General features: G+C 41.6%; 119 protein-coding genes, 2 pseudogenes and 2 riboswitches (1 of these 123 running past the window's edge). Of the genes and pseudogenes, 43 read left to right on the plus strand and 78 right to left on the minus strand.

Annotation, left to right across the window (positions count from 1 at the left end; genetic code table 11):
* Positions 1–644 carry the end of a Na+/H+ antiporter NhaC gene (nhaC, locus tag CSV75_RS10780; RefSeq protein ID WP_099675819.1) on the plus strand. The gene continues 736 nt to the left of window position 1, outside the view, so only the last 644 of its 1380 coding nucleotides appear in the window; its start codon lies beyond the left edge, outside the window; it ends in the stop codon at positions 642–644.
* Between the two features lie 6 nt (positions 645–650).
* On the opposite strand, the gene CSV75_RS10785 is transcribed toward nhaC (CSV75_RS10780), so the two are convergent.
* The gene (locus CSV75_RS10785) at positions 651–1601 is read right to left on the minus strand and encodes a hypothetical protein (protein ID WP_099675820.1); all 951 of its coding nucleotides are present in this window, start codon (positions 1599–1601) and stop codon (positions 651–653) included.
* 118 nt (positions 1602–1719) lie between these two features.
* Between CSV75_RS10785 and CSV75_RS10790 the strand changes: the two genes are divergently transcribed.
* From CSV75_RS10790 to CSV75_RS10820, 7 genes and pseudogenes are all read left to right on the plus strand, one after another.
* Positions 1720–2334, plus strand: a complete 615-nt coding sequence (locus CSV75_RS10790; protein ID WP_099675821.1) for a DUF421 domain-containing protein — start codon at positions 1720–1722, stop codon at positions 2332–2334.
* Positions 2335–2741: 407 nt separating this feature from the next.
* Complete coding sequence (locus tag CSV75_RS10795; protein WP_099675822.1) at positions 2742–3338, plus strand: GNAT family N-acetyltransferase; 597 nt, start codon at positions 2742–2744, stop codon at positions 3336–3338.
* Between the two features lie 149 nt (positions 3339–3487).
* A complete protein-coding gene (locus tag CSV75_RS10800; RefSeq protein WP_099675823.1) occupies positions 3488–4588 on the plus strand; it encodes a helix-turn-helix domain-containing protein in 1101 nt (366 codons plus the stop codon).
* Entirely contained in the window at positions 4585–4812 is a 228-nt protein-coding gene (locus CSV75_RS10805) for a PLD nuclease N-terminal domain-containing protein (RefSeq protein ID WP_099630451.1), read from the plus strand. The genes CSV75_RS10800 and CSV75_RS10805 overlap by 4 nt, the downstream gene beginning before the upstream one ends.
* Positions 4790–5692, plus strand: coding sequence for an ABC transporter ATP-binding protein (locus CSV75_RS10810; protein WP_233191648.1), 903 nt, complete (start codon positions 4790–4792; stop codon positions 5690–5692). Before CSV75_RS10805 ends, CSV75_RS10810 begins: the two co-directional genes overlap by 23 nt.
* Positions 5689–6453, plus strand: coding sequence for an ABC transporter permease (locus tag CSV75_RS10815; RefSeq protein ID WP_099675824.1), 765 nt, complete (start codon positions 5689–5691; stop codon positions 6451–6453). Before CSV75_RS10810 ends, CSV75_RS10815 begins: the two co-directional genes overlap by 4 nt.
* Positions 6452–6818 (plus strand): annotated as a pseudogene (locus tag CSV75_RS10820) (IMP dehydrogenase); the annotation flags it as partial. The gene CSV75_RS10815 and the pseudogene CSV75_RS10820, both read left to right, overlap by 2 nt.
* 85 nt (positions 6819–6903) lie before the next feature.
* On the opposite strand, the gene CSV75_RS10825 reads toward CSV75_RS10820, so the two are convergent.
* A complete protein-coding gene (locus tag CSV75_RS10825; protein ID WP_099635824.1) occupies positions 6904–7119 on the minus strand; it encodes a hypothetical protein in 216 nt (71 codons plus the stop codon).
* A 631-nt stretch (positions 7120–7750) separates the two neighbouring features.
* On the opposite strand from CSV75_RS10825, the gene ahpC reads away from it, so the two are divergent.
* On the plus strand, positions 7751–8320 hold the full coding sequence (gene ahpC / locus CSV75_RS10830; RefSeq protein ID WP_099675825.1) for an alkyl hydroperoxide reductase subunit C: 570 nt from the start codon (positions 7751–7753) through the stop codon (positions 8318–8320).
* A gap of 13 nt (positions 8321–8333) precedes the next feature.
* Positions 8334–9872 (plus strand): alkyl hydroperoxide reductase subunit F, encoded by a 1539-nt coding sequence (ahpF, locus tag CSV75_RS10835; protein ID WP_099675826.1) that lies wholly within the window; start codon positions 8334–8336, stop codon positions 9870–9872.
* Between the two features lie 58 nt (positions 9873–9930).
* Here the strand turns inward: ahpF and CSV75_RS10840 are convergent, their stop codons facing one another.
* From CSV75_RS10840 to CSV75_RS10945, 22 genes are all read right to left on the minus strand, one after another.
* On the minus strand, positions 9931–10884 hold the full coding sequence (locus tag CSV75_RS10840; RefSeq protein ID WP_099675827.1) for a bile acid:sodium symporter family protein: 954 nt from the start codon (positions 10882–10884) through the stop codon (positions 9931–9933).
* A 151-nt stretch (positions 10885–11035) separates the two neighbouring features.
* Positions 11036–11824: a YibE/F family protein gene (locus tag CSV75_RS10845; RefSeq protein ID WP_099675828.1), complete on the minus strand. Its 789-nt coding sequence runs from the start codon at positions 11822–11824 to the stop codon at positions 11036–11038.
* On the minus strand, positions 11821–12942 hold the full coding sequence (locus tag CSV75_RS10850; RefSeq protein ID WP_369825377.1) for a YibE/F family protein: 1122 nt from the start codon (positions 12940–12942) through the stop codon (positions 11821–11823). The genes CSV75_RS10845 and CSV75_RS10850 overlap by 4 nt, the downstream gene beginning before the upstream one ends.
* A gap of 384 nt (positions 12943–13326) precedes the next feature.
* A complete protein-coding gene (locus CSV75_RS10860) occupies positions 13327–14589 on the minus strand; it encodes a hypothetical protein (RefSeq protein ID WP_144034780.1) in 1263 nt (420 codons plus the stop codon).
* Positions 14590–14763: 174 nt separating this feature from the next.
* Positions 14764–14940: riboswitch (cobalamin riboswitch) on the minus strand.
* 167 nt (positions 14941–15107) lie between these two features.
* The gene (locus tag CSV75_RS16320) at positions 15108–15278 is read right to left on the minus strand and encodes a hypothetical protein (RefSeq protein WP_158231650.1); all 171 of its coding nucleotides are present in this window, start codon (positions 15276–15278) and stop codon (positions 15108–15110) included.
* 377 nt (positions 15279–15655) lie between these two features.
* Positions 15656–16606 (minus strand): malate dehydrogenase, encoded by a 951-nt coding sequence (gene mdh / locus CSV75_RS10865; RefSeq protein WP_099630441.1) that lies wholly within the window; start codon positions 16604–16606, stop codon positions 15656–15658.
* Positions 16607–16666: 60 nt separating this feature from the next.
* A complete protein-coding gene (locus CSV75_RS10870; protein ID WP_099630440.1) occupies positions 16667–17008 on the minus strand; it encodes a BMC domain-containing protein in 342 nt (113 codons plus the stop codon).
* Positions 16983–17288: a EutN/CcmL family microcompartment protein gene (locus CSV75_RS10875; RefSeq protein ID WP_099673066.1), complete on the minus strand. Its 306-nt coding sequence runs from the start codon at positions 17286–17288 to the stop codon at positions 16983–16985. Before CSV75_RS10875 ends, CSV75_RS10870 begins: the two co-directional genes overlap by 26 nt.
* Positions 17289–17304: 16 nt before the next feature.
* Positions 17305–18177, minus strand: coding sequence for a phosphate propanoyltransferase (gene pduL / locus CSV75_RS10880; protein ID WP_099675832.1), 873 nt, complete (start codon positions 18175–18177; stop codon positions 17305–17307).
* Positions 18178–18210: 33 nt separating this feature from the next.
* Positions 18211–18495, minus strand: a complete 285-nt coding sequence (locus CSV75_RS10885) for a BMC domain-containing protein (RefSeq protein ID WP_029053414.1) — start codon at positions 18493–18495, stop codon at positions 18211–18213.
* Positions 18496–18518: 23 nt separating this feature from the next.
* Positions 18519–20018, minus strand: a complete 1500-nt coding sequence (locus CSV75_RS10890) for an aldehyde dehydrogenase family protein (RefSeq protein WP_199171354.1) — start codon at positions 20016–20018, stop codon at positions 18519–18521.
* Between the two features lie 43 nt (positions 20019–20061).
* A complete protein-coding gene (eutL, locus tag CSV75_RS10895) occupies positions 20062–20763 on the minus strand; it encodes an ethanolamine utilization microcompartment protein EutL (protein ID WP_099675834.1) in 702 nt (233 codons plus the stop codon).
* Positions 20723–21721, minus strand: coding sequence for an ethanolamine ammonia-lyase subunit EutC (eutC, locus tag CSV75_RS10900; RefSeq protein ID WP_369825378.1), 999 nt, complete (start codon positions 21719–21721; stop codon positions 20723–20725). The genes eutL and eutC overlap by 41 nt, the downstream gene beginning before the upstream one ends.
* 7 nt (positions 21722–21728) lie before the next feature.
* A complete protein-coding gene (locus CSV75_RS10905; protein ID WP_099675836.1) occupies positions 21729–23093 on the minus strand; it encodes an ethanolamine ammonia-lyase subunit EutB in 1365 nt (454 codons plus the stop codon).
* A 14-nt stretch (positions 23094–23107) separates the two neighbouring features.
* On the minus strand, positions 23108–24553 hold the full coding sequence (locus CSV75_RS10910) for an ethanolamine ammonia-lyase reactivating factor EutA (protein ID WP_099675837.1): 1446 nt from the start codon (positions 24551–24553) through the stop codon (positions 23108–23110).
* 286 nt (positions 24554–24839) lie between these two features.
* On the minus strand, positions 24840–25337 hold the full coding sequence (locus tag CSV75_RS10915; protein ID WP_099675838.1) for a EutP/PduV family microcompartment system protein: 498 nt from the start codon (positions 25335–25337) through the stop codon (positions 24840–24842).
* Positions 25338–25349: 12 nt separating this feature from the next.
* On the minus strand, positions 25350–25691 hold the full coding sequence (gene eutS, locus CSV75_RS10920; protein ID WP_099630432.1) for an ethanolamine utilization microcompartment protein EutS: 342 nt from the start codon (positions 25689–25691) through the stop codon (positions 25350–25352).
* A gap of 24 nt (positions 25692–25715) precedes the next feature.
* On the minus strand, positions 25716–26978 hold the full coding sequence (eutH, locus tag CSV75_RS10925) for an ethanolamine utilization protein EutH (protein WP_099675839.1): 1263 nt from the start codon (positions 26976–26978) through the stop codon (positions 25716–25718).
* 154 nt (positions 26979–27132) lie between these two features.
* Entirely contained in the window at positions 27133–27702 is a 570-nt protein-coding gene (locus tag CSV75_RS10930; RefSeq protein WP_099675840.1) for an ANTAR domain-containing response regulator, read from the minus strand.
* Entirely contained in the window at positions 27695–29125 is a 1431-nt protein-coding gene (locus CSV75_RS10935; RefSeq protein ID WP_099675841.1) for a sensor histidine kinase, read from the minus strand. Before CSV75_RS10935 ends, CSV75_RS10930 begins: the two co-directional genes overlap by 8 nt.
* Positions 29126–29188: 63 nt before the next feature.
* A complete protein-coding gene (locus tag CSV75_RS10940; RefSeq protein WP_199171347.1) occupies positions 29189–30175 on the minus strand; it encodes an alpha/beta hydrolase in 987 nt (328 codons plus the stop codon).
* A gap of 143 nt (positions 30176–30318) precedes the next feature.
* Entirely contained in the window at positions 30319–30453 is a 135-nt protein-coding gene (locus CSV75_RS10945; RefSeq protein ID WP_099635831.1) for a YfhE family protein, read from the minus strand.
* A gap of 132 nt (positions 30454–30585) precedes the next feature.
* Between CSV75_RS10945 and CSV75_RS10950 the strand changes: the two genes are divergently transcribed.
* Entirely contained in the window at positions 30586–30975 is a 390-nt protein-coding gene (locus CSV75_RS10950) for an OsmC family protein (protein ID WP_099675843.1), read from the plus strand.
* A 118-nt stretch (positions 30976–31093) separates the two neighbouring features.
* Positions 31094–32449 (plus strand): S-layer homology domain-containing protein, encoded by a 1356-nt coding sequence (locus CSV75_RS10955; protein WP_099675844.1) that lies wholly within the window; start codon positions 31094–31096, stop codon positions 32447–32449.
* Positions 32450–32490: 41 nt separating this feature from the next.
* Here CSV75_RS10955 and CSV75_RS10960 read toward each other — a convergent pair whose 3' ends face one another.
* The 4 genes from CSV75_RS10960 to CSV75_RS10975 all read right to left on the minus strand — a co-directional run bounded on the left by CSV75_RS10960 (position 32491) and on the right by CSV75_RS10975 (position 34913).
* The gene (locus CSV75_RS10960) at positions 32491–32856 is read right to left on the minus strand and encodes a hypothetical protein (protein ID WP_099673077.1); all 366 of its coding nucleotides are present in this window, start codon (positions 32854–32856) and stop codon (positions 32491–32493) included.
* A gap of 66 nt (positions 32857–32922) precedes the next feature.
* Complete coding sequence (locus tag CSV75_RS10965; protein WP_099675845.1) at positions 32923–33246, minus strand: hypothetical protein; 324 nt, start codon at positions 33244–33246, stop codon at positions 32923–32925.
* A 40-nt stretch (positions 33247–33286) separates the two neighbouring features.
* Entirely contained in the window at positions 33287–34444 is a 1158-nt protein-coding gene (locus tag CSV75_RS10970) for a PstS family phosphate ABC transporter substrate-binding protein (protein WP_099675846.1), read from the minus strand.
* Between the two features lie 16 nt (positions 34445–34460).
* Positions 34461–34913: a helix-turn-helix transcriptional regulator gene (locus CSV75_RS10975; protein ID WP_099630422.1), complete on the minus strand. Its 453-nt coding sequence runs from the start codon at positions 34911–34913 to the stop codon at positions 34461–34463.
* Positions 34914–35085: 172 nt separating this feature from the next.
* Between CSV75_RS10975 and CSV75_RS10980 the strand changes: the two genes are divergently transcribed.
* A complete protein-coding gene (locus CSV75_RS10980; RefSeq protein ID WP_099675847.1) occupies positions 35086–36408 on the plus strand; it encodes a sodium-dependent transporter in 1323 nt (440 codons plus the stop codon).
* Positions 36409–36664: 256 nt separating this feature from the next.
* Here CSV75_RS10980 and CSV75_RS10985 read toward each other — a convergent pair whose 3' ends face one another.
* The 7 genes from CSV75_RS10985 to CSV75_RS11015 form a co-directional block, all read right to left on the minus strand.
* A complete protein-coding gene (locus CSV75_RS10985; protein WP_099675848.1) occupies positions 36665–37144 on the minus strand; it encodes a GAF domain-containing protein in 480 nt (159 codons plus the stop codon).
* A 93-nt stretch (positions 37145–37237) separates the two neighbouring features.
* Positions 37238–37480, minus strand: a complete 243-nt coding sequence (locus tag CSV75_RS10990) for a PepSY domain-containing protein (protein ID WP_199171348.1) — start codon at positions 37478–37480, stop codon at positions 37238–37240.
* 126 nt (positions 37481–37606) lie between these two features.
* A complete protein-coding gene (locus tag CSV75_RS10995) occupies positions 37607–38899 on the minus strand; it encodes an MFS transporter (RefSeq protein WP_099675849.1) in 1293 nt (430 codons plus the stop codon).
* A 240-nt stretch (positions 38900–39139) separates the two neighbouring features.
* Positions 39140–40174 (minus strand): tRNA 2-selenouridine(34) synthase MnmH, encoded by a 1035-nt coding sequence (gene mnmH / locus CSV75_RS11000; protein WP_099675850.1) that lies wholly within the window; start codon positions 40172–40174, stop codon positions 39140–39142.
* 21 nt (positions 40175–40195) lie between these two features.
* On the minus strand, positions 40196–41242 hold the full coding sequence (selD, locus tag CSV75_RS11005; protein ID WP_099675851.1) for a selenide, water dikinase SelD: 1047 nt from the start codon (positions 41240–41242) through the stop codon (positions 40196–40198).
* Between the two features lie 141 nt (positions 41243–41383).
* The gene (locus CSV75_RS11010) at positions 41384–42040 is read right to left on the minus strand and encodes a GNAT family N-acetyltransferase (RefSeq protein WP_099675852.1); all 657 of its coding nucleotides are present in this window, start codon (positions 42038–42040) and stop codon (positions 41384–41386) included.
* Positions 42037–43149 (minus strand): mandelate racemase/muconate lactonizing enzyme family protein, encoded by a 1113-nt coding sequence (locus CSV75_RS11015; protein WP_099675853.1) that lies wholly within the window; start codon positions 43147–43149, stop codon positions 42037–42039. Before CSV75_RS11015 ends, CSV75_RS11010 begins: the two co-directional genes overlap by 4 nt.
* A gap of 88 nt (positions 43150–43237) precedes the next feature.
* Between CSV75_RS11015 and CSV75_RS11020 the strand changes: the two genes are divergently transcribed.
* On the plus strand, positions 43238–44485 hold the full coding sequence (locus CSV75_RS11020) for an HTH domain-containing protein (protein WP_099675854.1): 1248 nt from the start codon (positions 43238–43240) through the stop codon (positions 44483–44485).
* A 41-nt stretch (positions 44486–44526) separates the two neighbouring features.
* Here the strand turns inward: CSV75_RS11020 and nhaC (CSV75_RS11025) are convergent, their stop codons facing one another.
* Positions 44527–45987 (minus strand): Na+/H+ antiporter NhaC, encoded by a 1461-nt coding sequence (nhaC, locus tag CSV75_RS11025; RefSeq protein WP_099675855.1) that lies wholly within the window; start codon positions 45985–45987, stop codon positions 44527–44529.
* Between the two features lie 278 nt (positions 45988–46265).
* Here nhaC (CSV75_RS11025) and CSV75_RS11030 point away from each other — a divergent pair, with 278 nt between their 5' ends.
* Positions 46266–47117 (plus strand): dimethylarginine dimethylaminohydrolase family protein, encoded by an 852-nt coding sequence (locus CSV75_RS11030; protein WP_369825370.1) that lies wholly within the window; start codon positions 46266–46268, stop codon positions 47115–47117.
* A gap of 54 nt (positions 47118–47171) precedes the next feature.
* On the opposite strand, the gene CSV75_RS11035 is transcribed toward CSV75_RS11030, so the two are convergent.
* From CSV75_RS11035 to CSV75_RS11050, 4 genes are read right to left on the minus strand one after another with little or no spacing between them, the layout of a single operon-like run.
* On the minus strand, positions 47172–47888 hold the full coding sequence (locus tag CSV75_RS11035) for a hypothetical protein (protein ID WP_099675857.1): 717 nt from the start codon (positions 47886–47888) through the stop codon (positions 47172–47174).
* Positions 47885–48634, minus strand: coding sequence for a hypothetical protein (locus CSV75_RS11040; RefSeq protein WP_099675858.1), 750 nt, complete (start codon positions 48632–48634; stop codon positions 47885–47887). Before CSV75_RS11040 ends, CSV75_RS11035 begins: the two co-directional genes overlap by 4 nt.
* Positions 48606–49514 carry an ATP-binding cassette domain-containing protein gene (locus tag CSV75_RS11045; protein ID WP_233191649.1) on the minus strand — a complete coding sequence of 303 codons (909 nt, stop codon included), beginning with the start codon at positions 49512–49514 and terminating at the stop codon, positions 48606–48608. Before CSV75_RS11045 ends, CSV75_RS11040 begins: the two co-directional genes overlap by 29 nt.
* Positions 49514–49876: a GntR family transcriptional regulator gene (locus CSV75_RS11050; protein WP_233191661.1), complete on the minus strand. Its 363-nt coding sequence runs from the start codon at positions 49874–49876 to the stop codon at positions 49514–49516. The genes CSV75_RS11045 and CSV75_RS11050 overlap by 1 nt, the downstream gene beginning before the upstream one ends.
* A gap of 180 nt (positions 49877–50056) precedes the next feature.
* Between CSV75_RS11050 and CSV75_RS11055 the strand changes: the two genes are divergently transcribed.
* Both CSV75_RS11055 and CSV75_RS11060 read left to right on the plus strand, forming a co-directional pair.
* Positions 50057–50389 (plus strand): DUF5658 family protein, encoded by a 333-nt coding sequence (locus tag CSV75_RS11055; protein ID WP_099630408.1) that lies wholly within the window; start codon positions 50057–50059, stop codon positions 50387–50389.
* 119 nt (positions 50390–50508) lie between these two features.
* On the plus strand, positions 50509–51129 hold the full coding sequence (locus tag CSV75_RS11060; RefSeq protein WP_099675948.1) for an MOSC domain-containing protein: 621 nt from the start codon (positions 50509–50511) through the stop codon (positions 51127–51129).
* A 49-nt stretch (positions 51130–51178) separates the two neighbouring features.
* Here the strand turns inward: CSV75_RS11060 and CSV75_RS11065 are convergent, their stop codons facing one another.
* Positions 51179–52225 (minus strand): NAD(P)/FAD-dependent oxidoreductase, encoded by a 1047-nt coding sequence (locus CSV75_RS11065; protein ID WP_099675860.1) that lies wholly within the window; start codon positions 52223–52225, stop codon positions 51179–51181.
* 122 nt (positions 52226–52347) lie between these two features.
* Here CSV75_RS11065 and CSV75_RS11070 point away from each other — a divergent pair, with 122 nt between their 5' ends.
* From CSV75_RS11070 to CSV75_RS11085, 4 genes are all read left to right on the plus strand, one after another.
* Positions 52348–53142, plus strand: a complete 795-nt coding sequence (locus tag CSV75_RS11070) for an ABC transporter ATP-binding protein (protein WP_099675861.1) — start codon at positions 52348–52350, stop codon at positions 53140–53142.
* 3 nt (positions 53143–53145) lie between these two features.
* Complete coding sequence (locus tag CSV75_RS11075) at positions 53146–54078, plus strand: iron-hydroxamate ABC transporter substrate-binding protein (RefSeq protein WP_099675862.1); 933 nt, start codon at positions 53146–53148, stop codon at positions 54076–54078.
* Between the two features lie 71 nt (positions 54079–54149).
* Positions 54150–55157: a FecCD family ABC transporter permease gene (locus tag CSV75_RS11080; protein ID WP_099675863.1), complete on the plus strand. Its 1008-nt coding sequence runs from the start codon at positions 54150–54152 to the stop codon at positions 55155–55157.
* Positions 55154–56161, plus strand: a complete 1008-nt coding sequence (locus CSV75_RS11085) for a FecCD family ABC transporter permease (protein ID WP_099675864.1) — start codon at positions 55154–55156, stop codon at positions 56159–56161. The genes CSV75_RS11080 and CSV75_RS11085 overlap by 4 nt, the downstream gene beginning before the upstream one ends.
* Before the next feature lie 42 nt (positions 56162–56203).
* Here CSV75_RS11085 and CSV75_RS11090 read toward each other — a convergent pair whose 3' ends face one another.
* Genes CSV75_RS11090 through CSV75_RS11100 form a run of 3 tightly spaced genes read right to left on the minus strand, consistent with a single transcriptional unit; the run spans position 56204 to position 58558 of the window.
* Positions 56204–57136 (minus strand): 3-hydroxyacyl-CoA dehydrogenase family protein, encoded by a 933-nt coding sequence (locus tag CSV75_RS11090; RefSeq protein WP_099675865.1) that lies wholly within the window; start codon positions 57134–57136, stop codon positions 56204–56206.
* A 60-nt stretch (positions 57137–57196) separates the two neighbouring features.
* The gene (locus CSV75_RS11095; RefSeq protein ID WP_099675866.1) at positions 57197–57847 is read right to left on the minus strand and encodes a 3-oxoacid CoA-transferase subunit B; all 651 of its coding nucleotides are present in this window, start codon (positions 57845–57847) and stop codon (positions 57197–57199) included.
* Between the two features lie 15 nt (positions 57848–57862).
* On the minus strand, positions 57863–58558 hold the full coding sequence (locus tag CSV75_RS11100; RefSeq protein WP_099675867.1) for a CoA transferase subunit A: 696 nt from the start codon (positions 58556–58558) through the stop codon (positions 57863–57865).
* A 115-nt stretch (positions 58559–58673) separates the two neighbouring features.
* Here CSV75_RS11100 and CSV75_RS11105 point away from each other — a divergent pair, with 115 nt between their 5' ends.
* On the plus strand, positions 58674–59540 hold the full coding sequence (locus CSV75_RS11105) for a LysR family transcriptional regulator (RefSeq protein ID WP_099675949.1): 867 nt from the start codon (positions 58674–58676) through the stop codon (positions 59538–59540).
* Between the two features lie 120 nt (positions 59541–59660).
* On the opposite strand, the gene CSV75_RS11110 is transcribed toward CSV75_RS11105, so the two are convergent.
* A complete protein-coding gene (locus CSV75_RS11110; protein WP_099675868.1) occupies positions 59661–61217 on the minus strand; it encodes an ABC-F family ATP-binding cassette domain-containing protein in 1557 nt (518 codons plus the stop codon).
* Between the two features lie 257 nt (positions 61218–61474).
* On the opposite strand from CSV75_RS11110, the gene CSV75_RS11115 reads away from it, so the two are divergent.
* Both CSV75_RS11115 and pgeF read left to right on the plus strand, forming a co-directional pair.
* The gene (locus CSV75_RS11115; protein WP_099675869.1) at positions 61475–62608 is read left to right on the plus strand and encodes an amidohydrolase; all 1134 of its coding nucleotides are present in this window, start codon (positions 61475–61477) and stop codon (positions 62606–62608) included.
* On the plus strand, positions 62605–63366 hold the full coding sequence (pgeF, locus tag CSV75_RS11120; protein WP_099675870.1) for a peptidoglycan editing factor PgeF: 762 nt from the start codon (positions 62605–62607) through the stop codon (positions 63364–63366). The genes CSV75_RS11115 and pgeF overlap by 4 nt, the downstream gene beginning before the upstream one ends.
* A 32-nt stretch (positions 63367–63398) precedes the next feature.
* Here the strand turns inward: pgeF and CSV75_RS11125 are convergent, their stop codons facing one another.
* The 3 genes from CSV75_RS11125 to CSV75_RS11135 form a co-directional block, all read right to left on the minus strand.
* Positions 63399–64706 carry a DUF4179 domain-containing protein gene (locus tag CSV75_RS11125; RefSeq protein WP_099675871.1) on the minus strand — a complete coding sequence of 436 codons (1308 nt, stop codon included), beginning with the start codon at positions 64704–64706 and terminating at the stop codon, positions 63399–63401.
* Entirely contained in the window at positions 64699–65223 is a 525-nt protein-coding gene (locus CSV75_RS11130; protein ID WP_233191651.1) for an RNA polymerase sigma factor, read from the minus strand. The genes CSV75_RS11125 and CSV75_RS11130 overlap by 8 nt, the downstream gene beginning before the upstream one ends.
* A 326-nt stretch (positions 65224–65549) precedes the next feature.
* Complete coding sequence (locus CSV75_RS11135; RefSeq protein ID WP_099630395.1) at positions 65550–65897, minus strand: DUF378 domain-containing protein; 348 nt, start codon at positions 65895–65897, stop codon at positions 65550–65552.
* Between the two features lie 170 nt (positions 65898–66067).
* Between CSV75_RS11135 and CSV75_RS11140 the strand changes: the two genes are divergently transcribed.
* Together CSV75_RS11140 and CSV75_RS16325 are read left to right on the plus strand one after the other, a co-directional pair.
* Positions 66068–66985 carry a patatin-like phospholipase family protein gene (locus CSV75_RS11140; protein WP_099675872.1) on the plus strand — a complete coding sequence of 306 codons (918 nt, stop codon included), beginning with the start codon at positions 66068–66070 and terminating at the stop codon, positions 66983–66985.
* 75 nt (positions 66986–67060) lie between these two features.
* Positions 67061–67216, plus strand: a complete 156-nt coding sequence (locus CSV75_RS16325) for a hypothetical protein (RefSeq protein WP_155979523.1) — start codon at positions 67061–67063, stop codon at positions 67214–67216.
* A 34-nt stretch (positions 67217–67250) separates the two neighbouring features.
* On the opposite strand, the gene CSV75_RS11145 is transcribed toward CSV75_RS16325, so the two are convergent.
* Positions 67251–67478, minus strand: coding sequence for a group-specific protein (locus tag CSV75_RS11145; RefSeq protein ID WP_099675873.1), 228 nt, complete (start codon positions 67476–67478; stop codon positions 67251–67253).
* A 165-nt stretch (positions 67479–67643) separates the two neighbouring features.
* On the opposite strand from CSV75_RS11145, the gene CSV75_RS11150 reads away from it, so the two are divergent.
* From CSV75_RS11150 to CSV75_RS11165, 4 genes are all read left to right on the plus strand, one after another.
* A complete protein-coding gene (locus CSV75_RS11150) occupies positions 67644–68972 on the plus strand; it encodes a TrkH family potassium uptake protein (RefSeq protein ID WP_099675874.1) in 1329 nt (442 codons plus the stop codon).
* Between the two features lie 124 nt (positions 68973–69096).
* Complete coding sequence (locus CSV75_RS11155) at positions 69097–69468, plus strand: GntR family transcriptional regulator (RefSeq protein ID WP_099675875.1); 372 nt, start codon at positions 69097–69099, stop codon at positions 69466–69468.
* A 5-nt stretch (positions 69469–69473) separates the two neighbouring features.
* The gene (locus CSV75_RS11160) at positions 69474–70334 is read left to right on the plus strand and encodes an ABC transporter ATP-binding protein (protein ID WP_099675876.1); all 861 of its coding nucleotides are present in this window, start codon (positions 69474–69476) and stop codon (positions 70332–70334) included.
* The gene (locus CSV75_RS11165; protein ID WP_099675877.1) at positions 70331–71002 is read left to right on the plus strand and encodes an ABC-2 transporter permease; all 672 of its coding nucleotides are present in this window, start codon (positions 70331–70333) and stop codon (positions 71000–71002) included. The genes CSV75_RS11160 and CSV75_RS11165 overlap by 4 nt, the downstream gene beginning before the upstream one ends.
* Positions 71003–71119: 117 nt before the next feature.
* On the opposite strand, the gene CSV75_RS11170 is transcribed toward CSV75_RS11165, so the two are convergent.
* Positions 71120–72574: a protein adenylyltransferase SelO gene (locus CSV75_RS11170; protein WP_099675878.1), complete on the minus strand. Its 1455-nt coding sequence runs from the start codon at positions 72572–72574 to the stop codon at positions 71120–71122.
* 269 nt (positions 72575–72843) lie between these two features.
* Positions 72844–73701, minus strand: a complete 858-nt coding sequence (locus CSV75_RS11175; RefSeq protein WP_099675879.1) for a YitT family protein — start codon at positions 73699–73701, stop codon at positions 72844–72846.
* Between the two features lie 158 nt (positions 73702–73859).
* Between CSV75_RS11175 and CSV75_RS11180 the strand changes: the two genes are divergently transcribed.
* The gene (locus CSV75_RS11180; protein WP_099675880.1) at positions 73860–75647 is read left to right on the plus strand and encodes a multicopper oxidase family protein; all 1788 of its coding nucleotides are present in this window, start codon (positions 73860–73862) and stop codon (positions 75645–75647) included.
* A gap of 37 nt (positions 75648–75684) precedes the next feature.
* On the opposite strand, the gene CSV75_RS11185 is transcribed toward CSV75_RS11180, so the two are convergent.
* A complete protein-coding gene (locus CSV75_RS11185) occupies positions 75685–75867 on the minus strand; it encodes a DUF3427 domain-containing protein (RefSeq protein WP_099675881.1) in 183 nt (60 codons plus the stop codon).
* Between the two features lie 119 nt (positions 75868–75986).
* Here CSV75_RS11185 and CSV75_RS11190 point away from each other — a divergent pair, with 119 nt between their 5' ends.
* On the plus strand, positions 75987–76712 hold the full coding sequence (locus CSV75_RS11190; RefSeq protein ID WP_483315691.1) for a TspO/MBR family protein: 726 nt from the start codon (positions 75987–75989) through the stop codon (positions 76710–76712).
* 544 nt (positions 76713–77256) lie between these two features.
* Positions 77257–77793 carry an ECF transporter S component gene (locus tag CSV75_RS11195; protein WP_099675882.1) on the plus strand — a complete coding sequence of 179 codons (537 nt, stop codon included), beginning with the start codon at positions 77257–77259 and terminating at the stop codon, positions 77791–77793.
* A gap of 179 nt (positions 77794–77972) precedes the next feature.
* On the opposite strand, the gene CSV75_RS11200 is transcribed toward CSV75_RS11195, so the two are convergent.
* From CSV75_RS11200 to CSV75_RS11225, 6 genes are read right to left on the minus strand one after another with little or no spacing between them, the layout of a single operon-like run.
* The gene (locus CSV75_RS11200) at positions 77973–79463 is read right to left on the minus strand and encodes an aldehyde dehydrogenase family protein (protein ID WP_099675883.1); all 1491 of its coding nucleotides are present in this window, start codon (positions 79461–79463) and stop codon (positions 77973–77975) included.
* Positions 79444–80373, minus strand: a complete 930-nt coding sequence (gene dapA, locus CSV75_RS11205; RefSeq protein WP_099675884.1) for a 4-hydroxy-tetrahydrodipicolinate synthase — start codon at positions 80371–80373, stop codon at positions 79444–79446. Before dapA ends, CSV75_RS11200 begins: the two co-directional genes overlap by 20 nt.
* A 23-nt stretch (positions 80374–80396) precedes the next feature.
* A complete protein-coding gene (gene nhaC, locus CSV75_RS11210; RefSeq protein ID WP_099675885.1) occupies positions 80397–81842 on the minus strand; it encodes a Na+/H+ antiporter NhaC in 1446 nt (481 codons plus the stop codon).
* A gap of 35 nt (positions 81843–81877) precedes the next feature.
* Positions 81878–82783: a proline racemase family protein gene (locus CSV75_RS11215; protein WP_099675886.1), complete on the minus strand. Its 906-nt coding sequence runs from the start codon at positions 82781–82783 to the stop codon at positions 81878–81880.
* Between the two features lie 15 nt (positions 82784–82798).
* Positions 82799–83818, minus strand: coding sequence for a proline racemase family protein (locus tag CSV75_RS11220; protein WP_099675887.1), 1020 nt, complete (start codon positions 83816–83818; stop codon positions 82799–82801).
* Entirely contained in the window at positions 83815–84951 is a 1137-nt protein-coding gene (locus CSV75_RS11225; RefSeq protein WP_369825379.1) for an NAD(P)/FAD-dependent oxidoreductase, read from the minus strand. The genes CSV75_RS11220 and CSV75_RS11225 overlap by 4 nt, the downstream gene beginning before the upstream one ends.
* A 297-nt stretch (positions 84952–85248) precedes the next feature.
* Here CSV75_RS11225 and CSV75_RS11230 point away from each other — a divergent pair, with 297 nt between their 5' ends.
* The 4 genes from CSV75_RS11230 to CSV75_RS11245 all read left to right on the plus strand — a co-directional run bounded on the left by CSV75_RS11230 (position 85249) and on the right by CSV75_RS11245 (position 88852).
* Entirely contained in the window at positions 85249–86970 is a 1722-nt protein-coding gene (locus tag CSV75_RS11230; protein ID WP_233191652.1) for a sigma-54 interaction domain-containing protein, read from the plus strand.
* Positions 86971–87037: 67 nt separating this feature from the next.
* Entirely contained in the window at positions 87038–87307 is a 270-nt protein-coding gene (locus CSV75_RS11235) for a (2Fe-2S)-binding protein (protein WP_099635864.1), read from the plus strand.
* The gene (locus tag CSV75_RS11240; RefSeq protein WP_099675888.1) at positions 87304–87645 is read left to right on the plus strand and encodes a (2Fe-2S)-binding protein; all 342 of its coding nucleotides are present in this window, start codon (positions 87304–87306) and stop codon (positions 87643–87645) included. Before CSV75_RS11235 ends, CSV75_RS11240 begins: the two co-directional genes overlap by 4 nt.
* Positions 87635–88852, plus strand: a complete 1218-nt coding sequence (locus tag CSV75_RS11245; RefSeq protein WP_099675889.1) for an NAD(P)/FAD-dependent oxidoreductase — start codon at positions 87635–87637, stop codon at positions 88850–88852. Before CSV75_RS11240 ends, CSV75_RS11245 begins: the two co-directional genes overlap by 11 nt.
* Before the next feature lie 65 nt (positions 88853–88917).
* On the opposite strand, the gene CSV75_RS11250 is transcribed toward CSV75_RS11245, so the two are convergent.
* Both CSV75_RS11250 and CSV75_RS11255 read right to left on the minus strand, forming a co-directional pair.
* A complete protein-coding gene (locus tag CSV75_RS11250) occupies positions 88918–90429 on the minus strand; it encodes a malate:quinone oxidoreductase (protein WP_099675890.1) in 1512 nt (503 codons plus the stop codon).
* Positions 90430–90675: 246 nt separating this feature from the next.
* A complete protein-coding gene (locus tag CSV75_RS11255; RefSeq protein ID WP_099675891.1) occupies positions 90676–91869 on the minus strand; it encodes a DUF4317 domain-containing protein in 1194 nt (397 codons plus the stop codon).
* 161 nt (positions 91870–92030) lie between these two features.
* On the opposite strand from CSV75_RS11255, the gene CSV75_RS11260 reads away from it, so the two are divergent.
* The gene (locus CSV75_RS11260) at positions 92031–92453 is read left to right on the plus strand and encodes an organic hydroperoxide resistance protein (protein WP_099675892.1); all 423 of its coding nucleotides are present in this window, start codon (positions 92031–92033) and stop codon (positions 92451–92453) included.
* Positions 92454–92543: 90 nt separating this feature from the next.
* Here the strand turns inward: CSV75_RS11260 and CSV75_RS11265 are convergent, their stop codons facing one another.
* From CSV75_RS11265 to isdC, 9 genes are all read right to left on the minus strand, one after another.
* Complete coding sequence (locus CSV75_RS11265; protein WP_099675893.1) at positions 92544–93293, minus strand: alpha/beta hydrolase; 750 nt, start codon at positions 93291–93293, stop codon at positions 92544–92546.
* A 19-nt stretch (positions 93294–93312) separates the two neighbouring features.
* A complete protein-coding gene (locus tag CSV75_RS11270; RefSeq protein WP_099675894.1) occupies positions 93313–93933 on the minus strand; it encodes an NUDIX hydrolase in 621 nt (206 codons plus the stop codon).
* Positions 93934–94042: 109 nt separating this feature from the next.
* Positions 94043–94816, minus strand: a complete 774-nt coding sequence (gene srtB / locus CSV75_RS11275) for a class B sortase (RefSeq protein ID WP_099675895.1) — start codon at positions 94814–94816, stop codon at positions 94043–94045.
* An 11-nt stretch (positions 94817–94827) separates the two neighbouring features.
* Positions 94828–95598 (minus strand): ABC transporter ATP-binding protein, encoded by a 771-nt coding sequence (locus tag CSV75_RS11280; protein WP_099675896.1) that lies wholly within the window; start codon positions 95596–95598, stop codon positions 94828–94830.
* A gap of 6 nt (positions 95599–95604) precedes the next feature.
* A complete protein-coding gene (locus CSV75_RS11285; protein WP_099675897.1) occupies positions 95605–96570 on the minus strand; it encodes a FecCD family ABC transporter permease in 966 nt (321 codons plus the stop codon).
* Between the two features lie 33 nt (positions 96571–96603).
* Complete coding sequence (gene isdE / locus CSV75_RS11290) at positions 96604–97482, minus strand: heme ABC transporter substrate-binding protein IsdE (RefSeq protein ID WP_099675954.1); 879 nt, start codon at positions 97480–97482, stop codon at positions 96604–96606.
* Between the two features lie 48 nt (positions 97483–97530).
* The gene (locus tag CSV75_RS11295; protein WP_099675898.1) at positions 97531–98721 is read right to left on the minus strand and encodes an NEAT domain-containing protein; all 1191 of its coding nucleotides are present in this window, start codon (positions 98719–98721) and stop codon (positions 97531–97533) included.
* 90 nt (positions 98722–98811) lie between these two features.
* Positions 98812–100221, minus strand: a complete 1410-nt coding sequence (locus CSV75_RS11300; protein ID WP_099675899.1) for an NEAT domain-containing protein — start codon at positions 100219–100221, stop codon at positions 98812–98814.
* A 2-nt stretch (positions 100222–100223) separates the two neighbouring features.
* Positions 100224–100874: a heme uptake protein IsdC gene (gene isdC / locus CSV75_RS11305; RefSeq protein ID WP_233189513.1), complete on the minus strand. Its 651-nt coding sequence runs from the start codon at positions 100872–100874 to the stop codon at positions 100224–100226.
* 337 nt (positions 100875–101211) lie between these two features.
* Between isdC and CSV75_RS11310 the strand changes: the two genes are divergently transcribed.
* On the plus strand, positions 101212–101700 hold the full coding sequence (locus CSV75_RS11310) for a hypothetical protein (protein WP_099675900.1): 489 nt from the start codon (positions 101212–101214) through the stop codon (positions 101698–101700).
* Between the two features lie 51 nt (positions 101701–101751).
* Here the strand turns inward: CSV75_RS11310 and CSV75_RS11315 are convergent, their stop codons facing one another.
* A complete protein-coding gene (locus CSV75_RS11315) occupies positions 101752–102528 on the minus strand; it encodes a TatD family hydrolase (RefSeq protein ID WP_099675901.1) in 777 nt (258 codons plus the stop codon).
* 121 nt (positions 102529–102649) lie between these two features.
* Here CSV75_RS11315 and CSV75_RS11320 point away from each other — a divergent pair, with 121 nt between their 5' ends.
* Positions 102650–103438, plus strand: coding sequence for a DUF817 domain-containing protein (locus tag CSV75_RS11320; RefSeq protein WP_369825372.1), 789 nt, complete (start codon positions 102650–102652; stop codon positions 103436–103438).
* 131 nt (positions 103439–103569) lie between these two features.
* Here CSV75_RS11320 and CSV75_RS11325 read toward each other — a convergent pair whose 3' ends face one another.
* The 3 genes from CSV75_RS11325 to CSV75_RS11335 form a co-directional block, all read right to left on the minus strand.
* Positions 103570–104253 carry a peptidylprolyl isomerase gene (locus tag CSV75_RS11325; protein ID WP_099675902.1) on the minus strand — a complete coding sequence of 228 codons (684 nt, stop codon included), beginning with the start codon at positions 104251–104253 and terminating at the stop codon, positions 103570–103572.
* A gap of 57 nt (positions 104254–104310) precedes the next feature.
* A complete protein-coding gene (locus tag CSV75_RS11330; protein WP_099675903.1) occupies positions 104311–104823 on the minus strand; it encodes a YehS family protein in 513 nt (170 codons plus the stop codon).
* Between the two features lie 74 nt (positions 104824–104897).
* A complete protein-coding gene (locus tag CSV75_RS11335) occupies positions 104898–105260 on the minus strand; it encodes a winged helix-turn-helix transcriptional regulator (protein ID WP_099675904.1) in 363 nt (120 codons plus the stop codon).
* A 125-nt stretch (positions 105261–105385) separates the two neighbouring features.
* Here CSV75_RS11335 and CSV75_RS11340 point away from each other — a divergent pair, with 125 nt between their 5' ends.
* The 3 genes from CSV75_RS11340 (at position 105386) to gshAB (ending at position 109825) form a co-directional block, all read left to right on the plus strand.
* Positions 105386–106504 carry an S-(hydroxymethyl)glutathione dehydrogenase/class III alcohol dehydrogenase gene (locus CSV75_RS11340; RefSeq protein WP_099675905.1) on the plus strand — a complete coding sequence of 373 codons (1119 nt, stop codon included), beginning with the start codon at positions 105386–105388 and terminating at the stop codon, positions 106502–106504.
* A gap of 4 nt (positions 106505–106508) precedes the next feature.
* Positions 106509–107342 carry an S-formylglutathione hydrolase gene (gene fghA, locus CSV75_RS11345; protein ID WP_099675906.1) on the plus strand — a complete coding sequence of 278 codons (834 nt, stop codon included), beginning with the start codon at positions 106509–106511 and terminating at the stop codon, positions 107340–107342.
* 221 nt (positions 107343–107563) lie between these two features.
* Complete coding sequence (gene gshAB, locus CSV75_RS11350; RefSeq protein ID WP_099675907.1) at positions 107564–109825, plus strand: bifunctional glutamate--cysteine ligase GshA/glutathione synthetase GshB; 2262 nt, start codon at positions 107564–107566, stop codon at positions 109823–109825.
* Between the two features lie 477 nt (positions 109826–110302).
* On the opposite strand, the gene mmuM is transcribed toward gshAB, so the two are convergent.
* The 5 genes and pseudogenes from mmuM to CSV75_RS11375 all read right to left on the minus strand — a co-directional run.
* A complete protein-coding gene (gene mmuM, locus CSV75_RS11355; protein ID WP_099675908.1) occupies positions 110303–111238 on the minus strand; it encodes a homocysteine S-methyltransferase in 936 nt (311 codons plus the stop codon).
* Between the two features lie 49 nt (positions 111239–111287).
* On the minus strand, positions 111288–112019 hold the full coding sequence (locus CSV75_RS11360; protein WP_099675909.1) for an amino acid ABC transporter ATP-binding protein: 732 nt from the start codon (positions 112017–112019) through the stop codon (positions 111288–111290).
* Positions 112016–112738 carry an amino acid ABC transporter permease gene (locus CSV75_RS11365; RefSeq protein WP_099675910.1) on the minus strand — a complete coding sequence of 241 codons (723 nt, stop codon included), beginning with the start codon at positions 112736–112738 and terminating at the stop codon, positions 112016–112018. The genes CSV75_RS11360 and CSV75_RS11365 overlap by 4 nt, the downstream gene beginning before the upstream one ends.
* A gap of 21 nt (positions 112739–112759) precedes the next feature.
* On the minus strand, positions 112760–113551 hold the full coding sequence (locus tag CSV75_RS11370; RefSeq protein WP_233191654.1) for a transporter substrate-binding domain-containing protein: 792 nt from the start codon (positions 113549–113551) through the stop codon (positions 112760–112762).
* A gap of 146 nt (positions 113552–113697) precedes the next feature.
* A riboswitch (SAM riboswitch) is annotated at positions 113698–113801 on the minus strand.
* Positions 113802–114603: 802 nt separating this feature from the next.
* A pseudogene (locus CSV75_RS11375) lies at positions 114604–115104 on the minus strand (SDR family NAD(P)-dependent oxidoreductase); the annotation flags it as partial.
* Between the last annotated feature and the right edge of the window lie 239 nt (positions 115105–115343).

Genomic DNA, 115343 nt, shown 5'->3' on the forward strand with positions numbered 1-115343 from the left:
TAGTGCTAATCATTTTGACATTCGTTAAGGTACCGGCTATTCTCACACTGGCTGTCAGTGCATTGTCTGCCATTGTCATTGCATATATTCATACCTTTTATGGAGTTTCCGAAGTATTGAGTATTTTATTTAGTGGTTATGAAGGGTCTACAGGTGTCGCTGTCGTCGATGAATTGCTGTCTCGCAGCGATGGAATGGAAGGTATGATGTTCACGATCTCACTTGTTTTGCTCGCACTTAGTATGGGCGGTATGCTGTTCACATTAGGTATTGTGCAATGCTTACTTGCAAAAATTGAAAGTGTGTTACGTAAAGTGTCATCAGTTATTTTGACGTCTGCACTTACCGCCATTGGCATTAACGTATTAATTGGCGAACAATATTTGTCTATCTTATTGACAGGCCAGGCCTTCCAATCCAGCTACGAAAAGGTCGGACTGGCAAATAAAAATTTGAGCCGTGTAATGGAAGATGCCGGAACTGTCATTAATCCTCTTGTTCCGTGGAGTGTAGCAGGAATTTTCATCACTACTGTGCTGGATGTTCCCACGATCGCTTATTTACCCTTTGCGTTTTTCTGTTTATTAAGCCCGATTTTGACTGTACTATTTGGTTATTTAGGGAAGACGCTGACACGCATTTAATTTTAGTTACGACAGGATCATATCATCTTGTTGCTGATCAAGCCGCAGGATTTCTTCTTCTAAAGCTGCACGTTTTCTTGCAAGTCGGTCCTGTATACGACGGACATCTTGCATGACTGCGTGTAGCTTCTTTTTGCCGTCTGTAATACGTGTATGGACCATCCAGTCAGAAAATATATTGTCGAAAAACACATCAGTGAATGTAAAGATATCATTTTTATTTACTTGGTAGGAATCTGTCGCGGCATCCTGTACATCCATCAATTCCGTCTCGTAATGCCGTAGCGCCCGTTGTGCTTGATGGACATAATCATCCGAACTATTGATTTCGGAGTACTTTAATGCGGAAACGAAAATCCCTCCCCCTAAAAATGTATCCCACATCGATATCCCTTCGGCTGAATCTAGTTTTTTCAGTGCACCCACTAAAGCTCGTTCCGCCTTTTCCCCCGCTTCAAACGCTTCACCTATTTCACGTAACATAGAATAGACACGTACACGATCATCCGAAATCTTCTGGAGCGTTCGATTGGCTACAGAATCATTCATGCGAATCCATGATTCTTTTTTCTTCATGAAATCTTCCCAATCCTCTTCAATATGCATGAAATCTGGTTTCTCCAGTTCATTACGTAAGTCTTCCACTTCTACAGTCAGATCTAGTACGTTTTTTTCTGCCTCATTATATTTCAATTCTACTTCTGCCGCTTCTTCTATCTCCTTTTTCATCTTCTCGTCCCATCCACCCGTCCATTCACTAATTTTGTTTGCAAATGAAAACTTACCAAGCTTCACAACGTCCTGCTGTTCTTTCGTTAACTGACGGTGAAGTTGATCACGTTTTTGCTTCATAGTGAGTAGTTTTTCGTTCGTCTGCTCTAAACGTTTCATCAAACGACGCTGATTCACTCGTTTTTCCTGTAGAATATTTTGTTGTTTTTGAATATCTTGCCGCATGTTGACCACTCCTTTCCTACTGTACGAAGAAGTATTAAGGAAGGATTCACAATTTTCATGCATACTATTTTATGTTTAATCCATATTAATGCTAAACGCATGAAAAGACGTGAGCATAATGGAATTCGATTCAATTTGGAAAGCGGTACTCATTATTGTGGCAGGCATCGTTTTGTTACATATTTCTGGCCGTAAGTCGATTTCACAAATGACAATTGGTCAAACGGTATTAATGATTGCGGTGGGGACATTATTAATTCAGCCTGTAGCAAGTAAGAATGTGTGGCAAACCCTAATGCTATCATTTGTTTTAGTACTGACACTTTTTACATTTGAACTACTCGCGCTGAAGTGGAATTTCTTTGAAGGGATTTTACGTGGAAGATCTAAAGTAGTGATTGAAAATGGCATCCTCAAAATATCTACTATGAAAAAACTCCGCTTAACCGTGGATGAATTGGAAATGCATTTGCGGCAAAGTGGGATTGAAAGAATTGACGATGTAAAATGGGCGACTATTGAAATGAGTGGACAGCTTGGTTATGTCTTGATTGATCGCAAGCAATATGCGACAAAGGAAGACATAGCAAGACTTCAGCTGACATTGGAAGATATGAGCAAACAACTGGACCTTACTGTTCCTTCCACATTTACGACTACGCCTAACATCGAGAGTTCCAACCTCTTCACGGAAATAGTAAACCCTACTTCTGTTCCTAAACCGCTTGAATAAAAGTTTAACTTGCGAGGGAAAGGGGGAAGTTACTAATAACAACTCCAAAATCGAAAGGAAGAAGTATATATGATAAGAGTAATAAAAAAGTTAGTAAAATGGGGAATGGTGTTATATCCTGTCGTCAAAACCGTAATGAATGAAAAGAATAAAAAAGGAGCTTATTCAAGCGCCAAAAGCCGTAGGTAAAGCATAATCAAGATCAATGTCATATCATCACCTGACATTGGTCTTGATTTGTTATAATGAAAAAGTAAAATTTACGCTAAAAATTAGATTTGTATTTTTCTATAAAAAGAGTATACTAAGTATGAGGATTTTTTTCTGACCTCTTTTTTCCTCACATTGTTTGATCCCAAACAAAAAGCTCCGGGTACATTCATTACCTATGGAGGAGAATTTAACACATGCATTGGTACAACAAATTGAAAGAGTATTTTCCAATCGAAGAGATGAAGTCACAGGAACATATGGAGACATTACTGAATGATAAAGGGAATGTCTACCATAAGGAAGAAGGACCAAAACACGTATTGATGTACGTGGAAACGGAGGACTTCGTTTTCGTAGACTATCTTTTCGTATCTTCAGTAGCACGTGGTGAAGGATTAGGAAAAAAACTGCTGGATTCGTTGAAAACCAAGAAAAAACCGATCTTACTGGAAGTTGAACCAGTAGACGAGTCCGAACCAGATACTATGAAACGACTGAAGTTCTATGCACGTGAAAAATTCACGCACGCACAGAAAATTGGCTATAACCGTCGTTCATTAGCTACTGGAGAACAAACCATCCTCGAAATTCTATACTGGGCACCCCCGCAATCATCACAAGCGGATGAACAAGATGTATTCAACGCGATGAAAACAACCTACGAAGAAATTCACACCTACAAAGACCAAGATTTCTATGGAGATTCATACGATTCCACTGACAAAGTTCTGCAATTTCAAACGAAACCAAAAAAGAATATTTTAGAACCCTTCACAACAGTGAGCGTGTGATGAAAATCCGGTCTTTCATAGACCGGATTTTTTGTATCTTGATACATAATATCTCATTAGTTGACTCCTCATCTAAATAATCACCTAATAGTTGATTGAATCAACAAGCATTTAACCTTACACTAAATGAAAGAGAAAGGTGTGAGGTTATGTTGCAAATTGGTACCGTGATTCTCCAGGAACGAAGGCGACTTCAAATTACCCAGGATACCCTAGCTTCTTATTGCCAAGTATCGAAGGCTTCGGTGTCAAAATGGGAAAAGGGATTAAGCTATCCCGATATCACGCTGTTGCCAAAAATTGCTTCGTATTTCGAATTGACCGTTGATGAACTACTTGGCTATGAACGACAACTTTCTAAAGAAATCATCCAACATCACTATTATGAATTCGCAACCCGTTTTGGTAGAGAATCTTTTGAGCCAGTATTTATTGATGTAGAAGAAAAAGTTAAAGTGTACTTCCACGATCCTTCATTCCTACTGCAGATGAGTATATTACTGCTTAATCATCATATGTTAAGTAGTGATAGTCCGTCTGTTTTACAGAAAACCACTCGCTGGTTAAAGCGAATTCGGCAAGTAAGTGAAGATGTATGGGTCTTGCGTCAAGCCAATTCCTTACAGGCTACTGTTTCTCTCATACAGTCCAATCCTGAAACTACATTGGAGTTATTAGACGGAGTAATCAAACCGAGTATTGGTGACGAAATCTTACTGGCAACTGCTCACGAACAACTTGGTGATCAAGAGGAAGCGATGCGCGTCATTCAAGTCATGATGTATCAAAACGTCATTCAACTAGTCGGCAGCAGTCCGCTCTATTTACGGCTTTCCGCGTCCAATCCACAAATTTTTAATGAAACCATTCATCGGATGAATGGATTGATTGAGTTATATGATTTGCGTACACTTCATCCGAATATGTGTCTGCAATTTTATTTCAGCGTGGCGCAATGTGCTGCTCTTTCAGTTAACCGTGAGCTACTTTATCCGTATCTTAACAAGTTCGTGGATGTATGTGTTCATGACTTACTTCCCTTTTCGTTACGCGGGGACGAATACTTCGATTTATTGGATGATTGGTTAGAACAATTAGATTTAGGAACAAATGCATTGCGCAACACCGAGATTATTAAGCGATCGATCATAGAATCAATGGATGCCGATTTCTTTGAACCATTTAGGCAAGACGATGAAATGCAAGAATTACGACAACGATTACACTTTGGGCTGGAGGGGTGTTCATGAACAACGACACGGCTTTACTTATGGAGTATCTACCATTTTTACTTCCTCTTATCATTTTGCAACTAGGATTGGCTATTTTCTCGGCAATACATGTTATTCGTCATCCTCACTATCGCTTTGGCAATCAAGTCATGTGGCTGTTGATAGTTCTATTAATTCAATTTATCGGACCATTAATCTATTTCGTTTTTGGAAGAGGTGATGACAATAGTCGTGCAAATTAATGGTGTAACGAAGCGTTTCGGAAATCATGAAGTGCTCGAAGATATACATCTTCATATTCCCGAGCATACAGTTTTCGGATTTGTCGGTGCAAACGGTTCTGGCAAAACGACATTGATGAAATGCATGCTAGGGTTATTACCACTCAATGCAGGATCCATTACAATTGCAGGTGAATCTGTAACATTTGGCGAAACAAAGTCCAATCAGTATGTCGGGTACTTGCCTGACGTTCCTGAATTTTATCCCTTCTATAACGCAACACAATACTTGGAGCTCTGCGCCGTTATTACGAATATGACGAAAACAGAACGACGAGGACGGATCCAGGAACTATTGGAACTGGTCGGATTAGCTGATACGACCTCATTCATTAGCACATATTCAAGGGGGATGAAACAGCGTTTAGGAATAGCTCAAGCACTGCTAAATCGTCCGAAATTGTTGATTTGTGATGAGCCTACTTCTGCTTTGGATCCAGCCGGTCGTGCACAGATTCTTTCTATTTTAAAGCAAGCAAAGGCAGAGACAACTGTATTCTTTTCCACACATATCGTATCGGATGCAGAACAAATCTGCGATCACGTCGCGATGTTGCATGAAGGCACTATCATATTCCAGGATGAACTGACTAATCTAAAGCAGCGAATAACAGGAGGATTTGTTTTTACTTTTACGATACCCGTAGCAGAAGTTCATGATCGATTGCAAAATACCCCATTCGAAATGAAGATCGACAGTGATCAATTAGTTGTAAGTTTACCTGATGAAAGTACGCAATGGGCTTTCATGCAAGAACTCACTACCCAGAAAATCCTGATACAGTCGATGCAGCCCAAAACTCGTTTACTTGAGCAGCTCGTGTTGGAGGTGCTTGGATGAATCAATGGTTTAGTTTTTTGAAGAAGGAATGGTTTGAGAGTGTGAAGACGTATAAGTTATTGCTCGTTATCGTCATTTTTTCGATTTTAGGCATACTGAACCCGTTTACAGCGAAAATCACTCCGACTCTATTCGAACAATTCATGCCTGAAGGTACATTCGTTAATCTACCTGAACCTACCGCACTCGATTCGTGGCTACAGTTTTATAAAAACGTTCCGCAAATGGGGCTAATTGTGTTCATACTATTATTCAGTACCATGATGTCGAAGGAATTAGAAAAAGGGACGCTTGTTATTTTACTGACGAAAGGATTACATCGTAGTACCGTAATTACGGCTAAATTCTTTCTAGCTCTTTGCTATTGGACACTGGCGATCGCACTGTCATTCACCATCACCTACGCTTATACGGCTTATTATTGGGATCAAAGTCAACTCCAACATCTGTTGTTTGCAGTCAGTTGCCTCTATGTATTCGGCATACTTTTACTGGCGGTTACATTATGGGGGAATACCTTGTTCGCTACACCTTACGGAGGAACTCTAGTTACATTATTGGTCGTCATTGCATTCTTTATTGCAGCTATATTTCCTAAGTCCGCTTCTTGGAATCCCCTTGAATTACTGACGGCTACGACACAGCTATTAACCGGTGAACTAACACCTTCAGACTTATGGATTCCTTATATTATCACTTTGTTTGCCGCAATTTTAGTCGTGCTGCTAACTATGACACATTTTAAAAGAAAGCTACTTTGAAAGCGTTGACATTGACGCTGCAAAAGTTGCTATTGGACCAGGAAAAGTCTGTATTACGAAAATCAAAACTGGTTTCGGAACAGGCGGCTGTTCGCTTATGTGCGTTAGCTACTTCCAAACCAATCATTGCCGACAGCGGAATCCGCACACATGGCGACATCGCAAAATCCGTACATTTCGGTGCGAGTTTGATCATGGTCGACACACTATTCGCCGGTCATGAAGAGTCGTCAGGACAGACTGTAGAACAAGTTGGTCAGTCTGCTATTTCTTATTCAGGTGGCAAGACTCTCGGTTCAATTCGCACTGTCGATTACGTGATTGTAAAGAACTCAATCTTCAATGGTGATAAAGTATTTAAATGAAGTTCAACCGGTTAGAGACTAGTCTCTAACCGGTTTTTTATGTCGTACTATATTTATACTTAACGTAGAGGTCATTAAAGTATTTTTAAGAATTATATCCAAACGAAACTGCAAATACCCATGCCAATATTGATAAGGCAATGATGACTGAACAGATTATCGTTATGATTAAGGTTAGGCTTTTGGGCATGTCAGAACGATTTTTCCAAATAGCTATAAGTAAAAACAAGCTGGCCACTATAATGATTAAAAAAATAGAAAGAAGCATATAACGCTCTTTCATCACAAACCATACATCCATTGTATTTGCCCCTATCTGAAAGATTTTAACTGAACAACCTGTTTCTCTGAATGCATAGGCGAAGATCCTTTACACCAGATAGTATTTGTAACGGAATAGCGGTTGAAACCCTTTGATCTGCGCTACAGCTGGAAGCACATGTGCCGCCGTCATCATTAAATAGTTGCTCACTATAATCAAAATCATTCGATTTGCTACGGAACCCTAGCAAACAATTAGTCATTTAATTTAATCACTGCATTACCGTACAATATAACATATTTCCACGACGGTCCGGTCCCGATCACACAGAAAGTCTCTTAAATTAACATGCCTGTCAGTTATACAGATTAGTTCTTCACCCACAACTTAACTTGTCCGATTAGGTTTATCCATAAATTGCTCAGTTTAATCTTTCTCCCTACTTTCGATCCAATTGGTAATCCTTCAATTTAACTGAGAATAAAAGAGAAAGCGATTCGTATACTTTTTACTTTAGATAGTATATAAAGACATTATATTATACAGAATCAATAATGTTGACATCTCTGCACAGTTATATAATAATGATTATGTAATTAGAATTATTATATTCTATAACTTAAGCATGTGACTGCATCAGTCATCAAAAACACTTTAGGAGGAATCATTCATGTCAATGATCGGAAAACAAATCGAAGAGTTTACAGCAAACGCGTACAACAGCGGTAACGGAGAATTCATCGAGGTGACCCAGGAAAATTTTAAGGGCAAATGGAGCGTAGTCTGCTTCTATCCGGCTGACTTCACATTTGTCTGCCCTACTGAACTCGAAGACCTTCAGAACCAGTACGAAACATTGAAAGGCCTTGATACGGAAGTATACTCCGTTTCAACGGACACACACTTCACGCACAAAGCATGGCACGACCACTCAGATGCCATCAGCAGTTTGCGCTACATCATGATCGGTGACCCATCACAGAAAATCTCCCGCATTTTCGATGTGCTGGACGAAGAAGCAGGTCTTGCACAGCGCGGTACGTTTATCATCGATCCGGATGGCGTCGTGCAGGCAGCGGAAATCAACGCAGACGGAATCGGTCGTGACGCAAGCGTTCTAGTCAATAAAATCAAAGCAGCACAATATGTCCGCAACAATCCGGGTGAAGTATGTCCGGCTAAATGGCAGGAAGGCAGCGAAACACTGAAGCCAAGCCTGGATCTTGTAGGGAAAATTTAAGGAGACGGTTCATATGTTAGATGCGAATATTAAAGCGCAGTTAGCCCAATATCTCGAGATGATGGAAAAGGAAGTCCAACTGAAGATCAGCGTGGGCTCTGACAAAGTATCACAGGACATGCAGGAGCTAGTGGATGAACTAGCCTCCATGTCTTCCCTCATCAAAGTAGAGAAAGCAGAATTGGAAAGAACCCCAAGTTTCAGCGTCAACCGCCCTGGCGAAGATACCGGCATCGTGTTTGCCGGCATTCCGCTAGGCCATGAATTTACCTCACTCGTCCTAGCTTTGCTGCATGTGAGCGGCAGAGCGCCTAAAGTCGACGAACAGGTGATTGAGCAAGTGAAGAACATCGAAGGCGCGCATCATTTTGAATCCTATATCAGCCTGAGCTGCCAGAACTGTCCTGAAGTCGTACAGGCGCTGAACATCATGAGCGTACTGAATCCCAATATCACGCACACGATGATCGACGGCGCAGCCTTTAAGGATGAAGTGGAAAGCAAAAACATCATGGCGGTTCCGACCGTATACTTAAACGGCGAACCATTCACGAGCGGCCGCAAAACAATCGAGGAAATCCTTGTAGAAATGGGAAGCGGCCTGGATGCATCCGACTTTGAAGACAAAGACCCATTCGACGTGCTCGTTGTCGGCGGCGGGCCTGCCGGTGCAAGCGCAGCGATCTACGCTGCCCGCAAAGGGATCCGCACAGGCATCATCGCTGATCGCTTCGGCGGCCAGATCCTGGATACCGCAGCGATTGAGAACTTCATCAGCGTCAATCGCACAGAAGGACCGAAGCTTGCGGCGAGCCTTGAAGAACACGTGAAAGAATACGATATCGATATCATGAACCTGCAGACAGCAAAACGTCTGGAAAAAAAGGATCTCATTGAAATCGAACTGGAAAATGGTGCAGTTCTTAAGAGCAAGACCGTAATCTTGTCGACGGGAGCGCGCTGGCGCAACATTGGCGTGCCAGGCGAAGCGGAATTCCGCAACAAAGGCGTTGCCTACTGCCCGCACTGCGATGGCCCTTTGTTTGAAGGCAAGGACGTGGCAGTAGTCGGCGGCGGAAACTCCGGTATAGAAGCAGCGATCGACCTGGCAGGCATCGCAAATCATGTTACCGTGCTCGAATTCGCACCAGAACTTAAAGCGGACGCGGTCTTGCAGGAACGCCTGAACAGCCTGCCGAACGCGAAGGTGCTGACGAACGTCCAAACGAAGGAAATCACCGGCACCGATAAAGTCGACGGCGTCACGTATACAGACCGTGATTCCGGTGAGGAGCATCATATCGAACTGGACGGCATATTCATCCAGATCGGACTCGTGCCGAACACGGACTGGCTCGGCGATTCAGTCGAACGCAACCGCTTCGGTGAGATTATGATCGATAAAAAAGGCGCGACGAACGTACCCGGCGTATTTGCGGCAGGCGACTGTGCGGACGAGCCATACAAACAGATCATCATCTCCATGGGCTCCGGCGCCACTGCTTCCCTCAGTGCGTTCGATTATCTCGTACGCAGTAAAGTGGAAGTCTAATAATGAAAAGATGCAGGAAGGCTATACGCCCTTCTGCATCTTTTTTTGCATTTTGCTCTTACTCTTCCACTGCAAGCCGGAATTTATTTTCGAATAGACTCGCCATTAAGGCGCCAATTGTTAAGTTCATTACCATATTGGCAACAGCCGGTACCGCTGCGAGTGATCCGAAGTGCTCCATCGCAAGTGTTGCGGCAAGGGCAGTGTTGCAAATACCTGTATGGAATAAAATCGCGCGGGCGTTGCGCTCCGGTACGCCTAGCCATCTGGAGATGAAGTAGCCAGCGCCCATTGGGATGCTAACTTGTAATGTGACTGCTACGAATACAAGCGGTAGCACAGACAAGTTCTCGGACAGTGCTTGCTGGGCATTGGATATGACCGATAGGATGACTAGAAATAGTGCAAGTTGGGACAAGACTCCTGTATATGGTTTGAACTTCTCCACTTGGCGCTGAAACTTCCACTGAATCAGTAAACCGCTAATCAAAGGAAAGAACACGATATACATAATGTTAAGAAATAAAGGCCAGAATTCAATAGGTATAAAACGTCCTGCAAATGTCTGCAATAAAACCGGTGTCAACACAGGAGAAATGAATGTATCAAGCGTTGCCATCGTAATACTGAGCGCAACTTCACCTCCCGCAATAAACGTATAAATATTTGCAGATGTTCCGCTTGGTACCGTCCCCGCCAAAATAATGCCGGTCGCAATCTCTTCTTGATTGCCAAAAAATATATAGGCAATTCCTATTGATACTCCGACCATGATCGTCCATTTCAGCAAGATGCCAAGTAAAGCATATTTCGGGTTTTTGATGACGTTGAGCAGTTTCTCCGACGAAAGCGATATGCCCATCAGAAAGAAGATCGTTCCTAATCCAAAGCCCGTGAGTTGCCGGATTGAAATGAATGCATCCGGAATAGCGTAGGCAATGATGGATAAGAGTACGATCCAAAGTGGTAAGTACTTTGAAATGATTTTTGATATGGTTTGTATGGTTTTCATGTAGTTCTCCTCCTTACGAGGAAGTCCGTCTATGTTTTTTGTTATGAGCGGTTAACGCATTCAATAGAGCACTCAAGCCGCTACTATGAGCGCTTTCTTTGAACCTTTGAGCGCATTATCATACGTCGTCAATATATAGCAGAGACCGAGTTCATTGCTCCTCTTTTTGTACTTTATTTAACTTTTCTCTAGGTCTAACCAGATAATACGCATTGATCCAAGATGCTATTGGTATAACTAGCGCTATACCAAGCCCCGCACAAAGTATCAAAATCATTTCTGAACTAAATATCTTTGAATTGACAATATCTCCAATGGAGTAGTGCAAATCCTTGAACCAAATGAGCAATGCCAAATATCCTCCAAAGAAAGCGAAGAACAATGTATTCGTATCGGTTCCTAAAATATCTCGTCCTATACTGACGCCAGACTTAAATAATTCCTTCTTACTTAAACTGGGTGTATGCTTAAATACTTCATGCATGGTAGAAGCAATCGATATAGCGACGTCCATGATGGCTCCAATTGTACTCATAATAATGACGGATGCACCTATTTTTACAAAGTCTACACCAATATAGAGAGACATACCTGCGATTGCCTCTTCTTCCTCTTCACCAAATCCTTGAATCATGAGCTTTTGGGATACTAATACAATGAAAAACAATAATATACTAATGGTAATCATCGTCGAGATGAATGCTATTACCGTTTTGCTGTTCACTTCATTAATGTAAAATAAACTGACGCATCCTATAACTATGCAGGCGATAAATGTAATCAGAATAGGATTAGCGTTCGGATCCAACATAAAAAACATGGTGAAGAAGACGACACCAAAGTTAAAAAACAGCGAAATGAATGATCGCACTCCACTTTTTCCACCTACCCAGATCATCAATACGAGTAATATAACCGCGAGCCATACTATTACATTCATATTCTCGCCCTCTTTCGTTCAATAAAGAAGATCGCTGTATAGAGTCCTATAGGGATAGTTAAGACGATTCCAATCCCACCGGCTAATGCACGTGCTAATTCCAACGATAAATTCATCGAGAGTGCAAATCCTACGGGTGAAGCGTTTTTCAAATAGAGGATTAGCATGGGGATAGATCCACTTATATAAGCAAAAAATAGAATGCTTGTAATGGTTCCCATAATGTCTTTGCCGATATCTATGCCAGATGCTTTCAGCGCTTTAACGGATATAGTATGATCTCTTTCATATAATGCAAACATCGAAGACGACATCGTAATGGCCACATCCATGATGGCTCCAAGCGACCCGATAAACAACCCCGCCATGAAGATCGTGTGATAAGGACGCGTCAAAAACTGCATTTCTTCATAACGTAGCCCATTCCCTGAAGTGATCCAGATGACAAGAGACGTAATGGAAAGAGATATGACTGTTGCGACTAGCGTAGCTACAATTGCGGCATATGTTTTTTCGTTTCGGCCACTGACTAGTAAGAGTGAAATGGTTGTGAATAAACAGATACATATCCCGCAAACCACAAGTAAACTGACCTCATAAAATTTCACATAAATATCTAAAGCGAATGATAGTACCATGACGTTAATCACAAAGCCTACTATCGCCAATAGTCCTTGCTTATGCCCGACAATTAGCAGTGTAAATACGAAGATCCATGCAACGATCAATACGTATTTATCACGTTTTACGTCTGTTATACTCCCCGCTAGTTCTTCTACCTTAGAATCAATGGAGACGAAAACTTCATTTCCTATATGGTACTGTTGATCGTACGCCCCCGAGGATGAATACTCATTTACCAACTGGATTTCCCGACCTTTTTCTTCCCCATTCATGATCTTAGCTATGATGTGTTGGACAAATAGCGTATCTTCATTGCCATGCATGTCTGTTACATCAGTTTCTTCCTCTATTGTTGTATGGATTACCTTGGCGATCGGTCGATCATAAAATGAATAATTATGATTTACAAAAGCAATGGAAATGGTACAGCAAAATGCTAACAGAAAGAATAAGATCCACTGCAATGTTGTGATGTTTCTGATTCTATTCAAAATAATCCTCCTGACACTCCTAGGATGAGTCACAGATTAATCCTACCATGAATAAGACGTAGATTTGAAAAAAATATCTCTATTACCCCCAATGAGAAAAGCTCCGATTCCATTATAGGAAGAGAAGCGAATGTACCCATTTCCTGGACAGAAAACTGTTCTAGTAAATCCAGCACCTCCAAAACCACCACTTGATGGTAGAGTGTAACATCAATTCCTAGGAGTGTCCCACCTTCCATAAATCTTCCATGTTTCTTTGATCCCGTCAGCCAGTCAAAATCAAAAAACTCTACAACACGGACTTTTTCATCCAGTGGCTTTCGTTTTAAGGAATCTTGGATAAACAGTCCCGCTACGCGCAAAATTAGCTGAGCCTATAGAAGGGATTCAGGTAAGTCGGACTTCAGGAATTCCACCACTCCATGCTTTCATGAGCAGCTGCAACACTTCTGCTGTTTCAATGGTAGAAGATTTCTCCAACGTAACAGAACCTCCTTGATCGGTATGGCGCTGTTCTGCAATTACCCGATTGATCATTGCGGTTTGCTGGTGTTTTGTCGCCTCGTTGATCGATCGATGCATAACTGTGGCTGCTTTGCGCAAAGGTGTTTGCATTCCGCTTTCACAGGATGCTACGTTCAAGTAGTGGTTTATTTCTCTCGCTACTTCTTCAATAAACAGAAGAGCCTTCTTTGAATGCAAATCAATTTTCTGGTCAGCTATAGCGATTTCCCACCCCGCCACTTCAACCCGTAAAGCATGTCCCCATAAACTCTCAATGCCGTTCAGCAAAGGTACAAGTATGGTACATGTACGTGCCAGCTCCGTCTCCTGCATTACATTCGGCAATTGAATATATGAGGATAATGCTGCTTTTTCTTGTCTTTCTTTATTGTAAAAATGCACTACAATACCTTCACTTTCAAGCAGCTGTTTCATCAAACCGATAGCTGAGATTTCTTTATAGTCAATAGTAAGACCGTCAGTGGCATGAAGAAATCTTTCCCTATTGAAGTGGCTAAGCGAACATCCAAAAACGCGTTCTACTTGTTCAGCTTCAAATATACTCCAAGAGCCGCACGCTTGTACTTGTTCCATAAAATAATCGGGTATACATATATGCTTTTCTTTTATCTCGCTTGATAAAAATGATGTGATTCCATTGTCGGAAATATCCATAGTATATTGTTGGACTCTTGTCTTTCGCTGATAGAATGCTTTATCGAAGAACGACATCACTTCAGCTGGTAACGTCACATAGCCTTGGCTCAGTATCCAATATGCTTCCTGTACTTTCCGCAGACGCTGAACAGTTTCATGTTGCATGGCGGCCATTGCTATGAGCATCAATCTCTCCTGAGGCAGACCTATCTGTTTATCACAATAATTGGATGTTACAAACTCATTCATATATGGTTGCAACAGTGCAGAAGGGATCAATTGGTCACGTTCAGCAACAATCTGTAAGCCAAGCCATTTGATTTCGGTTACTGAATAATCATAGATCCATCGATCGTATAACCCATCCTGTAACAATTTCTTTACTACTTGATGAAATCCCGAAAACGCAGGCCCTCCACGCTGTTGTTCTACTTGTTTATACAATAACTGCAATAGTGCCCGTTCGGTTATCTTTTCCACTACTCTCATGTCGCGGTCTCCTTTCGTAAACAACAAAAAAACAATCATTCCGCCTCTTCGGCAAAATGATTGCAATAGTTGTGAATGAGGAAACAAAGTCAGGCAGCTTTAATATACTACACACAAAAATGCATAGATGTAGATACCTTTTTTGCTTCCACTCCTCAACCCCCGAAGAAAGTGTCGCTTTTTCGATACGTGGCAGGTCTCCTGGCTTCACTTCATCCTTCCGCAAGTTCCTTCCCATGTCTCCATAGTGGCTAATTCTAGCGGTCGTCCGTGTATACAGTTGCGGGGACAGCTCCGGTTGACGGATTCCCTTTTATACCTTGATAGGTACCAGCGCATCGTGCAAACTCATTTATTTTATTGCTATCATTTTATCATGGATAACATAGTGGGTGGTAGCGTTTGTATGCATTAGAAGAATCATGACATAACTAAATAGGGTACCTATGCAAAAAACATTGTGAGTACGTCCACAATCGTTTTGTGCTAGGCACCCCGTGTAGAGTGTTCTTCATTACTTACATTAGTTGTTGACCGCATAGACAGCCGCACTCCGCCAATCCTTGAACATATGCTTCTTCCCACGTGATTCCGTGGATGAAACCATTCTCCGAGTAGCCTGTGATTAAATAGAATGTTTCGTTCTGCTCCGGTAGTGATGAATTGTTCTGATAGTTGTTGTTTTTCATAAGAATTACCTCCTGGATTTTGTATTTTTCGTAGTATATGCCTTGCCGGGGAATAAAAGAACATTTTTTTCGGCATTTAATGATAATTGCCCATTTGACAGCGCTTACATTACGAAGTCAAAAGGAAGGAATTCTTTATATATATCCCCGAGTAAATATACTACAGACATACTTTATAATTCAGTGAATTCTGTTTATTGTACCACCCAAATAAATAATTGTAAATATAAAAGTTGTAATTCCCTGTTAACATTTGTAGATTTTCGAGAAGAACCTATGACTTCTCTATCATTTAATGACTAAAACACGACCTTATAACTTTTTATACAAAAAAATCTCCCTAAGTCCTCTTTACGACTTAGAGAGATCCGTAGTGATTAGGACATTTGCTTTTCGCAAATGTCGATGACTGCTCTGACAGAGTCAGCTGACTTGTCGAGTGCTATTTGTTCTTCCTTTGTTAACGGAAGTTCAATCACACTCTCGATACCATTGCCCCCGAGAACAGTGGGTACGCCTAAATAAATGTTTTGATATCCATATTCGCCCTCTAAATAAGCAATGGACGGCATAATTCGTTTCTTATCTTTAATAATTGCTTCAGCCATCTCAACCAAAGCCGCTGCCGGTGCGTAATAAGCGCTACCGTTACCTAGTAGTGAGACGATCTCACCACCGCCTTTTCGAGTGCGCTCCACAATTGCTTCTAGCCGTTCGTTCGAGATAATCTTATCCAATGGAATGCCGCCGGCGTACGAATAACGTACAAGTGGAACCATATCATCTCCGTGTCCACCAAGTACAAAGCCCGAAATATCCTCTACGGATATATTTAGTTCTTCCGAGATGAACGTAGTGAAACGCGCAGTATCAAGCACGCCTGATTGTCCAATTACGCGGTTTTTAGGAAAGCCAGTTGTTTTATAACATACATATGTCATCGCATCAACTGGATTACTTAAAATCAGCACGGTACTGTCTGGCGCGTAACGTTTCACTTGTTCGGAAACAGAACGCATAATCTTTGCATTGGTTGCAACTAAATCATCTCGACTCATACCTGGTTTACGTGCAACACCTGCTGTAATGATAACCATTGCGGCGCCTTCAATATCCTCGTAATTGGATGTACCTGTAATACGGGAATTAAATTGTTGTACAGGACTCGTCTGAAGAAGATCCAGTGCTTTCCCTTTAGTCGGATTGGAAAGATCCGGGATATCAACCAAGACAATGTCACCTAATTCTTTCTGTGCAGCCATCAATGCAGCCGTAGAGCCCGTGTGACCAGCTCCGATGACTGCAATTTTATGTCGTTTGAAAGCCATGAAAAACACTCCTTTATATAGACTTCAATATGAGGAATGCACTTATAGCACACCTATTCCTCAGTCTTTCTTCGGTGCCTTCTTCGCTTCTGCCAGTTTCTTAACTTGCGGAATTTCTGGAGTAGTCGACACTAGGGGTTTCACCATGCCATACACTGAATCATCGGGACGCGGTATTACATGCGCACCTAGTAATTCACCTACACGCGCTGCTGCGTCGCGACCTGCGTCAACAGCTGCCTGAACTGCTCCAACATCACCTTGAACGATGACCGTAACAATTCCACCATCGACCATCTCCTGTGATACCAACTCCACGTTGGATGCTTTCACCATTGCGTCTGCCGCTTCAATCGATCCAATCAATCCTTTTGTCTCAATCATTCCGATCGCTTGACTCATGTATATCACCTCTTTTCACTTCTGTTGAATCGATAATACCAATAATGACCGCGTCGATTGGGATCGGGTTTTCTTTCGGTAAAATAAAGCGTGAAGAACCGCCACTCGTAATGAGGACCTCGTCACCAACCCCTGCTCCAATCCGATCTGCCGCGACCATATGCGACTGTATATTATTTCCGTATGCATCAATTGGCTGGATGATTAACAGTTTAAGCCCTGCTAATCCATCCTCTTTACGGGTTGCCCATACGTTACCAATCACTCTACCCATTCGCATGCGTAATCACCTTTTTCTACTTTCTACTCGATATCGTTTTACCGAGTTCCCGTGCCGTATCTCTTGCTAGTGCCGTAACAATTGTGCCTTTATTAATAACGATTTCCTTTTCTGAAATCTCGGACACGTCTTCAGCCGACAAAAGTTTTTTTGTGAATTCATATGCCTCTGGAACATTTACTGGAGTAGGCGCCTTCACCGCTTCCGTCGTCGCTTGTACAGATGCCACTTCTTTCGCGTCACCCGATTTCACTAGACGACCAATTGATCCTTGTGTAATGAAACCTGCATTTGCTTCATCGGTATCAATATGCATTTCGAGACGATAACGCTCATTCACCCGAATACGGACATTGCGGAATGAAATGGCTCGGACTCCGTCTGCTTCCACCGTGACATACTCTCCATCTTCCACACCAAAGCGCGTAGCATCTGTAGGTGCCATATGGATATGTGCCTGCGCGATAATAAGTCCTTGGTCTATATGCACACTACCTTTTGGTCCGATTAATGTAATCGGTGCTGATCCCTCAATATTACCGGATTCCCGAAGTGGGGGCTTGACGCCGAGTTTCATGGCATCCGTAAAGCTGACCTCGACTTGGGTAGCTTTTCGGACAGGGCCTAAAATACGCACACGTTCAATACTACTTTTAGGTCCTGCAATCATCACCGTTTCGTTGGCGGCGAATTGGCCCGGCTGTGAAAGCTCGGACCGCTGTGTCAACTCATACCCTGCGCCAAACAATACTTCCACATGTTCAGGCTGTAAATGTACGTGACGGGCGGAAACCGCAATGGGAACCGCTCGTTCCGGCAATTGAACGGGACTTTTGCCCAGTTGTCCAAGAATTTCTCCGACAATTTGTTCAATCAATTGCTGATTCATCTAGTTCACGCCTTTCTACTATGTCAGCAGTGATTATTCGCTTTTTGGTAACATCAATTCTAATTCGTTATGTGGTCTTGGGATTACGTGAACAGAAAGCAATTCGCCCACACGTTGTGCTGAAGCAGCACCTGCATCTGTTGCTGCTTTTACTGCGCCTACATCACCGCGTACCATAACTGTTACGATTCCACCGCCAACATGTACTTTACCTACTAAGTTTACGCTTGCTGCTTTCACCATTGCGTCTGCTGCCTCAATTGCACCGATTAATCCTTTAGTTTCTACCATTCCTAATGCTGTACCTTCTCTGTTCATAATTGTTTCCTCCTAATAGTGTTTTATTTTGTAAGTTGTTTAACGATTTCACTGACTAAGTTCTGTACTAATGCTGGATCGATGTTGTTGTTTGTTGTGGCTGATACATTGTTCATCACACTGGATACGAGCTGATCATTGGAGCTTTCCGTCGACTCTGAATGCTTCGGCAATTGTACATCCTTCGTGCCATATGCCATCCGTTTAATGTTCAGCAAATGCGTAGCTGTGACATTGTCTGATGTAATATTGCCGCCGAATGTTCCGCAACCTAATGTGAATGATGGCATTAAGCCTGTCGTACCACCAACTGCTCCAACAGAGGACATCGTGTTGACCAAAATACGTGATACTGGCATTTCCATAGCGAATTCACGAGCTACTGCATCGATTTCGGTATGTAGTGCCAAGCTGTGTCCACGTCCGCCAAGGTTCAGTAAGTCGAGGCACACTTCTTTCGAGTGCTTCACACCGTCGACGACATACATAGCGAAAATAGGTGATAGTTTCTCCAATGAAAACGGTACGTCTTTACCGACTTTTGTTTCCATCCCGACAATTAGGCGCGTACCTTCTGGTAAAGAAATGCCTGCCATTTTCGCGATGAACTGTGGGCTCTTACCGACCACTTTTGGATTCACCTTACCGGGTACCGGTGAGATGACACCTTCCATAATCTTTTTCTCTTCATCCGATAAAATATACGCGCCATTTTTCTTCAGCTCACGCGTAACCAGGTCCACGACGTGCTTATCAACCACGATGGCTTGCTCGGTTGCACAAATCGTACCGTAATCGAATGACTTGCTGTCTACGATATCTTTTACCGCTTTTTCAATCTTTGCGGAACGTTCGATATAAACTGGTACATTACCAGGACCTACACCGTAAGCTGGTTTACCGGAGCTATATGCCGCTTTGACGAGCGCACTACCGCCTGTTGCAATGATAAGATTCACGTCTTTATGCGACATTAATTGCTGTGTAGCTTCCATTGAAGCCAGTGTGAGACATTGAATCAAACCTTCAGGGGCTCCAGCTGCAACCGCTGCTGCATCACATACTTTTAATGCTTCGTGTGTGCATTCCACTGCGTAAGGGTGAGGGCTAACTACAATGGAATTTCGTGTCTTCAATGAAATCAACGTTTTGAAGAACGCCGTCGATGTTGGGTTGGTCGTTGGGATGATTGCGGCAACTACACCGAACGGAGCAGCGATTTCCACGACCTTATTCATATGGTCCTCTTTGATGACACCGACCGTTTTCATATCTTTAATACTTTCGTATACATCACGGGAGCCCACTTCGTTCTTAATTTTCTTATGAGCTGCTACCCCCATACCTGTTTCATCTACCGCAAGTTGTGCAAGGCGACCGGATTGTTCAAAAGCGGCATCAGCAACGGCTTTGACAATCTTGTCAACTTGTTGCTGAGTATAGCCCATGAATTTCTCTTGTGCTTCTTTTGCAGTTTGGACGGCTGTACGCATTTGTTGTAAAGCCAATAAATCTTTATCCATTAATTGGACCAAATTAAAACACTCCTTTCTAGATACTTATCTATCAGTAACTTAACGGATCTTTCGCCATCTTCTGTATCGCTTCTCGAAATGCGTCGGCTGCTGCCTTGCAAGAAGACTGGCTGCCTGTCAGTAGACCACCGCCAAAGTTGGTTTCGGAGGGAGGTGCATAGAGTACACAAAGTGTAACGTCTGCAGCTTTTAGTGCAGCATCCAAACCGACAACGGCCTCAACAGGCGGTGCAATCAAGTATGCCAATGACTGTCCATCGGCTACATTGGCCATGTCAGCTAAGTAACTCCCACAACTGGAAATGGTATGCGCATATAACGCATGATCACGATTTCCGTTAATCGCCTCAAAATACGCTTCGTGCTCTATCGTTATACGAATCGAATCAAGACCACTTTTTACTTCTTCCGGCGACGAGCCAGCTATGACTCCTATAAACTCTCCCGATAACGGACCAGAAGAGTGAGCTGAGCCCGCGTAAAAACTTTTTGCATAGACCACTTCCACATCGCTATGCTTCGTTGCTGCATCAATTGCTGTATAGCCGACGTCGTCAATTGTCGTCGTGATCAACCCAAGACTACGCTGATGAGGCTTCAATCGGAACTTCTCAGCAAGTTCCGGACTGACATTCGAAATGACTTGCATCGACAATATGTCTGCATAGATTTTCACTTGCCCTCCTCCTTCCTTATCCTTCCTTTTGAACAAGCGATACACCGCTCGCTTCATATTTCAAGATTTTCTGAATAACCGTTCCAAGAAATGCACCCGCTTCAACAGGAGGGATTCCGCCTTTATGAATATTGGAGATGACCATACGATCCGCTTCAATCGTGCCATGTCTAGGCTTGTAGCATATATAAGCACTTAGCGACTCTGCAGACACAAGACCCGGACGTTCACCGATCAGCATGACGACAACGTCAGGCTGCAACAGCTCTCCGATATCGTCCATCACGGCAACTCGCCCCTTATCAACATAAAACGTTGTTCCCATATCAATATTCAAGTTGTTAAGTGATTGTTGTAATGATAAGTAAACGTCTTCCAAATTTTCTTCGATTGCTTTCGCACTCAGTCCATTTGACGCTACAATTTGTACGACAGGTGATTTTTTACAACGCTCTTGAATCAAAGCTCTTGCTTCGTCTGAAAGCTTTCTACCAAGATCCGGGCGTCGAATGTATTCCTCTTTATCTGACACTTTGGATTGCACTTGGAACAATCCTAGCTGTTCGAGCAAGTCATCACGTACTTCACCGTAGACTGCGTCAACTGCTGCAGCGTGATCCAGTCGGAACTGTAGCCACGTCTTCGTTTTCGGACGTGAGCCTGCGCGCCCGACCCCTATTCTAGCTGGTGTTTTCTTACGATATTCTGCCAGCTTGTCTTCCTCAAGATCTTCTTGTGGTTTTGATTTCGGATTACCATACGCCGTCGTCGGTTTTGGTTTTACGGTGGAAATATTCCGCTTCGGCCCTTGTGTCGTACTATGGAACACCACCGCTCCGCTAGGCGATTTTTTCACAGTTTCCACTTCCAACTGCCCAATAGGTCGCCGTGAAAACAACTCTACTTTCTGTTCGTTCGTTGGCTGTTGTTGTATGGTTTGACCACTACTCGCAGCCTCTAGTTTTTCTACAACCATTTTTGTGATTTGCTGAATTAAATCCTCATTCAAGTCTATCCACCTCCTATCGATTGAAGAGTGTGAGATCTCCAGCATATTTACTCAACATGCCATTTTCGTAAATCCCCATCTTTTCAAGCCATTTCAAGTATTCAGGTGCTGGTGTTTTACCCATCGTCTGAAGAACGGTCGCCACGTCATGGTAGCTCATGGACTGGTAATTCAGCATAACGTCATCACCCATAGGGGCTGCGATGATGAAATTCACACCTGCCGCTGATAATAAGATACTTAAATCTTCAATGTCATTTTGGTCTGCTTTAATATGGTTCGTATAGCAAATGTCTACACCCATCGGCAGTCCATGTAGCTTGCCCATAAAGTGATCTTCAAGGCCCGCTCGGATCACTTGCTTACTGTTATATAAATATTCCGGACCAATAAATCCGACAACTGTGTTGACAATGTACGGATCATAATGTCGTGCAAAACCGTAGTTCCGTGCTTCCATGGTTACTTGATCTACGCCATAATGCGCTTCAGCCGACAGTTCGGATCCTTGTCCTGTTTCAAAATACAATGTTTGAGGACCAGTACCCGTACCCATTTTCAGCGATAGATCTTTCGCTTCCGCAATTAATTCTGCTGAAATACCAAATGAACGATGGGCTTTTTCCGTTCCTGCGATACTTTGGAAAATCATATCCGCAGGAGCTCCCTGTTCGATTGCTTTCATCTGTGTCGTAACGTGTGCAAGTACACAGTTTTGTGTTGGGATTTCCCATTCATCAATAAAGTCTTTCGTCGCATTCAATACACGCTTTACGCTTTCTACGGAATCATCTACAGGATTGATCCCAATTACCGCATCACCGATACCGTAAGACAAGCCTTCTTTTAACGAAGTGATGATTCCATCAATATTGTCCGTCGGGTGATTCGGTTGCAGGCGGGAAGACAAAGTACCCTTTTGACCGATTGTAATATTACACGTTGATAAGATTTCGATTTTATTTGCCGCGTGTACTAAGTCCAGATTGGACATCAGCTTTGTTACAGCCGCAATGACTTCCGAAGTCAATCCGCGACTGAGACGTTTTAATTCGCGGTCCCCTACTTCATTACTCAAAATGTATTCGCGCAGTTCTGCGATACTCCAGTTCTGGATTCCACTGTAGACCTTCTCGTTAATATCATTTTCAATAATCAGTGAGACTTCATCATCTTCGATTGGGATCAGTGGATTGTTACGGATGTCGCTTATAAGCAACTCACTAACGACTGTTTTGGCAGCGATTCGTTCTTGCACGGTTTCCGCCGCAATTCCTGCGAGACGATCTCCAGATTTCTCTTCATTCGCTTTTGCTAGCACTTCTTTTAGGTCATGGAACACATATCGTTCGCCGCCTAATGTAGTGGATAAATTCACGTACAAGACCTCCTTTACGTTGTATGGAATGTTAAGGTTTTCACAACGACCGGTACGACGCCTGAGGTGAGCGCATTGCCGATATCGATGTAATCGCCTGTTTCCACATTAATTTGATCTATACAAATAATGCTTTGTTTCACTTGTAATGCCGCCAACGTTTGGCCAATCACTTTAGCGTGATCTGATTGAATGACCAATATAATCGGTTGTTCAGGGCGCGGCCTCTCGTTCATGATCTGAACAATTGCCTTGGCCAATCTCTGCACATCGCGAAATCCGAGATAGGGAAGATTGGACAGATAGAGAGCGAAGTTTTGTCCTTCTTTCGCAGAGTCGTATAAAGTAACCGCCTGCTGAACCGCGTCTTCAAATCGGGATAATCCTATCTCGAGATTTCCTTCAAAATCATATTGGTAAATCGGAATGTTCTTTAATGGCAACTCATGTGGCGCAATCTGTATGGTAGCTCCGCTAATTTCAGTAGTCTGTGTTCCAGCTCCCAATACAGTAGCCCGTACAGTTTCTACCGGCTCTTGCCAAGTAAAGTGTTGTAGTGATGTGTTTTGTAGCAGTGCCTCCGCAAGTTGCATGCCGATATCGTCGTACCGCGCTATTTGGACTTCACCGGAAGTATGATGATACATACATTCGGAAATACCACCTGAAAAGACGATGGTATCGATTGGTTGCAACCAGTTCGGTTCATGACCTAGCAAAAGCACTCGATCTTGTGCCTGAACTTCTTTCTTCAAAATACGCGCCATCGCTTCTGCCATATAAGTCGTTACGAATGATACAGCTGATGCATTTTTGGGGTCACCGACTTGTAACGTATAGCCTTGGTCTTGCAATAACCGTTCGACTGACGGTGAAATGGTACGGACTTTTCCGTGTTCAAATTCGATCAAGCGACCCCCGATATGCATCGTACATGTACCAAGAAGTTGCTTGTCTTTGAATACTGCAATATTTGCTGTCCCTCCACCAATGTCTATATTGGCAATTACCTGGCCACTTTTTCCAGATGATTCATAGCTGCCTGACCCTTTTGCTGCGATAATTCCTTCTAAGTCAGGGCCTGCCGTTGCGACGAGGAAATCGCCTGCTTCATCAGACAACTGATGCAACATTTCACTGGCGTTTCGTTTGGTTGCGGTTTCACCTGTAATAATGACAGCGCCTGTTTCTATCTGCGAAGGCTGGATTCCTGCCTTGTCGTATTCAGTGCGTATAATCTGTTGGACACCCGCTACATCAATCGTCACTGCGTCTTGCAATGGTGTTCGAAATACTGGGCTCTTGTAGAGTATTTCTTTATCTGTAATTTCTATTCGTGGCACATGTGTTGCACCCGCTACATTACGTAGAGAAAAACGACTGATAATCAGTTTTGTCGTGCTTGTGCCAATATCAATTCCTGCACTAATAATTGTTTCGTGCTTATTGAAATTGCTCACGCCCACACTCCTTTCTGATTACTTACTGCCCTGTACTTTTAATTATATCTAGCTTAGACACCAGCTTCCGGGTCATTTCAATCTTCCCAATAACGTACAAAGTATGCACTTTGTCGGGAAGATTACAAACGCCTGTCGGAGTTAGACGGCGTCTTGCGCTTTTGATATAAAAAAGACGCCTTTACAAACCCATGGATTTTCCCATGGGATGTAAAGGCGTCTTTGCCGTTTTTATTCACTTGTATGAAATTTACTATATCAAATTCCTATCTGGCTGTAAAGAAAATTAGCCGTGGAAGATCAAGTACTTATCGGCTTTTGATTCTACGTAATGCCGCATCGCCGGAAGGTCGTTCAGCTTTGTCAATTCCTTTATATGCTTGATCCCCATACCCGTTTTGGAAGAAATCATGACAATGGGTCCGACGTTCATGACAGTCTTTAACATGCCAAGTGAACGATCTATATCCGCTTCCGGAAGATCGCATTTGGTGATGACCCCGATGGGTAGTTTCGGGATTCCCATGCTGAAACCTGGTGGAAAAATAAGCTTTTCACTCGTTGCGTCTTGCAAATACAGTACATGCGTTACTTCAAGCGCGGTGGCCATAATATTTTTGTAGAACATTGGATTTTCTGTGTACTCGCCCGGTGTATCGACAATCCAATCATAATAACTGAGCGTTTGCGTTTTGAAAGCTTCTACTTTTCGGCCCAATAAAGCATTCGTCAATGTAGACTTTCCCGCCCGTACCGCACCGATCAGCATTGCCTTGTTTCGCATCGTCCTCACTCCTTATGATTTTGTGATTTCAGCTGGCGTATACTTTAACTTCTCCGATAAAAAACGATTAATCTCCAGCATAGCCATCTCTACTTCGGAGACGCTCCCTACGATGACAAGACTTCCTGTAAATCGATCGAGGAATCCAATTTGAACATTTGCTGCTTTCGTAGCTAAGTCCCCCGCGATAATTACCGTCTCACTCGGTGTACAAGTGAGAATACCTAAAGCTCCAGCTTCCTGGATGCCTAACTTCTGAAACATGTCTGGATCGGGATTAGCGATCAAATGACTGAGTGTAATCTGTTTTCCTGGAACGAATTCCTGTATAAATCGTTTCTTGTCTTCGCTCATTATACACACTCCTTGTTTATATTTTTATGCTTTAGCGGCGGGAGCTTTCGTTTCAACATCTTCGTACTCGCCTTCGCGAATAATTCCCGCTTCACGGTCTTGCTTTTCCAACCTTAATGCTGTTGGTACAGACAGCTTGTATGCAATGATAACCGCGATGATACCCGCACTTAATTTACCTAGTATAACCGGTAAAATTATATTGGGTTGGAAATTCGCTGTGAAAGATAAATGATCACCTAGCAAGAATGCAGCACACACTGCGAATGCGATATTGATAACTTTATCTTTTGGTTTCATGTAACGAACTAATGAGAACATCGCCAAGATATTCGCGACAGTCGCAAGTAGACCCGCGCTACCTTCAGGCGAAAGCCCAATTTTCTTTCCCGCGGCTTCCAAAGGTGTCCCCATGTACTTTCGAATCAAGTAAATCATTGGGAATGCACCCGCTAACATAATACCAATATATCCGGCTGTTTCAAGTGCACGGAATTGGTCTGCTTTATCCGCCATGATTGGATCAAAGCCCCAAACACCAAAGATCTTAGTAAAGATACCCGTAAATACTTCTACAATAGAGAACACTAATACAAGTTTAATGGCAGCGTCCATCACACGGCCAAAAATCATAAATCCGTTAATCATAATACGTGGAACGAACTTCAGTCCGACCGCGATCAATACAACAAATAGTAATAATGGCAATAAATTTATGAAGATTTGTAAATAACTAATCGCAAACTCATAATTGGATGTAGCCGTCGTGCTGATTACATCACGCACGTCCGTGTTGAACAAAACAACTAATACCGATGCAATAAATGCACCGATTGGAATCGTCAATACACCTGACATGATGCCAAGCGCCATGTACTTATGGTCTCGTTTATCTAGCATGGCAAGTCCCATTGGAATAGAGAAGACGATTGTTGCTCCGGACATGAAACCAACGATCAGCGCCATGATCCATCCTTCATTTGTAACCTTTAGCGCTTCCGCTAACTGATAACCACCCATATCTGAAGCCAGAATAGTAGTTGCAGCAAGTGCCGGATCTGCCCCGATTGAATTAAATACAGGACCAATGAATTTACTGATAAACCAGGTCAAGTAGGGTATAGACGCCATGATTCCTGCTGCAGGAACGAAGATATGCCCAACAGCGTGTAATCCAGACATGAATTCCTTACCTAATCCCTCTTCCGGATTTTTTATTGAAGCAAATGCCCCTGCAACTGCACAGGCCATGATAATGTAGACAATTACCGTACCGATCATTTCCATTTGAGTTTCCCCCTATTACTTTCTTATAGTGTTACCGTCCACCTTGTATTAATACACTTGCCACCACCTTTAAATCTAATGACAAATTCTGAAAAAAGAAGACAAAAAGACGCTTAAAGAAGGTATCTCTTTAAGCGTCTTTGCTTAGGTCTATTTACTTGTGCGAATCTATAATCTCTACTGCAAGTGACTCCATTGTCATTTGCCTTGACATACTTGTATCACGCATTTTTTTAAATGCCTGTTGCTCGGTTAAGTTCTCTGAATTCATCAGAATACCTTTTGCCCGTTCGATGACTTTCCGCTTTTCCACTTCCTGTTTTGCCTGCTGAATACCGTCTTTTAGCCGGTGTACTTTACTGGATTGATGCAGTGCAACTTCAATTGCAGGAATTAAATTGGCTTCAGAAATGGGCTTGACTAAATAGCCGACCACACTGTCTTGCTGTGCCTTTTCCACAAATTCTTTTTGACTGTACGCGGTAATGATTAAAATCGGTATATCCAGTTGTTCTCCGATGATTCGACTGGCTTTTAGCCCATTCATCTTCGGCATTTTAATATCCATCAAAATTAAATCAGGTTTATGCAAAAAGGCTAGCTCGATCGCTCGATCACCATCGCCTGCTTCCCCAACGACTTCATAGCCATGGTCTTGCAAAGTCATTTTTAGATCCATGCGAATAATTGATTCGTCTTCCGCTATCAAGATTCGTTTACCCATTAAAAATCTCCACCTCCGCACCCACTGGGAAATTGATTACTGCATGAGTCCCGATTTCCCTGGGCACATATAGGAACTCACCATTTAAGTCATTGGTTACTAAGTTGTGGATAATTTCCGTGCCGAGTGACGTTTGCGGATTCTTCATTCCAACGCCGTTGTCGGAAACGTGAAGTTCTACAAAGTCATGATCCACAATAAATTCCACATTAATAATTCCTTCTTCTTTGCCTCGAAATGCATGCTTTAGGGAGTTTTGTATGAGCTCATTAATAATCAATGCTATTGAAACCGCTTTCTTAGAGGTTGTTATTATTTTATTGCCATTCGGCTCAATAATCAAGTCTACTTTTAAGTTGTAATCGTTTAGTACCATCGTGGAACAAATTTTTCTTGTCAAATCTATAATATTTACATCATCGTCGTCTGCATCTTCCTTCGTAAGGATAATTTCATACACAGAGGAAATGCTATATATCCGGTTAAGTGTTTCCTCAAAAGCAGATCGGTTATTAGCTGATATGCCATTACGCATTTGCAATCTTATCAAGCTTGCGACAGTTTGCAAATTATTTTTAACCCGATGATGTATTTCTTTAATGACGACAGATTTCATCATCAATTCTTTTTCCTTTGTTCGAAGTTCAGTAATATCTTGGACGATCAACAACGTTTCTTGAGACTTATTTTTTTCACGCATTCTTATTTTTTTTACAATTAAATTTTTGTCCTGAATCGTCAACTCAAAGACAAATACATCCTCTTCCTGCTCATAAACTGTCCGCAAAAACGGTAGCATTTCCAATAAATCTCGATACAATACGTCATCCCGTCCGCTCATTTCAGAAATAAGCTTTAACCCCGAGGGATTTGCATAAACTAATCGATTACTAGCATCAGTCAAAATAAGCATCTCCATCAATAAATCCGAGACTACTCCAAGACCCGAATTCGTCAGTTGATCTTCCGCCGTTTCTGTAACTACCGAAAACCTTTTTATATCGTCAGCCGGTAGCGGTGAGGTGACTTGTTTCTCAGAAACCAACACACCGATCACTTGATGATAGGTGTTCTTAATGGGTACCACGGTTTGATGCACCACGATACCTTCTTGTGTCATCGCCTGCTGTATGATAGATTTCTTTCCGTTACGATAAGAATAAAAAACGCCCGGTTCAAAAGACTCAAATACAATCTTTCCAATGACAGAATTAGTATACAGTGGAGTACACCCCACTGGAAAAGCCTCTGCAACGACAATCGCTTGATTACTCGGTTTTAATTTACAATCAATGAACATATACGAATTGGACAGATCTGCATAGGTTTGTAAGCTAAACGCCATCTCTTGCAAAATCTGCACATCTTGATTAGTCAATTCCGTATGTAATTTACAAAGTTTCTCTACTGTTGATTTTACCAATACGCCACGACCCTACGATCAGGAATACTGCTACCCCTACCCTGTAAAATTAGTATAGATTGGTTAGCGAAAGAGGTCAATTGACAAGTTCGATGTAGATAAATGGGCATTAAGGAAATCTTCCACCTTTCTCTTATACGCTTTCTGATCCATCACGAATGCTTCCCCGTGATTCGCATCATCTACTAAAAACAGTTCCGCTTCACTCTCCGTTACTTCGTACAGCTCCTTTGTCATATCTGTCGGTACAAATGTATCGGCGTTGCCGTGTATGTACAGGATTGGTATAGTTGCACGCTGTACAGCACTCAGCGCATCTGCTTCCTTCAATGAATATCCCGCTTTTGCGTTCGTCAATAAGTTCATATTATCAAGTAACGGAAATGCCGGCAAATGAAACATTCGATTTAATTGATAGGCAAAAAGCTGATAAACGGATTGATACGGACTATCTGCAATGACTGCCTTCACTTGATCGGGAAGCTTCTCACCACTTGCCATCAAAACTGTAGCGGCCCCCATTGACAACCCATGGTAGACCACTTCTGTAGCAGGATCCATATTTTCGCTAAGTAACTTCGTCCAATCAATCAAATCCAAACGATCCGGCCATCCAAAACCATAATAGTCTCCACCACTTTTTCCATGTCCTCTAGCGTTTGGCATGAAGAGATTATATCCCAGTTCTTCATAATAAAATTGACCGTACAAGCCCATCTGTTTTGCGTGTCCTAAATAACCATGTGTCAGAATCACTAATTTGTTAGTCGGCTGTTTGGCAGGCAAGTAATACCCCATTAACTTTATACCATCTCTTGACGTCATGTGCATTTCTTCAAACTCCTGTTTATCCACCCAATCTAGCCAGTCTCCATTTAAAAACACATCCATGGTTTCAGCTGATACTTTCAAGTCAGCATTGCCTGTCAGGAAGTCTTTGGGACCACGTTTGATGGCCAAGTTATAGAAGAAAAAGCTTCCTGCTATCTGAAAAATAATAAAGATAGCAACTAGTAAAACGACAACCTTTTTCCATCTTATTTTTTTCATTTCTATATCCTCGTTCTCTTTGTCTTAGTATTTACTTTTATTATACAGTGAAAACGAAGAATTCGTTAGGAGGATTTCATGAGAAAAACCCCAGTAGTTGGATAACGACTACTGGGACGGACTTCATTCACTATTTTTACTTCTTACTTCTTCTTATTGTCTTGCTCGGTAGCCTGATCTGCTCGTTTAAACTCCTTGTCGTACAATACTTCCTGTGTGGATGAAAGACCATTATTCTTATCAGTCAATGTTTTATGTGGCTGTTTGTTTTCACTCAAGTCTAAACACTCCTTTCCGTCTAGCTGTCAGTGTTCCACGCATAGATGAAATTAAACATGAACCATTCAGTTAACGTTCTTTGGTCTTTTTTCCAAAACCACGTATACTAACAGAAAAAGGGGTTGTTCACTATGAAGTTGCACATGACAGAACATGGTTTTGACACTGAAGTTGAGTTTGGTACCTTACACATTTCATCTAATGAAGAAAAAGGGTTTCGCCCCTTTCAATTGATGGTCGCGTCAATTGCTGCTTGCGGTGGTGGCGTCATGCGGAAGATTCTAGATAAAATGCGTATGCCTGCAGATGATATCACAGTGGAAGTGAAAGAAGTGATACGTTCACAGGATGATGCAAGTCGTCTGATGGAAATCCACCTCCACTTCACAGTCATTGGCTCAGATATTACAGTAGAAAAAATGCCTCGAGTCATGGAACTAACAGAGAAGAATTGTTCCATGTTACAATCCGTCATTGGTTGTATCCATGTTGTGAAAACCTATGAAATGAGTACAAAATAAGTTTCAATGACCGACAATGAGAGTTCTCCCATTTGTCGGTTTTTTACGTTTGCAGGTCCTTATTTTTCCATTAAAAATCCTGTATACTAAATAGAATACCTAAAGGAGGTCTACCTATATGAAGAATAAACTAGTCGGGTTGTTAGCAGTTTTATTGATTTTTGCAGCAGCGCCATTTCAAGCACAGGCAGCCACACAATTTTCTGACGTAGACAAGCATTGGGCGAAGAAAGAAATTATGTATTTAGCTGACCGTAATATTATCGGCGGTTTTCCAGACGGTACCTTTAAGCCAAACGATCCCATTACACGGGCGCAGGCATCTTCTATGCTCATTAAAGCATTGAAAATTCCGTTGGTAAAGGATCCCACAATACAGTTCAAGGACGTCTCGAAAAAGTCATCCTATTATCAAATACTCGCAACAGTGAACGAAAAAGGCATCATGCGTGGAGACAATGGTTTCATGCGTCCTGGTGAGGATACTTCACGTGCACATATGGCTGCGATCATTCGTCGTTCATTTAACATACCTGTCGACCATCAGGCAACGTTTGTTGATGTATCCCCGACACATTGGTCATTCCCCGATATTAATGGGATTGCGAAAAAGGGCATTACGGGTGGTTCTGAAGGTAAATATATGCCGGCAGACTCCGTTACACGTTCTCAGTTCGCTGCATTTTTAGTACGTGCACTGGACGACTCTATGAAGTTAAAAGAGTACCATTCCTATGTAGGCGTTAAAGGAAAGACAATTGAACAAAATGGTTTTACTTATACGATCGCAAAAGACAAAAACTCCACTAAGCTATTTAAAGAGAATAAAAAGGCTGGAACACGTTCAACACTTTTAGATAGCGCGACTATGCCGGATAACGGAATCAACCGAATACTGCTCATGTCCGGTTATCAAATGGTCCTATACAATGATGATCTCTTCATTCCGTATTGGAACTTGATCAATGCAGGAAATAAAATGCCTGTAGGATATAATCTGGTGAAATTGAATGTAAATGACTGGAGTTACACGATTGGTAGTATTCCAATCGATCAAAAGTTCCGTAATATGTTCATTTGGAACGATCGAATCTACTATACACTTGAAAAAAACAAGGAACGAGTTTTCGATTCTACATTCGATCCTACTACTCCAATAGATGATCCATTGACGCTGTATTCAGTAGCGATGGATGGCAAAAACAAAAAAACATTATTGAACTTTGACGCCCGTGTCATTTTCAATGAAGTAGAAGCTACTTCGAAAACCAATCAAGTAAGTCAAAACAATAAATCCGTAGCGTTCGACCTTTCTACGATGTATTACTTCAACAAAACAGGTGTGTATAAATATAATCTGTTAGATAAAAAGATCAGCAAAGTTTCTACTATTCTTGCGAGGGATATGGATGTTACCGCTACACAGTTAATCGTGACGGATCAAGCAGGTAAGAAACATACACTTAAGAAATAAGAAAAATGGCATGCCTCTAACCTAGTGGCATGCCATTTTTTCTATCGGTCTATAACAAGTTTAGCAACCATCCGAATTACTAATTGTCCAATGAAAAACGGTATAGCTGTTAGCAAAATGACAATATCTCGACCAAATGGCTTGAACCATCCACCATCATCTGAGATGAAATTCATAGCCAATACTAGAGACACTATGGCGGTAAGTATATTCATAAGTAAAATATAACGAACTTTTATAGCGCAAGATAAAATACCTGTTATCACAAGATATAAAACAGACACGACTAATAAATACTTTGCATCTTCTCGCTTCATATACTGGCCGAATTCATAGAAATGAAATAAGAACGGTGCTGGAATCAGAATCATGACAAGCCATGCCATGTTCAAATATCGTCTTACCATTGCTTCATCACTCCAATTTGCTAAGTATAAAACATGTACTGTTTATTCAACATGATTAGTAAACCTTCACATACCTGACATACCAGCAACGACTACAAAAGTAGTCCACAAAAAGCCCAGTCCAATAGCTAAAACTGCGACCGCCCTTAATGAAATAAGTAAAACGGTAAGCCAACTTTTTTCTGTAGGCCCTTCAACTTTTAACGATAGAAGAATAAATGCGGTTCCTACTATTCCGGTTACGAAAGTGAGTACAACACCTATCCAATACCAGATCAATCCGTTACCCCAGTACGCCATACTTTGAAATAAATCACTTAGGAAAAACACACCTGCTGCGCATACAAAAGCGAGCAGTATACATACTAGTTGTTTCTTTTCTCCTTGCATAACATGTATCCTCTTTTCATTCTACTAGATTACCGTGTATTCACGGCTTCTTCACCGGCACGTACCCTACTTTCTCCACCAACTCCTGTCCTTGTGGTGAAACCATCCATTCAATGAATTTCTCAGTATTCGGATTTTCTGTTCCTGCTGTGATGACATAAAACTCAGATGCAATTGGATAGTCATCAGTACGAATTGTTTCTTTCGTCGGCTTGACGCCGTCGATTGCGAGCAGTTTAATCTCATCATTTCCTACCATTTCCGTTGAGTAATAGCGGAATGTATAGCCAATGGCATTTTTATAATTTCGATACTTTGAGACTTCTGAAATTATACCACCCATTCCTTCGGGCACATTCTCTTTTGGAGCATCCATGATCGGAATATTCCCCATCAGTCGTTCCAAACCTGTCTGACTACCACTGTCCGCTGGTCGTTGGAATGCGCGAATCGACTCGTTTTTACCTCCTACCTCTTCCCAATTGGTGATCTTACCAGAATAGATATCTTGAATTTGTTTTAATTCTAGATTATCAATAGGGTTTTTTTGATTAACGAAAAAGACAAATGCTTCTCGACCAATAGGTGTTAATTTCAGCTCAAGACCTAGTTGCTCCGCTACTTTCATTTGGGCGTCTGAAGGTCCTGCTGCAAAAATTATATCTACCTCGCCAGAAAACAGATTTTCATAAGCGATAGGTGTTGTATTGACCATTACTTCACTATCATACGGATTGTATTCTTTACTCGGATAGACTGCTTGAACAAAAGCTGCATACAGTGGATATAGCGCGGTAGCGCCGTCAATTCTCGGTAAATCATCCTTCAGTTCGAGTGTAGCCGCCTCATCGAGTACGGCAAGCTTTGATTCCTGTCCAATCGTAAACGGTTCATAATCACGCACTTCCACTTCGGCATCCACTGTTGCAATACTTTCCTTGTATATATGCATTATCGGCCAAACTGCCGCCCCGAGTAGAACTACCCCTGCAATAATGCCGAACAATCGCTTTCGTTGCCGCGTGTTGAAGAAATGAAAGATCATCATGACGATCCACACATATAAAATGATCATTGCACTTAGCGCTAACGGTATATAGTGGATCCATCCCATTAGCAATAAATACAACAATCCAATTCCCGTGAAAAATAGTAACGCTATTAATAAAAGTACCGCAAATGCTATGGGTGCAACCATACGCGTTCCTCCCTTTTCATTTTCCGCTCAATTCCTCCAACCGGTGACGTGCCTCGTCTTCATCAAATGAACTGTACCAACGATAATGCTCCTCATCTAAAATACGGAAATGCTGACTAATTACATTTTGCTGTAAACGAAAAATTCCTTTTGCCTCCAATTCGCGCCACCATACTTTACCACCCATCGATTGATCCTTTCGGCGGTCAATACCGTCATGCGCAATAGTTTCCAGTACTTCTAACGGATCGCCGCCGACGGTAGCTTGCAATACGTCACTATCGCGAAATAAAGCACAGACAGCTATAACGGCTGTCCAACTGGCCATTGCTCTGGCTTTTTCAATTTGAATCAACGTCTTTTTTGAGAGTCCTAGTACATCCGCCATTTTTTGTTGGGAATACCCTTTCTCTAATCGAATTACCCGTAACTTTAATGAAATCAGTTCTATTAATTGTTGTTGATTCACTAGATCACCTCATAGTTACATTTCATATCCATTGGTGTAATATTACACCTATATCATTAAGTAATCAAGCTATTTTCAAAACTTTCTGTTAACCCTACAACTATCGATTCTTTCTCAAAATTATGATACGATTTATTGACTTTGTGATTTAGAAAAAGAAACGAGGATTCTTATGAAACAGCGTGAACAATGGACATCCAAGATTGGCTTTGTTTTAGCAGCTGCTGGCAGTGCCATCGGCCTAGGTGCAATCTGGAAGTTCCCTTATATGGCCGGAACGAACGGTGGCAGCGTGTTTGTGCTGTTATTTATTATTTGTACATTATTGATTGGTTTGCCAATTTTATTGGCTGAGTTTGTCATTGGCCGTAGAGGACAGGCAGATGCAGTGACTTCTTTGAAAAAATTATCATTGGGACGCAAGTGGGGATGGGTTGGATGGATGGGACTTGCCTCTTCTTTCATCATCTTATCTTTTTATAGTGTCGTCGGCGGATGGATTTTATCGTATTTGGCGCGTGCCTTTACGTTTACACTAGGTGGGCTGGATTATGGAGAGCTATTCAATACGACGATTGCGAATCCATGGGAAGTATTATTGGCACAAGCGTTATTTATGGCGTTAACGATCTTTATCGTTCAAAGTGGGATTCGCGGAGGGATTGAACGGGCCAGCCGCTGGATCATGCCTTTATTATTCTTGTCATTCATTGTATTAGCCATTCGTTCGCTGACACTAGACGGCGCGATGGAAGGTGTGCGTTTCCTATTCGTACCGGATTGGAGTTATTTTAACGGAACTACTTTTCTAGTTGCGTTAGGACAGGCATTCTTCTCACTAAGTGTCGGTGTGACCGCGATGATGACTTACGCATCCTACCTTTCGAAAGAAGAGAAGCTCGGACAGTCCGCGTTTAATGTCTCTATGCTGAACATAGGGATTTCGATCCTAGCGGGACTTGTCATTTTCCCGGCAGTTTTCGCGTTAGGACATTCACCGGAAGCGGGGCCAGGACTAATTTTCGTTATCCTGCCAGCTATTTTCAATGAAATTCCATTTGGCAGCGTATTTTTAATTATTTTCTTTTTCTTGATGCTGTTTGCTACATTGACTTCTGCTATAGCGATGCTCGAAATCGTAGTTTCTACAGGCATCCGTAAAAAGCATGATAGAAGAAAACGCGCTTCGTGGGTGTTTGGCGGGTTAATCTTCTTGGTCGGAATTCCTAGTGCATTATCATTTGGTTTATTATCTGGCATCAGTATTTTCGGCAACTCTATTTTCGATTTTGCGGATTTGCTGACGAGTAGAATTGCCATGCCACTCGGGGCATTGGCTGTGTCTTTATTTGCCGGCTTTGTACTGACGAAAGAAGATACAGCAGAGGAGTTAAGGATGCACCCAGCTCTTCACTCTTTGTGGAAAGTAATTGTACGCTATTTCGCACCTATTGCAATCATCGTCATTTTCTTTACTTGGATTTTAGGCATGTAAAAAGCACGCCGGGGATTTTCTCCGGCGTGCTGTTTATTTTTAATAGGGAAAGTGATCGGAATCTGTAAATGATACGTATTGATTTCTTACTTAGTAAGTTCAGGTTCCACTGCATAAAGTACATTACTATTTCTCAATGTATCATGAAGTTCTCCAAATCGAGAAAGAAATGCTAGTTGGCTCACCGCGGGCCCACAAGAAGAGCGTCCGCCTGGAACGTCGAGCAACTATGCCTTCCCGTTACCTTACTTTTCCACTAGATATGTTTCATAAGCGTTTTTACTACTTGCGTCAATCCCGCCAAATCGTCTTCTGTAAAGCGATCTAATTCAGGGCTATCGATGTCGAGCACACCAAATACTTCTCCATCTTTAATCAGCGGTACAACAACTTCGGAACGGGATGCTGCGTCGCATGCGATATGGCCTGGGAACGCATTAACGTCTGGCACAACTAAGCCTTCTTTCGTCTTCGCAACTGTTCCGCAAACACCTCTGCCGAGCGGAATACGGATACATGCCGGTAATCCCTGGAATGGTCCGAGCACGAGCTCATCGCCGTCCATCAAGTAAAAACCTACCCAATTGATGCGGTCGAAGAATTGATTGAGTAACGCGGATGCGTTGCTTAAGTTTGCGTAGACGTTCGGCTCTCCCGACATGAGTGCATCCAACTGTGTGATTAGTTGTGCGTACTTCTCTTGTAAGTCATTGGAATAATCAATGGGTGTATACATACTAATTCCCTACTTTCTGTGACAGTTCTTATGTTAATAATACACAGAATAATAGAATTGGAAAAGTAAACGAACTCCATTCGTTGTTTTAAATCAATCTAATTTCACCCTTAGTACCTCACCGGTCACGGCATCAATTTTGATTTCATACTTCTGTCCTTCTACTGTGCGAATATCCACTTCATATATCAACATGCCGTCATCAAGTTCCAGTTCTGATTTCACCACTTCACCCGGTACTCTTTGTCGTGCGATTTCATTTGCCTGCTCCATTGAAATCCTGCGATATTGCGGATGTTGCCAGTGATTCATCCAATACTCACTTTGCTGATTCAATATATGAACCCTCCCATTTCCTTCTACGCTGTTAATCTATGTGAAGGAAAGGAAAGATGCCACTCAGCCAAGCATGTCGTTTACGAAAGAAAAACGGATTATTTCCAAGGAAATAATCCGTTTTTGTCAGGCAGTTTGTGCTGGAACTTTCTTTTCTTTATAACGCATCCAAATAATGAGCGGAATAAGTAGTAACGAAATATACGTTCCAAGAAAACTTAACATGGAAAAACCGAAAAATGCCATGACAATTCCTGATGCAAGTCCACCTACTGTCCCCGCCAGTGCGACAAACACGTCGATGCTTCCTTGGATCTTCGCACGACTTAACACGTCAGTTGAATCGATAACAATAGCTGTTCCGCTGATTAATCCAAAGTTCCAGCCAACCCCCAGCAATATGAGCGATACGGACATCCAGAATATCGATTCGCCCGCTACATAGGCTGCAAGAATACCTGCTAGCGCAAGTGTCACCCCGGACGCAATTACCATAATCGGTCGTCCAATACGGTCTACTAATACACCAGTAAAAATAGATGGTAAATACATACCTGCGATATGTAAGCCGATGACTAAACCAATTCCCGATATGGAAGCGCCGTGATGCTGCATATGGACAGGGGTCATTGTCATAATAGCAACCATGACGCCATGCGATAGTACAAGGACAATGCTACCCACCCAAATTCCCATCCTCTTGACCGTATGTTGACGAGCAACACGTCCTTCATCAGACTCTCCACGTTCTTTTTGTTCCGCCAATTCAATCTCACGTGCAACGAGTAAAGGATCCGGTCGTAAAAACAGTAAGAATGTCAGCCCGGATAATACGTAGGCGACCCCTGCTAGTAGAAATACACCCGTTAACGAAGGTATACCGATGAAATCTGCTACATATCCCATTGGCAAGACGAGATTGGGTCCGGCTACCGCACCAATTGTGGTTGAAACAAGAGCGACACTAACCGCAGTAGCCCGTTGCTTTTCATTCGCTAGATCTGTTCCGGCATAGCGGGCTTGTAGATTGGAGGATGTACCTGCTCCATAGATAAACAGAAAGAGGAATAACACAGCAAGACTTCCGGTCATCACGGCAAAAATCACACCGAACGCACCTACACCACCGGTAATAAAGCCTGCGCCAAGGCCGAGGCGACGACCATAACGTTGGGACAACCTACCGACAAGATAGGCTGAGAATGCTGAACCAAAAGTAGACAGCGCAATGGGCATACCGGCTAAGCTTTCGTTCCCTGTCATATCTTGAATTAATAGCGCCCCTACTGTAATTCCAGCTGCAAGTCCGGCACCACTAAATATTTGGGAAATGATCACGACAAGTAAAGAGCGCTTATACAATTCCTTCTGCGCTTCTTTCGATTTTGTATAGAATGAATAATCTTGCCGTTTTGACATGAAATTCCCCACCTTTTCTATTACCGTACAATAGATCTATATGTTAATGAACTTTTACACTTTATTTATCTTATCACATATTAATAAATGGAAAGAGGGGCCTTTTCCATACGCAAAAACAAGCAATCCCGAATTTCCGTGACTGCTCGTTTCCTTAAAAGTATGGCGTTTTATACTATCAGTCAACTAGTGTTTTTTTACGCAAAAGAAAAGACTATCCAAAAGATAGTCTACCTTCACTTATTTCATTAGCTCTTTATATCTCTTTAAGCATTCCTCATACGCTTCTTGTATAGTTGCAGCCTGGATGATATCTTGGCCAATTGTAGCAAAGCGGGCTACAGAGTGTTCGTATTGTGGGTCGTAGTAGTGAGTCAACAACTGTTCTACGGCTTCTGTGAACCGCCCGTTCTCCAGGTCCTCCTGAATTTGTACTGCAATTGGTTGATGGATGCGTTTGCGAATTCTTGTAAAAGCTTCTAGAAACAGATCTGGTTGTTTTTCCGGTTCGTACACGGAAAGGATTTCTTTGACACGTACTTCGAACGGTAGTTGAATAATCCATTGAGGGCTTTGTCCTTTTTTCTCAAACAGTAGTTCCGGCATATGTACTTGTCCTATGCGTTTGCTTTCGCCTTCTATGAAAATATATGGCTCATTTTCATACCTCTCTAGTTTATTTGCAAGTAGCAATTCGAATTTCTTCTGGTTGTTCGGCTCGACACCGATTTGTCCAAATATCGAACCTCTATGTCCCGCCATACCTTCTAGATCAATGACCGGATAGCCGTCTTCCATCAGCTTATGAAGAATCTTCGTCTTGCCACTTCCAGTATACCCGTTTAGTACAAGCAATTTAGGTTTGATCGTTTCTTGCAGTCGTGCAATAACCCACTGGCGATATGTATGAATCCCGCCACTGATTCGGCTTGAGCGGATTCCCATCAATTCCAGCACGGTCATTGCCGTTTTGCTTCGCATGCCGCCACGCCAACAAAACACAGTGATTGGTGTGTCTATTTTCCTGAACTCCGCAATGAATTCGGGTAGCTTTTTAGAGAAAATAACCAGACCATGATCCATTGCTGCTTGTTTTCCTACTTGCTTATATAGCATACCCACTTCCGCACGTTCTTCATTCGTGAAAATCGGAATGTTCATACTGCCTGGAATAGTTGCTTCCTCAAACTCTTTCGGAGAGCGTACATCGACTAATGTATGTGAATGATTTTCCTGTAATTCGAGAGCTTCCGTCAATGTAATGTCTCGTACCATGTAATTTCCCATCTCCTTGATTTACTGTACGATAATTCGACCATTATGTTCATCAGTTACTTCTCCAATAATATGCGCATCGACACCCGCTTCACGCAGATGCTCTTGCAAACGATCCGCTTCATCTCCAGCAACTGCTACAAGCAAACCGCCAGAAGTTACTGCGTCACATAAAATCCATCTGCCAACTTGATCCAATGATTCCGGATATTCAACCATATCTTCTATATGTGCAAAGTTATTTTTCGTACCGCCTGGAACCGAACCCTCTTCTGCAAGTGTTCGTGTACGAGGTAAAACAGGAACTTTCTCGTTATCGATTCGCAAGCACACCCCACTACCTGTTGCCATTTCAGAGGCATGTCCAAGTAAACCGAAACCTGTTACGTCTGTTGAAGCATGAATGCTGTAATCATCCATCACTTCAGCCGCTATTTTATTGAGTGTGGTCATCACTTTTGTAACGTGAATTTCTTCTTCTTCGGATAATAATCCGTTTTTCAACGAAGTGGTCATGATACCTACGCCAATCGGTTTTGTCAGAATCAAACGATCGCCAGGTTTTGCTCCTGCATTCGTACGGATCTTATCAGGATGCACTGTTCCAGTTACTTGCATACCAAACTTAGGTTCCTGATCATCAATGGAGTGGCCACCGACAAGAACGGCACCAGCTTCTTTCAATTTGTCAGCAGCTCCCCGCAAGATCTCCGTCAAGATACTGCGGTCAAGTGTATGTATCGGGAATGCGACGATGTTCAATGCTGTAATGGGTTTACCGCCCATTGCATAGACATCGCTGATCGCATTCGCCGCCGCCACTTGTCCAAAGTCATATGGATCATTGACAATGGGCGTGAAGAAATCCAGTGTCTGCACGATGGCAGTGGTATCATTTATCTTATATACACCTGCGTCGTCGCCTGTATCCAATCCGACAAGCAAATTAGGATCAGTGAGACCGGGAGGCAATGTGCGAAGAACTTCAGCTAAATCAGCGGGTCCAATTTTACAACCACAGCCTCCTTTTGAAGATAATGAAGTGAGTTTTACAGAAGATTTTCGCATTACGGATATCAACCTTTCAATTTGTAGTCCCCTAATTTTACCATAGAGTTTGTATTCTAGATCTGTTGGACACTTAAAATTCTACTGAAGAATGAAAAAAAGACTACGCTTTAAGGCATAGTCTTACATGTTACAAAGCTATTATTTTACGTATAGTACATACCAATGGTCGTCTTTTTTCTCGATACATTCCCCAATCCAACCTTCTTTCAGCAATTTTTGTTGCTGTTCAGTATTCCCCATTAGAACGGATTTTTGCTGCGAAGTGGTTTCAGGAAAAGGCTTTTGCAAATCCATGAATAAAATATAACGGAGTTTATTGCCATATTTAACTTTGAGTCCTTTAATTCGTAAACCAAGTGAAAATTTATCTTTCAAGCTTGGAATATTAAATGGTGCAACTGTTGTACAAATATAGCGATAGCGGTCTCTCTCTACATGTTCCATCAGCCATTTACCTAATGTCGTTTGCAGTCCATGCCCTCTATAGTCTGGATCCACACCTGAAATCTCCGAGTATAGCACACTGGATAATTCGTTTTGTAATACCCCAACATCGATTCCCAAATGCTCATCGTCTTCACCAGGATCCAACATGGCACGGAACGCGACGAGACGATCGTCTACGAAAGCCCCCACCATCATGCCGTTGCCACGTAGAATATACTCAAACTCTTCATCCGTAAGCGGTTGAAGAAATTCAGGCTGCTCGAGAACCGCTATGATCCGCTCTTGTAACGCTAGAACTTTCGGTAGCTGGTCTTCTGTTAGCAATGAAAGGGATGCTTGCAATGTCATAATGTCACCTTTTCTCTACGCACTGTTAATTCTTCTAGCGTTTGCTCATCTACATCGATACCCAGTCCAGGTTTTTCATTGAGTTCAATAAACGGTACATCGTAATGCAAATTGCCGACGTCTTTACTGAATTTCAACGGCCCAGTCAGTTCTACACTCGTCATCGCTTTTTGTGAGAAAGCTACATGGAAGCCTGCTGCAGATCCAATAGACGACTCCACCATTGATCCAACCTGGCATTCGATGCCGGCCATCTCAGCCATATGTGCAAGCTTCATTGCAGGATACATACCACCACATTTCATAAGCTTGATATTCACTTTATCTGCTGCACGCTTTGCGATAATTTCACGCATTTCGCGCACTCCACGCAATCCCTCATCTGCCATTAGAGGTGTTGCGATTTTCGATTTGATTTCTACCATTGCATCGATGTCATCTGCTTTTACTGGTTGCTCGAGCCAATCCAGATCACAGCACTCCAATTGTTTCATCGCCTGTAATGTCGTCGCACTGTTGACCCAACCTTGGTTAACGTCCACTCGGATTGCGATTTCTTTACCAACGCATTCGCGCACAGCTTGAATTCGCTTGACGTCTTCCGCTGCGTTGGTACCGACTTTCATCTTTAATGAACTATAACCCGCTGCCACACGGTCAGCAGCCTCTTGTGCCATATGTTCGTGTGAAGCGATACTTAGTACATGTGTAATCGGAAATTTCTTATGATAACGTCCACCAAGTAAATCATAGGCAGGGATACCATATGCCTTCCCTACCGCGTCAAAGCAAGCTATGTCTAGCGCCGCTTTCGCTGTAGGTACACCATAAATCGCCTGATCCATCACTTCATGAATTTTCCCAAAGCGACTTGGGTTTTCACCAAGTAAAACAGGAGCGAGTGTATGGCGTAGTACAGCAAATGTACCTTCCCAACTTTCCCCTGTTACATGATCGTCCGCTACTGCTTCACCGTACCCAACATATCCAGTATCTGTCGTCATTTTTACAATAATAGATGGCATATCAGCATAAGATGCATAGCTAATTACAAAGGGTTCATAGAGCGGTAATCGAATCGCAAAAATTTCTATATCAGTTATTTTCATTATTTTTCTTCCTTTCCTATTGGCAGCTTTTCATCTGCGTTGTATAATTGTCGTTAAATAGTCGTTAATGAAAAGAGGGGGTCCCATTATGAAGGTTACCATTGCATTGATCGGCTCACAAGAATTTTGTCGGCAAGCAAAGAGTATTATGTTGCCCCATAATACGCGTATTGATTACTATCAATACGACAGGCCGTCCGAAGCTCCCTGTCTACTACAGACAATGAAGCCTTGTCACGCCATTTTGTTCTCTGGCTCCTTGCCTTATGAGGCGTCCAAACAAATTCTTCAGACCATCTCAATTCCAGCATTCTATATCCAACAAAATGAACATACAATCGCTGTTACTTTATTATACCTCGCTTCAGAAAAAAACATGGCGATTCATGATATTTCTATAGATATAAAAGAACGTACACATATCGAACAAATCCTACAAGATCTTGATCCTCTCTCTTCCATGCGTAAGCCTGCTATACATGAACTGCAATCCAACACGGATTTGCAAGCGGTTGTGAATTTTCATATTGAGCATGTTATAAGCGGAAGATCAAAAATGGCAGTAACTAGTGTGCATGCCGTATACGATCAATTACAAGCGGCTGGCATCCCATCATTCCGAATGCTGGATCCCGCGAGCAATACTTTACGTGCGATGGAACACGCTGTCCAACAAGTAGATTTGGCAAGAAGCGCAGCGACTAAAATAGCTGTAGGCGTACTACAAGTTCATCAACCTGAGAAACTTCCACAGGACACCATAGAAGCATTAGCGAATTACTTGCAGGCGCAATGGATAGAAAAAGAGGACAACTTCTTTTTCTACACTACTCTAGGCACCATCGAATTTGTTTTCGCTTTAAAAGCCTTCGTCCAGTTCTGTGAATCGCTTCACCCCGCATCCGCGTTGTCATTCGGATTGGGACAAACAATGGTAGAAGCGAGTGACAATGCGATAAGTGCACTGCAACTCGGCAAACAAGCAGGCAACGAAGGAGTTTATATGCTGGATGAACATAAGAAACTACACGGTCCATTGCCAGCTACAAAACCGTCAATTGCGATGAGATTAGACGACCCAGATTTACTTACGATCAGTAAAAAGACGACACTGAGCCCTGCAGTCATTTCCAAGCTAACACTGTTTGATGAATTTAGACAATCTACACCATTCACCGCTAATGATTTAGCTGGATATTTAGCTGTCTCTAGAAGAACCGCTGAACGAACAATTAAAAAACTAATGGATCAACAATTTGTCGTTTCAGTTGGTGAAGAAATGACCTACAGCCAAGGCAGACCACGCGCATTGTACAAAATGAAGCTTACCATCTAGTAAAAAAGCAAAGCCGTTAATAACTCGGCTTTGCTTTTTTATTATTCAAGTTGCGCTTCGAGTTCCAACTTCGCTTCTTGCTCGTTCATTTCCACAATTTCCTCAGATGTCATTTTGACAACAGTAAAACCGGTCAAAGCATAGAGAATCGAAATGAGAGGTACAGCGAAATTCAAGATAGCGTACGGGCCGTATTCTACTACACTTACACCAAGCGTACCGAATATAAACACACCACAAGTATTCCAAGGAATAAATACGGATGTCAGTGTTCCGCCATCTTCTAGTGCACGCGACAGGTTCTTCGAGTTCAAACCCATATCCTTATATGTTTTACTAAACATTCTAGAAGGTACAACAATCGAAACGTATTGTTCAGAACAAGTTGCATTGGTCATGACACACGCACCAATCGTTGAAATAATTAATGTAGATGTAGACTTCACGACTTTCAGCAATTGCTTCATAATGGCCCGCAACATACCTGAAAACTCAAGAATACCGCCGAAGGTCATAGCCACAATAGTCATAGAGACGGTATACATCATACTATCAAGGCCACCGCCATTAAATAGTTTATCTACTAGCTGATTGCCCGTCTCTATTGCAAAACCACTTTGCAGAGCACCGAGTGCATCTGTAAATGTCCCCGATTGAAGCGTTACATGTGATAAGAAACCTAATATAATCCCGATAATCAATGCCGGTACTGCAGGAATCTTCATGGCAACCATCACAATGACTGCCAAAGGAACTAGCAATAACCAGGGAGATATAACGAAGCTCTCTTGCATAACCTGGGATGTGTTGGCAATCGATGTTAATTCAGCATCACCTGACCCAAATCTTCTTCCGAGGAATGTGAATACCCCAAGAGCAATTATTAATCCAGGAATCGTCGTATACAACATATGCTTAATATGATCAAATAAATCCGTTCCAGTTAGTCCTGCGGCTAAATTGGTTGTATCGGATAACGGTGACATCTTGTCTCCAAAGTATGCACCAGAAATGACAGCCCCTGCTACCATTCCAGCTGGAATCCCCATACTGAGTCCAATACCCATCCCAGCTACACCTATCGTAGCCATTGTCGACCATGAGCTACCTATTGCCAATGAAACGATTGCACAAATCAGCGTAATGGCTACTAGGAACCAAGAGGGTGTAATGATTTTCAATCCGTAGAAGATCATCGTGGCAACTATCCCTCCGCCCATCCACGAGCCAATAACCAAACCGACAAGCATAATGATGACGACTGCTGGAAGGGCCAAACGAATTCCTTTGTACATCATTTCCTCAATTTCTTTCCACGAGAAACCATGACGCCAGGCTACGAGTGACGCAATGGCAGTCCCTACAATTAGCGGCATGTGCGGTCCCTCTTTGAGCTTAACTACAGTTATGATCATAACCAGTATCATTAAGACTAACGGTAGAATCGACCACCAGAACCCAATTTCTCTTTTTTTCCTCTGATCCACTACGCAACCCTCCATTCAAATTCAGCCAAATAGGATATGTCGTTATATAGTCGGTTAGTCTATTTTATACGTTTTCTAAATTATTTGTCAATATAAACATGTAAGCGTTTACTATATTTTTTTCTATTGACTAGTCTGTCCCTATGAGAGAGCCGTTTTGTTAATATGTACATTTACCGGCTACAACAAATTAACATCTTTCCAAAGTAGTGGAAACAATGGCCAAAGTAGTTTATAAACCTAGACAACGGGAATAATACAAAGTACTTTCATGAATGGGAGGCACACTGCCAGTGACAACTAATAACCAAAGAATAGATACGATAAAGTGCGTAACGGAATACGATACACTACGCCGAGTCATATTATGCCAGCCGGAATTTATGGCGATTGATGAAGTCATTAACGAAGTACAAAAAAAGTATGAAGATGAAAACATTGATATACAACGTGCAATGAGTCAGCACGCAGAATTTGAAAAACTCTTGAAGGAAAACGGAGTGGAAGTCATCACGCTTCCTCCTTCTGAAAAATACCCCGAGCAAGTTTTCACACGAGATATTGGCTTCACAATCGGCAATGACGTATTCATAGCCGACTTGGCTGCAAATATTCGAAAAGGTGAAGAAATCACACTAAAAGAATGGCTGATTGCACATGACATCCCCTATCAGTCCGCCACCGATCGAATGGAAGGCGGCGACATTATCGTTGACCGGGATACCATCTACATCGGCATCAGTAGTCGTACGTCCAGGAAAGCTGTAAATAAACTGGAGGAAAAGCTTCCTGATTATCAACTCAAGCGGATTCCATTTGACGGGCAGTACTTACATCTCGACTGCGTTTTTAATATTCTTTCACCCGAAAAAGCGCTCGTCTTTCCAGCGGCATTTGATCAGGAAACACTGCATCAACTGGCCGATTCGTATGAACTGATTGAAGTGGCCGAAGATGAACAGTTTTCGCTTGGTACCAATGTTCTCTCAATTGGTAACAACAAAGTATTCAGCCTTCCACAAAATGAACAAGTGAATATAAACTTACGCGCACATGGATTTGAGGTCATTGAAGTCGACTTCTCGGAAATTATCAAATCCGGCGGCTCTTTTAGATGTTGCTCAATGCCCGTAGAACGCGGATAATACAAAAGACCGAAGCATAAACGCACAATGCAGCGTTTATACTTCAGTCTTTTTCTATTCAAGAAATTCTATATAGGTTCCACGTTCACTTTCAATCTCAGGAAGATTCAACTCAATCGATTCGGGTATGACCAAGTGAATCATCATGGCTGCCGACACTGAGCCAGAGGAATAGCCATGCGTTTTTTCATCGGTGAACTGATTCAATATATTTGAATCATGATAAAATGTATACTGAATATTATTCCGAGGCTGTTTAGGAACAGTCATCCAATTGTTTTCCCAAATTGGTAATGCAATCTCGAGCTGATCTGTAAAGTCATAATACACATCATCCCCATCACCATCACCGATATTTGCCAATAACTCAGGGGTGTAGACGGTTTCCCCGACCATATTACTGTTATCGGATGTACGTTCAATCAACATATAAGCACCAGTGAAAGGGGATATCGATAGTTCATCTTTCACCTCATGTGACCGCTTCGCTAGAACGAGATGTTCAGGAATCGTGGCCCTTTCTACAATCGCAGATTGCAAATCAAATTCAATATCTTTATCCGTTACTTTTGGTGGAATATGAAGTTCTACCTTACGCTCCATGAATTCCGCCACGACAACGCCGAGTAACAATAACACAAGATAACCTACAATAATATTGCGATGAAATGATTTCTTCAATCGTGTACGTTTCATGTTTTTCGTAAATATCACAATAGGAACCAGGCCAAGAAATAGGACTATCGGTATCAACACCATAAAAAACATCATGGATTTCTCACCTCCAAACGATTTGTCACAAAGAGGCTGATACCAAACAGTACAGCAACCGATACTACTACTTTCAAAACAAATACCAGAATAGATGTCTCTCCGTAGTAAAAGTACAATACGCTATCACCTTCGCCAACTGACAAGCTAATACCGAACGTGAAATACACAAACCAGATCAATCCAAACAAGGCAATGAACAACTTGCTAAACTGTATTAAAGTTCCAAGTAAATACCCAATCATTATAAGTAGCAATGTGTACGCGGTCATTACGAGAATCCGGGAGAAGAAATCAAGCGGCGACGACAGAAGGCCTGTCGTTTCTATAATGACATTATCGCCAAACAGCGCAACAATCTTCATGACCGACCCGATCAACACGGTCGTTACACCCCCAAGTAATGACGCTGTGCAAATGAAATAAAAGTTTGCCAGCTGAAAGGTCAGACGATTCGTCACGAATGAAAAGGATTCATTACGCTGTGCAGCCGATGTCAGCAAGAATCCAACAATGAGTGCCCAGAATAATGTCAAGCCTACCTGACTATCATTTGATATGGACGTGTAGTTAACAGAAATCATCTCTTCCCATTCGTTCATGGATGAGGACCCCGCTCCACTTATAAATATAGTCCCAATAATCTGTAGCACTATCAGCGTAGTAAATACCGCGCCATTGGTACTCAATTTAAATAAATACTGACGCTTCGCCAGTTCATTGACGCTCCATTGCGTTGAAAACATCGTCTACACCTCCCGTCGCCTGGCCCGTCATCGCCAAGTACGCTTGGCTTGCAGAAACCGCCGATACGCGGATGCCCGCCTGCTTCAACTCTTCCACTTCCGCTTCGGTATGCTGATTGTCAACAATCCATTCCGTCATTGGCCCCGCGTTTGCTCGATGAACAACCGCATAGCGATTCGCATAGGATTTCAGCACACTCTCTCGCGCTTGAAGTGACAGGAATTTTTCCTGCAGTTCAGTTATCGAACCATGAAACGAGATGCTCTTGCCGTCAATCACCAAAATATCCTCCAGCAAATCCTCCATTTCTTCCATATGATGACTCGACAACAAAATAGTGCGGGGATAAGACATATAATCTTTCAGCAGCGCCCTGTAAAAATCCCTACGCGCCCCAGCATCCATTCCTGTAATGGGCTCATCAAACATCGTGAGTGGACAACGTGTGGCAATACCAATAATTGCATTGAATGTACTACGCTTCCCTTTTGACAGTACGCGATGATTCAGCGACAGCGGTAATTTAAAGTATTCAAGCAGACGCATAGCTAAATCTTGGTTCCAATTTTCATAGAAGCGATCACATTCTGTTAGCAAATCATCCAATGTTAGTGCATCCGGGAAGCCCATCATATCGTCAATGAACATCATGTTGGCGGAAACCTTGAGACTATTGAAGGGATGCTCACCAAACACACGAAGTTCTCCATCCGACTCTTTTATGAATCCCGCAATCATCTTCATTAACGTCGTCTTTCCCACACCATTACGTCCTACCAATCCCGTAATGACATTCTTACGGATTTCTAAATTCAACTGGTCCAGTACTGTAATAGATCGATAACTTTTTGACACGTTTTTCAACGTAATTGCTGACATTATGACCTCTCCTTTCGCCCCGCCTGAATTAATTTAATTAGCTGATCTTCTTCCAGCCCAAGTAATGCCGCTTCATTAAGTAGCTCCTGCACCAGACGACTTAACCTACCGCCTTTACGCTTCGTCAGCAGTTTCTCACGTGCGTCAGCTGATACAAATGTGCCAAGCCCTCGTTTTTTATAAATAAGTTCCGCATCTAGCAAAATCGTCAGTCCCTTCCCGGCAGTCGCAGGATTGATATTGAAAAGATCTGCCAATTGATACTGCGAGTACACTTTATCGTCCGCTTGTAACGTACCATCAATAATTTCTGTCTCTAACCATTCTGCAATTTGTATATAAATTGGCTTTTCTCCATCCATCTCAAGCAAGAATTTCACCACCTCAAGGTCACCTAGTACATTACTGTTGTAATGTACTATACGCATTTTCTTAACATAATGCAAATAACTAATCATATAAAAATTATGGTGAATCGATGAATAAATTCGTCACTAATTACTCACCCTAGGTAACTACACTGTATGTAAGGAGCCGATAAAATGAATACAGTTAAGGATTTTCCTATTCAGCAAAACAGATTAATAAATGCAGGCTTTCTATTGGCTTGCTTATGTTTATTAGATGCCATTTTCACGGATTATGGTTTGCGGTTTGGTCTTATAGAAGAAGCCAATTTGCTAGTATCATTTTTATATGAACAAAGTATTCCTTTGTTCTACGTGGTAAAACTAGGGTTACCTTTACTGCTTTTATATATCGTAACGGTTAGTTCGTCAGGAATCGTCGTCCGTATTTCTTTGACCACTGCATTATTTATTTATATTGCAGTATTATTCATGCATATCTTTTGGTTGATCATGGTCGCAATCTGACATGCGCTATAATAATCCCTTCTATAAATCGCGTTTATTGTATACTACATGTATGAACACGCGGAAAGTAGGGATTTTTATTGAACAGTGAACCTTCATTGCGGACGCTATCTATTGGGATGCCGCGAATCGTACAATCTACTACTGGTGGAGAATTTTCCAGTGCAATTTGTAAACAGTCTGTCGAAGAAGCATTTCTTTCTGTGGATGGTTTTCAAGGAGACGGGATTGCGGATACGAAACATCATGGCGGTCCTGATCGAGCGGTCTGTGTCTATCCGAGTGAGCACTATACTTTCTGGGAAAAGAAATTTTCCTGCACGTTGCCCTCTTCTACTTTCGGAGAAAATCTGACAGTGGATGGAATGCTTGAGAAAGATATATGTATTGGAGATGTGTTTACAGTGGGAGACGCAGTTATTCAAGTAACACAAGGTCGAGTCCCTTGCAGCACAATTAGTAAGCGAACTGGCTTACCCGATTTGATGAGAGGAATGGTCAACACTGGATTCACAGGCTATTTATGCCGTGTGGTGGAAGAAGGAATTGTTCGTTCAGATTCAACAATTACTTCGCTTCAACAAGATCCAAACCAAGTTTCCATTCTTTATGCAAATGAAGTGTATTTTCAGCGTCCTAAAGACGTAGAAGGATTGAGACGAATTCTGGAAGTCGATGCACTGGCTGAAGAGTGGCGGGGCATGCTGATGAAACGGCTGGAGAAACTCGTGAATATCTAAATAAAAGAACTGACGCTACGATAATAAAAAATCGTTGGTCAGTTCTTTTTTATACGAGCTGTTTCACTAATTCACGATTTCGTTCCTTGAAGAGTTCATTATGAGAAGATACCATACCATTTTCATTTGCTTCGGGGTCGATATAGATTTTGGCGCAGTTCACGGCATTCGCTGCATCTTGAAATGCCCCTGCTATTAAATGCAGCTTGCCTTTGTGGCTCAGTACATCCCCTGCCGCATACATCCCTTCTATAGACGTAGCACTTGTGCACGTTCCGGCAATCTGTTTATGTTCCGTTAGTTCAACACCCAATTGCTGATCACCAATTAACGACGTATCACGCTCGTAACCGTGATTAATGATTACTTCATCTACAGCTATCGTGGTAACTGTTTCTTCTTCATTGTGTCGTAGCTCCACTCTCTCAATTGAGCTATGATCTTCAGATGCAATGAATCGAGATATATTTGTATTAAAGTGACAAACCACACCACTCTCTAAGAGTTGTCGCACTTGCGCTTCATGGCCGTTTAAATTCTCTTTACGATAAGTTAGGTACACTTTTTTTGCAATGGGTTGCAGTTCATTGGCCCAGTCAATTGCCGCGTTGCCACCGCCTGAAATCAAGACGGTCTTTCCCTTGAAACGTCCCAAAGATTTTACCGTATAGTTCAAATTCGACACTTCAAAGCGTTCTGCGCCTTCCACTTCAATCTTCTGTGGATTCAAAATACCTGTACCTGTTGCGAGTATTACGGTTTTGCTGTAATGAACAGTACCCGATGAGCCATGTAATGCAAAATGCTTGTTTTCTATCTTTTCGATCTTCACAATTTTCTCGTTGAGCACGACTTCCGGATCAAAGGTTAACCCTTGTGCCACAAGCCGTTCAATTACCTGTGCCCCTGGTGCCGGTGTCATACCGCCAATATCCCAAATCATTTTTTCAGGGTAGACATGGATCTTTCCTCCAAGCTGCTGCTGGTATTCAATGATTTTCGTCTTCATTTCACGCAATCCACTATAAAAAGCAGCATATAATCCCGCAGGTCCACCACCGATAATCGTTACGTCCAGTAGCTGATCTCTTTTCATTCCATCTACTCCCTTACAAATAATTATTGACATCGCTTGCATTTCAATTTATAGTTTTTATTGTACCGATATTGATAATCATTATCAATGATTACTTAGTAGGAAAGGTTTGATTTCACAAAATGGTTCGCTTGTATACAGAAAATCTACAAGTTTCATATGATGATCACTTGATCGTAAATGGGTTATCGGTTCAAATACCTGACAAGAAAGTGACTGCTATTATCGGAGCAAACGGATGTGGCAAATCCACATTTCTAAAAGCCGTCACGCGCTTAATTCCGCATCAATCAGGAGAAGTGATAGTAGATGGCAGAAATATTATTAAACAAAGGACGAAGCAGCTCGCGCAAACGATGGCTATTCTTCCACAGACACAAGAAGCTGCCAGTGGTTTAACAGTTGGCGAATTGGTATCCTACGGTAGATTTCCTTACCAGAATGCAATGGGACGTTTGACAGCGCGTGATATGGATGTTATCAACTGGGCGCTCGATGTCACCAATACGACTGCTTTCAAATATCGGCAAGTCGATGCATTATCTGGTGGTCAACGCCAGCGTGTTTGGATCGCGATGGCCCTTGCCCAGGAAACAGATATTATCTTCTTAGATGAGCCGACTACCTATTTGGACATGGCACATCAACTAGAGGTGCTAGAACTATTGCAAAAGCTCAATGAAGAGCAACAACGCACCATTGTCATGGTACTTCATGATTTGAATCAAGCAGCACGTTTTGCCGATTTCATCATTGCGATGAAAGATGGGGAAATTGTACGCGCGGGTATGTGCGGGGAAGTAATACGGCCGGATATACTGCGAGAAGTTTTTCGAATTGACGCGGAAATTGGAATGGATCCAAGAACGGGCAAACCGTTATGTATTACATATGATCTACTAAAAGGAGACGAATAACTGTTGAAGAAAATTCTATTACCTGCCCTTTTGCTTATCGTACTTGCGTTAGCAGCTTGTGGCACTAAACAGGAAGAACCTGCGAAAGAAGATACACCTGAAAAACAACAAGGAACAAGCGACACGATTACCTATCAATCTGAAGAAGGTCCAGTAGAGGTTCCCGCAGATCCACAGCGTGTTGTGGTGTTATCTAGTTTTGCGGGTACAGTACATGAATTTGGCGTGAATTTGGTAGGAGCTGAATCTTGGTCAAAAGATAATCCAAGCTTTGATTCATTTTTGAAAGATGTAGAAGAAGTTTCAGATGAAAATATTGAAAAAATCATTGAACTGGAGCCCGATTTAATTATTGGACTTAGCACTATTAAAAATATTGATAAACTAAAAGAAATTGCTCCTACTGTTACCTATACGTATGGAAAAGTAGATTATTTAACACAGCAAATCGAAATTGGAAAGTTATTGAATAAAGAAAAAGAAGCAACTGAGTGGGTAGATGCATTTAAGGCGCGTGCGCAGCAAGCGGGAGAAGATATTAAAGCCAAAATTGGAAAAGATACGACAGTTTCCGTCATCGAAGAGTTTGACAAACAACTTTACGTCTTCGGCGATAACTGGGGAAGAGGAACAGAAATCTTATATCAGGAAATGAAATTGGCGATGCCTGAAAAGGTAAAGGAAATGACTAAGAAAGACGGATATTATGCGCTATCCGCAGAAGTTTTGCCTGAATTTGCCGGAGATTATATTATCTTGAGTAAAAGTGATACGGGAGATAATTCATTCCTAGAAACAGAAACATACAAAAATATTCCTGCCGTCAAAAATGATCAAGTTTATCAAGTAAATACAGCAGAATTCTCTTTCAATGATGCCTATACACTTGATAATCAGCTTGATTTCTTCATCAAAAGCTTTTTAGGAACTAAGTAATCAAACAAGATGGGGCTCTTCTTCATTGAAGAACCCATTTTTTTATGACAAGAAAGGAGCGGATGAATAAAATGGACAAACCCGTTAGAAAAGCTATACCATTTAGTCTTAAATTATTTGCTAGCACGATGCTATTACTAATCAGTTTCCTATTTGCCATGAAGCTTGGTGCCGCTCACACTTCATGGCAAGATATCTTACTATCATTCAAGTCAAATCAAAAAGATCATATTCTCATCCTGCGCGAAATACGCTTTCCACGTGAAATAGGTGCCGTGTTTGTGGGTGCGGCTTTAGCCGTTTCCGGTGCTATCATGCAGGGCATGACGCGAAACCCATTGGCTGATCCTGGGTTGCTTGGACTGACTGCTGGGGCGAATGCTGCATTAGCCATTGCGCTTGCATGCATTCCAACTATCAACTATTTCGGCATCATGACAGCCTGCTTTATTGGCTCTGCTGTCGGTGCGCTGATCGTCTTTGGTATTGCTTCCGCAAAGCGAGGGGGTTTTGCACCCATTCGACTTGTATTGGCAGGCGCAGCCGTCTCGACATTTTTATTCGCCATTGCACAGGGTGTTGGTTTGTATTTTAAGATTTCAAAGGATGTAGCAATGTGGACGGCCGGCGGATTGATTGGCACTTCATGGGGACAGTTGCAGACCATTGCCCCGGTTATCGTTATAGGTATTCTCGTCGCACTCGTACTTTCACGCCAGTTGACATTATTAAGCCTGAATGAAGAAGTAGCGATTGGACTTGGACAAAACACATTGAAAATAAAAGTTCTGTTGTTTATTGTGATTATCTTATTAGCGGGAGCTGCTGTGGCATTAGCGGGTAACTTAGCATTTGTCGGGTTAATGATCCCACATATTGTTCGGTCGATCGTTGGTACGGATTACCGATTCATCATCCCGACTTCCGCCATTTTAGGTGCAACTTTCATGCTGCTAGCAGATACGGTTGGACGAATGCTACAAGCACCGTTTGAAACGCCTGTTGCTGCATTGATTGCAATCATCGGCTTACCGTTCTTTCTTTTAATCGTACGCAAAGGAGGTCAGGCATTCTCATGATACCTCCACACATAAGAAGAAAACAAAGAATTCTTGGAGCATGCTTCCTTGTACTGATTCTCTTCCTAACTATTCTTGCGCTTGGTTTAGGATCTGCTTCTATTGAATGGAGCCGGCTAATCCCTACTCTTCTCGGTCAAGGCACTTTCAAAGAAGAATTTGTACTGTTTACTATTCGCCTACCGCGAATCATCATTACGTTGTTGGCCGGTGCTGCGCTTGCCTTATCAGGTGCTATTTTACAAGGAATTACACGGAATGACCTTGCCGATCCCGGTATCATCGGAATAAATTCTGGCGCTGGAGTCGCTATTGCACTATTTTTCTTGTTTGTACCAATCGAGTCCGGCGCGTTCACTTACTTATTACCGTTAGTTGGGCTTGGGGGGGCCCTCATCACCTCGTTTTTAATTTATCTATTTGCTTACAGTAGAAAAAATGGACTACAACCTATGCGCCTTGTATTAGTGGGTATTGGATTTTCAATGGCTCTTTCAGGGGTAATGGTTGTATTGACTTCTTCCGCTAAGCAAGAAAAAGTCGATTTCATTTCAAGATGGATAGCAGGGAATATTTGGGGAACGGATTGGCCTTATATTTGGGCGCTGGCCCCTTGGTTGCTCCTATTAATTCCTTTTGCGTTATGTAAAGCACACCGACTCGACATGCTCGGTCTGAATGAATCCATGGCGACGGGTATCGGCGTGTCGATTGAACGAGAGCGTGTAGTCTTATTGCTGACCGCCGTGGCCCTAGCCGCATCTGCTGTGTCGGTCACAGGTGGCATCGCGTTCATCGGTCTGATGGCGCCTCATATCGCCAAGTCCCTAATCGGCCCACGCCATCGAATGAATTTACCTATTGCGATCTTACTAGGCAGTTTCCTTCTATTGCTAGCGGATACAATTGGGCGAAATATTTTGGAACCGGGTGGTATTCCAGCAGGTATTATTGTTTCATTGATAGGTGCACCGTACTTTTGCTATTTACTCATGAAGAAATAAAAATGCCAGAATTACCCGCTTTGGGTGTTCTGGCATTTTTATTTATCCTCCTCTATCTTGCTTTACATAGCGGATCAGTTCTTTTTCCCGCGCAGAATGTATCTCCTCAGTAAATGAAGGATCCCATTCATAATATCCCTTGCCTGTTTTACTACCGAGCTCTCCCGCTTCCACTAATTCCTGCATACTAGCTGCGGATTGGATTGCATTCGATAAATCTTTATATAGATAATTCGATATGTCCGTATATACATCTAGTCCACCCATATCTGCCGATAAAAAAGGACCCGTGACAGGTAATCTTCTACCGATACTGTAAAGAACCGCAGCGTCTATGTCTTCCTTTGTCGCGATTCCTTCTTGTAAAATATGCTGTGCTTCACGCAACAAGGCGAATTGTAGACGATTCCCTACAAAACCGGGTGCTTCCTTTTTCACTTCGATCGGCTTTTTATTCATCTTGTTCATTAATGCCATCGAACGTTTAACCGTTTCATCATTGGTTTTCGATCCGCGAACTACTTCAACTAATGGAATCAAATGCGCCGGATGCCAAAAGTGTGTGATGACCGTGCGTTCAGGATGTGTCGTTTGAGCCGCGATGTCAGTCGGACTGATTGCCGAAGTGTTACTTGCCAGAATCACCCTTGGATCGCAAAGCTCATCCAGTTGTTTGAAGATTTCTTGCTTCAACTCCAGACGTTCAGGCACCGCCTCAATAATGAACGTCGCATCCGTTACAGCTTCGTCAATTGTTGTTACTGTAGTAATCCGATCTTTTACTGACTCCACTTCATCAATCTCCAACAAGTCATTGTCCGTTAATACTTGTAACTTACTCGCAATGCTTGCCAGTGCACGCTCTAGTTCTTCGACGTTTATGCCATGCATCGTCACATCGTATCCCGCCCACGCAGCACTCAGTGCAATGGAGTGGCCCATTGTACCGCACCCTATGGTGGCTATTCTTTCCATAACCCTGCCCCCATTCCAATTAAAAAGACGACACCTTCGTATGGGGTATCGTCAATCGAATTATCTAGCCGTAAAGTTTGGAGATATCGTAAAACTTGCTTCGGTTTTGTCTTTTACTTCGTCTACAGAGATACCTGCAGCAGTTTCCACAAGCACCATGCCGTCTTCTGAGAAATCAAACACAGCCAAATCCGTGATGAGTCGGTCTACCACACCAGGGCCCGTTAACGGCAACGAACACGTTTTCTTAACTTTCGATTCGCCGTGTTTATTGACATGATCCATGATGATTACGACACGTTTTGCACCGACAACCAAGTCCATTGCGCCGCCCATTCCTTTCACCACTTTTCCTGGTATCATCCAATTGGCCAAGTCTCCACTTTCCGAAACTTCCATACCGCCAAGAATCGCCAAGTCAATGTGTCCGCCGCGAATCATTGCAAACGATTCCGCACTATCAAAGAAGGATGAACCTGGAACTGTCGTAATCGTTTCTTTTCCAGCATTGATCAAATCTGCATCCTCTTGCCCTTCTACTGGATAAGGCCCGATGCCAAGCAGACCGTTTTCCGATTGCAATAAAACCGTCATACCAACTGGAATTTCGTTGGCAACTAGAGTGGGCATACCGATACCAAGGTTGACGTTCATACCGTCCTGAATTTCTTCTACTGCACGTTTTACGATTGTATTTCGTGTTTCTGTCATATTCATCTCTCCTTTTTACGCTTTTTTCACTGCTAAGCGTTCAATGCGCTTTTCATAATCTGTTCCTAGAAGTACTCGCTGTACATAGATACCTGGTGTATCAATTTCCTCTGGAGTGAGCTCGCCGGCCTCAACGATTTCTTCGACTTCCGCAATCGTAATTTTACCTGCTGTTGCGGCTAATGGATTAAAGTTCATGGCCGTCTTGCGATAGATCAGGTTTCCAAGTGTATCCGCCTTCCAAGCTTTCACAAGCGCAAAGTCCCCGACGATACCTTCTTCAAGTAGATACGTCTTGCCGTTAAACTCTTTTGTTTCTTTACCTTCTGCGATTGGTGTACCTACTCCTGTTGCTGTGTAGAATCCAGGAATCCCTGCACCGCCCGCTCTAATTCTCTCTGCGAGCGTTCCCTGCGGACTCAGTTCTACTTCTAACTCTCCATTAAGGAACTGCTTTTCAAACGTTTTGTTTTCCCCCACATAAGAAGCGATCATCTTTTTAATCTGTTTATTAACAAGCAACTTGCCAAGGCCTGCATCATCTATTCCACAATTATTGCTAGCGACCGTTAAATCCTTCACGCCACTATCTTGTAACGCCTGTATGGATTTTTCCGGAATACCACATAACCCGAAGCCTCCTACAATTAACGTAGCACCATCTTGAATGTCTGAAACCGCTTCCATAAATGAATCCATCACTTTACTCATACTGTAACCTCCTCCAACTCTTTAGTAATAGTGTACAGATTTCTGACTTATATGTAAAATGAATATTGTGAATCAAATATATTCCAAATCGGAATAAATGAAAGGTTGGATGATCATCGAACTTAAAGACTTTCAAGCTTTTATAGAAGTAGCCAATCATTTAAGTTTTACAAAAGCCGCTGAACATTCTTTTATTTCACAGCCCTCTTTAAGTAAATCCGTGAAAAGGCTTGAAAACAAACTGAATGTCAGACTTTTCAACCGTTCTACACGTAGCCTTCGATTGACGGATGCAGGAGACATTGTGTATGAGCAAGGACAACAAATCCTTCAATTACTCGGTGAACTTCCCGTCTTACTTGAAGATCTGACCGAGGGCGTGTCAGGAGAAATTAAAATCGGCATGCCACCTTTGATTGGGACACTGTTCTTTCCACAGATCGCTAAAAACCTATCAAGGAATTATCCCCATATTAAAATCGAGTTGCATGAGTTGGGCGCCAAAGTCGTGGAAGAGCTTGTAGATAAAGGTCAGATCGATGTTGGAATTATTGTGTTGCCGACAGACCAAGATGTTTTCCATGTTCAGCCTTTCATTTCAGACAAATTCTTTCTGTTCGTCCATATTGATCATCCATTTGCAAAACAAGATGCCGTTGCATTAACTGAACTAAAAGAAGAACAACTCATTCTGTTTTCTAAAAGTTTTGCCTTACATCGCTATATCATAAGTGCCTGTAAAGAGGTCGGGTTTAATCCGACTATATCGTATGAAAGCTCTCAGTGGGATTTGATCATTGAACTAGTCGCTGCGAAACTGGGCATCACGCTTCTTCCCCAATCCATATCGACGAAGTTTACTAACGAAAATATTAAGATGATTCCTATAGAAGGGCCGCCTTTACTTTGGAAGCTCGGCATTGTTACGAAGAAGAACAGCTATCATTCATTTGCATTGAAAAAGTTTATGCAGATGTTTTGAGACAGGTGTAATAAAGCTGTATTAAATAAAGTCAATTAGAGCAGCCAATATAAATTATTGAACAAAAAATCCAACCGCTGCCGGTTGGATTTTTTGTTTCACGTGGAACAGAATAGTTTTTCAGAACATCTTCGTAGTCCACGTTTCCCCGTTCCAAATAGTGGATACTACATCTTCATAAAAGTCTGGTTCATGTGAAATAAGTAAGATACTTCCCTTATATTCTTTCAAAGCACGTTTTAGTTCTTCTTTTGCATCATAATCCAAGTGATTTGTCGGTTCATCTAATACTAATAAATTTGTTTCACTATTTACCAGTTTACAAAGACGGACTTTCGCACGCTCTCCCCCACTTAATACCTTTACTTTACTTTCAATATGTTTCGTCGTTAATCCGACTCGCGCTAAAGCCGCACGTACTTCATATTGCGCAAAGTGTGGAAACTCACTCCAAATCTCTTCCAAGCACGTATGATCTGTATCTGTTTTCGTTTCCTGTTCGAAGTAACCGATTGATAGATGCTCACCTTGCTCCACTTTACCTGAAAGAGCGGTTATTTCCCCGAGAATACTTTTTAACAACGTCGTTTTCCCAATTCCGTTTGCTCCCGCAAGAGCAATCTTCTGTCCACGTTCCATTGAAAGATTCAAAGGCTTCGATAGTGGTTCATCGTATCCGATTACTAGATCAGTCGTTTCAAACAAATACTTTCCAGGCGTTCTAGCCGTTTTGAAATCGAAATGTGGTTTCGGTTTTTCTGAATCTAACTCAATAATGTCCATCTTATCTAGTTTCTTCTGCCGGGACGTTGCCATTCGACTCGTTGCTGCATTTGCTTTATTACGCGCAACAAAATCCTTCAAATGGGAAATTTCTTTCTGTTGCTTTTTATAAGCAGCTTCGACCTGTTGCTGTCTCATTTCACGCACACGCAAAAACTCATCATAATCGCCAGGGTAACGATTGACCTGTTGGTTTTCCATATGATAGATCAAGTTAATGACACTGTTCAAGAATGGGATATCATGCGAGATCAAAATGAATGCTCCTGGATACTCTTGCAAATACGTACGCAACCATTCAATATGCTCTACATCCAAATAGTTCGTCGGCTCATCAAGCAATAAAATATCGGGCTTTTCAAGTAATAATTTAGCCAATAATACTTTTGTACGCTGGCCACCACTCAAGTCATTCACGTCAGTATCCAATCCGAATTCATCAAGACCTAGACCGTTTGCGACTTCTTCTACTTTTGCGTCAATCATGTAAAAATCACTCTGCTCTAGAGATTCTTGGATTTGTCCGGTTTCTTCCAGCAAACCTTCCAGTTCATCCGGCCCCACTTCACCCATCTTGGCAAAGAGACTATTCATTTCAGTTTCCCTATCATATAAATATTGAAACGCAGTGCGCAACACATCACGGATAGACATCCCCTGCTTCAAAGCTGCATGCTGATCTAAATATCCGATTCGTACACGCTTTGACCAAGTGACAGTCCCTGCATCCGGCTCCAGCTTATGTGTAATGATATTCATAAACGTGGATTTGCCTTCCCCATTTGCACCTACTAATCCTATATGTTCACCCGCCAATAGACGGAATGATACATCTTCGAAAATTACACGGTCACCGAAACCGTGGCTAATATTTTTTACTGTCAATAAACTCATGTTGTACACCTATTCCTTTTCAATTGTTTCAATCAAACTGATATAAGTCATTTTAACATCCTACACTTATAATTACTTCAGAAAAGAAAAAACAATCGATACTTCTATTGATGATTCCAGCGGTTACTTTACTATTGTTGAGTAACCGTTTTGTAAGGTAAAGTAGTTTATGATGATTTGTCACGATCTTTGCTGTTTACTAGTAAATATGTTTTACTTTTAAGATCTTCTACTTCATGAAATGGAGGCAATCCTTAATGACTGACCCACTAAACTATATAGCACGTCAAAAAAAGGAAATACTAGAGACCTATCAAGAACTGCATGCTATTGCCGAGCCTAGCTGGCAAGAACAGCAGACTTCACGGTATTTACAAGAGAAGCTTTCAGCTGCCGGATTGAGTATCACTGGCTATGCCGGCCATCACGGATTCATTGCAGAAATTGCGGGTCGTACAAAGGGTGTCATTGCGTTACGCGCGGATATGGATGCACTGGTACAGGAAGTCGATGGTGATGTAATGGCAAACCATTCTTGCGGACATGATGCGCATAGTACGATGGTGCTATATACTGCACTTGCTTTGAAGAACTGCGAAATGGATTTGCATCATACTATTCGATTCATTTTCCAACCTGCGGAAGAGTTAGCAGAAGGCGCAATACAAATGATGAAGGAAGGCGTGCTCGAAGATGTTCTATTCCTAGGAGGTCTGCACGTACGCCCACATACAGAAGTTCCGTTCGGCAAATCTGCACCAGCGATTTTACACGGCTCGTCTGCGACGATTACGGGTACAATCACGGGAACACCTGCACACGCAGCAAGACCTGAAGAAGGTAATAACCCAATCGAAGCAGCAAGTTTCTTAATCCAGTCACTGCGTCAAATTCGTTTGACGAGCAATAAAAAGTTCTCCATTAAAATCACCGAATTACATGGTGGTGAAACGAGCAACTCTATTCCAGCTAGTGCACGATTCACATTGGATGTTCGTGCGGAAACGAATGAAACAATGGATGCCCTGTTAGCAAAAGCCCGCCACATGATCCAACACACTGCCGCTCTAACAGAGACGGAAATTGTATACAATGAAGAAGGTTATTCACCCGCCGCTACAGAAAATGCCACAGCCATCCGACTTGCACAACAGGCGATCGGCTCTGTATTAGGGGAGGAAAACCTGGATGTACCATGCATTTCTCAAGGCGCGGAAGATTTTCATTTCTACACGTCGAAAACACCATCTATTCCTGCGACAATGATCGGATTAGGTTGTGATTTGAAGCCCGGGTTACATCACCCACAAATGTCCTTTAATACCGATGCCTTAATTTACGGTACACAAATTTTGACACAACTATTACTGAATGCGGATCAAGAATTATGAAAACCATGATCTATCAAGACCACAACAATATTCTAAAGGGTATGACCATGAAAGATTGCAATGAACCAGAGTGCAATAATACTGCTTTGCATGCATGTGTATCAGCAGTTGATGTGACGAACAATCGCCGACAATTGGCGGACTTTTTACAATGTGAATTGGAAGATTTCGTGTTTGCCAATCAAACACATAGCGCGAACTTTCATAAAGTGACTGCACGAGACCGTGGAAAAGGAACGTTGCGACAAGAAACAGCAATTGCCGACACAGATGCACTGTATACATTTGAACCAGGCATCGTGCTGTGCAGTTTAACAGCTGACTGCGTTCCTGTATTATTTCACAGTGACGATAGTACATTAATTGGGGCAATTCATTCCGGTTGGCAAGGCACTGTGAAAGAAATCACAAGGAAGCTATTCCACCACCTACAGCAATACGAACATAGTGATCTGAGCCGAATTCATGTCCAAATCGGTGCCGCACTCAGTCAAGAAAAGTTTGAAGTGGATGAAGACGTTTATACGAAATTTCATAACCTTGGGTACGCTGACGAATTCATCCTCTATAACGCGATGACAAAAAAGTACCATATTGATAATCAACTGACAGTGAAGAAGCAATGTGAGCTGGCAGGAATACCCGAAGCAAATATTACAATCGACCGTACTTGTACATTTCTAAGTCCAGAGGGCTTTTCTTATCGGCAAGATAGACAAGTAGGCCGTCACGTTAGCTTTATCAGGAGAACAATCTAAAAAACGTAGTGGAGAACTCTTCACTACGTTTTTCACTTTAATTCTATTTTTATGTCGCCTTCAAGATAATTTGGATAAGCAAATAGTTCCAGCCTCAGTGGATTCGTGTAATCAGTTCGATCAAAGTTCACTCTCCAATGTGTCGCTTCTCCATCATCATACTTTTCAGTTGAAGGAGTTTTCACTTCTCTCCCTTCTAAATCAGTTATAGCCCCTACAAAGAAAAACGAAAAATCTTGGCCTTTTATGTCCGGCATGATAAATGCGGCATGCTCTTTATCTGACTTCAACAACTGTATTCTGTGATCTTCGGGTTGATTAAGCCATTGTGCTGTCTCTGTATTAATTTCTGCTACAGCCTCTTCCGCTTTTAGCGCCTGCACTTTTTTGATTCGTAAATACAGCTTTTCAGGTTTTGAAAAGTAATTGCTTTGAAGGAATAATGTAGAATTTCCATCCTCCCCACCAAATGCAGTCGTGCCATTTTGAATAGCCCCCCAGACTTCGCCTTTCTCATCCTCCAGTCGTATGTCCTCGAATTGTAGAATTTTCATCGTATTGGCAGGGTCATTGGAAATCTTCACACCTACTCGCAGTGGGGATACCGTAACCTTTTCAATTATAAACTTCTGTCCTTCGATATCTACTTCTTTATCTATAGTATAGACTTCGCTTGGTTTTACTTGCTCAGGCACAGTGAATGGTACAGTAAATACGGTTGGTTCACCTTGTAATTTAATTGCAATCTTCAAATCAAACGACTGATTTTCAGAAGTATACAATTCCCCGAACTGATAATCGATACGATCCTTGTACGTATATACCTCTTTTTCACCCATTATATTCCCATAAGAAAAGCTACCCTCTGGAATGCCTTCCGCTTTCAAATGGATATAGTCCACTTGTAAGCCTTTCAACGAACGCTTCGATTCAATTGTGTAGAAAATATTAATCCCCGTCTCATCCAAAATGACACCATCTACTGTCAACGTTTTATCGTCAATCGTTTGAGTCACTCCGATTTCTTGATAATAGTCGTTCTGAATTACCGCATCGAGTCCTTTATCCATCACAATCAATTCCACGAACTTCTCTAGACCCGGAATGGAAGCTAATGCCTGGGCGAATACAGGGGATACGCGAATAGACGTAATGAATGTCAGTAGCAACAATGCCACAACCGCTACACTTCCAAAGATTCTCTTTCTCGCTCGCTTTTTTTCCCGACGTGCCCTTTCCATGCCTTGACGAATCGCCTGGTCAGCTTCAGACAAAGGCAGCGACTGTTGATCTAAATGTTCTTTCAACTGCTTTAATCGTGCTTCTTCTGTCTCATACATGATCACTGCCCCCTTTATCTTCAAAGTATGACCTCAACGTACGCATCGTTTTGTAAAGCCTTGATTTCACAGTGCTTTCTGGTATATTTTCAGATTGTGCTATATCTTTAATTTTTGATTCCTGAAAGTATTTCAAATAAATTAAACGTTGCTCCTGTTCAGATAAAGTTGCCAGTGCATCTCTCAATTCAATATACGAAATGTCTTCTGCTGATACTGTTTCCAAACCACTATCGTCTACTGTGTATCGCTTACGTAGTTTCAACTGATCTTGGCAATAATTTATCATGATACGGATGAGCCAGGTTTTGAGATAGCTAGGTTCTTTTACTGTCCGAACTTTTTTATAGGCACGATACGTTATTTCTTGAAGTGCTTCAATCGCATCGTCCTCGTTTCGCAAAAAAGCCAAGGCTGTCCGCAGAAGCGATTGCTTATGCAATTGCATCACGGCCAGAAATGCTTCATCATCCCCAGCTATTGCTTTCACATGCAACTCTTTTTCCTTTATCTCCATTGGACGGTCACCCCATTCTCTGCCCTCTTATACATTAGACTCTACACTGGCTAAAAAGTTTACATCAATTTTTATTTATTTTTACGCACAAAAAAGATGCCTACTCCCGCAAGGCACCTTACTTCACTTATTCTGTTCCATCAATATATTCTGTATCGACAACTAAGCTATCATCATACGCTTTAGCCCTACAACAATAATGAAATTCACCCCCTTCTGTACGTAAGCTACGTCTCCTACCGTCGCATTGTTACATTAAGACGCAACAAATATCATAAACTCACGAGAAAGGGCGTTCTCGCTTTTATACGAGAACACCCTTTTGATCATTCTTTTGGTTCTTTACGTGACCGATCCACTTTTTTATTCTTCCCCATCATATCCAGGTCTTCCCCAAACTCGGTGTTGTAATTCACATTCCGAATTCGATCAAAATGCTTATGGGGCTCTACCCTTTCATCCACATCCTCAATAATCTCATCATTCGATTTAACTAAAAGTCCAATCGCTGCCAATCCGCTCAGTCCCACAATGGCATAGACAATCTTGGCAAGAATCGTGTTTTGTCCTCCAAATACACTGGCAACCAAATCAAAATTGAAAAATCCGATCAATCCCCAGTTTAGTGCACCAATAATGACTAATGTCAGTGCAATTCGCATAAATACGCTCATGTTGCACACCTCCTCCAACAATCTATAATCGAATCCTGTACATGTTTGTATGGATTCTTTATTATAGTTCACCGAAAGGGAATTTTCATACATTTCCACATGAATATTGTTCTATTTCTGTTGCGGAGACCTTACAGTAGTAGACCAATAAAAATGAAAGCAGGGATACAGTGCGGATCAATGGCGTATTTTCAGGCGGAGGATTGAAAGGTTTTGCGCTAGTTGGAGCGGTTCTGGAGTTGGAGAAACAAGGTTATCGTTTTGAAAACGTAGCTGGTACAAGTGCAGGAGCTATTGTTGCAAGTTTTTTGGCAGCCGGCTATACAGCGGATGAAATCGGAGTCATGTTGGCTGAAGAAGATTTCCAAGCACTACTGGATCCGAGAAAGACACTATTGCCATTTCCCTTTATGAAATGGATATCGCTTTATTGGAGAATGGGATTGTATCAAGGAAAGGCGCTGGAAGAGTGGTTTTTTGATAAACTCGCACGTAAAGGTTGTTATGCATTTGGCGATCTTCCGAAAGGATCATTAAAATTAGTGGCATCTGACTTAACAAACGGCAAGATGATAGTATTACCTGATGACTTGGAGAAATACGGATATGATTCTGACCGATTTTCAATTGCGAAAGCACTGCGTATGAGTTGTGGTATTCCCTACTTTTTTGAACCCATACGTCTCGATGCACCAAAAGGAACTATAGTAGTAGACGGCGGTGTATTAAGTAATTTCCCGATGTGGATTTTTGATGGAGATACATCGCCATGTAAACGACCTGTAATCGGGCTCAAACTTAGTCGCAATCAAGATGAAGTACCCGGACGTACCATTCGAAATGCCTTGCAATTATTCGAAGCGCTATTCTCCACAATGAGAAACGCGCATGATGAAAAATATATCTCAAAACAACATGTACAAAACATAATTTTCATTCCTGTGGAAAATTATAGTGCAACACAGTTTGATCTAAACGAAGAGCAAATGGAAGACTTGCTATCAATCGGAAGTAGTCGTACTAAGGAATTCTTGCTCACTTGGTCGCCGGCGAAACCCAAGTTAGTCAGCAATCAAAATGTCATGTGATTGAAATATTTGATTTCAATTCCGTTTAAAACACTATCCTGGCGGGTAAATTGTCTTATAAGGAGGGTTGCAATCATGACCAACCAAAACGAAAGTTCTATCTTCATCCGAGAGCTCGAACTACTTAGCGATGAGTATCATACCGCGCCCGCCGATATCAAAACTTTTATCCTACAAGATATTCAGTTACTTGAGTCTGCGATTTCTCTCTTACAAAGTGACGTACAGTAATGACTTATCATATAGAGTAGACATATAGTTCAGCTCATATAAATAACTGTTGCATTTTATTATCACGGTCTACACGTTCTTTTTCTGTAGCCAAGTCATATTTTTTCAACAAATGAAATACCTCATTTAATGTCTCTTGACTCAATGATTTGCTTAAAAACAACTCACAACTTTTCACTAATTCTTCTGGCATAAATGATTTCTGTTCTGCTAACTTTTCCACAACATCTGGTTGTGTATGGTCCATAGTACAATTGCTCATCTACATTCACTCCCTTATTAACACCCTATCATAATCTTCATGTAACTCAAAATAAAGACTGGTTGCTTATTTCGTAAGAGCTTCGAGTCTTTTTGTTATTTACCTTCATAACGAAACATACTAACAGTTATTGTTTTATTCGATCTACCGGGAGATGAAAAGATTATGACAGCTATTAAAAAACGTAAACATACTATTTCTCCTCCCGCACTTATTGCTGCCTCTTTCCTATTCACTATTGTCATCGGAACCATATTAATAAAATTACCCATCGCTACGTATAAACCTATTAGCTGGGTTAATGCACTGTTTACTGCCACTTCTGCAACAACTGTCACTGGACTGAGTGTCTTTGATATCACCGCTACATTCACAACTTTTGGGGTAGTAGTCTTGCTCATACTGATTCAAATAGGCGGCGTTGGATTAATGGCATTTGCCGTTGCCGTGCTCGTTATTTTAGGTAGGAAAGTCGGTATGACAAACCGCATATTCATCCAAGAAACATTCAACTATCAGTCTATTGGTGGAACGGTTCGCTTTGTAGGTGAAATAGTAGCATTTGTAATTGTAATAGAAGGTCTAGCATTCATTGCATTATGTACTGTTTGGGTACCTGAGTTTGGTTGGAAAATGGGAATGTATTATAGTGTATTCCATGTAGTATCCGCTTTTAACAATGCAGGGTTTTCATTATTTCCAGATAATTTGAGTTCGTTCGTAGGTAATCCTATTGTTACCATCATCCTTTCCGGGTTATTTATTGTTGGTGGAATCGGCTTTATTGTAGTGAAAGACATCCTTCAAAAGAGATCCATCCAACACTGGACACTACACACAAAAATGATGATATTCGGTACGCTAATCATGAACACGATTGCTACACTCTTTTTACTCATACTAGAGTTTCATAATGAAAAAACAATTAGCAGTTTGAGTTTTACTGACAAGCTTTGGACCTCATACTTTCAAGCTGTGACACCGCGTACTGCTGGATTCAATATGGTAGTCGTCGGAGATATGGAGGAGTCCTCTCTACTACTCACACTCCTTCTCATGTTTATTGGTGGAGGTAGCGCATCTACTGCTTCCGGAATAAAGTTAACGACCTTTATGATTATTTTACTGGCGACAATTTCGTACTTTAGAGGAATAAAAGAACCGCATATTTTCCGGCGTACAATCAAGACGGAAATCATATTTCGTTCTATGGCTATAGGATCGGTGAGCTCTGTTATTATCTTTGTTGCTTTATTTTTGCTGACTGTTACCGAAAAGATGCCTTTCTTGTCTTTACTTTTTGAAACGGTCTCAGCTTTCGCAACTGTAGGACTTTCATTAGGAATTACAGGAGATATTAGCCCCGCAGGTGAAGTAATTCTTTGTTTTGTCATGTTTTTAGGTCGTATAGGGCCATTAACCTTATTCTTCTTGCTGATTCACAAAAAGAAAGAGTCTTTCCATTACTCGTATGATCAAGTGCAAACGGGTTAATTGATAGTAATTGCTCATATCGAAAACCTCCAAGATTTTACTCTGGAGGTTTTTTACTATTGACTTAACCGTTCATACTGTATATATTGTTTATATACGGTATGAAAGGAAAAGGGGTGATGTATTGAATATTGTCATCTCCAATTCGGTGAACCAACCGATTTATCTGCAAATCAAGAATCAGCTAAAAGAGCAGATTTTATTGGGGGCACTGAAAGAGAAAGAAGCACTACCTTCTATACGCAAATTGGCGAAAGACTTGCAGATCAGTGTAATCACAACGAAAAAAGCTTATGAAGAATTGGAACGGGATGGACTTATTGAGACATTTCCAGGAAAAGGATCATTCGTTGCCGCACAGAATCACGAACTATTGAAAGAAGAACAGTTAAAGAAAATTGAAAAACAGCTGCTGAATGTTATTCAAGACGGGCGAGCATTTGACGTGGGATTGGAAGAGTTAATCCATATGCTGACATTGCTATACGAGGAGTGAAAAGAATGGAAAATATAGCGGAAGTACGAAATCTGACGAAACAGTTTAAGGGATTTGCACTGAACAACTTGAACTTTGATATTAAAAAAGGATACATTACAGGATTCATCGGGGCAAATGGTGCTGGGAAAACCACAACGATCCGCTGTCTAATGGATTTAATTCGTGCTGATCAAGGAGAAGTACGTGTGTTTGGCACGTCACATAAAAATCACACTGTAGATATCAAGGAGCGCATAGGTTTCGTTTACGATGCTGATTTCTATTACGAAGACCTGACTATCGAGAAAAACAAGCGCATTCTTGCACCCTTTTATTCAAAGTGGGACGATGAACTATTCTATTACTATCTTAGAAAGTTTCAGCTGAATACAGCACAACGAGTCAAACATTTATCAAAAGGGATGCGAATGAAGTTTTCACTTGCAATGGCTCTTTCCCACCATCCTGACTTTATCATTATGGATGAACCAACAGCCGGTCTGGATCCCATTATCCGCCGCGAACTGCTCGACATGATGCAGGATCTCATACAAGATGAGGAAAAGGCGATCTTCTTCTCGACGCACATCACAACGGACTTGGAAAAAATAGCTGATTTCATTGTTTTCATTCATAATGGAAGTATTATTTTTCAAGGCGAGAAAGATGAATTTACCGAATGTTATGTATTAGTCAAAGGTACAACCGATCAGCGTACTCTGCTTGATGGATACCCTGTGATTGGACTACGCACTACAGACGTCGGTTTTGAATGTCTGGCAGATACCGTGGAAATTCCTTTAGAGCACCTATCATCATTGCTTATTGAAAAACCGACACTCGAAGATATTATGTACTACACCGGAAGGAGAGGATTCGAATGAAGGCCTTGATCCGAAAAGACTTATACACACAAAAGGCGAGTGCTTTCTTACTTACAGCATTATGGTTCATTATTTTCACAAACTTTTTCACAGACGGTCAGCCTGTCCGTCATGTTTTACTTCTAATCTTCGTCGCTTATTTCATAGCTATTTCAACAAGTAATAAGGCATTTGAGAAAGAATCAGTCTTAATAAACAGCCTTCCGGTTACAAGAAAACAATTCGTACTAGCGAAGTATGCGTCTGGTTTCATTTGGTTCGGTTTGTCAGCAGCCGCTGTGTTATTTTATATCTTCTTGTTCGATACGTTCGCTCCTTTTCCTACCCGGATGATGACAATCCCTGAAGTACTCATCGCGCTTGGATGTTTTTACGTCATCATTTCGCTCTTTTATCCGCTACAATTCAAGGCAGGCTATGTACTGGCGACCTCTTTAACGATTGCCTTGCCGTTATTGAGCATGATGTCGTTTAGAATTATATTAAATATCATGGAAAATCCCAGAATGGTTGCAGAACAACAATTCTTTCTGCAAACCGCAGATCTTATAACTACCAATCAATGGACAATCGCACTCTCAGTTCTACTAGTCAGCGCCCTACTGACATGGTTATCTATTCTGTTATCGATACGAATCGTGCGTAAAATAGATTTTGATCATGGGTAATTTATTTATCAAATAGCCTTTGCAATTAAAAATCGTCATTTAATAGATTTTGACCTCACTTACATGCAAAAGAGATGCCCCATTGAAGTGTAGTCACTTTCAATAGGGCATCTCTTTTTAAGTTCCGCAATACGTTTGAAAAGTAGTTCCGTCTTCGGGCGGATTCACGTATTCTTCTTGTTCAACCGTATATGCATAAGGGTTTTCTAGAACTTCAAGTAGCTTCATAAACGGATGCATATCTCCAGTTTCAGCTGCCTGTAACGCCTCTTCTACCCTATGGTTTCTCGGAATGACCGATGGATTATGTTGCTTCATCAATAACTCTACTGCTTGCGCGTCTTCTGACTGACGTTGCAGTCTATCAACCCAACGCTTTTTCCACTCAAGAAAATCGGGCTCGTCGAACCATTCTTCTTGCTGTCCAAGCGTCAACGAACGGAATGTATTTGTATAGTCAGCTTGATGTTCTTTCATGATAGTCAACAAATCTTTTACCAATGGTTCATCGGCTTCCTCTTTATTGAACAAACCTAATTTGGACCTCATACCCGTTAACCATGCCGAGCCGTAAATCATGGCGAAATTGGAAAGCTCATTCTCCGCCAGCTTCACTGCTTCCGCTTGTTCTTCGTGAAGCAATGGCAAAAGTGTTTCAGCAAAACGAGTCAGATTCCACTCTGCTATACCCGGTTGATTACGATAAGAGTAGCGTCCTTGCACGTCGATCGAGCTAAAGACGGTTTGCGGGTCATAGCTGTCCATAAACGCACACGGTCCATAGTCAATCGTCTCGCCGCTAATTGTCATATTGTCCGTATTCATCACCCCATGAATAAAGCCGGTAAGCTGCCAGTTCGCGATCAAAGATGCCTGACGCTTTATGACGTTTTCAAGTAATGCTACATATGGTTGTGGCTCTGATTCCACTTCAGGATAATGGCGTTGAATTGTGTAATCTGCAAGAGCACGTAAATCTTTGACTTCTTGTCTGGCTGCCGCATATTGGAATGTACCGACACGTAAATGACTTGAAGCAACTCTTGTCAACACGGCACCTGTCAAAGCCGTTTCACGTAAAACAGGCTCCCCCGTTACCGTGACGGCTAAACTGCGTGTTGTGGGGATATTCAGACCATGCATCGCTTCGCTAATCAAATACTCACGTAACATGGGTCCGAGGGCCGCACGTCCGTCCCCACCGCGCGAATAAGGTGTCCTTCCTGATCCCTTCAATTGAATATCCATCCGTTGTCCTTCTGGCGTCAACTGCTCACCCAACAGCATGGCACGCCCGTCACCTAGCATAGTGAAATTACCGAATTGATGACCCGCATAGGCCTGAGCAATTGGATCTATTCCTTCCAGTTTTTCATTTCCAGCAAAAATGGCAATCACTTCTTCCGAATGCAATTGTTTTTCATCGAGACCCAGCGATACCGCCAGTTCATCATTAGTCAAAACCAGTTGCGGTGAGCTGACGGTATTTGGTTCCACTACTGTGTAAAATGTTTTCGGTAATTCACGGTAACTGCATTCAACATTCCAGCCGATGTTCGGGTTACGTTTCATCTGTTCTTCTTCCTTTCCATATGCTGCTCTAGTATGACTCACTTTTATTTATCGTGCACTATTTTACTTAATTTACTTTCTATATCAGATGCATGTATTGTATCATTTCGATTAGAGGTCAGCCAAAGCAATCGAATCACTGACATCCCTTCAAACAGCCCATACTATTGATCAACCATCCTATTTGGAGGTGTGGCAGAGCAAACTACGAGCCAGTATGATCATAAAAAAGCTATCCTAGACATCACTTGGTGTCGAGGATAGCTTTTTCAGGATACTTTTGCGAGTGAAAATCCTCTACCGAGAATTTCCGAAGCATTTAGAAAGACGACAAATGCCTGAGGTTCTTCCTCTCTTAAGATCTTCTTCAAGTAAATTGCTTCCGATTGCTCAACCACACATAGAATCATGGTCTTTTCCTGATTGGAAAAGCCACCTACCGAACGAACTTTAGTCAATCCACGATCAATCTTCTCCTTGATAATCGTCTGGATATGTTCTTCATGATCCGTAATAATCAATACTAGTTTAGATTGAGATGTTTGTAACTGTACAAAGTCAATCACCTTACTCGTCACAAAAATCGCCATCATCGCAAATAATGCCAACTCCAGATTAAATACGATAGCGGACGCAATCACAACCAATCCATCCACGAATAATTGCGCATACCCACTAGACAGACCGGTGTACTTCTTGACAATCTGCGCTACTGTCGCAAGTCCTCCAGTCGATCCATTTCCCCGGTAGACTATGCCAAGCCCTACTCCTAACATAATTCCCCCATAGATTGCTGACAATAAAGGATTGTCAATCGTTGAAGGTATATCAGCAGTCAGCCAAATGGTTAGCGGTACAAAAAACGTTCCCACTAATGTTTTCAGACTAAAATCCTTGCCAAGAAGCACTAGACCTATAAAAAATATCGGGATATTAATAAGCCACTGCACAAAGGCGGGTTCAAATCCATACATCTCATACAGAATGGTACTAATACCAGACACGCCCCCAGCTGCGAGTCTTGCTGGTAAGAAAAATATATTGAAAGCCAAACCGACTAACATGGATCCGATCATAATCCAAACATATTCAATCAGTAGCTTTTTTCTCGGTGAACGGGTCTTCATTTATAAAACCTCCCTATCTTGATGAGCTAAAAGCACTTTCGCTATTTTACATCATATTGTAAGCAATGAATAGCCTATCCTTATTTTGTAGGCATAAGTGATTCCTTCTATGCATCTACTAGTTTTGATAGTAAATTCACTTGGAAGGAAGCGATGTATTGAAATTAACACCGTTTATTGATCCACTACCTATCCCCCAATACCTTACTCCACTTGAGAGGCATAAGTGCCTCTCATACTATGAAATTGGGATGAAGGAGTTCTTCCACGAATTCCATTCAGAGTTGACACCCACAAAGATTTGGGGATATGAAGGGCAATTCCCTGGTCCTTTAGTAAATGTGAACAGCGGTGAGTGTGCACATATCAAATGGAAAAACGAACTGCCCGACAAACACTTCCTACCCATTGACAGGACGCTGCACGGTTCAAGTGAACATATGCCAGACGTTCGTACAGTCGTACATTTACACGGGGCGGAAGTAGAACCCGAATGTGATGGTCATCCTGAAGCATGGTTTACAAATAATTATCATACAGTAGGTCCTGTATTTGACTCTCCCGTTTATAAATATAATAATAATCAGCGTGCCGCCACACTTTGGTACCATGATCATGCGGTCGGTATTACGCGTTTAAATGTTTATGCCGGTCTAATCGGAATGTATATTATTCGCGATGAAGAAGAACGTAAACTGAGTCTCCCATCTGGGGCGTATGAAATTCCACTCATTATCGCTGATCGTGGCTTTAACGAAGACGGCTCCTTATTTTATTCAGATACAACAAATGTGAGGCCAGGACCTGTACAGCCTGGATTGACATTCCCACATCCATCCGTCACACCTGGTGAAGCGTTTGAAAACATCACAGTGAACGGTAAGGTCTGGCCATACCTAGAAGTAGAGCCAAGAAAGTACCGATTCCGCATATTGAACGCTTCAAATGAACGCTTTTACAAAATGAACTTATCAAACGGTCAAAAAATCATACAAATCGGCTCAGATGGTGGGTTATTGGAAACACCTGTTTATATGGATGCGTTAACGATTGCACCCGCTGAACGGATGGATGTAATTATTGATTTCTCTAAACTGGCACCCGATGATACGATTGTTTTAGAAAATACGGCTGCCATACCGTTTGATTTCCCACCTCCAATAGGCACTCTCCCTGACCCTGAAACCGATGGACAGATTATGCAGTTTAGAGTGGTTGAATTAACAGGACCAGATACAAGCAAAGTTCCCGCTATACTCAGCAACATACCTAAACTACGGGAATGCGACGCCGCTCAAACACGCGACATTACATTGGATGCAGACATCGATGAGTATGGCCGTTTAAAGTTCTTGTTTAATAATAAAGGTTTCATGGAACGAATCGATTTCAAGCCTAAACTGAATGATACAGAGATCTGGCGCATCATCAACACGGCTGGCGCAACGCATCCCATACACATCCACTTGATTCAATTCCAGATTCTCGACCGCATCCCATTTGACGCCCAAGGCTTCACGGCGAATGGCTTACTTAGTTTCACGGGTCCTCCTGTACAACCTGACGTCAATGAACGAGGCTGGAAAGACGTCGTTCAATCTCCGCCTGGATTTGTGACACGAGTCATTATGCGTTTTGCTCCATTCACCGGTCGCTACATGCTTCATTGTCATATTTTAGAACATGAAGATCATGACATGATGCGACAATTCGAAGTAGTGGAGCGCAAATGTAGTTGCAAAAATAACTGCATATGCAAGGAACATAAACCAAAACGTAAATGTGAATGCAAGAAGAAGTGTACATGTCGCGGCAAATGTACATGTAAAAAGTCATGTACTTGTAAGAAAAAGAAATCCAATCACCCATCGAAAGAAGAACGTCGTCATAAAAAGTGTCCTACGTGCCCTCCTTGTTCCGAGACGTATCGTTGTGAATGTGAATGAAGGAAAAGAACCCCACGAGATTATATCTCGTGGGGATTTAAGCTTCTATCAAATAATCATAGAGTGTATTTTCTACTGGGTGTTCCATCACCATGTTCATATGGACAACAGGCAAACGCTTCCCTTTACCATCTATCATATAGTCTTCTACAATGCTTTCTTGATCAGGTAGACCTTTACCCAAGTAAATGAAGAAGGCTTCCCATGTTTCACTCTGCATTAAATCAGGAATACTTAACTATGGACTACACTATAATGAAACAAAGTGGAGGTGTGGAAATGAAACAAAAGAAAACTTCTGTGCTGTTACGCATAGCTATTGTTATCACCTACGCAATCATGATCACAGCTAACGCATTGGCCAATATCCTTCCTCTAAATGGACAAACGACTGGTGAGCTATCGGATAAATACGGAAATCTATTTGCTCCGGCAGGATTTACGTTTTCTATTTGGAGTCTGATCTACTTACTGTTATTATTTCATGTCATCTATCAACTAGGCTTTTTCCAAAAGAATAAAAATCCACAACTTCTAAGTCAAGTAGGCATATGGTTCTGTATCTCTTCTGTATTGAATGCATCGTGGATTTTCTTATGGCATTATGAATATCTGTTACTTTCCGTTATAGTCATGTTACTCATGTTGCTGACATTAATAAGAATCAATACCCTCACATTTAATGCTTCGCTGACTAGAAGAGAAGCGTTCTTCATAAAACTTCCGTTCAGCATCTATTTCGGATGGATTACTATCGCTACGATTGCAAACATTACCGCTTTTCTCGTTTCTATTGAGTGGGACAGATTGGGTTTATCTGACGTCACATGGACGATTATCATTTTATTCGTCGGAGCTGCTATCGGAATTCTAACAACGATTCGACGCCAGGATATAGCCTACGCACTTGTATTGATTTGGGCATATTACGGGATATATTCTAAGCACACTTCAGAAAGTGGATTTAATGGAGAGTATCCTTCTATTATCTTATCTATCTTAATCTGTTTGGTGCTCATAGTTTTGACTATTGTACTCGTTGCAGCAAAAAAGCTTCGCAAATAAAAAGCGCAAAGGAGCAGGCTATTGCCTCTTCCTTTGCGTCAAATAATCATGCCATCAGGTCGTGTTATCATACAATACCCAATACTTACATACTACTACAAAAACTTATCGTGATGTTTTTAACAGCCTGTCCAATCGGGGATAATTAAAACGTTGCACACGTCAACCGATATACTTTGCTAGGGAACAATTGATTCAAGTTATGACATCAACCATGCTTCCGGCTATAAATCCCCTTTAAAAAACTCTATTAAACCCTCTGCGCGTCAGAGTTAATTGGTGTTGTCTAACCTTGTCCTGCCTGCACCAATTTCGTGTACTTTTATCATTTTCTTCATCTCCCCACTTCTATTGTCAAATAACATATAGTTCGAGAAGATATATCCAATAAAAAATTCCACAACTAAAGAGCCAGTGTTTTTTAAAACTATGTGAAAAGTCTTTGCCCTGACCACTTAAACTTATTATAAATTGACTCTTTTTAAAGTATCAGATTTCCTTTATTCTAAATTTACTACTTTTATACGTGAGGAAGGTTCAGGCCATGCAAAAAACACATAGCTATCCAGGACAACGAACGAAGACGTTTGATCTAATACTGACATCCATGCTTGCGTCACTCGTATTCGTCGCTACTCTTTTACTTAATATTAAACTACCTCTTGGAAACGGCGGACTAATTCACCTCGGCACTTCCATGTTGTTCATTGTCTCCATTTTATTCGGACCGAAGAAAGGTATGATTGCTGGAGCTGTTGGAATGGGCTTGTTCGACCTCGTCAGCGGATGGGCTTTATGGGCACCTATCACTATCCTGACACGCGGCCTGCAAGGTTATATTGTAGGTAAAATCGCTTGGTCAAACGGTCGTAAAGGGACAAGCTTTAAATTCAATTTGATCGCCATGCTAGCATCCATACCATTCACTATTGCTGGCTATTATATCGGAGAGAGTATTCTATATCACAGTTTGATCATCCCGCTTGCTTCCATTCCAGGCGACCTGGTCCAATGTGCAGTAGGAATCGCCATTGCCGTTCCTGTCTGTGCCATGTTAAAAAAGGTTTCAATGTTCAAGTAAATATACAGTTGAAATCCACGGTATCTCACACGCTGCCATTAATTCAAAATCCCCCAAAGTCCAATTGATTAGTCGTTTAGTGTCGTATACTATTTACATACATGAGTATGGAAACAGTAGTTCGTGACAAAAAAATAACCTGTCCGAGAGATTTTGGTCTCCCGGACAGGTTATTTCTATTACTGCTTCATATTTACGAATACACTTTTCACTTCCGTGTAATTCGCTAAGCCGTATTCTCCGCCCATTTCGCGGCCAATGCCCGATTGCTTATAACCACCGAATGGCATAGTCTCCCACTCAAGACCGAAGTCATTAATCCATACAGTACCAGACTGCAACTTACTTGCGATATAATGTGCTTTTTTGACATTTTCTGTCCAAACACTTGCCGCCAAGCCATATTCACTATCATTCGCACGCTGGATTACCTCTTCTACCGTATCAAAGACGAATAGTGATAAAACAGGGCCAAAGATCTCTTCACGAGCGATCGTCATATGATCTTCCACATCCGCAAACACTGTTGGTTGTACAAAGAAACCTCTTTCATGCGCTTTCCCGCCTCCAGCTACTAGACGTGCTCCTTCTTCTTTCCCTTTTTGGATATATTCCAATACCGTTTTCTGTTGCTTAGCAGATACGAGCGGCCCCATTTCCGTAGATGGATCCATTCCAGGTCCGACTTTCAACGCCTTCGCTTTAGCGGCTAGCGCTTCAACAAATTGATCATACAGGCTGCGATGGATATATGCGCGAGTACACGCACTACAGTTTTGTCCATGGTTATACATAGTTCCCGCAAATACGCCTTCGATAGCTTCTTCCACATCCGCATCTTCCAATACAATAGAAGGTGATTTTCCACCAAGCTCAAGTGTAATACCTTTCAACTGATCTGCAGCAGATTTCATTACTTGTTTCCCTACTGCAGTAGATCCTGTAAATGCCACCTTATCTACCTTTTCATGTGTGATTAAAGCATTACCTGCTACACTTCCAGCACCTGGCAACACGTTAACAACACCGTCAGGGAAGCCGGCTTCTTTAAACAGGCGAGCTGCATAAAGTAACGATAATGGTGTTTCACTTGCCGGTTTGATGACTACTGTACAACCTACTGCAAGTGCAGATCCAAGCTTCCACGCTGCCATCGCTAGAGGGAAGTTCCAAGGGATTACTTGCCCTACCACGCCAACCGGCTCATGCACGATATAGTTCAGGTAATCAGGCGATACTTGAACAGTTTGTCCAGTGATCTTCGTTGCCCAGCCTGCATAGTAACGGAAATGTTGTACAGTTCCGTCTACGTCGTCTGCCAATGCCACCTCGTATGGTTTCCCGTTGTCTAACGCTTCAAGCTGTGCCAGTTCTTCACGGTTCTCGTCAAGTAAATCTGCAAATTTATAGATCAAGTGTGAACGAGTTGCTGCGTCCATCTTTGTCCATTCCCCTTCATCGAATGCTTTACGAGCAGCTTCTACCGCAGTATCTACATCTTCAGGCTGTGCTTCACTTACTTTGGCGATGACTTCTTCCGTTGCGGGATCAACTACGTCAAAAGTTTTCCCGCTCTTCGCTTCTACATACTTTCCATTGATATAGAGACCTTTTGTATTTCTTAAAAACTCCTGTACTTTAGGTTTTAGTTCATAATTTACTTTCAGCATTCGAAGCTACCTCCAATTCTTTCTTCAGTACGCCAAGTCCATCCATCAAATCTTTTAGCTTTTGATCTTCTTCTTCGTTTAATGGGAGACGCGGCAGACGGCAAGGTCCTCCTGCACAGCCTTTAAGCTCCATTGCGCGTTTTGCGATTTGTACATACTTACCCGAACCTTCAAGGAACTCACACAACGGCAGTAATTCATCATATAACTTCCACGCTTCATCCATATTTCCGTCCTGCAATGCATTGTACAATTTCATAACATGACCCGGTACGATGTTTCCTGAAACGGAAATCCATCCTGTTGCGCCAACCAAGAATGATTCAATCGCCAAGTCTTCTGAACCGCAGAATACTTTTAGGAATCCTTCACCTTGACGTGCAATATCGCGCGCTTTACCGATTCCACCGCTGGATTCTTTAATATGTGTAATGTTTTTTACGTCGCGACCTACGCGCAGAATCGTTTCTGTGCTGATGTCTACGCCAGACGTGAACGGGTTGTTGTAAATCATAACTGGTATTTTAACGGATTCAGCTACTGCTTTGAAATGCTCGTAGATTTCGTCTTCTTTTGGATGAGCATAATAAGAGTTAATCAAAAGTGCAGTGTGTGCACCTGCTTTTTCCGCCTGCTGTGTATATTCAATTGCATCCGCCGTTGTTTCTGCTGCTGTGCCCACGATCAACGGAACGCGACCATTGACTTGTTCCACTGCTACTTCTACTGCTTTGAAACGCTCTTCTTTCGTTAAACTTACGAATTCTCCTGTACTTCCATTAATCGCAATTCCATTAACGCCTTCTCCGATAAAATGCTCAATATTGTTACGGAATCCGTCCCAATCAATCTCTTTCTGATTTAACATCGGTGTTACCAATACTGGAAAGATACCTTTTACTTCTGTCATTTTAAATTCCTCCAATTAGTGTTTTAGTTAGTTACATTTCCTATTTCACTTATACTGCTTACGCTACTTGTTTCACCCTCAAGCTCTTGCGTTTGCTCGCCAGGCTGGGTCCGCCAAATAAATTTACCTGTAAACCCGTAAATAAGCGAGATGATGAGGACTAAAAAGTTAAACCATAAGAATGGCAGATAACTCATTGTGGATACTCCGAGTGCTGCGGCCATAAATACACCGCCATCCGACCAGGGAACCATGGCCGTAGTGACAGTTCCACCGGCTTCAGAGTTCCTTGAAAGCACCTTGCGGTCGATGTTCAATTTATCGTAGTTCTCTCCAGTAATTTTAGTAGCCGTAATCAATGAAACATACGCTCCACCGAATGCGTTACCGAGAAGACCTGCCAACAAAGTCGTTACCGTTGCTTTACCAGGATTGTTTGCCCATTTGCCAAGATAATTTCCTACTGCACGCAATACACCAATTCGCTCCATCAATCCACCTACACCTAGAGCAAAAATGATCAATGCAATTACATCTAACATAAAGACAATCCCACCACGATTTAATAAATTATCGATAAATGGTACGCCTGATTCAATCGTGTTACCTGCATACATAATATTGAATGCCTCGAGGAACGTCGCGCCTTGGAACAAAAAAGCCCATATTGTTCCTAAAAATGCACCAAACAAAATAACAGGAATAGAAGGCATTTTGAATATCAACAACAAAATAACTACTGCCGCCGGGACCAACATATACCAGCTTATATTGAAATACTCTTCTAATGAATCCATTGTGTTCAATGCCGCTGATAGATCACCGCTCCCTTTGTAGAAGAGTCCAACAACTAAGAACAAGACAGCTGAAATAATCCACGCTGGCAGCGCGACTGTAAACATCGATTTAATATGATCGATGAGATCAACCTTTGACAGTGATGCTGTCATAACCGTTGTGTCGGAAAGCGGCGACATTTTATCTCCTACATAGCAACCCGAAATAACGGCACCTGCAACAAGTGGTAATGGGAATCCGAAACTTGCACCAATCGCCATCATGGCAATACCGGCAGTACCTGCAGATCCGAATGAAGTTCCTGTAGCAATCGATGTTACCGTACAAATAATGAAAGCAGCCAATAAGAAAATACTTGGGTTAATGACTGATAATCCGTAATAGATAATCGAAGGAACAATACCGCCCGCAATCCAGGTACCAATTAACGCACCCACCGAAGTCAGAACGATGATAGCTTCCAGACCATCATTGACACCACTCAATAAACCATCTTGCATTTGCTTATAGCTATAACCAATCTTTAATCCTAAGCCTATAATCAGGAACCAAGTCGTCAAGAGCGCCAGATGAATGGAAATGCCGAATACGACAATAAATGTCACCATAATTGCTCCAAATCCGATTAGCACAAACAATACTTCGGCCAAGCTGGGTAATCTCTTCTCCATTTTAAAACCCCCTGTGGTTTTACTAGACGTGGCTTTTAAGCTAAGATAAATCCTTTTGGTAATGGGTCTTCAGGGTCAAGAATGAATTCATGCGAACCTGTTATGTAAGGCACGCCCTTCACCGAGAAAATTCCCCTGTCGCCTGGCACAGATTGAATCTCAATTTTGCTTTCGAAAATACTCTGATTGCTCAATGTATTTATAGTGCGTTGCTCTTTTACTGCTAAAGCGATGGTACTTTCTATACCTGGCGAGCGTAGGATATAGCCGTCCTGTTCAAACGTAACTGATCGATACTCGTAATCTGCAAGTTGCTCCTGCAAGATAATGCCATCAAAAGCTTTCTGTTGTGACTTCAGCTCTTTTACCTGTATTGCTCCCCACTCCATAATCTCTGACAGTTGTCCCAATTGAAGAGATTCAATAGTAATGGGCAACGGATACACATAGAACCTGTGACCACTTGATAGCTCCACGCAAGAAGCTTCGGAATCACTCACCAGCATTTTTCCTTCTGCTACTTCCATCTTCACATCGATTACTTCCTGTTGCTCTACCGCCACTTTTACATGCCATACACCATGAACGGTTTCCACTGTATATTGTCCATCTTCCTTCTGTTGCAAATGCCCTATTTCAAGCAGTGCAGCCGTAGTGGCAAGTAGTGATTCGTATTTAAAACCGATCGCTTCCTGATGATGAAGAAACAACAACTGATAATCTGCATTGGCTGAAGGACCTACGATACAACCGTTCATTCCACGGTGTCCGCGGGGTTCATTTAACAGTAAATTCTTTTCGGCATTAAAGTGATTTTCTAACTTCTTTTGATTACTCTGCGTATCCAGGCCTTCAAAGTAAAAAGGTGAATGCACAATGATACGGTACGCCTCTCCAAATACCTGTGTGTCCATCGTACGGAACATCTTTTGTAGAATCATTCAGTTTTCCCACCTTCAATGATCCATTGGCGGAATGAGAAGGTACCCTTCCCGCAAAGGATCTTTTTCGTTGTAGTAAAAGCGGTGCATGCCCATGATCCATGCAGAACCGGTTACCTCAGGAATGACTCCCGCAACACCACCTACCGTTACCTCTTCTAGAATACGCGCTGTAAAGAGTGTTCCGACGATACTTTCATAGACAAAACGTTCATCTACTTTCAACTCATTTTTACTATGCAATGTCGCAAGTTTTGCAGACGTTCCCGTGCCGCATGGTGAACGGTCGATGCCGCCAGGCGGTACGATGACCGTATTTTTTAAATCCGCTTCTGGATGAGTGGGATCAGTATAAAATTCGATATGTGTCAACCCATTAATGAAAGGAAACTCGGGATGAATAATTTCCTCTGTTGCATTGATTGCGTTACGAATCTTGATTCCTTTACTAATGAGCGATGCTCCATTTTCTTCCGTCAGCTGAAGATCTAGCTTCCGGGCATCAACAATGCCATAGAAGTTACCGCCGTAAGCAATTTCACAAACGACATGACCCACATCTTCTACATCCAACTCTACTGTTTTCAATAAGAAAGAAGGGACATTGACGAACGTAACTTCCTTCGCCACACCTTTTTCCACTTTTACCGTAACATCCACTAAACCAGCCGGTGTATCTACTTTGATCATAGTGTAAGGCTCTCTCACTTCTATCATGCCGGTTTCAATCAGTGCAGTGCAAAAGCCAATCGTGTCATGCCCGCACATCGGCAAATAGCCTCCCGTTTCAATATAAATGACACCCACATCTGCATCGGGATGACAGGGATCCGTCATAATTGCTCCCGACATAACACCATGTCCACGCGGTTCATTCATTAGGAACCTTCGTATCCAGTCATACTCTCTCTGCATGTAAAGCATTTTTTCAGACATCGTATTGCCCTGTAGTGGAGGCATGCCACTAATTAACGTACGGGTTGGATTACCCCCGGTGTGCGTATCTAGTGTCGTAAATACTCGTTGATACTTCATGCATGCACAACCCCCTGTCGAAAACGATCGAGACTTAACTGTTCAATAGGTATGCAAGTTTCCTTATCGTTCAACATTTCTTCTATTAACTTACCTGTAACTGCTGCTAGGCTGATTCCATCACCTTCATGACCCGCCGCAATATAATAACCAGGGATATAATCGACTCTCGAGATAATCGGCAAATGATCTTCTGTCCACGGACGTAAGCCTGCATACGTGCGAATGACAGTCATATCGGCCATCTGAGGATAGAAGCGCAATGCACGTTTGGCGATTTGCCGAATCACTTTATAATCTACTTTTGTATTGAATCCAACAAATTCACGACTGCTACCAATTAAAAAGTTCTGTGCTTCCGTTGGTTCAAAGACCAATGCCACGCCATACTTTTCCGTCAATGGATCTACAGAACGTTCACCACCAAACTTTGAGATTAAGTAGCCGAACTCCATGACTTTTCGTAATCCGACAGGCTGTTGTCTAGATGCGACAATTAGTTGCCCTTTTCTAGGTACAATGGGTATAGACAAATCTAGCATCTGACCAATCACCGGTGCCCAGACACCCGCCGCATTCACTACACGCTTGGCAGTAAATTGCCCTCTAGTCGTCTCTATTAAAAACTCACCTGAAACATTGCGTGACATACTCGTTACTTCCGTGTTTTTATGAATGATTGCCCCTTGCTTTTCAGCACTGTGAAACATGGAAAATGTCATCATATAGGGATTAACGGTAGAATCTGTCTTACATTCCAATCCGCCGTATAAGTCATCTGCAAAATACTTTGATTCATTTCGTAAATCTTGACGGTCCAGCATCTTGAAGCTCAAGCCCGCTTCTACTTGCTTTGATACCCATTGATTTGCGGCTTCCATCTCTGCATCATTCTCACAAACTAAAATACTTCCTGGATTTCGATATTCAAATGAAAGCTCCAAGTCTTTATCTAATTGATGAACCAGTTCCTGACTCTTTAAAGACATTTGACTGTCGAAACCGGGATCTTTATCAATCGCCAGTATGTTTCCATCACATTTTGAGGAAGTACCACTCGCCAGTTCATTCTTTTCAAGCACCGTAATTTCTAAGCCCGCTTTAGAACCGTAGTACGCAATGGCGGCTCCCATAATTCCCCCACCAATCACAACGATATCGCTATGTTGTATTCCCTTCACAGGATTCCTCCTCTCGATTGCCTATTCACTTTTATATAATGCAAGAACCATGCCAAATTTATGATTCAACAATTACGTGACAGTTCATTACCGATAAAAACCTTATGGAATGGTAGCGCTTTCTATTTACGGAATCTTCTATAACTACTATACTTTTAGAAGGCGGTTCGCTGTAACTATTGAATTGTCAGACAAGTCGCGTAAAGTATTTTATACACTGTAAAAAAAACTGACACTGGAGTGACCAAAATGTTGAAATATATTCAGGACTTTATTACAGACATTATGAAAAAAGACTTTCTTATCATGAACGGAAATACAAATGAAGAAACTATTGAAAAACATTTGATAAGCTCTCCATCTACACAGCTGTTTATTAAACAAGCACAAGACTACTGGCATGTACGTTTGCACAAAAATCAACTCCGCTACGCAAACGCACCAATCCTATCTATAGATATTCCAATCAGTGAAGTATCCGTGAAACTTTCCCATGGTGAATTCTTAGTATGTCGTGACACGTATGGTGAAATTACAGGGTATATAAAAGCTGAACAATTTATTGATAAGTTAATAGAACAACATGAAAAGACGTTGGCGTATTTGCAGACCGTCCTTCAGACTATCGACGAATCTTGTACCGTAATTGATCAAGACGCCAATGTATTGTACTGGACCAAAGGAGCGGAGTCTTTATTCTCTCTCAAAGAACAAGACGTAATAGGTAAACCCATTACAGACTTTTTTGATACGAAGCACCTAGAGATACTACATACACTACAAAATGGTTCTTCAGTGCGTCATTCGCAGCATCATGCACGCAAGGATCTCGTAGTGCTAATCAACTCCAACCCTATTTATCATAGGGATCGTATCATCGGTGCTGTCGTATCAGAAACCGATATAACGAGCCAGATTCGGATGAATGAAGAGTTGTACGCGACTTCCGAAAAACTGTTCCTGCTTGAGGAAGAGATGCGGAAAAGCGCATCCAGCCACAGTCCTTTCGATTATATAAAAGGAAACAGCGATAAGCTAAAGCAGACAATTGATATGACCAAAAAGGCGGCTACTACGGATGCCAGCATATTGCTATACGGAGAGAGCGGTGTGGGGAAGGAACTGTTCGCAAAAGCTATCCATAATCTAAGAGAATCGCAGAACGCACCATTCGTCGCTATAAACTGCGGGGCAATTCCCGAGAGCCTATTTGAAAGTGAAATATTTGGTTATGAAAAGGGAGCATTTTCAGGCGCTGACCAGCGAGGGAAAAAGGGAAAGATCGAATTAGCCAGGGGCGGTACTCTTCTATTAGATGAAGTAGGAGAAATGCCGCTCGATATGCAGGTGAAATTCCTACGGGTCCTTCAAGAGCGGAGATACTATTCAGTGGGCGGTACAAAAGAGATTGAGGCAGACTTCCGCATTGTGGCCGCAACCAATCGTGACTTAAGGGAGCTTGTAAGCGAAGGTTCTTTCAGGGAGGACTTGTATTATCGCTTGAATGTTGTCAACGTGAAAATCCCTGCATTACGCGAAAGGGCCGAGGATATCATAGAATTGACACATTATTTCCTTTATGAATTCTCCATTAAGTACAACCGGCAGATCAACAGTATTTCGCAAGTAGTAATGCAAGCTCTTTTACAACATAATTGGCCGGGAAATATTCGAGAACTCCGCAATGCCATTGAGCGCCTAGTTGTATTCTCTGATAAAGGTCTCGTCAATGTTCATGACCTCCCTTCTGAAGTCATTGAAAACACCAACTCGCTACCCGCAATCCATATGACAAAACCTGTTCAAACGGAAAGTTCATCACTCACGGAACAGATGCAGAACTTTGAACGCAAGTTGATTGTGCAGGAGTTGGAAAAGGCAAACGGTAATAAGCTACAGTGTGCAAAAAACCTAGAAATCACCCGTGCCACTCTATACAATAAAATGCACAAATTAGACATACCTTTCTAAAAGCCTCTTTCATTGGCATGATTCTTGCATATTAGTTAAGCAGTAAACTAGCAAGGAGTGAACATATATGTCCGAAAAAGATATAATTATTTGCAGATGCGAAGAAGTTACTTACTCCGATTTAAAAGAAACAGCAAAACGATTTCAATGCACGCCGAGAGAACTTAAATTACGCACGCGCGCAGGCATGGGCTATTGCGGAGGAAGAACTTGCCGCAACGCCGTAGATAGCATAGCGCTCGAAAGTACAGAACGGGATGAATCTCAAATCACCTTAAAATATCAACCACCAATCAGACCCGTAAGTTTTGGAAAATTAGGGGAGGTGTTTGAATGAGTCAGCGTATCCTCAAGCACCCGGTACTCGGAACTTTAGACGAATCACAAAGCATCACATTTACATTCAATGATATAGAATACAAAGCGCTTCAAGACGAATCTATTGCCGCTGCCCTGCTAGCCAACGGGATTAGAACGTTGCGCCATCACGAAGAAAGCGGTTCCCCTAGAGGGATTTACTGCAATATTGGTCACTGCTTTGAATGCCGAGTAACCGTGGATGGCGTACAAGGCGAACGGGCTTGTCTAACGCCTATTACACAAGGGATGAAAGTTTCAAGCGGTGGTAAGCTACTGACTGATGTGCGAGATTGGAGGGCCAATCATGGAAAATAAAACTATCATTATCGGTGCGGGACCAGCAGGATTAACTGCGGCCATCACGATTGCGTCACGCGGTCACAGTGTAATGGTTATCGATGAATACATGAAACCCGGTGGAAGATTACTTGGCCAACTATACGAAGAACCTAACGGCAATTGGTGGAACGGTATCGTAGAATCCAATAAACTGCATCAACGAGCTAAGGAACTGGGTGTCGATATCAAGCTTCACACACCCGTCTCTAACATCGTGTTCCAGGACGCAATTTGGAGTGTTCATACAGATGTAGACATTTATGAAACTACTCATTTACTGCTAGCGACAGGCGCAGCAGAGAATCCTCTTCCCATTAAAGGTTGGACGCTTCCAGGTGTCATGTCAGTCGGAGCTGCACAAGTTATGACCAATGTGCATCGCGTCAAACCCGGAGATCGTGGCGTCATTATCGGAGTGAATGTTTTATCATCGGCAATTGCAATGGAACTGAAAATGGCGGATATTGATATCGCTTGTATTACATTGCCCGTTTCCAATACCGTAAATGAAAAGTTCGGACAGCCACTAGAAGTTATGAATTCACTTCTTCACGTTTCACATATGGCTCCTTCTGCATTTATTAAAATGGGAAGTAAACTGATGAAAAATGACTTCTTCAAACAACTTGGGATTACATTTTTCCCTAAAAATGGTGTGAAAATGTGGGATATACCGATCATGTTACGAAAAGCAGTCACCGAAATCATTGGTGACGGACAGGTCGAAGGTGTGAAAATCTCCACGATCAATGCAGCCGGTGAAGTGATTCCTGGTACCGAAGAGATCATTGGAGCAGATTTCGTATGCATCGCCGGTGGTTTGTATCCACTAGCGGAATTAGCGGCTATCGCTGGATGTCCTTTCTATCACATAGAAGAACTTGGTGGCTATGTCCCATTGCATAACGAACGCATGGAATCCACCCTTCCCGGGCTTTATGTAGCGGGGAACATTACGGGTATTGAAGGAGCTAAAGTTGCTATGAGCCAAGGACAAACTGCAGGTCTCTCTATTTCCAACGACTTGGAGAACGGCATACTGGAAAATGACTTAATTTCCTCGATACGGGATACCGAGCATACGAGAGAGAATGCTTACATTCAATTTCATCCTGAAATCGGTCAAGGTAAGAATAAGCTGAAGAGGTATTGGGATGAATACCATGCCGTGGTAACAACATAGTTTTTCTAATCGAAAAAGCTCTACTGCGAAATACATCGCAGTAGAGCTTTTCACTATCTTCACTATTAACTATGAACGGTTTCTTTCTCCAGCTCATTTTCTGTTAGCTTCAATATCTTGGAAGTAGAAGCATGCATGTCCTTCAATAATTCAGGATGCTCTGCTAATGCTTTTCCGTATGAAGGAATCATTTCTTTCAACTTTGGCTCCCAATCGCTTACTTGTTCCGGGAAGCACTTGTTAATCAGATCCAGCATAACTGCTACTGCAGTTGATGCTCCTGGAGAAGCTCCAAGCAATGCTGCAATGGAACCATCCTGATCCGTTACAAGCTCTGTACCAAATTGAAGCGTACCTTTGCCCTCTGGAGTATCTTTGATGACTTGCACGCGTTGACCTGCAGTCCATAGATCCCAATCTTCGCTTTTCGCGTCAGGAATAAACTCGCGCAGTTCATTGATACGTTGTTCTTTTGTTTGTACTACTTGTTCTACCAAGTATTTAGTCAACGACAGATTTTTTGCACCACATGCAAGCATTGTCGTAAGGTTGTTTGGTTTCACGGAACCAATAAGGTCCATCATGGATCCTTCTTTCAAGAACTTCGGTGAGAAGCCCGCGAACGGTCCGAATAGTAAGGACTTTTCGCCATCAATATAGCGAGTATCCAAGTGTGGGACAGACATTGGTGGTGCACCAACTTTTGCTTTTCCGTATACTTTCGCGTGATGTTTTGCAATTACGTCTGGATTTTTACAGACCATGAAGACACCACTGATCGGGAATCCACCGATATGCTTACTTTCAGGAATACCTGTTTTCTGTAGCAATAGAAGACTTCCGCCTCCGCCACCAATGAAAACAAATTTAGTTTTATGGAATTCAAGCTTGCCATCTTTGTTATTCTTTATTTTTAATTCCCATTCGCCATCACTTGTACGTTTGATATCTTCTACTTGATGACCGTAGTTTACATCAACGCCTACTTTTTGCATATGCTCGATTAACATACGAGTCAATGCACCAAAGTTTACGTCTGTACCCGTGTCAATTTTCGTTGCAGCAATTGCTTCATCGACAGCACGGTCTTTCATGATCAACGGAATCCATTCTTTTAGTTTTTCCGGATCTTCGGAAAACTCCATTCCTTTGAATAGTGGATTTGCTGTCATAGCCTCAAAGCGTTTCTTCAAATACGTCACATTGTCTTCACCTTGTACAAGACTCATGTGTGGCAGTGGCATAATAAATTGCTCAGGGTCTTTAATCAAATTTTTCTCTACTAGATGTGACCAAAACTGCATGGATAATTGGAACTGTTCATTTACTTTAACCGCTTTGGTGATATCTACAGTCCCGTCCGACTTTTCGGAAGTATAGTTCAGTTCACACAATGCTGCGTGTCCTGTTCCCGCATTATTCATCTCATGCGAACTCTCTTCCCCTGCTTTATCTAATTTCTCAAATACCGAGATGTTCCAGTCAGGCGCTAATTCTTTTAGCATTGTTCCTAGCGTTGCACTCATAATTCCGGCACCAATTAATATAACATCTGATTTAGTTTGTCTATTACTCATTTTGACCTTCCTTATATGTGAAATTTACAGAAACGTAAATGTTCCTAAATAAGGCGTCACAGCCTACATGGCGCGTACTAGGAGCATTTATTCTGTCTCAGTTTAACCATACATCTACTACTATCTGTTCTATTATACATCAAATATAACGAGGTTTAAAGGGACTTGTTTATTTGTCAGGATAAAGCTGGGAATATGTCGGAATTTTGAACCGTTTTATGACTTTTATTAGATTAATGGTTGGTTTCATGTCAATAAGTCTTCCGAAATCACTTTGAATCCTTCAATGATTGTATCCTCTTCTACCTCAATTAAAATACATTGCTTGCCGTCATAGTTCACTTGTTTCACGTATTTCAAGTCTTGTGGACTGATTGAGATGTTTGCTACTTTGGTTTCGATCTTAATCGATTTCGACGTATAGCTTGGTACGATATGAGTTGCTTTCATTTCATAAGAGGTGTCATCCACTACAGTCTGAAAAGCCGTTTCTACTGCTTCTGTATTGACGTAGTCGACACCACTCATTTTCAACACACGTTCTACTTGCTTCGCATCAATTGCTGGTGGTTCTTCCGGTTCTTCCTCTTCTTCATCCGCTACAGTTAATCGATAGATTGCTTCATATACATTTCCTAGTGTTTCCGTATCTACTTCACCACCGACTACTTGTTTTACAATTTCCTCGAAAACGGCTTTATCATCGGCAGCGGTAACCACTTCTTCGCCATTCAGGACATTCTCTATGAACGCATAATCGGGTTTATTCGCTTTACCCGCGGCATATAGTACATGATTGACATCAGCTGAATTGTCTGTAAAGCAAGGGAATAAAAAGCCACCTATTGGTGAAGCAAGATTAATGATTGGATCGAGCATCGTATTCGATTTAAATTCACGCTCTTGAAAGTCAAATATAATGGAGCGCTTCGGCAAGTCTGTATGATTCATACTGCACAAGATAAACGGTGTGGTAAACACTTCATCTCGCATATCAATTTCAGATTCTTCACTGTTACGCTTGGTCTTCTTAAAGTAGTTACCACGAATAAACGTCACGACCAGATCTTTTTCATATTGGACATCTTTCACCATCTTTAGTGCTAGATGTTGCATCTCTTCTTTCCATTCTTCAGCTTCTTCCGCCTGCAATCCTTCATACAATAGTTTTTGTGCGTGATCTTCATGACTCTCTTCATCCTGACGTTCAAACTTCACTTCAAACAACTTCACACCTAGTTTACCGCCAAGCACCTTTTTAAAATTGGTCATGAACAGTTCCTGTTGCTCGCGGTCAAGCAAAGCAAATGCCTGACTTTCTTCATGGTAAATCTCACTGCTTTCCTGCCTAACATAGACATGGTAAATGTCAGTGATCGTCAAAAGATCGGTATCTAATTTAAATCGTTTACGGATATCTGCAATATCATTTTTATTCATTTCGTGTTCCCACTTCCTAACTGATTTACATACACTTTTTCACTACGTTGGATGACGTCACTATACACGTGCATAAAAGATTAAAGTTTTCACACATAATTATCCAATATTCGGGTACACAATGGAGTGAGACTAAAAATCAGACAAGGGGTAGTGATTTCATGTCAGAAAAATTATTTACATCCACAGCAACAGCTAGTGGGGGGAGAGAAGGACATGTGGTATCCTCCGACAAAGTAGTAGAGTTTGATACAGCAATGCCTGGAACGAAAAGAGCAAAAGAATTAGAGAACTCTACTAACCCTGAGCAATTATTTGCTGCGGGTTACGCAGCTTGTTTCGACGGTGCGCTTCAACTTGTCGCAAGCAAAGAACGCGTTCAATTTTCATCGGAAGTCACTTCAAACGTTAGCCTGTGCAAAGACGAAACAGATGGCGGTTTCCATCTAGAAGTTGAATTACAAGTAACAGGTACAGACATTGAAAAGGCACAGCTTGAACAACTAGTAGAGAAAGCGCACCAAGTCTGTCCGTATTCCAAAGCCACTAGGGGCAATATTGAAGTGACACTAACAGTACTTTAATTCTATATTCTAAAAAACGCTATAGGCTGTGCTGAAAATCGTGAAGACACGACCTCAAGCACAGCCTTTTAATTCAGCAGAAGATACTTTCTATTTTTCCAAGCCTTCAATTAATTTCACAATCGCAGCAGATGTCTTCATAATCTGCTCTTCATTCGATATAGTTGCTTTACCGTCACCCTTCTGCATGCCATAATCACCAAAGCCTGCGTGATTCCCCCCTACTATCTCAATGAACTTCGCATCATTCGGCATACTAGACTTAGCCGCCTTAATCTTTTTCGCTTCCGCCACCTCATCATGACTGGCCCAAATTGACAGTACATCCACCGACGCTTCACTCAAATCTGTATGACTTCCGGGATAAGAAGCTAGTAACACGAGCGCAGAAATCTTTTCATGGCGGGATGCATAATCCGATGCCGTCACACCGCCTAGGGAATGACCTCCTATTAACCATGTGTCTATTTCAGGGTGATTACGTATCACCTTATCTGCCCGGTCAGGTGAGAAGATGGCCATCTTGAGCGGCAAATGGGGAATGATTACCGTATAGCCTTGTTTAGCAATCTCCTTAGCCATGGGCGCGTATGCTTCAGCTTCTACTTTTGCTCCCTGATAAAAAATAAAACCTATGTTTTTCTTATTTAAGGTAGGTTCAAACACTAGCTCTTTTCCATTCGTAACTAGTACATCTGTATCTGAGTGCAATTTTTCTTTAGCGTAAGATTGCGCTTTATAATAAGAGCTACCGAATAGGAAGAAACCCACCGCAATCATTAACAGGAAAATAGCTAGCCCAATAAATAACTTGAACTTCCATGTCCTCTTTTGTTTCATACTTGATCCTCATTCCAGTTTATTTCTTCACGATATCGATGAAATGTTTTAACACTCTAGCCGTCAGCCCCCAGACTGTATAATTACCATATTCATAAAACCATTCTTCAAGCGAATGACTTCTGAATTTATACTGGTCTCCGTTCATAATCTTTTCAAATGGGAAATTATCCGGCGGAGCTATTTCAATCGATACCAAATGCATATACGGTTCATGTTCCATCAGCCACTTAAGCGGAATAGTAAATACCTCTTCCACTTCTTCTTTATTATAACTTCGAATGATTTCTTGATAATCAATGACCGCAACGAACGGATAGACGACGAATGAAGGCGATGCAATATACGGGCTTAACTCTTCTATCATCTGTACCGTCTTCGGATCAATCCCGAGCTCTTCGTGCGTCTCCCGTAAAGCTGCTTCCATAGGCGATGCATCCGTTATATCAATTTTGCCACCGGGAAAACTGATGTCGCCCGGCTGTTTCCTCATCGTGAAAGCACGCACCTCAAATAGTACATGCCATTCCCCTTTCACTTCTACTAACGGAATAATTATAGCGGAACGGAACGCAGTCTCTTCCCCAATGAATAAAGATTTATTTTCATACAATTTATTTTGTAGTTGTTCCAAGTCCATGAAGTCCCCCACCTCATCGTTTTACTCTATCGTATCATTTCCAGACGAATCGTTAAAGAAATTAAAGGAGCTACCCTGTCAGAGCAACTCCTCATTTCATCCATATACATTAGCGCTTCACTAATTTCCCCTGCACTACATAGCGTTTATCTTTACTATTCACAGAGTTATTGCAAGTCGACAGCGTAACAATCCGATCATCCAGTCCTACTTCAACAGGCATATTAATCAGAGAACGTGATTCGATTTCCTCTAAAAACTCCAAAAATTGTTCGTCCGTCTGAAAATCGGTTTCGATATAATAAAAGTCAATCGTCGTTTCGTATGCTGCAAACACTTCAATATCGTACCCTTCATACAATGTATCGACGAAAATAATGGGGTGTTTGTCTGCATAGTCTTGCTCGCCAAACTTCTTCAAGCTACCGAACATCGTATCATTTCTCATCGCATGGCCATAGAGGACCGTGTTGCGGCTCATATCCTTAATGTCATTCCGGTAATCCATGAAAACACTGCCTGCGCGACTATTTTCCCGTGTGAAGTTACGATTCAAATAAAAGTCGTTGTCTTCGGCCTGCAAGATGGGGTTATGCAAATTGGTACCTTCTACTGAAATCCAGCCCACAATATCTGAATTTACTTTATGTAACTCTTCAAACTGTGGACGTATCGAACCTTCTTCCAAGGGTTCTTCTTTGACGTCTCCTGTTACAGCAACCTGGGCAGCGTTTTCTAATGCCACTTCATACATCTGTTGCGTTTCCTTCAACGAACTGGCTGATTCCACGTAAGTATACAAATACTGCACGAGTAAATAACCCGAGTAGAGAAAGATTGCTAGATAAACGAAAGGCATCAGTTTCGACAGGCGTTTCTTCATTCGCTTACCTCCTAAATACCAAGAGACATCATATAAAGACCTAATTCGTCATCTTCTTTAAAGACGGCGTTGACTCCATATACTTCTTTGATGACATCCTTTGTAATGATGTCACGTGGCGACCCTTCCGCAATAATTTGACCATTCTTCATCATAATGATCTCATCACTGTACCGAATTGCCTGATTGATATCATGCAATACCATGACGATCGTCAATCCATAATCTTTATTCAGTGATTTCACGAGCTCTAATAATTCAATTTGATAATAAATATCTAAGTATGTTGTTGGCTCATCCAAGCAAAGTATTTCTGATTGCTGTGCCAATGCCATTGCAATCCATACACGCTGACGCTCCCCACCCGATAATGCTTCCAAGTCCTTATGGCGTTTGTCGGTCAGGTTCGTCACGGATAATGCCCAATCTATAGCCTTGCGATCCTCTTCTTGGTTCCTCTGCAATAACGTTTTATGAGGCAACCGACCGAAGCCGATCAACTTTTCAATCGTCAAATCTTTTGGCACTTCATTCTGCTGATAAACAATCGCTAACTTCTTCGCAAACTCTTTCGGCTTAAACATCACTAAATCACGATTTTCCAGTGATGCCGTTCCTGAAGTTGGCATAGTACTTCGAGAAAGTACACTTAGTAATGTCGATTTTCCACAACCATTTGGCCCAATGATCGTCGTAACTTTCCCTTTAGAAATGGACGTCGAGACATCATCCAAATGATTCGTTATATTATCATGCGATACAATAATGCGTTTTATTTCCACAATAGGTCACTCTTTTCGCAGTAAGAATATTAAGAAAGGTCCGCCGATGATCGCCATTAGCGTCGAAGCAGGTATTTCAAGCGGTGCCACGATCGTTCTACCGAGCGTGTCAGCTAACAAGATAATCAATGCCCCTAAAAGTGCAGTAAACGGTATAAGCACCTTATGGTCATAGCCAACTAATCTGCGGGCAATATGCGGTACAAGTAATCCAACGAATGATATCACACCCGCCACTACGACCGAAATGGCCGCTAGTAAAACAGCTACTGCCGCAATGATTAAACGGGCACGCGCGACATGGAAGCCAATACTCTTTGCTGTCTTATCCTGTAGTACTAATAAATTACACCAGCTATACAAGGCAAACGCCAGAATCAGTCCGATGGTTCCGTATGTCGCAATGGTCGAAACATCACTCCACGTACGCATCGTTAAATTCGAACCGATAACACTTGAGGCTGAGACGTTCAACGAACCGCCAAAGCTGATAAATGCTTCGGTGACACCCGTAAACATCGCATTAATTGCAATTCCTACAAGAATTAATTTCAACGGCCTAAGACCGGATTTCCACGATAGTGCAAAGACGAGAAAACAAGCGAACGCCCCACCCATGAATGCAAATAAAGGCGTCATGAAGAAAAGTGTCGGAAAGAGCGAAATAATGAATAACTGCACGAATGCCGCACCGGAAGATATCCCGATAATCCCTGCATCCGCAAGGGGGTTACGCATAACGGACTGCAGCAAGACACCCGAAACCGACAATGCCGCGCCTGCAAATATCGCCACAATCATCCGTGGAAAACGCAAATCACGAATGGCTTCCATTTGACTGTTGCCTTGTTCAAAGAGCGCGCTGAAAAACTCGAAAAACCCCATTTTAATACTGCCTGTCGTAGCCGAATATACGATGGTTACAACAAGCAACAGGGATACGATTATATAACTAGCAATTCTTTTTCTCATGATGGCCTTCCTTTTCAAACGAAATTCATCGAGTTATCGATAGAATATCTTCATTAGCTCACTTAATGCTTCAGGTACTTGCAATGAAGCCGTCGTGCCAAATAACTCTTCTTCCAAATCATAGACTTTACCATTTTTCACTGCATCAAAATGCTTCCATACATCATTCGTTTGGAACTCTTCGTTAAACATTTCCACGACTTCATCTGGCATACCATGTGATAAACGCAAGATAATATCTGGATTACTATTATGAAGATACTCCGTATTAGACGATAAGTATTCTGGATCTTGACCTTCCATTACATTTGTTCCACCCGCACGTTTCACGAGATCACCCGCGTAGGAGTTTTCCGTCGCGACTAAGTAACTGCCTGGAATTCCCAATAATATTAGTACACTCGGACCTTTGCGATTGGCCGCTACTACTTCCGCGGCTTCAATCCTTTTCTGTAAGTCCCCTACTAATTTATCTGCTTGCGCTTTACGGTCATAGCGTTCTCCAAGACCTTGGATTTCTTGTATCATTGAATCAACACTTTGGAAGTTTAAAAACGTCGTCGGAATATTCAATTGTTCAAAGCCCGCTTCTAGGTCATACTCCAATGTAGAAACGGATAAAAAATCTGTTGGATTCATTGATTTCACAATTTCCATATCGGGTGTCATCGCATTACCGATGGTTGGAAGCCCATCAAACCGACTCGCCATGTTTTTTTCCGTTTCAGGAATAGCGATGGCATCTATATCTAACTTATCTAGAATATCTGCGATCACTACAGTACCCGCAATAATACGTTGATCACTTGTATCAGCTTTTTCACTTTTCTCGACTTTATCTGTCGAAGCGGCTTTCTCTTCTTTATCATTTCCGCAGCCTGCGATAATAGCTACTGTCATGACTGCTAACATCAGCCATACATATCTCCACTTTTTTTGCACGATGTAATCCTCCACTCGTTATTCATTACTCGTAACGTTATTTTTCTTTGTCAGTCGACGTATTAATAAGACGCCCGACAGAATACATAATGTGAACAATACACCGATCTTCATTGTATCAAAGGGAATCGTTTGTTCATCCTGCACATGAATGGCCAGCTCTTCCGGTTCATTTGCTACCTGTGCAACGACCTTGGCTGGTTCTTCCTTCACATCGTCCCCCGTGCGATCAAATTCCAATTGCGCTTCCGGAAGAAGAGATGGTAACTCGTCTTGCTTTTGTTCTTTTTCTTCGGACGGCTTCTCTATCTTCTTTTCATTTTCGGTCATGGTTTGTTTAGGTGGAGTAGTGGTTTCTCTAGGTTGTTCAGTTCGTTTAGTTAATGAAGAAACTGCTTTGTTGTTTGAAGGTACCTTGCTCAAAAACTTCGCTGTTTGTTGTGGATCGAAAGCAATTTGTAAAAACGCTTCCCCTACATGCAAGTTCTCAGAGTCCTCGACTTTCATCCAGACACGAGTCCCCTTGTGGAAATCTTCAATTTCAAACTGCACAATACGCGTCTTGTTTTGCGATACCACTTTTGGTTCCACTAAATCGCCATGTTGCTCTACTGTGAAGCCTTTGACCTTACTCGGTTGAAGAATCTCTAACTGTGCAAAGTATCGATTGTCACGTGTTACAATGCGCAGTACTGGATTGACGTATTCATTCATTGCCGAAGGTTTACCGTCTGAAAGCAATCGGTAGTGTACCGTATCATCACCTGACTGAATAGACTTGGCTGGTTGATTTCGGTCAATCTTCGATAATGACTGCCCCTGGATCAATACTTCATATGAAAAGGATTGCTGCGTACTTTCCTTTCCTAAACGATATGTACCTGTGAGTTCAATCTTTTGATGCATATCCTGTATATCAAACTGAACTAAATTTTCTGCCCGATCCAGTCGCGTGCTCGTTTTGTTTCCTTGTTGCATAGCAGTGATTTGTGTAAGAATATGATCTTTCTTTGCCGAAATGGATAATGTATAGCGATCTTCCTTAACAGTTAACGTGGCCTGCTTAGTAAATAAAAAGTTTGCACCCTCGGCTTCATCTGATAGAAAACTTAGTTCAACATGATATATATCATTTGCGTGTACAGAATGAAAAGGAAGCCACGCGGAGATGAGTAGCAAAAGTAGGGGCAACAAAACCATTTTTTTCATTTCAGACGTACACTCCTTTTCACCTTCTGTAAAACGACAGGAACTTCCCTCCGCTTTTGGAAAAGCGAAAGGAAGTATCTGTGTTGATTCTTATTTTTCCATGAAGTTTAATGAACCGTTTAGGATTTTAGCCATTTGTGTGCGTTGTAATGAATCGCCAGAGTTGATCAAAACTTTACCATTCGGTTGTTTTGCGCCTGTCATGATTTTTTCTGCATACAACAATGCAAATGCTTGCTTCGCTTCAGGATCTGTAATGGCTTTTCCATCCGCGTAGAATGGAAGTGTTGTATCACCTTTTTTGATTTCCTTACCTTCAGCAAATTGAATTGCACGGTATAGCATCAATGCCCCTTGCTGACGAGTCAGTGTGTTGTTCGGGTTGAACTTTGCATTCGATTGAACAATACCTGCTTTCGCGAGAGCATTAATTGCGTTGATACGCTCTTTGTCTGTGATTTTGCCTAAATCCTGGAACCCAGCGGATGGAGCCTCTTCTAATTTCAACGCACGTGCAACCATCAATGCGAACTGTGAACGTGTGATGTTGTTACGTGGATTGAACTTGTCCGCACTTTTTACAATACCTTTGTCAAGAAGTGCAAGAATCGCTTCTTTGTTGCCGTCTTTATCAATGTCCTTAAACGGGTTCACAGTTGGTTTAGCACCGTCAAGAGCAATTTGTACTTTGTGGTTTGAATCATATTTAATAGGACCTTCATTGACAATAACGTGAATTTCAGCATTCACTAACTTTGTTAAATCCGCTACGTTGAATGTATATGTGCGTACGCCTGTTGATTTATCATCTGTTGCTACAGGTACATCCTTACCGGCAATTTTGAATCCTTGGATATAGCCGCCTTTAGGGAACGTTACGGTTACTTCATTACCGTCAGTTACTTTCTTTACAGATGCAACTGGCAACATGTAATCATTCATGATGGATTCTTCATTCGTTCCATCTTTATATACTTTTACGGTCACTTTGCTTATTATTTCCTTGTCCGCTTTAGTGACTGTTGCACTCATATCGAATTCATACCATGTGTCCATGTTGAAAGAAGGTGCCACTACATGAAGTTTGGCAGGGTAAACTTTATCTGCTACAACCGGCACGGTATATGTTGTTGTACCATCAGCATTTTTCACTGCCGTTGCATCCACATATTCTTCCCCTTGCTTTGTTTGGAAGTTAGCAATCATAGAAGCTGATCTAGCCGCAACCGTTACCTTCGCATAAGACACTCCGTCTTTTTCCACCAATGTTCCTTGTGGCAGGAGATGACTACTAATTGCAGGTTCAGGTGTCATGGTTCCAGATTTATATATATTTAAATCAATCACTTGATCCACTGCTGCCGCTTGTTTCAAAGCCGACGTTGCTTGATCGCTTGTGCTGATCGGGTTAGCGGATGCCGCTGTTGGAATAGCGATGGAAGCTGCAAGTAATGAAGCAAGTACTACTTTCGTTGCGCGAGATGATGTTTTTTTCTTCATAATTATTGTTCCCCCTGTTTTCTTTGGAATCTAGTCTTATACAATAAAAATGCTGAACCTGCTAATACAATAATTAATAGGTACGGCGTTGAATCACTGGTTTGTGGATTCTTAACTGGTACTTGGGTAGTTGGTTTTTTTGTCACTGTACTGGTACTAGTGTTGGTATTTATGTTCGTGTTAGGTGGTGGGGTGGTAGTAGTTGCAGGTTGTTTTACTGCCGGTGGTGTCACGGCGCTTTTGTCCTCAAACACCAAATCAACTGTATACTCGTGGTGGTAATTAATATGTTCTACATCCACTTTCATCGGGATCTTCACTGGTTTTGATATATCACTTACGCTAAACTCTACAACACGCGTATCAGCCTTAAGATCTTCATTGACTACTTCCGCTCCGCCTGCTGGCTCGAACTTCGTAATCCATGAACTGTTTTTAAGCGTTAGCTGTACAATAGCAGACCCATTCGTTACAGTGACGAGTGCCGGTTTTTGGAAATAATCATTCGCAATAGATGCGTTAGTGCTGTCTGGCTGATTCACTTGATAATTTAATTGCTGGGTACCGTCTGCTATTTTAGCAGATGCTTGCGGCAGACCTACCGTCAACACGAAAAAACTTACAACTAAAAAGTATAAAAATGCTTTTCTCACTTTGACATCATCCCCTTTCAATGTTCATTTTCACGCTACATAAATCCACCGATCAACTTCCATTCACTGGGTATATTTCCACTTCTAAATTATCTCATAAATTACCCCATACATAAATCATTGCAACCTGATCATCTAGCAGTCTATGACGAATATGTGACATTTACAACGCGCAAATGAGAATAGTTATCATTTAATATAGCCCGTTTTGCCAGTAATGTCAATTGGTATCTGGAAAATTATTTCAATTTGACTCGTAAACTTCTCCACTAGTCACTAAATCCAAAACTTCGCATAGGCTAGAACGATACGATTTATGGATGAAAGGGGTACTGCGATGAATATTCAGTCTTTCAGTGGTGTTGTAATGGTTATAAATGAATTTTATACGGGACAAAATAATAACGCTGGTTGCTACATGTTGATGACAGTCGATAATGGTAGAGGAAATGTCGTTAACTTTGTAGTAGGGCCGACAACTTATTTTGTCAATCATGTAAAAGTTCATGTAGGTGATCGCGTTACAGGATTTTATGACGCCGACGCTGCCACACCTATGATCTATCCTCCACAATTTGGAGCGGTGGTTATGGCCAAAGATTCTAAACGTGAAAACGTCAAAGTCGACTACTTCAATCGTCGCCTGCAAAGTAGTGATGGAACGCTTCAGCTTAATCTGTCTCCGCAAACTGAAATACTTTCGACAAATGGCCAGTATTTCACAGGTAATATAGCAGAGCGAAATTTGATCGTTATATATGGTGCAACTACAAAGAGTATCCCTCCTCAAACAACACCACATAAAATTATTGTGATTTGTTCATGAATAGTTTACTTAGATAAAATAGAGACACGCATCAATGAGCGTGTCTCTGTTTTATATGCGAAAGAATCGTTGTGTCGTCTTATAGATTTCTCTATATGCCTCATCAACCGTTACACCTTTAATTTTAGCGATACTGTGAATACTCTCATGCATCATAGAAGGATGTGTTAATTTATCTTTAAAAGAATATTCAAAAGGCCACGGTCCATCTGTTTCTACCATTAGCTGAGTGAACGGAACTTGTTTGACTAGATGTTGAATCTTTTCCCGATACGTAACTTCTGGTGTCACAGAAATCATATAACCGTTCGAGATAATTTGCTCCAATATAATGTCGTCGCCTTTAAACCAGTGAAATTGCGCTTTCGATATTGAATACCTTTCCAACATCTCACAAACAATAGCTGCATCTTCATAAACGGCATGTAAGGCAATTGGCAAGTTATATTCGGCTGCCTTCCGAACAAAACATTCCAACACATACTTATATAGTGTTAGGTCTAAATCAGACTGCTGTTGTCGCAAGTAATAAGGTAACCCCACTTCTCCAATTGCAGTGAGGTAATTTGCATGTTCATCGATCAATTGCAGTATAGCTGAAAGTTCCATTTCACTTGGTAACGCTTGTTCCGGGTGATAACCTATTGCTGGTTTGATGCGTCTATCTGTTTTCGAAAGTTCTATTTGCTTAACGGAAGATGCGAAGTCATTTGAAACCGCCACTATTGCAGTTATATCATTCACATCTAACTCGCCCAAAATTTGAAGTCGTTCTTCTTCTTCATACATATCTAAATGAATATGCGCATCGATTACGCGTCTGCTCAAAACATACCACCCTCTTTCATGAATATGCTATGTTTCACGTGAAACGTTTCCGCGAGAATGAACCTAAACTATTATCTGAGCGTCATACTAATTTCCATTATGAAAAAGTAGGCGGTGACGTATGAATATGCATGCATTACGTATGAAAACAATGAATACAACACGACAACTCTTTATTTTCGGATGGCAACAAGCTTTAGCTTGCATTTTTCCTGTTATGATCTTCAGCTCACTCGCGCTCACGCAAATCATATCTCTCCCCTTCTTGCCACGATATGACTGGCTACTCATCATTTTTATCGGAACTCAGTGGTGGATGGTACGATCTGGACTCGAAACACGTGATGAACTTAAAGTGATTACGTTATTTCATATAATTGGACTTACTTTGGAAATATTTAAAGTACATATGGGTTCTTGGTCTTATCCTGAAGAAGGCTATTTCAAAATTCTAGGCGTCCCTTTGTACAGCGGTTTCATGTATGCGAGTGTAGCAAGCTACTTGTGTCAGGCTTGGAGAAGATTGCACGTAAACCTGATTAACTGGCCACCGCTCTGGGCAGTTATTCCGCTTGCCATTGCGATATATGGAAACTTTTTCACTCATCATTATTGGTTTGATATAAGATGGTGGTTATCCGCATTAGTACTAGTTGTTTTTTGGCGTGCATCGGTTAGTTTTCGGGTAAGCGAGACACACTACGTTATGCCATTAACTCTTTCATTCGTATTGATTGGCTTTTTCGTTTGGGTAGCTGAAAATATTGCTACTTTCTTCGGGGCGTGGACCTATCCCAATCAAGGCGGGACATGGCATCTCGTTGGCATCGGCAAATTAAGTTCTTGGTTACTACTAGTCATCGTCAGTTTCCTCATCGTAGCGGTATTAAAACATATTAAAAAGGAATAGTTTAGTATAGGGTAACGCGTAATACTTCACTATACAGTTTATCTTTGGAAAATTTCATTGCATGGGAAATAAATGAACTTGCTATATCAAAAACGCAGCAAGCTCAATAGCCTACTGCGTTTTTATGATGATTAGTGTGTAACTGGTTCAGGGTAATCGAAGCCTTTTGTATCTACTTCCACTGTCTTCATCTTCTGCTCTTTGATGGGCTTATCCATAGCGTCTGTTTCATTAGCTACTATAGCATCCACTGTCTCCATGCCTTCCGTCACTTTACCAAAAGCCGCATACTCGCCGTCAAGTGAAGAGTTGTCGTCTGTCATGATGAAGAATTGTGACCCTGCAGAGTTCGGATCTTGCGTACGTGCAGTCGAAATCACACCGCGCTCATGTTTCATAGTATTTTCAAAACCATTCGAAGAGAATTCTCCATCAATTGCATATCCCGGTTCGCCTGTTCCGTCACCGGATGAATCTCCACCTTGAATCATAAAGCCCGGAATCACACGGTGGAAAATCAAGCCATCGTAATAGCCATCTTCAATTAAAGAAATGAAATTCGCTACCGTATTTGGTGCAACAGTCGGCTCTAGTTCCACTACAATCTGCTCATCATTTTCCATCGTGATCGTCACGACAGGGTTCTCTTTTACATCTTTCGAGTAGTCAACCGCTTCTCCTTTAGGTTGTTCTGTAGTTTCTTCTTTCGGTGTCTCCACTGTTTTTTCTCCAGTTGCTCCCCCACACCCAACTAAAAGGATGGCCAACGCCATCAAACTCATTATGAAATACAATGCTTTAGTACGCTTGAACATATCTATCTAACACTCCCTATTATTTTATATCTTTAATGATCTCTACCGGTTATGATTTTACTGATCACGGTAACGTGATGCCAATCCCTTTAGGAAGTTTCGAGCATATCGATCGCCACACGGTTTATAATTTCGATGACCTTCTTTACGAAGAACAGCACTTAATTCGTTTTTAGATATCGTAACACCTGCATTTTCTAAAATCTCCAGCATATCTTCACTTGTAAGAGATAATGCGATTTTCACTTTCTTCAGCAAAATATTATTGACATTACGATGGCCTTCTTCTGACATAAGAAATGGTTGCGGAGCATTGCCGGTATTCTCCGGTACTCCTCTTTTTGAGCTGATCAAGCCATTTAGAAATGACTCCAACGTCATATTGTCGATTTCCTTTGCATATTCATTCATCTGCATTTCATCCGTACTATCTTCATTCGTTTTTGTCAGCATCTCTTTTACTTCCGCTCTGTTTGTCTTCAGTCCGCCTAACGCAAACATTTCTACAACTGCGGAATCCTTTAGATCCAGTGCATAGCGTAATCTGCCTAAAATATCATTATTATTCATGTAATCACCTGTACCCTCTATAGTATATTGCTGTAATTCTTAGTATAGCTTGATTCGTTACAATTTGTCTCCATTCAGTCAACTAACGTTGAATCTGTCTCTTGTTCAATTGTTTGCATAAACTGATCACCAAAATCACAAATCGAGGTAACGACTGGTTCCAATAATAAACCCACTTCACTTAATTTGTACTCCACTTTTGGCGGCACGACGGGATAGACATAGCGCGTAATGATTTTATCCTCTTCTAATTCTCGTAACTGTCTGATCAACATACGTTGATTGGCATCCGGAAGTTTTTTCTGTATTTCGCTCAACCTTAACGGTGATTCGTGCAGTAAGCACCAGATGATCGCAATTTTCCAACGACCTCCTATGACAGACAAAGCCAAATCCTTGCTTGTAAAGTACTGCTTATCTTTATACTGAATGACCATATTGCTTCACTTCTTTCTATACTATTCATGTTCATAGTGACAAAAGAGTCAGTATTGCATGGTGAATTATAATATGTAATGATAGAAAAGTAAACACAATACAGTAAAAGAAAGAAGGGCTTCATTTGAAAAGTAGAGCAGCTGTAGCATTCAAACCTGGAGAACCACTTAAAATTGTAGAAATCGATGTAGAAGAACCAAAAGCTCATGAGGTATTAGTCAAAATTCTTTACACTTCTGTCTGTCATACAGACGCATATACATTATCAGGCGATGACGCAGAAGGTGTATTTCCTGCTGTCTTAGGTCATGAAGGCGCTGGTGTCGTCGTTTCAATAGGTGAAGGAGTCACTTCCGTTAAACCTGGCGATCACGTTATTCCACTTTATACACCTGAATGTGGGAAATGTAAATTCTGTCTATCCGGTAAAACTAACCTATGTGGGGCAATTCGCGAAACCCAAGGTAAAGGATTAATGCCTGACGGTACAACTCGCTTCTCTTATAATGGCGAACCTATTTATCACTACATGGGAACGAGCACATTCAGTGAGTATACTGTTGTATCTGAGATCTCCCTAGTTAAAGTGGAAGATCACAACGTACCACTCGATAAAGTTTGTCTATTCGGATGTGGCGTCACTACTGGTATCGGAGCTGTTCATAATACTGCGAAGGTAGAAGAAGGTGCAGTTACGGCAGTCTTCGGTCTTGGAGCTATTGGTTTGGCTGTTATTCAAGGATTGAAGCAAGCAAAAGCAAGCCGCATCATTGCAATTGACTTGAATGAAGATAAATTTGAATTGGCGAAGAAGATGGGTGCAACAGACTTCATCAATCCTTCGTCATTTGATAAACCAATCCAAGAAGTCATTGTAGACATGACAGATGGCGGTGTTGATTACAGCTTCGAGTGTATTGGTAATGTCGAAGTGATGAAAGCTGCTCTTGAATGCTGCCATAAAGGTTGGGGCGAAAGTATTATTATTGGTGTCGCAGGAGCTGGTAAAGAAATTCATACCCGTCCATTCCAACTCGTTACGGGTCGCGTATGGCGCGGTTCTGCATTTGGCGGAGTAAAAGGAAGAACGGAATTACCAGGGATGATTGATGACTACATGGACGGTGAAATTGATTTAGATTCGTTCATTACGCACCAATTAAACTTTACGGATATTAATGAAGCCTTTGATTTACTCCATAAAGGTGAATCAATTCGGTCAATACTAACATACGGAGAGTGAGATCATGAGTCTAGAACGCGTTGAGCAAAGACGCTCTTTTGGTGGGGAACAAAATAAGTACAACCATTATTCAGAAGTCCTCAAGTGTGATATGACATTTAGTATCTTCTTACCATCAAATAAAGAACAAAAAGAAATACCGCTTATTTGGTTTTTATCAGGATTAACATGTACAGATGATAACTTTAGTCAAAAAAGTGGTTTCCAAAGCTTGGCTGAAAAACATCAAGTAGCTGTTATCATTCCGGATACATCTCCACGCGGAGAAGACGTAGCGAACGATGAGGCATTTGACCTTGGACAAGGTGCGAGCTTTTATTTAAACGCAACAGAAGAGCCATGGGCAAAACATTATCAAATGTATTCCTATATAACCGAGGAGCTACGTGGAATTGCCGCTACTCTAGTGCCTAATTTCTCAGGTAACGAAAGTATCATGGGCCACTCAATGGGTGGTTACGGTGCGTTGATGATCGGAATGAAGAATGCAAATCGTTTTAAAGCGATTTCTGCATTTTCTCCTATTTCAAGTCCGAGCGAGGTTCCTTGGGGAATTAAGGCGTTTACGACTTACCTAGGGGAAGATAAGGCGACGTGGAAAGAATGGGACACTGCTGAGCTAGTGAAGGAAGCAGGTATTCCACCCATCCTTATTACGCAAGGAACTGCAGATGGGTTTTATCCTGAGCAATTGAATGAAAAACCGTTCCTTGAAAATGCAAAGCAGTATGACCAAGCAATAGAATACAACAAAGTAGACGGCTATGACCATAGCTACTTCTTCATCTCTTCCTTCTTGGAAGAACACTTTGATTTTCACATGAAGAACTTAGGGTAACATGAATACATTTTGATAGTTGAAGTAGCTACTGCTTCCAAAGGGTGACGCCTTCGGGAGAGTGTGTCTTGCAGTCTAGATTAAAGGTGTCTTACGCTCACCCATTAACAGTCCAAAACATTCACATTGCCACGCAGTGTGGATGTTTTTGTTTTTAAGGGTATATGAACTAAGATAGAAGAACGAAGTGAAAAATATATTACATAGGAGGGATAGTTACGATGGATCTAAAGAAATTGTTAGCCGATGAACGTGTGAAGCCGTATGTTCTGAAAGCTCGGTATGGTATTGAAAAAGAAGGACAACGCGTGGATCTCGATGGGCACTTGGCAACAACCGACCACCCCGCAAATATCGGAATGGGTGATGAGCATCCGTATATTCAACGCGACTTCTCAGAAACTCAAATGGAATTGATCACGCCTGTCCTGAACACACTGGACGAACTATTTGATTACCTATCAGGCATTCATGACGTCGCCTATCGTTCGATGGGCAAGAATGAAATGCTCTGGCCGTTAAGTATGCCCCCTGCTCTTCCTAAAAAAGAGGAAGATATCATGATTGCGAAGCTGAACAGTTTTGAAAATGTTCTGTATCGTCGTTCACTCGCCAATTCATACGGCCGTCGCAAGCAAATGATTTGTGGAATTCATTTCAACTTTGAATTCAGAGACGAACTGCTCCGCATGTTATTTGAACTACAATCGGATATCGATAATTATCAGCAATTCAAAACTGACATTTATTTGAAATTGACTAGAAACTATTTGTACTATCGCTGGCTCGTCACGTATTTCTACGGTGCGTCCCCTACAAGTGAAGAAAACTTCTACGGATGCGACGATAAACCAGACGAACCGGTTAGAAGTATTCGTAGTAGCCGATTCGGCTATACGAATCATGACGATGTAAATGTGTCGTTCAGCACGATTCAAAAATATATTTCGGATTTATCTTCCGTAGTTAATCGAGGTTTGCTAGTAGAAGAAAAAGAGTTCTACACGGCTATGCGTTTACGTGGGAGTGATCGAGTGGCAGAATTCGAGCATACCGGTGTGCGTTATGTGGAGTTACGGAATATCGACTTGAACCCATTTGAAACAAATGGCATTAGCTATGAGCAAGCGGAATTCCTACATATATTCCTGCTATATCTACTACAAAAAGAAGAAAATCCCGAGAGCGATGAATGGGGTAATGTAGGTGATGCGCGCAATGATGTTGTCGCACTTGAACACCCATTATCACATACACAGTTTGAAGCCGAAGCATATGAACTCGTTGACGAAATGGAGCAGTTGTCAAAAGATCTGGACTTCCCCGTTTCTGAATCATTATTTGCGAACCTGAGAGAGATGCTTGCTGATCCTTCTAAAACCTTGGCGGGAAGACTTTACTCAGAGAGTCAAAAGACGAGTCAAAGTCAAGTGGCAACAGAAATTGCGAGAAAAACCTATAGTCAGCTATGGGAAAAGCCATATGAACTGACAGGCTTTACGGATATGGAGCTATCCACGCAGATTCTGATGTATGATGCGATCCAGAAAGGCATTAAGGTAGAGGTTTTGGATCGCCAAGATCAATTCTTAAAGTTGAAACTGCGCGAGCATATTGAATACGTGAAAAACGGCAATATGACGAGTAAAGATACGTATGTCTCTACTTTAATTATGGAAAATAAAACAGTGACGAAGAAAATTCTTCATCAAGAAGGCTATCATGTTCCGGGTGGAGATGAGTTCAGTAATAAAGAAGAGGCTTTGCATGCCTATAAGATGTTTGCTACGACACCATTTGTTGTGAAGCCAAAAACAACCAATTACGGACTTGGAATTTCCATCTTTAAAGACGGTGCTAGTTATGAGGACTACGAGAAAGCGATCACTCTCGCATTCGACGAAGACTCGTCTGTATTGATAGAAGAGTTCCTTGACGGCACAGAGTACCGTTTCTTTGTGTTACACGATAAAGTTCTTGCCATCATGCTACGAGTACCTGCAAACGTCACCGGAGACGGCACACACACGATTAAGGAACTTGTTGAAGAAAAGAACCGTGATCCACTAAGAGGTACAGACCACCGTACACCATTGGAACTTATTCAACTGGGAGAACTAGAGATTCTTATGCTGAAAGGTCAAGGTTATCAACTAGATTCGATTCCTAAAGACGGAGAGATCGTCTACTTACGTGAGAATTCTAACGTTAGTACTGGTGGAGACTCGATTGATGTAACCGATCAGGTTTCCGAGGATTATAAGAAGATTGCAGTAGATGCAGTAGCCGCTCTTGGAGCAAAAATTAGCGGTATCGATTTGATTATTGAAGACCTCGATGTACCAGCATCGAATCCGGGCGCATATGGCATCATTGAAGCGAACTTCAATCCATCGATGTATATGCATATTTACCCTTATAAAGGCGAAACACGTCGAGTAACGACGGATATTTTACATTACTTATTCCCGGAACTGTTATAAACTACTTTCAACGTGTAAGTAGTTGGTCTCTTTTCTCATGTAGATATACGTTCTACATGGGGGTAGAGGCCATTTTTTTGTAGTTACCATATAAAGATCCATTACTCTTGTAACTTGCTATATAGATATCCATTACTACACGCAGACGGACGGAATCTGCCCGCGGAACTCATTGAAGAATTCGGTCCCAAAGTAGAGTACAGTTGCCCATGAGATGGTTATTAAAATTGATCATCGTTCTCCTTCTATTATATTATCCTCACTTACACTTACTGTAATTCATGACACGTATATTACTGATCTAGGTTTGGATATAATTTTTTTCGAACTATCACCTTTTTGCTTTTTAATGGAAAATATAGGTGAACGAGTGATATGAACAATTTCTTTAGATGAACTAGACAAAAATAAAACGAACCATTTATAAATGGTTCGTTTTATTTTTCACACTCGAATATAGTATTTCGCTTGCCATTTTTATTTACGTGCCCAATCAACAATTTCTTCAATATCCTTGGGATTCGTTCTACAGCAACCACCTATAATTTTTGCACCTGCTTCATACCACCGTTGAGCATTGGATATTAGTACTTCTTGGGTAAACGATTTACTCCACTTTTTGCTCGTTGCATCGTACTCCTCACCCAAATTAGGATACACAATAATTGGCTTGGAGGTTTTACCTTTTATTTCTTGAATTAATGATTCAATGTAGTTCGGTGATGAGCAATTCACTCCTATGGCAGCTACTTGCTCAACTCCATCTAGCCATTGTGCACAGTCAGAAATAGTGTCCCCATTGCTTACGTGAGATTCATCCTTAGCACTAAAACTGATCCAGGCATAAACGCCGGGGAACTCTTTTAATACCCTTGTAATGGCTTTAGCCTCTAAAAGACAAGGTATAGTTTCACATGCTAGGATATCCGCACCCGCTTCTATTAATATTCCTATTCGCTCCCTGTGAAACTCTACTAACTCGTCCTCGCTTACTTGGTAATCGCCTCGATATTCAGAACCATCGGCAAGGAACGCACCATATGGTCCTACTGAAGCCGCTACTAATGGTTTAGGTCGTTTAGGCGATTGATTAATCTCAGACCAAAACTCATCACGTGACTCGACAGCGATTTGAACAGATCTTTTAATTAAGGCAATGGCCTCTTCCCTAGATAAACCACTATCAAGATAGCCATCAATGGTCGCCTGATAGCTTGCAGTTATAGCACAATCCGCGCCAGCCTTAAAATATGCTGTATGTACTTTCCTAATTAGCTCTGGGTCTTCAATTAGCACCTTGGCAGACCATAAACGATCTTTCAAATTGCACCCATAACTTTCAAGTTCTGTAGCCATTGCACCGTCAGTAATCATGACAGGAAAATCATTTAAAATATGCTCTATTGGATTCATTTATAATCTTCCTTCCTAATAACAACTGCAGAGATAGACATTATAACTCCTATAAAACTTTACTTAAAAATCTTTTAGTTCTTTCAACACGAGGATTGCTAAAAATTTCTTTGGAAGTTCCCTCTTCAATAATTACTCCATCTTCCATAAAAATTACTCGGTCTGAAATTTCGCGTGCAAAGTTTAGTTCGTGTGTGACAATTAACATTGTATTTCCTTCACTTGCAACATCTTTTATAACAGCTAGCACTTCATCAACCATCTCTGGATCAAGTGAAGATGTAGGTTCATCCAATAAGAAAACTTCTGGATTAAGCGCCAGGGCTCTAGCAATACCAACTCTTTGTTGTTGACCACCAGAAAGTTGCACCGGATAAAAATCAAGCCTCTCCTTAAGACCAACCTTTTCAAGAATTTCTACACTTCGTTTTTTTGCATCCTTTGTATTTATATGTTTGACATTCGTTAAACCAATCATTACATTTTGTAGGACTGTTAAATTCTTGAATAAATTATACTGTTGAAATACCATTCCCGTTGACGTTCGCAGGGAAAGAATGTCGGCTTTACTTGCAGCTTCTACGTCTACACTTTCTCCATTTATTTCAATAATTCCGCTGGTGGGATGCTCCAAGAAATTGATGCACCGTAATAATGTCGATTTACCCGAGCCACTTGGGCCTAAAATAGCAACAACCTCGCCTTTTTTTATGGATAGATCAATTCCTTTTAACACATGTTGTTGGTCAAAGTACTTATGGACATTTTCCATTTTAATCATGCGGTAATCCCTCTTTCATATCTTCGGGCACGTTTTTCAATACGTACAAGCAATCTCTCAACTAGGATGCAAAGAATCCAATAAATAATGGCAGTAGCTATGTATACTTCGAAAAAGGCCAATCCCCGAGAACCAAGAATTTTAGCTTGACCCATAATATCAATGACTCCAATAATGAAAACTAGAGAAGTATCTTTGATTGTACTGATAAACATATTTCCTAGGTTAGGTATCGCAACCGCTAGGGCCTGTGGAAAGATAATTTTAAGCATCATTTGGGATGGTCGCATACCAATTGATTTTGCTGCTTCAAATTGACCTTTATCGACAGATTCAATTGCCGATCTAATTGTTTCCGATAAATAAGCTCCTAAATTAATAGAAAAGGCTAGTAATGCATATAACTCTGGCGGAATCACATTTACATCTACAAACTGAAGCCAACCATACTCAATTTGAAAATAGTAAATCACTTTCGGTATTCCATAAAAAACGAGATATAGTTGAACTAACAACGGTGTCCCTCTGATAAAAGATACATAGAATGAAGAAATTGTCTTTAATACAGGAACTTTATATATTTTTATTAGCGCTGCGGCAACTCCGATCAATAGGCTCAATATTAATGAACCTACAGCAATGCCAATGGTAACGGGTAATCGTGCAATAATTATGGGAAAGCTCTCTAGTAAGAAATTAATATCTAATAAATTTTCCATTTCGCATTCACTTCTCTCGCCTTATTCAGGGATGTATTCTCCACCGGTCCACTTCTTTGAAAGCTCAACTAATGTGCCATCTTCTTTAAGTTCTTTCAAAACCGGATCAATTAATACTTTCAACTCCTCTCCCTGCTCATTATCTTTAAAAACAATTCCCATATTGTCGTTTACGAGAGGTTGTCCTACCACTTCTAAATCTAATCCAAATTTGTCTATGACCGAGTTAATCATAATTGGGTCATTTACATAGGCATCAATACGGCCCGTTTGTATATCCTGCAAAATTTCTGAAGGATTACCACTTTCACTGTATTTTAGAATAATGTCGTTTTCTGCTTTTTTATTATACTCTTCCAAAAGTAACGTATAAGAATCGCCTGCCAAAGCCCCTACCTTTTTTCCTTCCAAGTCCTCCACAGTTTGAATATCCGTTCGTCCAGATTTTACAACTAGGACAGTCTCCGCCGCAAAATATGATTCATCAGTAAATAAGAATTTTTCTTCACGATCCGGTGTTTTAGCAACCTGATCAATCACTGCCTGAATTTTATTTGATTCTAATGCTAAAAACATACTATCCCAAGGTGTTGCAACAAAATCAAAAGTATAGCCATCTAGTTTCTTATCGATTTCTTTCATTACTTCCACATCAAATCCAGTGAGTTCATTCTTCTCATTAGCAAATGCAAAAGGAGGGTAATCATTCTGTGTACCAACTAAAATTACTTTTTCCTTCACTTCTTCAGTAGCTTCCTTATTGGAACAACCACTTACTATTCCATTAAACGCGAATAGTCCAATCATGATCATAAGTACACGAGATTTCCTCTTCATCTGTACCACTCCCTTATTTAATCTGTTGTTTCAAACATCTTCCAGAACTTCTAATACTGTTGAGAATCACTACATACTTGAATATAAAAAAACCTCTTTCACAAAAGAGGTTTTTCTATCTAACCTCATCTCTCAGAATTATGCATTCTGCAGGAATTAGCACCTTTCATAAAATGATGGTTGCTGGACGTCATTGGGCCTGTCCCTCAGTCTCTCTTGATAAGTTATCTATTTAGATTGTATTACGATAATATGTAAGATTCGGATTATTGTCAAGTGCAAATTATTAGTAACAATAGCCTTATCATTACTTTTTCTAGCAGAATACTCGGAAAAGAGATATATTTACCGAATAAGTAAATTTTAGTAACCATAAAATTGAATGAAAAAAGACCGATTCGGACGGTAACCATGCTATTACTAAAAAAACACCTAAACATCATTTACTTTTAATTGGCCTTTTAACAATTCTCCATAATCTCCGTGTGGAATTAATACTACTTAACTACTTACTTTGAAGAGAGGATAATGCCATTCTTATTTTTAAAATAGTATGTGTAGTATTTACTAGTTACATTATTTATACTAGCGTCGATTTCACCAGCAAATGCAACAACTTTAACGGATGAAGCAACCGATGTACGTGTTGAATAGTAAAAAGGAAAAGCGGGCCGCCACAGTTTCCGTCAACGATCATGTTGTAACCGTTCATCCACCTAAAGCAGACTAATGTAAAGTTGCTGGCGAATGTTATGCCTATGTCCAATATCTATCACCGCGTGTACCAACAAGCTACAGTGCTGTAGAGTTAAATACTTATATTGCTAGTCAACTTGCTAAAAAAGAAAAAACCGGTGACACAAAATATGCTAATGCTACGATAGAAGGCCCGTTAATAGGTATCGGTGTTACATTAAAAGAACACGGTAACTACGTATTAATACAAAGATCTATGTTGAACCACTAAAACGGGCCTATCCAGTTTATCTGGATAGGCCTGTTCATGTTTTATCAAGTAAGTAAATTGATTAAAATGGATTCGTAGCAATGAAACTGGCTGTTTTCACATACACATGTCGATTTAATTTCAATTGATTTACAATCACTTCAGCCATGTCTTCTGATTGAATCAATTTAGAGTCATCGTTTTCTTTAATTAAGTTTAAATCTAGTGCCAAATCCGTTGCGACAGTACTTGGCATTAAAGCCGAAACACGAATATTATTTCGTCGTACCTCTTGTGCTATTGATTCTGTGAAGCCAATTACCGCAAATTTGGATGCACTGTATGCACTTGAAGTAGATGCTTCATTTAAACCACTTGTCGATGAAAAATTAATGATGTCGCCTGCATTTTTTTCAATTAATTGCGGTAATATAGCACGTGTAACATAATACGTGCCCATTAAATTTACATCTACTATGTTCTTCCATTCCTCTGAGTCCATCTCCAAGACAGTACCAAATGTTGCAATGCCCGCATTATTTATTAGATTATCGGCAGTTCCTAAATCAGTAGTTAATGATTGTGCCATTTTTAAAGTCATCTTTCAAGCATCAAATACATTCTCTTTCAGTATAACCACGGAAAAGATCCTTGACATGAATGGACGCCTGTATAGCTAGTTTGTAAATTAAGCTTCTATATTTTTTATAGTGCTTTTTAAAAGTCGTGGACATATGGATTTCTTACCTAACACCCTTTTATTTATATCATCTTTTAATTAATGCTTAAAGTGTTTATCCTCACTTATAATACGATTCACTC

The organism is Sporosarcina sp. P18a, from assembly GCF_002743135.1.
GTDB lineage: Bacteria > Bacillota > Bacilli > Bacillales_A > Planococcaceae > Sporosarcina.

Coding starts and splice junctions, on each gene's coding strand:
- CSV75_RS10840 (WP_099675827.1), bottom strand. CDS start 10,884: ATGAAAACCATACAAACCATATCAAAAATCATTTCAAAGTACTTACCA.
- CSV75_RS11265 (WP_099675893.1), bottom strand. CDS start 93,293: ATGAAACAAAAGAGGACATGGAAGTTCAAGTTATTTATTGGGCTAGCT.
- CSV75_RS11240 (WP_099675888.1), top strand. CDS start 87,304: ATGAGTCAGCGTATCCTCAAGCACCCGGTACTCGGAACTTTAGACGAA.
- CSV75_RS10930 (WP_099675840.1), bottom strand. CDS start 27,702: ATGGGTAAACGAATCTTGATAGCGGAAGACGAATCAATTATTCGCATG.
- CSV75_RS11370 (WP_233191654.1), bottom strand. CDS start 113,551: ATGATCATGATTGGACTATTCGCGTTTAATGGAATAGTAAGTGGTTGT.
- CSV75_RS10795 (WP_099675822.1), top strand. CDS start 2,742: ATGCATTGGTACAACAAATTGAAAGAGTATTTTCCAATCGAAGAGATG.
- CSV75_RS11020 (WP_099675854.1), top strand. CDS start 43,238: ATGAAGGTTACCATTGCATTGATCGGCTCACAAGAATTTTGTCGGCAA.
- CSV75_RS10875 (WP_099673066.1), bottom strand. CDS start 17,288: ATGCGAATGGGTAGAGTGATTGGTAACGTATGGGCAACCCGTAAAGAG.
- CSV75_RS11090 (WP_099675865.1), bottom strand. CDS start 57,136: ATGGAAAGAATAGCCACCATAGGGTGCGGTACAATGGGCCACTCCATT.
- ahpC (WP_099675825.1), top strand. CDS start 7,751: ATGTCAATGATCGGAAAACAAATCGAAGAGTTTACAGCAAACGCGTAC.
- selD (WP_099675851.1), bottom strand. CDS start 41,242: ATGCGAAAATCTTCTGTAAAACTCACTTCATTATCTTCAAAAGGAGGC.
- CSV75_RS11310 (WP_099675900.1), top strand. CDS start 101,212: ATGAATATTCAGTCTTTCAGTGGTGTTGTAATGGTTATAAATGAATTT.
- CSV75_RS11365 (WP_099675910.1), bottom strand. CDS start 112,738: ATGGAAAATTTATTAGATATTAATTTCTTACTAGAGAGCTTTCCCATA.
- nhaC (WP_099675855.1), bottom strand. CDS start 45,987: ATGGAGGGTTGCGTAGTGGATCAGAGGAAAAAAAGAGAAATTGGGTTC.
- CSV75_RS10950 (WP_099675843.1), top strand. CDS start 30,586: ATGAAGTTGCACATGACAGAACATGGTTTTGACACTGAAGTTGAGTTT.
- CSV75_RS11150 (WP_099675874.1), top strand. CDS start 67,644: ATGACAGCTATTAAAAAACGTAAACATACTATTTCTCCTCCCGCACTT.
- CSV75_RS11185 (WP_099675881.1), bottom strand. CDS start 75,867: ATGCAGAGTGAAACATGGGAAGCCTTCTTCATTTACTTGGGTAAAGGT.
- CSV75_RS11175 (WP_099675879.1), bottom strand. CDS start 73,701: ATGAAGACCCGTTCACCGAGAAAAAAGCTACTGATTGAATATGTTTGG.
- CSV75_RS11085 (WP_099675864.1), top strand. CDS start 55,154: ATGATACCTCCACACATAAGAAGAAAACAAAGAATTCTTGGAGCATGC.
- CSV75_RS11050 (WP_233191661.1), bottom strand. CDS start 49,876: ATGGATGGAGAAAAGCCAATTTATATACAAATTGCAGAATGGTTAGAG.
- CSV75_RS11330 (WP_099675903.1), bottom strand. CDS start 104,823: ATGAATAATAATGATATTTTAGGCAGATTACGCTATGCACTGGATCTA.
- srtB (WP_099675895.1), bottom strand. CDS start 94,816: ATGAAGAAACGCCTGTCGAAACTGATGCCTTTCGTTTATCTAGCAATC.
- CSV75_RS11245 (WP_099675889.1), top strand. CDS start 87,635: ATGGAAAATAAAACTATCATTATCGGTGCGGGACCAGCAGGATTAACT.
- eutL (WP_099675834.1), bottom strand. CDS start 20,763: ATGAAGCGAGCGGTGTATCGCTTGTTCAAAAGGAAGGATAAGGAAGGA.
- CSV75_RS11295 (WP_099675898.1), bottom strand. CDS start 98,721: ATGAAAAAAATGGTTTTGTTGCCCCTACTTTTGCTACTCATCTCCGCG.
- ahpF (WP_099675826.1), top strand. CDS start 8,334: ATGTTAGATGCGAATATTAAAGCGCAGTTAGCCCAATATCTCGAGATG.
- dapA (WP_099675884.1), bottom strand. CDS start 80,373: ATGACAGAAGTAAAAGGTATCTTTCCAGTATTGGTAACACCGATGTTA.
- fghA (WP_099675906.1), top strand. CDS start 106,509: ATGAGTCTAGAACGCGTTGAGCAAAGACGCTCTTTTGGTGGGGAACAA.
- eutS (WP_099630432.1), bottom strand. CDS start 25,691: ATGAGCGAAGACAAGAAACGATTTATACAGGAATTCGTTCCAGGAAAA.
- CSV75_RS11115 (WP_099675869.1), top strand. CDS start 61,475: ATGACTGACCCACTAAACTATATAGCACGTCAAAAAAAGGAAATACTA.
- CSV75_RS11060 (WP_099675948.1), top strand. CDS start 50,509: ATGCCGCGAATCGTACAATCTACTACTGGTGGAGAATTTTCCAGTGCA.
- CSV75_RS11165 (WP_099675877.1), top strand. CDS start 70,331: ATGAAGGCCTTGATCCGAAAAGACTTATACACACAAAAGGCGAGTGCT.
- CSV75_RS10845 (WP_099675828.1), bottom strand. CDS start 11,824: ATGAATGTAATAGTATGGCTCGCGGTTATATTACTCGTATTGATGATC.
- CSV75_RS16320 (WP_158231650.1), bottom strand. CDS start 15,278: ATGAAAAACAACAACTATCAGAACAATTCATCACTACCGGAGCAGAAC.
- CSV75_RS11250 (WP_099675890.1), bottom strand. CDS start 90,429: ATGAGTAATAGACAAACTAAATCAGATGTTATATTAATTGGTGCCGGA.
- CSV75_RS11260 (WP_099675892.1), top strand. CDS start 92,031: ATGTCAGAAAAATTATTTACATCCACAGCAACAGCTAGTGGGGGGAGA.
- CSV75_RS11170 (WP_099675878.1), bottom strand. CDS start 72,574: ATGAAACGTAACCCGAACATCGGCTGGAATGTTGAATGCAGTTACCGT.
- CSV75_RS10885 (WP_029053414.1), bottom strand. CDS start 18,495: ATGAACAGAGAAGGTACAGCATTAGGAATGGTAGAAACTAAAGGATTA.
- mmuM (WP_099675908.1), bottom strand. CDS start 111,238: ATGAATCCAATAGAGCATATTTTAAATGATTTTCCTGTCATGATTACT.
- CSV75_RS11195 (WP_099675882.1), top strand. CDS start 77,257: ATGCAAAAAACACATAGCTATCCAGGACAACGAACGAAGACGTTTGAT.
- nhaC (WP_099675885.1), bottom strand. CDS start 81,842: ATGGAGAAGAGATTACCCAGCTTGGCCGAAGTATTGTTTGTGCTAATC.
- CSV75_RS11285 (WP_099675897.1), bottom strand. CDS start 96,570: ATGAGAAAAAGAATTGCTAGTTATATAATCGTATCCCTGTTGCTTGTT.
- eutH (WP_099675839.1), bottom strand. CDS start 26,978: ATGGAAATGATCGGTACGGTAATTGTCTACATTATCATGGCCTGTGCA.
- CSV75_RS10915 (WP_099675838.1), bottom strand. CDS start 25,337: ATGCGAAACAAGGCAATGCTGATCGGTGCGGTACGGGCGGGAAAGTCT.
- CSV75_RS11160 (WP_099675876.1), top strand. CDS start 69,474: ATGGAAAATATAGCGGAAGTACGAAATCTGACGAAACAGTTTAAGGGA.
- CSV75_RS11080 (WP_099675863.1), top strand. CDS start 54,150: ATGGACAAACCCGTTAGAAAAGCTATACCATTTAGTCTTAAATTATTT.
- CSV75_RS11070 (WP_099675861.1), top strand. CDS start 52,348: ATGGTTCGCTTGTATACAGAAAATCTACAAGTTTCATATGATGATCAC.
- CSV75_RS11335 (WP_099675904.1), bottom strand. CDS start 105,260: ATGGTCATTCAGTATAAAGATAAGCAGTACTTTACAAGCAAGGATTTG.
- CSV75_RS10940 (WP_199171347.1), bottom strand. CDS start 30,175: ATGAAAAAAATAAGATGGAAAAAGGTTGTCGTTTTACTAGTTGCTATC.
- CSV75_RS11100 (WP_099675867.1), bottom strand. CDS start 58,558: ATGAGTAAAGTGATGGATTCATTTATGGAAGCGGTTTCAGACATTCAA.
- CSV75_RS10790 (WP_099675821.1), top strand. CDS start 1,720: ATGGAATTCGATTCAATTTGGAAAGCGGTACTCATTATTGTGGCAGGC.
- CSV75_RS11135 (WP_099630395.1), bottom strand. CDS start 65,897: ATGAGCGTATTTATGCGAATTGCACTGACATTAGTCATTATTGGTGCA.
- isdE (WP_099675954.1), bottom strand. CDS start 97,482: ATGTTAGCAGTCATGACAGTAGCTATTATCGCAGGCTGCGGAAATGAT.
- CSV75_RS10995 (WP_099675849.1), bottom strand. CDS start 38,899: ATGTCAAAACGGCAAGATTATTCATTCTATACAAAATCGAAAGAAGCG.
- CSV75_RS11325 (WP_099675902.1), bottom strand. CDS start 104,253: ATGTTCAAGCGTACTAAAGCATTGTATTTCATAATGAGTTTGATGGCG.
- CSV75_RS11045 (WP_233191649.1), bottom strand. CDS start 49,514: ATGTCAGCAATTACGTTGAAAAACGTGTCAAAAAGTTATCGATCTATT.
- CSV75_RS11235 (WP_099635864.1), top strand. CDS start 87,038: ATGTCCGAAAAAGATATAATTATTTGCAGATGCGAAGAAGTTACTTAC.
- CSV75_RS11300 (WP_099675899.1), bottom strand. CDS start 100,221: ATGAAGAAAAAAACATCATCTCGCGCAACGAAAGTAGTACTTGCTTCA.
- CSV75_RS10815 (WP_099675824.1), top strand. CDS start 5,689: ATGAATCAATGGTTTAGTTTTTTGAAGAAGGAATGGTTTGAGAGTGTG.
- mnmH (WP_099675850.1), bottom strand. CDS start 40,174: ATGGTACGAGACATTACATTGACGGAAGCTCTCGAATTACAGGAAAAT.
- CSV75_RS11360 (WP_099675909.1), bottom strand. CDS start 112,019: ATGATTAAAATGGAAAATGTCCATAAGTACTTTGACCAACAACATGTG.
- CSV75_RS10860 (WP_144034780.1), bottom strand. CDS start 14,589: ATGAGAGTAGTGGAAAAGATAACCGAACGGGCACTATTGCAGTTATTG.
- CSV75_RS10890 (WP_199171354.1), bottom strand. CDS start 20,018: ATGGATAAAGATTTATTGGCTTTACAACAAATGCGTACAGCCGTCCAA.
- CSV75_RS10985 (WP_099675848.1), bottom strand. CDS start 37,144: ATGTATACACCCATTGATTATTCCAATGACTTACAAGAGAAGTACGCA.
- CSV75_RS10970 (WP_099675846.1), bottom strand. CDS start 34,444: ATGGTTGCACCCATAGCATTTGCGGTACTTTTATTAATAGCGTTACTA.
- CSV75_RS10960 (WP_099673077.1), bottom strand. CDS start 32,856: ATGGTAAGACGATATTTGAACATGGCATGGCTTGTCATGATTCTGATT.
- CSV75_RS11225 (WP_369825379.1), bottom strand. CDS start 84,951: ATGGGAGCCGCCATTGCGTACTACGGTTCTAAAGCGGGCTTAGAAATT.
- CSV75_RS10825 (WP_099635824.1), bottom strand. CDS start 7,119: ATGGATGTATGGTTTGTGATGAAAGAGCGTTATATGCTTCTTTCTATT.
- CSV75_RS11130 (WP_233191651.1), bottom strand. CDS start 65,223: ATGGAGATAAAGGAAAAAGAGTTGCATGTGAAAGCAATAGCTGGGGAT.
- CSV75_RS10965 (WP_099675845.1), bottom strand. CDS start 33,246: ATGCAAGGAGAAAAGAAACAACTAGTATGTATACTGCTCGCTTTTGTA.
- CSV75_RS11190 (WP_483315691.1), top strand. CDS start 75,987: ATGATCACAGCTAACGCATTGGCCAATATCCTTCCTCTAAATGGACAA.
- mdh (WP_099630441.1), bottom strand. CDS start 16,606: ATGGCTTTCAAACGACATAAAATTGCAGTCATCGGAGCTGGTCACACG.
- CSV75_RS11065 (WP_099675860.1), bottom strand. CDS start 52,225: ATGAAAAGAGATCAGCTACTGGACGTAACGATTATCGGTGGTGGACCT.
- pgeF (WP_099675870.1), top strand. CDS start 62,605: ATGAAAACCATGATCTATCAAGACCACAACAATATTCTAAAGGGTATG.
- CSV75_RS10980 (WP_099675847.1), top strand. CDS start 35,086: ATGAAACAGCGTGAACAATGGACATCCAAGATTGGCTTTGTTTTAGCA.
- CSV75_RS10810 (WP_233191648.1), top strand. CDS start 4,790: ATGACAATAGTCGTGCAAATTAATGGTGTAACGAAGCGTTTCGGAAAT.
- CSV75_RS10870 (WP_099630440.1), bottom strand. CDS start 17,008: ATGAGTCAAGCGATCGGAATGATTGAGACAAAAGGATTGATTGGATCG.
- CSV75_RS11010 (WP_099675852.1), bottom strand. CDS start 42,040: ATGACATTGCAAGCATCCCTTTCATTGCTAACAGAAGACCAGCTACCG.
- CSV75_RS11145 (WP_099675873.1), bottom strand. CDS start 67,478: ATGAGCAATTGTACTATGGACCATACACAACCAGATGTTGTGGAAAAG.
- CSV75_RS11320 (WP_369825372.1), top strand. CDS start 102,650: ATGAATATGCATGCATTACGTATGAAAACAATGAATACAACACGACAA.
- CSV75_RS11110 (WP_099675868.1), bottom strand. CDS start 61,217: ATGAGTTTATTGACAGTAAAAAATATTAGCCACGGTTTCGGTGACCGT.
- CSV75_RS11270 (WP_099675894.1), bottom strand. CDS start 93,933: ATGGACTTGGAACAACTACAAAATAAATTGTATGAAAATAAATCTTTA.
- CSV75_RS11095 (WP_099675866.1), bottom strand. CDS start 57,847: ATGACAGAAACACGAAATACAATCGTAAAACGTGCAGTAGAAGAAATT.
- CSV75_RS10785 (WP_099675820.1), bottom strand. CDS start 1,601: ATGCGGCAAGATATTCAAAAACAACAAAATATTCTACAGGAAAAACGA.
- CSV75_RS11220 (WP_099675887.1), bottom strand. CDS start 83,818: ATGAAGTATCAACGAGTATTTACGACACTAGATACGCACACCGGGGGT.
- CSV75_RS11035 (WP_099675857.1), bottom strand. CDS start 47,888: ATGATGTTTTTTATGGTGTTGATACCGATAGTCCTATTTCTTGGCCTG.
- CSV75_RS10800 (WP_099675823.1), top strand. CDS start 3,488: ATGTTGCAAATTGGTACCGTGATTCTCCAGGAACGAAGGCGACTTCAA.
- CSV75_RS11055 (WP_099630408.1), top strand. CDS start 50,057: ATGAATACAGTTAAGGATTTTCCTATTCAGCAAAACAGATTAATAAAT.
- pduL (WP_099675832.1), bottom strand. CDS start 18,177: ATGAATCAGCAATTGATTGAACAAATTGTCGGAGAAATTCTTGGACAA.
- CSV75_RS11040 (WP_099675858.1), bottom strand. CDS start 48,634: ATGTTTTCAACGCAATGGAGCGTCAATGAACTGGCGAAGCGTCAGTAT.
- CSV75_RS11230 (WP_233191652.1), top strand. CDS start 85,249: ATGTTGAAATATATTCAGGACTTTATTACAGACATTATGAAAAAAGAC.
- CSV75_RS10955 (WP_099675844.1), top strand. CDS start 31,094: ATGAAGAATAAACTAGTCGGGTTGTTAGCAGTTTTATTGATTTTTGCA.
- CSV75_RS11015 (WP_099675853.1), bottom strand. CDS start 43,149: ATGAAAATAACTGATATAGAAATTTTTGCGATTCGATTACCGCTCTAT.
- CSV75_RS11125 (WP_099675871.1), bottom strand. CDS start 64,706: ATGTATGAGACAGAAGAAGCACGATTAAAGCAGTTGAAAGAACATTTA.
- CSV75_RS16325 (WP_155979523.1), top strand. CDS start 67,061: ATGACCAACCAAAACGAAAGTTCTATCTTCATCCGAGAGCTCGAACTA.
- CSV75_RS11255 (WP_099675891.1), bottom strand. CDS start 91,869: ATGAATAAAAATGATATTGCAGATATCCGTAAACGATTTAAATTAGAT.
- CSV75_RS11200 (WP_099675883.1), bottom strand. CDS start 79,463: ATGCTGAAAGTAAATTATGAACTAAAACCTAAAGTACAGGAGTTTTTA.
- CSV75_RS10805 (WP_099630451.1), top strand. CDS start 4,585: ATGAACAACGACACGGCTTTACTTATGGAGTATCTACCATTTTTACTT.
- gshAB (WP_099675907.1), top strand. CDS start 107,564: ATGGATCTAAAGAAATTGTTAGCCGATGAACGTGTGAAGCCGTATGTT.
- CSV75_RS11215 (WP_099675886.1), bottom strand. CDS start 82,783: ATGATTCTACAAAAGATGTTCCGTACGATGGACACACAGGTATTTGGA.